This is a genomic window from Streptomyces sp. NPDC000075 (genome assembly GCF_040301925.1).
Taxonomy (GTDB): Bacteria; Actinomycetota; Actinomycetes; order Streptomycetales; family Streptomycetaceae; genus Streptomyces; species Streptomyces polychromogenes.
Genome location: NZ_JBEPFL010000002.1, coordinates 1 through 113156, shown reverse-complemented (window position 1 = coordinate 113156; position 113156 = coordinate 1). Strand labels below are relative to the sequence as shown.

The 113156-nt window shown below is 73.4% G+C and carries 102 protein-coding genes and 4 pseudogenes (1 of these 106 running past the window's edge); 57 read left to right on the top strand and 49 right to left on the bottom strand.

The genetic code is table 11. The annotated features are described in order from the left end of the window. Together ABT403_RS02685 and ABT403_RS02680 are read right to left on the bottom strand one after the other, a co-directional pair. Positions 1-1581 carry the beginning of a DEAD/DEAH box helicase gene (locus ABT403_RS02685; RefSeq protein WP_344157269.1) on the bottom strand. It extends 1590 nt beyond the left edge of the window, so only the first 1581 of its 3171 coding nucleotides appear in the window; the start codon lies at positions 1579-1581; its stop codon lies beyond the left edge, outside the window. A gap of 171 nt (positions 1582-1752) precedes the next feature. Then, positions 1753-2859 carry a serine/threonine-protein kinase gene (locus ABT403_RS02680; RefSeq protein ID WP_425580188.1) on the bottom strand — a complete coding sequence of 369 codons (1107 nt, stop codon included), beginning with the start codon at positions 2857-2859 and terminating at the stop codon, positions 1753-1755. Between the two features lie 412 nt (positions 2860-3271). On the opposite strand from ABT403_RS02680, the gene ABT403_RS02675 reads away from it, so the two are divergent. Then, positions 3272-4981 (top strand): serine/threonine protein kinase, encoded by a 1710-nt coding sequence (locus tag ABT403_RS02675; RefSeq protein ID WP_344158918.1) that lies wholly within the window; start codon positions 3272-3274, stop codon positions 4979-4981. Between the two features lie 168 nt (positions 4982-5149). After that, positions 5150-6172, top strand: a complete 1023-nt coding sequence (locus ABT403_RS02670) for an NAD-dependent epimerase/dehydratase family protein (RefSeq protein WP_344157263.1) — start codon at positions 5150-5152, stop codon at positions 6170-6172. A 21-nt stretch (positions 6173-6193) separates the two neighbouring features. Here ABT403_RS02670 and ABT403_RS02665 read toward each other — a convergent pair whose 3' ends face one another. Further along, positions 6194-7516: an NsdA family TPR-like regulatory protein gene (locus ABT403_RS02665; protein WP_486388779.1), complete on the bottom strand. Its 1323-nt coding sequence runs from the start codon at positions 7514-7516 to the stop codon at positions 6194-6196. Positions 7517-7752: 236 nt separating this feature from the next. Between ABT403_RS02665 and ABT403_RS02660 the strand changes: the two genes are divergently transcribed. The 6 genes from ABT403_RS02660 (at position 7753) to ABT403_RS02635 (ending at position 11733) form a co-directional block, all read left to right on the top strand. Continuing rightward, positions 7753-7968: a hypothetical protein gene (locus ABT403_RS02660; RefSeq protein ID WP_344157257.1), complete on the top strand. Its 216-nt coding sequence runs from the start codon at positions 7753-7755 to the stop codon at positions 7966-7968. Continuing rightward, a complete protein-coding gene (locus ABT403_RS02655; protein WP_351647679.1) occupies positions 7965-8231 on the top strand; it encodes a hypothetical protein in 267 nt (88 codons plus the stop codon). The genes ABT403_RS02660 and ABT403_RS02655 overlap by 4 nt, the downstream gene beginning before the upstream one ends. A gap of 167 nt (positions 8232-8398) precedes the next feature. Then, the gene (locus ABT403_RS02650) at positions 8399-8758 is read left to right on the top strand and encodes a hypothetical protein (RefSeq protein ID WP_344157251.1); all 360 of its coding nucleotides are present in this window, start codon (positions 8399-8401) and stop codon (positions 8756-8758) included. Positions 8759-8762: 4 nt separating this feature from the next. Further along, entirely contained in the window at positions 8763-10064 is a 1302-nt protein-coding gene (locus ABT403_RS02645) for a radical SAM protein (RefSeq protein ID WP_344157248.1), read from the top strand. Beyond that, a complete protein-coding gene (locus ABT403_RS02640; RefSeq protein ID WP_344157245.1) occupies positions 10061-10936 on the top strand; it encodes a radical SAM protein in 876 nt (291 codons plus the stop codon). Before ABT403_RS02645 ends, ABT403_RS02640 begins: the two co-directional genes overlap by 4 nt. Positions 10937-10950: 14 nt before the next feature. Then, entirely contained in the window at positions 10951-11733 is a 783-nt protein-coding gene (locus ABT403_RS02635; RefSeq protein ID WP_344157242.1) for a hypothetical protein, read from the top strand. Positions 11734-11794: 61 nt separating this feature from the next. Here ABT403_RS02635 and aspS read toward each other — a convergent pair whose 3' ends face one another. Continuing rightward, a complete protein-coding gene (gene aspS, locus ABT403_RS02630) occupies positions 11795-13111 on the bottom strand; it encodes an aspartate--tRNA(Asn) ligase (protein WP_344157239.1) in 1317 nt (438 codons plus the stop codon). A 564-nt stretch (positions 13112-13675) separates the two neighbouring features. Continuing rightward, on the bottom strand, positions 13676-14965 hold the full coding sequence (locus ABT403_RS02625; protein ID WP_344157236.1) for a substrate-binding domain-containing protein: 1290 nt from the start codon (positions 14963-14965) through the stop codon (positions 13676-13678). A 404-nt stretch (positions 14966-15369) separates the two neighbouring features. Here ABT403_RS02625 and ABT403_RS02620 point away from each other — a divergent pair, with 404 nt between their 5' ends. Together ABT403_RS02620 and ABT403_RS02610 are read left to right on the top strand one after the other, a co-directional pair. Continuing rightward, complete coding sequence (locus ABT403_RS02620; RefSeq protein ID WP_344157234.1) at positions 15370-16365, top strand: competence protein CoiA family protein; 996 nt, start codon at positions 15370-15372, stop codon at positions 16363-16365. A 569-nt stretch (positions 16366-16934) separates the two neighbouring features. After that, positions 16935-17207 carry a hypothetical protein gene (locus ABT403_RS02610; protein ID WP_344157230.1) on the top strand — a complete coding sequence of 91 codons (273 nt, stop codon included), beginning with the start codon at positions 16935-16937 and terminating at the stop codon, positions 17205-17207. 309 nt (positions 17208-17516) lie between these two features. Here ABT403_RS02610 and ABT403_RS02605 read toward each other — a convergent pair whose 3' ends face one another. Then, positions 17517-18482 (bottom strand): pirin family protein, encoded by a 966-nt coding sequence (locus ABT403_RS02605; RefSeq protein WP_344157227.1) that lies wholly within the window; start codon positions 18480-18482, stop codon positions 17517-17519. A 112-nt stretch (positions 18483-18594) separates the two neighbouring features. Between ABT403_RS02605 and ABT403_RS02600 the strand changes: the two genes are divergently transcribed. The 6 genes from ABT403_RS02600 (at position 18595) to ABT403_RS02575 (ending at position 22987) form a co-directional block, all read left to right on the top strand. Next, positions 18595-19788, top strand: coding sequence for a methyltransferase (locus tag ABT403_RS02600; protein WP_344158916.1), 1194 nt, complete (start codon positions 18595-18597; stop codon positions 19786-19788). Between the two features lie 75 nt (positions 19789-19863). Beyond that, positions 19864-20622 (top strand): MerR family transcriptional regulator, encoded by a 759-nt coding sequence (locus ABT403_RS02595; RefSeq protein WP_344157224.1) that lies wholly within the window; start codon positions 19864-19866, stop codon positions 20620-20622. 176 nt (positions 20623-20798) lie between these two features. Beyond that, positions 20799-21392: a DUF6230 family protein gene (locus tag ABT403_RS02590; RefSeq protein ID WP_344158914.1), complete on the top strand. Its 594-nt coding sequence runs from the start codon at positions 20799-20801 to the stop codon at positions 21390-21392. After that, the gene (locus ABT403_RS02585; protein ID WP_344157221.1) at positions 21383-21820 is read left to right on the top strand and encodes a DUF6114 domain-containing protein; all 438 of its coding nucleotides are present in this window, start codon (positions 21383-21385) and stop codon (positions 21818-21820) included. Before ABT403_RS02590 ends, ABT403_RS02585 begins: the two co-directional genes overlap by 10 nt. Then, on the top strand, positions 21817-22467 hold the full coding sequence (locus ABT403_RS02580; RefSeq protein ID WP_344157218.1) for a hypothetical protein: 651 nt from the start codon (positions 21817-21819) through the stop codon (positions 22465-22467). Before ABT403_RS02585 ends, ABT403_RS02580 begins: the two co-directional genes overlap by 4 nt. Before the next feature lie 268 nt (positions 22468-22735). Further along, the gene (locus ABT403_RS02575) at positions 22736-22987 is read left to right on the top strand and encodes a DUF2087 domain-containing protein (protein WP_344158912.1); all 252 of its coding nucleotides are present in this window, start codon (positions 22736-22738) and stop codon (positions 22985-22987) included. Here the strand turns inward: ABT403_RS02575 and ABT403_RS02570 are convergent. Beyond that, on the bottom strand, positions 22960-23721 hold the full coding sequence (locus tag ABT403_RS02570; protein WP_344157215.1) for a metallophosphoesterase: 762 nt from the start codon (positions 23719-23721) through the stop codon (positions 22960-22962). The genes ABT403_RS02575 and ABT403_RS02570 overlap by 28 nt on opposite strands. A 208-nt stretch (positions 23722-23929) precedes the next feature. Here ABT403_RS02570 and ABT403_RS02565 point away from each other — a divergent pair. After that, a pseudogene (locus ABT403_RS02565) lies at positions 23930-24574 on the top strand (phosphoribosyltransferase); the annotation flags it as partial. A 631-nt stretch (positions 24575-25205) separates the two neighbouring features. Further along, positions 25206-26003, top strand: coding sequence for an SDR family NAD(P)-dependent oxidoreductase (locus ABT403_RS02560; RefSeq protein WP_344157212.1), 798 nt, complete (start codon positions 25206-25208; stop codon positions 26001-26003). A gap of 13 nt (positions 26004-26016) precedes the next feature. Here ABT403_RS02560 and ABT403_RS02555 read toward each other — a convergent pair whose 3' ends face one another. From ABT403_RS02555 to ABT403_RS02535, 5 genes are all read right to left on the bottom strand, one after another. Beyond that, positions 26017-27456, bottom strand: coding sequence for a dihydrolipoyl dehydrogenase family protein (locus ABT403_RS02555; protein WP_344157208.1), 1440 nt, complete (start codon positions 27454-27456; stop codon positions 26017-26019). A gap of 43 nt (positions 27457-27499) precedes the next feature. Then, on the bottom strand, positions 27500-28018 hold the full coding sequence (locus ABT403_RS02550; protein WP_344157205.1) for a thioredoxin family protein: 519 nt from the start codon (positions 28016-28018) through the stop codon (positions 27500-27502). A gap of 21 nt (positions 28019-28039) precedes the next feature. Further along, positions 28040-29479 (bottom strand): aldehyde dehydrogenase family protein, encoded by a 1440-nt coding sequence (locus tag ABT403_RS02545; RefSeq protein ID WP_344157202.1) that lies wholly within the window; start codon positions 29477-29479, stop codon positions 28040-28042. Positions 29480-29628: 149 nt separating this feature from the next. Continuing rightward, entirely contained in the window at positions 29629-30828 is a 1200-nt protein-coding gene (locus ABT403_RS02540) for a thiolase family protein (protein WP_344157199.1), read from the bottom strand. A gap of 555 nt (positions 30829-31383) precedes the next feature. Continuing rightward, positions 31384-32406, bottom strand: a complete 1023-nt coding sequence (locus ABT403_RS02535; RefSeq protein WP_344157196.1) for a LacI family DNA-binding transcriptional regulator — start codon at positions 32404-32406, stop codon at positions 31384-31386. A 127-nt stretch (positions 32407-32533) separates the two neighbouring features. Between ABT403_RS02535 and ABT403_RS02530 the strand changes: the two genes are divergently transcribed. Continuing rightward, the gene (locus ABT403_RS02530; RefSeq protein WP_344157193.1) at positions 32534-33769 is read left to right on the top strand and encodes an MFS transporter; all 1236 of its coding nucleotides are present in this window, start codon (positions 32534-32536) and stop codon (positions 33767-33769) included. Positions 33770-33844: 75 nt separating this feature from the next. Further along, on the top strand, positions 33845-34540 hold the full coding sequence (locus ABT403_RS02525; protein WP_344157190.1) for an alpha/beta fold hydrolase: 696 nt from the start codon (positions 33845-33847) through the stop codon (positions 34538-34540). Here the strand turns inward: ABT403_RS02525 and ABT403_RS02520 are convergent. Beyond that, the gene (locus ABT403_RS02520; protein WP_344157187.1) at positions 34537-35808 is read right to left on the bottom strand and encodes an RNA polymerase sigma factor; all 1272 of its coding nucleotides are present in this window, start codon (positions 35806-35808) and stop codon (positions 34537-34539) included. The two genes, ABT403_RS02525 and ABT403_RS02520, sit on opposite strands and share 4 nt — an antisense overlap. Before the next feature lie 10 nt (positions 35809-35818). Continuing rightward, on the bottom strand, positions 35819-36226 hold the full coding sequence (locus ABT403_RS02515) for a YciI family protein (RefSeq protein WP_344157184.1): 408 nt from the start codon (positions 36224-36226) through the stop codon (positions 35819-35821). 240 nt (positions 36227-36466) lie between these two features. Here ABT403_RS02515 and ABT403_RS02510 point away from each other — a divergent pair, with 240 nt between their 5' ends. From ABT403_RS02510 to ABT403_RS02500, 3 genes are all read left to right on the top strand, one after another. After that, positions 36467-37876, top strand: coding sequence for an amidase (locus tag ABT403_RS02510; RefSeq protein WP_344157182.1), 1410 nt, complete (start codon positions 36467-36469; stop codon positions 37874-37876). 155 nt (positions 37877-38031) lie between these two features. Next, positions 38032-38463, top strand: coding sequence for an ester cyclase (locus ABT403_RS02505; protein WP_344157179.1), 432 nt, complete (start codon positions 38032-38034; stop codon positions 38461-38463). Positions 38464-38668: 205 nt separating this feature from the next. Continuing rightward, positions 38669-39958: a PA0049 C-terminal domain-containing protein gene (locus ABT403_RS02500; protein ID WP_344157177.1), complete on the top strand. Its 1290-nt coding sequence runs from the start codon at positions 38669-38671 to the stop codon at positions 39956-39958. Here the strand turns inward: ABT403_RS02500 and ABT403_RS02495 are convergent. Then, on the bottom strand, positions 39942-41426 hold the full coding sequence (locus ABT403_RS02495; protein ID WP_344157174.1) for a cellulose binding domain-containing protein: 1485 nt from the start codon (positions 41424-41426) through the stop codon (positions 39942-39944). The two genes, ABT403_RS02500 and ABT403_RS02495, sit on opposite strands and share 17 nt — an antisense overlap. Before the next feature lie 343 nt (positions 41427-41769). On the opposite strand from ABT403_RS02495, the gene ABT403_RS02490 reads away from it, so the two are divergent. After that, positions 41770-42378: a hypothetical protein gene (locus ABT403_RS02490; RefSeq protein ID WP_344157171.1), complete on the top strand. Its 609-nt coding sequence runs from the start codon at positions 41770-41772 to the stop codon at positions 42376-42378. A gap of 29 nt (positions 42379-42407) precedes the next feature. On the opposite strand, the gene ABT403_RS02485 is transcribed toward ABT403_RS02490, so the two are convergent. After that, a complete protein-coding gene (locus tag ABT403_RS02485; protein ID WP_344157168.1) occupies positions 42408-42761 on the bottom strand; it encodes a VOC family protein in 354 nt (117 codons plus the stop codon). A 140-nt stretch (positions 42762-42901) separates the two neighbouring features. Here ABT403_RS02485 and ABT403_RS02480 point away from each other — a divergent pair, with 140 nt between their 5' ends. Then, complete coding sequence (locus ABT403_RS02480; protein ID WP_344157165.1) at positions 42902-43366, top strand: type II toxin-antitoxin system PemK/MazF family toxin; 465 nt, start codon at positions 42902-42904, stop codon at positions 43364-43366. 619 nt (positions 43367-43985) lie between these two features. Here the strand turns inward: ABT403_RS02480 and ABT403_RS02475 are convergent. After that, positions 43986-44810: a TIGR02452 family protein gene (locus ABT403_RS02475; protein ID WP_344157162.1), complete on the bottom strand. Its 825-nt coding sequence runs from the start codon at positions 44808-44810 to the stop codon at positions 43986-43988. Between the two features lie 108 nt (positions 44811-44918). Between ABT403_RS02475 and egtA the strand changes: the two are divergent. From egtA to egtD, 4 genes and pseudogenes are all read left to right on the top strand, one after another. After that, positions 44919-46148, top strand: a pseudogene (egtA, locus tag ABT403_RS02470) (ergothioneine biosynthesis glutamate--cysteine ligase EgtA); the annotation flags it as partial. Between the two features lie 198 nt (positions 46149-46346). Continuing rightward, positions 46347-47669, top strand: coding sequence for an ergothioneine biosynthesis protein EgtB (gene egtB / locus ABT403_RS02465; protein ID WP_344158910.1), 1323 nt, complete (start codon positions 46347-46349; stop codon positions 47667-47669). Then, positions 47669-48430 carry an ergothioneine biosynthesis protein EgtC gene (gene egtC / locus ABT403_RS02460; protein WP_344157159.1) on the top strand — a complete coding sequence of 254 codons (762 nt, stop codon included), beginning with the start codon at positions 47669-47671 and terminating at the stop codon, positions 48428-48430. Before egtB ends, egtC begins: the two co-directional genes overlap by 1 nt. After that, on the top strand, positions 48427-49416 hold the full coding sequence (egtD, locus tag ABT403_RS02455) for an L-histidine N(alpha)-methyltransferase (RefSeq protein ID WP_344157157.1): 990 nt from the start codon (positions 48427-48429) through the stop codon (positions 49414-49416). The genes egtC and egtD overlap by 4 nt, the downstream gene beginning before the upstream one ends. 410 nt (positions 49417-49826) lie before the next feature. On the opposite strand, the pseudogene ABT403_RS02450 reads toward egtD, so the two are convergent. The 3 genes and pseudogenes from ABT403_RS02450 to ABT403_RS02440 all read right to left on the bottom strand — a co-directional run. After that, positions 49827-50363 (bottom strand): annotated as a pseudogene (locus ABT403_RS02450) (lysophospholipid acyltransferase family protein); the annotation flags it as partial. Next, positions 50360-51175: a GNAT family N-acetyltransferase gene (locus ABT403_RS02445; protein WP_344157155.1), complete on the bottom strand. Its 816-nt coding sequence runs from the start codon at positions 51173-51175 to the stop codon at positions 50360-50362. The pseudogene ABT403_RS02450 and the gene ABT403_RS02445, both read right to left, overlap by 4 nt. Positions 51176-51375: 200 nt before the next feature. Continuing rightward, positions 51376-52641 (bottom strand): extracellular solute-binding protein, encoded by a 1266-nt coding sequence (locus ABT403_RS02440; RefSeq protein WP_344157152.1) that lies wholly within the window; start codon positions 52639-52641, stop codon positions 51376-51378. A gap of 163 nt (positions 52642-52804) precedes the next feature. Here ABT403_RS02440 and ABT403_RS02435 point away from each other — a divergent pair, with 163 nt between their 5' ends. The 4 genes from ABT403_RS02435 (at position 52805) to ABT403_RS02420 (ending at position 57127) form a co-directional block, all read left to right on the top strand. Further along, positions 52805-53020, top strand: coding sequence for a dodecin (locus tag ABT403_RS02435; protein ID WP_344157149.1), 216 nt, complete (start codon positions 52805-52807; stop codon positions 53018-53020). A 101-nt stretch (positions 53021-53121) separates the two neighbouring features. Continuing rightward, positions 53122-53625: a phosphatase domain-containing protein gene (locus tag ABT403_RS02430; RefSeq protein WP_344157146.1), complete on the top strand. Its 504-nt coding sequence runs from the start codon at positions 53122-53124 to the stop codon at positions 53623-53625. A 55-nt stretch (positions 53626-53680) separates the two neighbouring features. Continuing rightward, the gene (locus ABT403_RS02425; protein WP_344157143.1) at positions 53681-54673 is read left to right on the top strand and encodes an MsnO8 family LLM class oxidoreductase; all 993 of its coding nucleotides are present in this window, start codon (positions 53681-53683) and stop codon (positions 54671-54673) included. A 45-nt stretch (positions 54674-54718) separates the two neighbouring features. Then, positions 54719-57127 carry an excinuclease ABC subunit UvrA gene (locus ABT403_RS02420; RefSeq protein WP_344157140.1) on the top strand — a complete coding sequence of 803 codons (2409 nt, stop codon included), beginning with the start codon at positions 54719-54721 and terminating at the stop codon, positions 57125-57127. 1 nt (position 57128) lies between these two features. Here the strand turns inward: ABT403_RS02420 and ABT403_RS02415 are convergent, their stop codons facing one another. The 4 genes from ABT403_RS02415 to ABT403_RS02400 all read right to left on the bottom strand — a co-directional run bounded on the left by ABT403_RS02415 (position 57129) and on the right by ABT403_RS02400 (position 61316). Then, positions 57129-57797, bottom strand: a complete 669-nt coding sequence (locus ABT403_RS02415) for a hypothetical protein (protein WP_344157137.1) — start codon at positions 57795-57797, stop codon at positions 57129-57131. Positions 57798-57919: 122 nt separating this feature from the next. After that, positions 57920-58660, bottom strand: a complete 741-nt coding sequence (locus ABT403_RS02410) for a succinate dehydrogenase/fumarate reductase iron-sulfur subunit (RefSeq protein WP_344157134.1) — start codon at positions 58658-58660, stop codon at positions 57920-57922. After that, positions 58657-60609 (bottom strand): fumarate reductase/succinate dehydrogenase flavoprotein subunit, encoded by a 1953-nt coding sequence (locus ABT403_RS02405; protein ID WP_344157131.1) that lies wholly within the window; start codon positions 60607-60609, stop codon positions 58657-58659. Before ABT403_RS02405 ends, ABT403_RS02410 begins: the two co-directional genes overlap by 4 nt. Before the next feature lie 2 nt (positions 60610-60611). Continuing rightward, positions 60612-61316: a succinate dehydrogenase cytochrome b subunit gene (locus ABT403_RS02400; protein WP_344157128.1), complete on the bottom strand. Its 705-nt coding sequence runs from the start codon at positions 61314-61316 to the stop codon at positions 60612-60614. Positions 61317-61424: 108 nt separating this feature from the next. Between ABT403_RS02400 and ABT403_RS02395 the strand changes: the two genes are divergently transcribed. Continuing rightward, on the top strand, positions 61425-62303 hold the full coding sequence (locus ABT403_RS02395; RefSeq protein ID WP_344157125.1) for a LysR family transcriptional regulator: 879 nt from the start codon (positions 61425-61427) through the stop codon (positions 62301-62303). A gap of 566 nt (positions 62304-62869) precedes the next feature. Here ABT403_RS02395 and ABT403_RS02390 read toward each other — a convergent pair. Continuing rightward, on the bottom strand, positions 62870-64396 hold the full coding sequence (locus ABT403_RS02390; protein WP_344157122.1) for an AMP-binding protein: 1527 nt from the start codon (positions 64394-64396) through the stop codon (positions 62870-62872). Positions 64397-64472: 76 nt separating this feature from the next. Then, positions 64473-65123, bottom strand: coding sequence for a TetR/AcrR family transcriptional regulator (locus ABT403_RS02385; RefSeq protein WP_344157119.1), 651 nt, complete (start codon positions 65121-65123; stop codon positions 64473-64475). A 120-nt stretch (positions 65124-65243) separates the two neighbouring features. Between ABT403_RS02385 and ABT403_RS02380 the strand changes: the two genes are divergently transcribed. After that, positions 65244-66314: an FAD-dependent monooxygenase gene (locus ABT403_RS02380; RefSeq protein ID WP_344157116.1), complete on the top strand. Its 1071-nt coding sequence runs from the start codon at positions 65244-65246 to the stop codon at positions 66312-66314. Between the two features lie 113 nt (positions 66315-66427). Here the strand turns inward: ABT403_RS02380 and ABT403_RS02375 are convergent, their stop codons facing one another. Continuing rightward, positions 66428-68590: a putative bifunctional diguanylate cyclase/phosphodiesterase gene (locus ABT403_RS02375; RefSeq protein WP_344158908.1), complete on the bottom strand. Its 2163-nt coding sequence runs from the start codon at positions 68588-68590 to the stop codon at positions 66428-66430. Between the two features lie 182 nt (positions 68591-68772). Continuing rightward, positions 68773-69603 carry an SAM-dependent methyltransferase gene (locus ABT403_RS02370; protein ID WP_344157113.1) on the bottom strand — a complete coding sequence of 277 codons (831 nt, stop codon included), beginning with the start codon at positions 69601-69603 and terminating at the stop codon, positions 68773-68775. 335 nt (positions 69604-69938) lie between these two features. On the opposite strand from ABT403_RS02370, the gene ABT403_RS02365 reads away from it, so the two are divergent. From ABT403_RS02365 to ABT403_RS02355, 3 genes are all read left to right on the top strand, one after another. Next, positions 69939-70607, top strand: coding sequence for a hypothetical protein (locus ABT403_RS02365; protein WP_344157111.1), 669 nt, complete (start codon positions 69939-69941; stop codon positions 70605-70607). A 160-nt stretch (positions 70608-70767) separates the two neighbouring features. Further along, positions 70768-71538 carry a bestrophin-like domain gene (locus ABT403_RS02360; protein ID WP_344157108.1) on the top strand — a complete coding sequence of 257 codons (771 nt, stop codon included), beginning with the start codon at positions 70768-70770 and terminating at the stop codon, positions 71536-71538. A 200-nt stretch (positions 71539-71738) separates the two neighbouring features. Then, the gene (locus tag ABT403_RS02355; RefSeq protein ID WP_344157105.1) at positions 71739-72425 is read left to right on the top strand and encodes a hypothetical protein; all 687 of its coding nucleotides are present in this window, start codon (positions 71739-71741) and stop codon (positions 72423-72425) included. A 70-nt stretch (positions 72426-72495) separates the two neighbouring features. Here the strand turns inward: ABT403_RS02355 and ABT403_RS02350 are convergent, their stop codons facing one another. After that, positions 72496-72996, bottom strand: coding sequence for a hypothetical protein (locus ABT403_RS02350; RefSeq protein ID WP_344157101.1), 501 nt, complete (start codon positions 72994-72996; stop codon positions 72496-72498). A 353-nt stretch (positions 72997-73349) separates the two neighbouring features. Between ABT403_RS02350 and ABT403_RS02345 the strand changes: the two genes are divergently transcribed. Then, positions 73350-74015 carry a class F sortase gene (locus tag ABT403_RS02345; RefSeq protein ID WP_344157098.1) on the top strand — a complete coding sequence of 222 codons (666 nt, stop codon included), beginning with the start codon at positions 73350-73352 and terminating at the stop codon, positions 74013-74015. A gap of 67 nt (positions 74016-74082) precedes the next feature. Here ABT403_RS02345 and ABT403_RS02340 read toward each other — a convergent pair whose 3' ends face one another. After that, complete coding sequence (locus tag ABT403_RS02340; RefSeq protein ID WP_344157095.1) at positions 74083-74982, bottom strand: polysaccharide deacetylase family protein; 900 nt, start codon at positions 74980-74982, stop codon at positions 74083-74085. 121 nt (positions 74983-75103) lie between these two features. Next, positions 75104-78421: a bifunctional lysylphosphatidylglycerol synthetase/lysine--tRNA ligase LysX gene (gene lysX / locus ABT403_RS02335; RefSeq protein WP_344157092.1), complete on the bottom strand. Its 3318-nt coding sequence runs from the start codon at positions 78419-78421 to the stop codon at positions 75104-75106. A 60-nt stretch (positions 78422-78481) separates the two neighbouring features. Here lysX and ABT403_RS02330 point away from each other — a divergent pair, with 60 nt between their 5' ends. Continuing rightward, on the top strand, positions 78482-78943 hold the full coding sequence (locus tag ABT403_RS02330; RefSeq protein WP_344157089.1) for a universal stress protein: 462 nt from the start codon (positions 78482-78484) through the stop codon (positions 78941-78943). Positions 78944-78962: 19 nt separating this feature from the next. Here the strand turns inward: ABT403_RS02330 and ABT403_RS02325 are convergent, their stop codons facing one another. Then, entirely contained in the window at positions 78963-80171 is a 1209-nt protein-coding gene (locus ABT403_RS02325) for a CapA family protein (RefSeq protein WP_344157086.1), read from the bottom strand. A 361-nt stretch (positions 80172-80532) separates the two neighbouring features. Here ABT403_RS02325 and ABT403_RS02320 point away from each other — a divergent pair, with 361 nt between their 5' ends. Then, the gene (locus ABT403_RS02320) at positions 80533-81066 is read left to right on the top strand and encodes a sigma-70 family RNA polymerase sigma factor (protein WP_344157083.1); all 534 of its coding nucleotides are present in this window, start codon (positions 80533-80535) and stop codon (positions 81064-81066) included. A gap of 255 nt (positions 81067-81321) precedes the next feature. After that, the gene (locus ABT403_RS02315) at positions 81322-81786 is read left to right on the top strand and encodes a hypothetical protein (RefSeq protein ID WP_344158906.1); all 465 of its coding nucleotides are present in this window, start codon (positions 81322-81324) and stop codon (positions 81784-81786) included. Between the two features lie 33 nt (positions 81787-81819). On the opposite strand, the gene ABT403_RS02310 is transcribed toward ABT403_RS02315, so the two are convergent. The 4 genes from ABT403_RS02310 to ABT403_RS02295 form a co-directional block, all read right to left on the bottom strand. Next, complete coding sequence (locus tag ABT403_RS02310; protein ID WP_344157080.1) at positions 81820-82203, bottom strand: hypothetical protein; 384 nt, start codon at positions 82201-82203, stop codon at positions 81820-81822. A 27-nt stretch (positions 82204-82230) separates the two neighbouring features. After that, positions 82231-83091: an Fpg/Nei family DNA glycosylase gene (locus ABT403_RS02305; protein ID WP_344157077.1), complete on the bottom strand. Its 861-nt coding sequence runs from the start codon at positions 83089-83091 to the stop codon at positions 82231-82233. Between the two features lie 75 nt (positions 83092-83166). Then, complete coding sequence (locus ABT403_RS02300; RefSeq protein WP_344158904.1) at positions 83167-85230, bottom strand: SpoIIE family protein phosphatase; 2064 nt, start codon at positions 85228-85230, stop codon at positions 83167-83169. Between the two features lie 7 nt (positions 85231-85237). Then, complete coding sequence (locus ABT403_RS02295; protein ID WP_344157074.1) at positions 85238-86959, bottom strand: DUF6777 domain-containing protein; 1722 nt, start codon at positions 86957-86959, stop codon at positions 85238-85240. Between the two features lie 164 nt (positions 86960-87123). Between ABT403_RS02295 and ABT403_RS02290 the strand changes: the two genes are divergently transcribed. The 3 genes from ABT403_RS02290 to ABT403_RS02280 are packed head-to-tail and all read left to right on the top strand — an operon-like array spanning position 87124 to position 90020. Continuing rightward, on the top strand, positions 87124-87999 hold the full coding sequence (locus tag ABT403_RS02290) for a YndJ family protein (protein WP_344157071.1): 876 nt from the start codon (positions 87124-87126) through the stop codon (positions 87997-87999). Positions 88000-88038: 39 nt separating this feature from the next. Beyond that, a complete protein-coding gene (locus tag ABT403_RS02285; protein ID WP_344157068.1) occupies positions 88039-88569 on the top strand; it encodes a DUF1990 domain-containing protein in 531 nt (176 codons plus the stop codon). Positions 88570-88580: 11 nt separating this feature from the next. After that, the gene (locus tag ABT403_RS02280; RefSeq protein WP_344157065.1) at positions 88581-90020 is read left to right on the top strand and encodes a lipase maturation factor family protein; all 1440 of its coding nucleotides are present in this window, start codon (positions 88581-88583) and stop codon (positions 90018-90020) included. On the opposite strand, the gene ABT403_RS02275 is transcribed toward ABT403_RS02280, so the two are convergent. Beyond that, positions 90000-90992, bottom strand: coding sequence for an NAD-dependent epimerase/dehydratase family protein (locus tag ABT403_RS02275; protein ID WP_344157062.1), 993 nt, complete (start codon positions 90990-90992; stop codon positions 90000-90002). The genes ABT403_RS02280 and ABT403_RS02275 overlap by 21 nt on opposite strands. A gap of 206 nt (positions 90993-91198) precedes the next feature. Continuing rightward, positions 91199-91369: a hypothetical protein gene (locus ABT403_RS02270; RefSeq protein ID WP_344159010.1), complete on the bottom strand. Its 171-nt coding sequence runs from the start codon at positions 91367-91369 to the stop codon at positions 91199-91201. Positions 91370-91660: 291 nt separating this feature from the next. Here ABT403_RS02270 and ABT403_RS02265 point away from each other — a divergent pair, with 291 nt between their 5' ends. Continuing rightward, on the top strand, positions 91661-92062 hold the full coding sequence (locus ABT403_RS02265) for a hypothetical protein (protein WP_344157059.1): 402 nt from the start codon (positions 91661-91663) through the stop codon (positions 92060-92062). Between the two features lie 79 nt (positions 92063-92141). On the opposite strand, the gene ABT403_RS02260 is transcribed toward ABT403_RS02265, so the two are convergent. Continuing rightward, entirely contained in the window at positions 92142-93623 is a 1482-nt protein-coding gene (locus ABT403_RS02260; protein ID WP_344157056.1) for an SDR family NAD(P)-dependent oxidoreductase, read from the bottom strand. 281 nt (positions 93624-93904) lie between these two features. Between ABT403_RS02260 and ABT403_RS02255 the strand changes: the two are divergent. After that, positions 93905-94729, top strand: a pseudogene (locus ABT403_RS02255) (DMT family transporter); the annotation flags it as partial. Between the two features lie 42 nt (positions 94730-94771). On the opposite strand, the gene ABT403_RS02250 reads toward ABT403_RS02255, so the two are convergent. From ABT403_RS02250 to panD, 5 genes are all read right to left on the bottom strand, one after another. Next, positions 94772-96160 (bottom strand): transglycosylase family protein, encoded by a 1389-nt coding sequence (locus ABT403_RS02250; protein ID WP_344157053.1) that lies wholly within the window; start codon positions 96158-96160, stop codon positions 94772-94774. Between the two features lie 109 nt (positions 96161-96269). Continuing rightward, complete coding sequence (locus tag ABT403_RS02245) at positions 96270-96464, bottom strand: hypothetical protein (protein ID WP_344157050.1); 195 nt, start codon at positions 96462-96464, stop codon at positions 96270-96272. Positions 96465-96485: 21 nt separating this feature from the next. Next, positions 96486-97109: an aspartate/glutamate racemase family protein gene (locus ABT403_RS02240; protein WP_344157047.1), complete on the bottom strand. Its 624-nt coding sequence runs from the start codon at positions 97107-97109 to the stop codon at positions 96486-96488. Positions 97110-97114: 5 nt separating this feature from the next. Next, entirely contained in the window at positions 97115-97456 is a 342-nt protein-coding gene (locus ABT403_RS02235; protein ID WP_344157043.1) for a GNAT family N-acetyltransferase, read from the bottom strand. 15 nt (positions 97457-97471) lie between these two features. Beyond that, entirely contained in the window at positions 97472-97891 is a 420-nt protein-coding gene (panD, locus tag ABT403_RS02230; RefSeq protein ID WP_344157040.1) for an aspartate 1-decarboxylase, read from the bottom strand. Positions 97892-98114: 223 nt separating this feature from the next. Here panD and ABT403_RS02225 point away from each other — a divergent pair, with 223 nt between their 5' ends. Beyond that, positions 98115-99053 carry a D-alanyl-D-alanine carboxypeptidase family protein gene (locus ABT403_RS02225; protein ID WP_344157038.1) on the top strand — a complete coding sequence of 313 codons (939 nt, stop codon included), beginning with the start codon at positions 98115-98117 and terminating at the stop codon, positions 99051-99053. Between the two features lie 46 nt (positions 99054-99099). On the opposite strand, the gene ABT403_RS02220 is transcribed toward ABT403_RS02225, so the two are convergent. Beyond that, positions 99100-99792, bottom strand: a complete 693-nt coding sequence (locus ABT403_RS02220; protein ID WP_344157035.1) for an RraA family protein — start codon at positions 99790-99792, stop codon at positions 99100-99102. Between the two features lie 60 nt (positions 99793-99852). Next, a complete protein-coding gene (locus tag ABT403_RS02215) occupies positions 99853-100596 on the bottom strand; it encodes a PP2C family protein-serine/threonine phosphatase (RefSeq protein WP_344157032.1) in 744 nt (247 codons plus the stop codon). Positions 100597-100807: 211 nt separating this feature from the next. Here ABT403_RS02215 and ABT403_RS02210 point away from each other — a divergent pair, with 211 nt between their 5' ends. From ABT403_RS02210 to ABT403_RS02190, 5 genes are read left to right on the top strand one after another with little or no spacing between them, the layout of a single operon-like run. After that, on the top strand, positions 100808-102370 hold the full coding sequence (locus ABT403_RS02210; RefSeq protein WP_344157029.1) for a sensor histidine kinase: 1563 nt from the start codon (positions 100808-100810) through the stop codon (positions 102368-102370). 17 nt (positions 102371-102387) lie between these two features. Continuing rightward, the gene (locus ABT403_RS02205; protein ID WP_344158902.1) at positions 102388-102774 is read left to right on the top strand and encodes a roadblock/LC7 domain-containing protein; all 387 of its coding nucleotides are present in this window, start codon (positions 102388-102390) and stop codon (positions 102772-102774) included. Beyond that, on the top strand, positions 102771-103133 hold the full coding sequence (locus tag ABT403_RS02200) for a DUF742 domain-containing protein (RefSeq protein WP_344157026.1): 363 nt from the start codon (positions 102771-102773) through the stop codon (positions 103131-103133). Before ABT403_RS02205 ends, ABT403_RS02200 begins: the two co-directional genes overlap by 4 nt. After that, positions 103114-103734: a GTP-binding protein gene (locus tag ABT403_RS02195; RefSeq protein ID WP_344157023.1), complete on the top strand. Its 621-nt coding sequence runs from the start codon at positions 103114-103116 to the stop codon at positions 103732-103734. The genes ABT403_RS02200 and ABT403_RS02195 overlap by 20 nt, the downstream gene beginning before the upstream one ends. Then, on the top strand, positions 103731-105080 hold the full coding sequence (locus ABT403_RS02190; RefSeq protein ID WP_344157020.1) for a cytochrome P450: 1350 nt from the start codon (positions 103731-103733) through the stop codon (positions 105078-105080). Before ABT403_RS02195 ends, ABT403_RS02190 begins: the two co-directional genes overlap by 4 nt. A gap of 15 nt (positions 105081-105095) precedes the next feature. Here the strand turns inward: ABT403_RS02190 and ABT403_RS02185 are convergent, their stop codons facing one another. From ABT403_RS02185 to ABT403_RS02175, 3 genes are all read right to left on the bottom strand, one after another. After that, the gene (locus ABT403_RS02185; protein WP_344157018.1) at positions 105096-106205 is read right to left on the bottom strand and encodes a terpene synthase family protein; all 1110 of its coding nucleotides are present in this window, start codon (positions 106203-106205) and stop codon (positions 105096-105098) included. 1 nt (position 106206) lies between these two features. Beyond that, positions 106207-107118: a methyltransferase domain-containing protein gene (locus ABT403_RS02180; protein WP_344157015.1), complete on the bottom strand. Its 912-nt coding sequence runs from the start codon at positions 107116-107118 to the stop codon at positions 106207-106209. 155 nt (positions 107119-107273) lie between these two features. Beyond that, positions 107274-108182 (bottom strand): MBL fold metallo-hydrolase, encoded by a 909-nt coding sequence (locus ABT403_RS02175; RefSeq protein ID WP_344157012.1) that lies wholly within the window; start codon positions 108180-108182, stop codon positions 107274-107276. 104 nt (positions 108183-108286) lie between these two features. On the opposite strand from ABT403_RS02175, the gene ABT403_RS02170 reads away from it, so the two are divergent. The 4 genes from ABT403_RS02170 to ABT403_RS02155 all read left to right on the top strand — a co-directional run bounded on the left by ABT403_RS02170 (position 108287) and on the right by ABT403_RS02155 (position 113024). Beyond that, a complete protein-coding gene (locus tag ABT403_RS02170; protein ID WP_344157009.1) occupies positions 108287-109204 on the top strand; it encodes an AraC family transcriptional regulator in 918 nt (305 codons plus the stop codon). 89 nt (positions 109205-109293) lie between these two features. Beyond that, positions 109294-110652, top strand: a complete 1359-nt coding sequence (locus ABT403_RS02165) for a radical SAM protein (RefSeq protein ID WP_344157006.1) — start codon at positions 109294-109296, stop codon at positions 110650-110652. Between the two features lie 241 nt (positions 110653-110893). Next, complete coding sequence (locus tag ABT403_RS02160; RefSeq protein ID WP_344157003.1) at positions 110894-111655, top strand: DUF4142 domain-containing protein; 762 nt, start codon at positions 110894-110896, stop codon at positions 111653-111655. Positions 111656-111659: 4 nt separating this feature from the next. Continuing rightward, the gene (locus ABT403_RS02155) at positions 111660-113024 is read left to right on the top strand and encodes a DUF1996 domain-containing protein (protein WP_344157000.1); all 1365 of its coding nucleotides are present in this window, start codon (positions 111660-111662) and stop codon (positions 113022-113024) included. Positions 113025-113156: the final 132 nt, after the last annotated feature.

The following is a 113156-nucleotide window of genomic DNA, read 5'->3' as shown; positions in this document are numbered from 1 at the left end:
ATACGCCTTCCAGGGACGTGTCGCATCGGCCTTCGCCTCGTTCCTCTTGAACCCGAGCAGCGCCGGGACCTCCTGGGCCAGCCAGTCCAGGGTGTGGACCCGCTCGGAGAAGATCACGACGCGGCGCTCGGAGCGCGGGCCGACGCCGAGTTCCTTGAGGGTGCGCACGAGGGCGTCGAGTTTGGCGGAGTCCTGGTCCGTGAAGTCCGCAATCAGCGCCTCCAGCTCCGCGAGTGCCTTGCTCTCTGCGGCGAGATCGGCGAGGCGCTCGGGGGTGTCTGCCGCGGCCTTGCCCTTACCCCTCGCCGTACTGGTCTTCGGGTTGTCCAGGTAGGCGCGGCGGTTGGCGAGGGACTTCCGCAGGGCGACGTGGGAGGAGAGGAACGCCTTGAGGAAGTTGTAGCCGACCAGCGGATCGGCGCAGACCGACGAACGGCTGGGGTCCCCCGGGGTCCACTCGCTCGCGAGCTTCTCCAGGACGGCGACCTCCTTCGGTGTGGCCGGAGCCGTCACGGGAAGTGAGTCGCCGCGTTCTGCCCAGGGCTTGCCCTTGAGGCTGTCGCGTACCTCGCGATCGGTCTTGGTGCGCCTGATGTAGAGGTGGTCGAGGTCGGCGACCTTGTAGTTCTTGGGGTCGGCGATGGCGGCCGGATCGAGCATCCGGATCAGCTCGGCGAAGGATTCGGCGTCGCCATTGTGCGGGGTGGCGGAGGCCAGGATCAGCGCATCGGTCTGCTCGGCCAGGCGGCGGGCGAGGCGGTTGTTGCGGGTGCCCTTGTTCACGAGGTTGTGCGACTCGTCGATGACGACCGCATCCCAGGTGATGTTCTCCAGGTGGTGGGCGTACGTCGCCGACTTGAGGGTGTCGACCGAGACGATGACGCGCTTGAAGTGGGCAAACGGGTTCCGGCCTGCCGGGATCTCCTGCTGGATGCGCTGGATGCCGGTGGAGTCCAGGCGAACCAGCGGGAGGGAGAAGCGGGTCCACAGCTCACGCTGGAACTGCTCCAGCACATGGGCGGGCGTGACCACGAGGATGCGCTCGCCGCGCCCCCGCCGGATCAGCTCCGAGAGCGTGATGCCGATCTCCAAGGTCTTACCCAGACCGACGACGTCGGCGATCAGTAGCCGGGGCTGCGGATTGCGCATGGACAGGGCCAGCTCGGCGGGGCGCAGCTGATGCTGCTGCCGGTCCATGAGGAAGGAGTCGGCGAGGGCGATGCCGTGCTCGGTCTGCGGCAGCGCGGTCTTGCGGATGACCGCCTCCAGGTGGAGGCGCGCCTTGGCATGCTTTGAGGTCTCGTCGGGCACGAGCTCGGTCTTGCGCGGATCGAGCACCTCGATCACGTCCAACCCGGAGTAGAAGATCGCATCCGTGCCACGGACGAACGAGGAAACGCCGCTGACCTCGACCATGAGTCCGTCACGGGACTCAGAGACGGACTTCACGAGCCACTGCTCATGGCGGATGCGCACCTGGGCACCCGGGGCGAAGACCGGCCTGGTACCGGCCCGGTATGCAGACTGCGCCGCATCGGCGTCGCGCCCTTCGGGAACCTCGGGCTGGATCGCCGTGGTCACGTGGTGCTCCTCTGTGGGCTCTGTGCTCGTGATGTGCAGTGTGATCGTGCTGGGCCGGCCTGAGGCGGCCGAGAGCGATAAAACGGTCCCCGACGAATCCGAGAGCGGTGACCCTCGCCCTTTCTACCGTCCGGCGACCGGCCTCACCGGTAGAAGGAGGAGACGAGCGGGTCAGCTCTTCGGCCAAGCGAGCGCCGGCCCAACGGCGTAGCGCTCCCGCAATTCCTCGGCGACCCTCCGGGAGGCCGGAGGACGGCCCCTTTGCGGTGCGGCTGTAGCCGGACTTCCGCCCGCAGGCTCAGACATCCGCTCCACCGCGGATGAGGGTGAGGCCGGATCGGATTCAGCGCCGCGTGGCGGGACCGAGGTGTCATCCCGCGGGGACGCCGACTCTTCGCGCAGCAGTTTCTCGAGCGAGTCGAGCCTGTCCAGCATCGGTCCATCAGGCTGCGGCAGCACCATCGTGGAATGGTCCTTCGCCGTCGTCTCCTGGATCAGGGCGCGCCGTGCACGAGCCGGACTCGTACCCAGCTGGCGCATGAGATCGGCGCACTGGCGGGTCACCTCCTCCAGAGAGGGCCGGTCGACTGCCTTGTGTGCCAGCATGGCCGCCACGACGGGGACCAGTTCATCGGGCAGCCCGGACAGATCAGGGCCGATCTCGGGGTTGACCACCTGCGCGGCGACTGCCTCCCACCGGACGCCGTCGTACGGGTAGTGCTCGGTCGCCGCGTACAGAAGTACGCTGCCCAGGCCGTACACGTCAGCGGCCTGCGTGACGTCCACCTCGCCCAAGGCCTGCTCGGGCGGCATGCAGCGGACCGTGCCGATGACCATGCCGGCCTGCGTGAGCGTTCCCTTGGACGCTCCAACGAAAGCGCCGAGCCCAAAGTCGATGATCACCGGGCCGAAGTCGCCCAGGATGACGTTCTGCGCCTTCAGGTCGCGGTGCACCAAACCCGCGGAGTGCACTGCGGCAAGCCCCTCGGCCAGCAGCGCGCCGAGGCTCGCCACGAGCGGCGCGGACAGCGCACCCTGGTGCCGCACGACGTCGGAAAGCGGGCATCCAGGGACATAGTCCATGGCCAGCCAGGGCTGCTCGGCAAACGGATCTGCCTCGATAAAGCGGGCCACACGGCCGGTCCCCGAGATCGTCCGCGCAATCGCCGCCTCGCGTTCGAAGCGTGCGCGCGTGTGCGGATCCGTACGGTCAGGCCGGATCACCTTCACGGCAACTGGTTCACCCGCGACCGAGTAGGCGAGGTACACCTCCCCCATCCCGCCCGCGCCGAGTCGGCGCTCGACGAGGTATGGACCGATACGCGACGGCAGAGGCGCGCTACTCACCGCACCCCCCTGACTTCCCGTAACGACATCACAGCCCCGCTCGGCGCCTGCCTCCGCTCCGCCGAAGAAAGAGCAGAGCGCAGCAGACAGGGACACCGATGGATCAAGCCCATAGCCTACCGATCACCATCCCACGGGAGAAAGTGATCACATCGGACTAGGCTGATCCCCTCGGCCTCATGGCCGGAATCAAGCCACTTTGGATGCGGCTCGATGGTCAGCACCAGACGTCGACATCGCTTGCGTTGATCGGCCACAGGGGGCTTGAGTTGCCCGCTACCGTTCGGACGGTACCGCGCGACCCATCCCCGTGCTCAATCGTTGAGGATCTTCCTTGAGCTCTGTGATCAGCCCGCTCCTTTCCGGCGACCCGGTGCAGATCGCCTCGTACCGGCTCATCGGCCGTCTCGGCTCAGGCGGCATGGGTACGGTGTACGCAGCATTGAATGACCAGGCCGGCAGGGTTGCGCTCAAGGTGGTGCACCCTCAGTTCGCCGCTGACCCGCAGTTCCGCGCCAGGTTCCATCGCGAGGCAACGGTGCTCCGTAGGGTCTCCGGGCCGTGCTTGGTCCCCTTCGTCGACGCGGATCCGACCGCCGACATCCCGTGGCTGGTTACCGAATACGTGCCGGGCCCCACCCTGCACGAGCACTTGGTTACGCATGGCCCGTTGTCCGGCGTTCAGCTGAACCTGTTCGCGGCCGGCACGGCGGCCGCGCTGGCCGCAGTGCACGCCGCCAAAGTCGTCCACCGTGACCTCAAGCCGGCCAACGTGATCCTTTCCCCACACGGCCCCCGCGTTCTTGACTTCGGCATCGCCCACGTGACGGACGGAACCGCAGTCACACGCACGGGCGTCACAACCGGCACTCCGGGCTGGATCAGTCCAGAGCAGTACCGAGACGGCACTACGGACAGCCTGGGAGACGTGTTCGCCTGGGGTGCGCTCGTCGCCTACGCCGCCACCGGCCGCCCTGTGTTCGGTACAGGGGCCCCAGACGTGGTCGCGTACCGAGTCATGAGCGAGGAACCCGACCTCGACGGCCTACCTCAAGAGCTCCGGGGAGTACTCGCGTCCTGTCTGGCCAAGACGCCCTCCCAACGCCCGCCCGCCAAGGACCTCGCCGAGATCACTTCCGACCTACTCGGCAGTGCGGCAACTCAGATCCTCCCCGCCCCGGAGCAGCAGACAGCAGTCCACGAGCTGATCGCCACACAGTGGCGCATTCCCACCGTCGAAGACCCGGCCTGGAACACAGGCACCCAGCCCCGGCCAACCGGACGCGGAGTCTGGGTGCGCCGCGGAGCCTTTATCGCGAGCGCGGCAGCCGTCGGTGCTCTCTGTGCTGCGCTCCTCGGTCTCCTCCCGTCCGACGCTTCACCGACGGCGCCGTCTGCCGGCGCCACCACATCCGCCCCTCTGGCCAGGGCCGACGACCGGCCGCCTGTTCCAGAGCCGTCGAACAGCACCCCCGCACCCACCGCTGTCGCGGACAAGCCGAGCCCCACGCCAGCCTCCTCCGTACCGCGGCTGACCCGAACCGAAGTCCACACCATCGCTCCATGGGCCGTCGGCGGCAGCGCCCCGGCCAAGGGAATCGTGGTCACAGAGGACCTTGTCGGGGCGTGCTGGAGCAGCTCGACCAAGACCCAGCGCACAGACGCCTGGCGCTGCACCGCCGACAGCACCATCCTCGACCCTTGCTTCGCTCCGGACGTGGGTCCGGAACACCCGGTACTGCTGTGTATGGGAGCCGACCCGAACCTCATGCGGCGCTTGACCCTCACCGAAACGCTGCCCGGCAACAACTTCCACATCCCCGGCGGCCCCGTCCCCACCCCCTTGATCATCGAGCTCGCCAACGGCAAAACGTGCGCATTCGTCGGGGGTGCTACCGACTCGCTCGCCGGCCAGCGCCTCAACTACTTCTGTGACGGCGGCGGAAGCGTGTACGGAGACCCCGACCAAGACCACCCTCTCTGGACCGCCGCCTATCGGGCAGAGCAGGCGAACACCACCATCAACACTCCCATCAAGGCTGCTTACCAATAGGCCACCGCCAACGGAGCGTTCGCCCCTCAGTAGACGTGTACGTGCGGCGTGCCCTACTTCCCATTCCAGCGGCACCGTGGGATGGCCATCCATCGTGACCTGGACGCCATGGCAGCTTCGAGACAGACGGGATGGTGCCGCATAGCGGTTCGTGGCAGGGTCGTCCTCATGCGGATTCTCGTGATGGGTGGCACCTGGTTCCTCGGCCGGGCGATCGTTGACGACGCGCTACGACGCGGGTGGGAAGTGACTGCGTTCAACCGCGGCCGTTCCGGTGCGGTCGACGGCGCCGAGACTGTCCGGGGAGACCGCACCAGCCCCGAGGACTTGAAGCGGCTCGCCACGCATGGGCCATGGGACGCCGTGATCGACACCTCCAGCAGCGAGTTCCCGCCCCGTGATGTGCTCCTCGCAGCCGATGTCCTGCGACCCGTCGCTGCGCGGTGGGTTCATGTCTCCACGGTGTCCGTATATCAGGGCTGGCCCCACCACCCGCTCACTGAGGACTCCCCGTTGCTGGAGTGCCCCCCGGACGCCGACGAATCATTCGGGCACACCGGCCCCGACGGCAGCCCGACGAAGTACGGGTTCCAGAAAGCGGGCGGAGAGGCCGCGGTGCGGGCTGCCTTCGGGGATGACGTGGTGTTCCTGCGGCCGGGGGTGATCTTGGGCCCCGGTGAGTACGTCGGCCGCCTTCCCTGGTGGCTTGCCCGTGCACAACGCGGCGGCCCGATCGTCGTCCCGGCACCGGCGGCACAGACGATCCAGCCCGTTGACGTGCGCGATGTCGCCGCCTTCGCCGTTGACCAAGCCGTCGCCGATGTAGCCGGCCGGGCGTATAACGTCGCCCATCCGGATGGCGTCAGCTGGGCGGAGTTCATCTCCACATGCCTCACGGTCACCGGCGGCGCCGGCCGCCCGGTGTGGGCCGATGCCTCGACGCTCGCCGCTCACGGCGTCAAGCAGTGGACAGAGCTCCCTCTGTGGCGTACCCATGCCGGCGTGTGGTCCGTCGACGCCTCCCTCGCCGTTTCATCCGGGCTTCGCTGTCGTCCGCTCGCTGAGACCATCGCCGACACCTGGGCGTGGATGCAGGCAGACGGGCGACCGGTCGAACATCCGAGGTGGTCTGAGCACGGCGTGGAGGCGGGCAAAGAGGCCAAGATCCTCGCCTCCCTCGGCCACCGGTAGGTGCGGAGGTGGCACGGGGGGTCAGGGTTCGATAGCGAGGAGTCGGCCCCCGGTGCCCCACTGCCTCGGTGCAGACAGTCGCCCGAACTCCTCGATCTGCTCGCCGAGCGTGATGGCCTTTGGCGCCCCCTGGAACACGGGACCAGTCAACGCCCGCCGCAGTGTTCCGGTGCGTTCCAGCAGGCCCGCCACACGCTGCTCCGCCGGGATCGCCCACACCGTCTCCAGTGTCACTGCCGCGGCGTCCAGATCACCCCGAAGAACCTGCGCGGCAGCAAGGTCAGCCGAGGCCTTCCCGCGGACTGATGCTGACTGCCGGGCCGGCGGTCGCGACGCGATGAGATCCAACGCTCGCTGGACCGTCGCCTCCGCTCCCGCCCCGTCACCGACGAGGAGGGCCGTGGTGCCGTTGGACATGAGCAGTCTTTCCTCGGTGAAGGCGAACTCCCCTCCCACGTCGTCGTGCAGCTCGTCCCGCTCACCGCTGTCCTGCTGCGTCGACGCGACGAGGGCCCGGGTCGCCCGCTCCAGGTCTCCGAGGTGCCCGTGAGCGCGGGCCTCAATGGACAACAGCCGTCGCCGGGCCGTGTCGCCCAGCCCCGCGTACGACAGCGCCGTGCGCGCCTGTCGTACGGCCTCCGAGGGCCGACCCGTGAAGTACGCACAGATCGCCAAGGACCCAGTCGCGTAAGCCCGCAGCGGGTCGAAGCGCGCCATCTCCCCGTACAGAGCCGCCGAACGGGCGAGACGGGCCGCGTCGTCCAAGGCTCCTAGGTCAAAAGCGGCGGTCGAAAGCAGCGCGCACGCCTGCCCCGCCACAATCAGCAGCTCCTGTTGCTGCGCGGGCACCTGCGTGAGCCCCCGCTGATGCTCCGCCTCCGAGCGCAGAGCTTTCGCCCGCCGGAACGCGTCGAACGCGCTCATGGCGCCATACGAGCGGGCAAGGGACAGGGCGTCGTCGCGGAGCTGGTCAACAGTGGTATCGGATACGGACTGCGCGGCGGCAGCCCCCGCTTCATCAGCGGCGTCACGTGCGGTCATAGCAATGTCACCTTCGAGGTTGTACGCAGTGGGAGCGCCTGAGACCGGGGCTGACGAGGCAGGTGGAGGCCCGAATAACGCTGCAGCGTCCACGTCGAATAACTGCTCCAGCGCCCGGCACATGTCTGGCCCGGGCAGCGTCTTGACCCTGCCTGATGTCCACCGCCGGAACTGAGCCTCTGACACCGTCAGACCCGGCGCGCCAGCCTGTGTGGCCGCCCGCTCGAAGGCCGTGACGAAGTCCCTGTATCGCCACTGCCGCTGCTGGACTAACAGCCACAGCAACGTCGCCGGCTCGTGCATCGGTCGCTCCCTCACTGTCAGGATTCGGGCCACATCGCCCCGCTCCCCTTCGTTGCCTACCCGTCAACACCCATGTGACGCAATGGAATCCGCCCAGATGACATGACAGCGCCATCCCCATGACACCCCGCTCACCCTGGCGAGCACCAGATGACACCCGCCGCGTCGTGGTCGTGACACCCACACCAGAGGGACTCTTACGCCACCCCAACGAGCCCAGCGAAAGGGAGCGGACCGTGAGCAGCCCCCGGCTTCCCCGCCGAACCCCCGGTGAGACCAATTCGCACTACGTGGCAGCCGTGGCCCCCTACACGGGGACGGACGTGAGCTCGCCGTCGGGACGCCGCAGTCTGCCCCAGGCCGCCGAGGCGTTCCGCACCCAGCAGGGTGACCCCGCCTCGTGGAGCTCCGCGCAGTTCGACGCCTTCCTCGACCTCGGGGGCGCTCAGTGACCACGACCACCGACGCGAACCTTTGGGTCATGGAGGACGTCAGTCACCGGCTCCTCGGCCGGGCGGTCGCGCAACCGTCCAGCGGACGGCGCGGAACTGTCGGCACCGTCCTGATCTACACCTCGAAGGTCAGCAACAGGGTGGTCAAGACGGTGGCTCACATGCGCCCGCTCGACGACTCGGGACGGGAGTGGACCGCCGATCCGGGCACCCTCAGGCCCCTACGACCGATCGCCTCCGACTTGCCCGCAGGCAAGAGCTGAACAGACTTCCCTCCTTCTGTCGACGAAGGTCGGCAGCGGGAGGGGATCGGCGTCCCCAGGGCGCCGTGTGTGAATCCGCAGTGTCCTACAGCAACAGGCCGGCTGCTGCCGGAGCGAATCACAGCTGCCCAACCAGGGCAGTCACCCTCCCATCAAGGAGATCAGTCATGCCGAAGCCCAGGCGAGAGAAGCAGAACCACCTGATCTACGCGGACGTCGTGGACTCCAAGTCCAAGGCAGGCGTGTGGATGGGGGAGCGCGCCTCCTTCCGCGACAAGCAGGCCCGCATCCTCGAGGCCCTGAAGGACCGCACCGACTGGGTCAACCTGGAGGGCGCGGTCATGGTCATCAGCGCCGAGCCCGCCGGCCTCACGGTCATCGCGCCGAACCCGACGCTCCCCGGTGTCATCGTCCTCTCCGACGGCGGATCCCCCGCGGCTTCCGCCCGGCTCCAGGCCGACGCTGAGGACAAGGTCCGCGCCGTCATGGCCGAGCTGGGGATCGCCGAAGAGGAATCGGCGGCCTGACCCAATGGCCACTCCCCAGCTGCTGTGGGGGAAATACTTCCAGTACGACCGGGACGGGGAGGCTGTCCTCCTCGACCCGGTCACGCTGGAGAGTGTGCTTCTCGACTCCGGCGAGGTCTCTGACCTCGCCGGGGTCCCCCCGACCACGACGCACTTAGCCCTCGCCGGGCTCGGCTTCACCCAGGACGGCCCCGCGGCCGACCGCCGTGAAGCACTCCGCCATCGTCTCCACACCCTGGGAATCGACCCGACGCCGCGCCGGATCAGCGGCCTCCGAGTGGTGCTCACCGACCGCTGCAACATGGCCTGCACGTACTGCTTCGTCGACACCAACAGCGGCAAGCCGGACATGACGGAGCAGGAGCTCGCCGCTGGCCTGGAGTTCCTGTTCGAGCAGAACGCCGGGCAGGAGGAGGTCTCGATCCAGTGGTTCGGCGGCGAGCCGACCATCCGCTTCGACCTCATGCAGTACGGCGACGAACTCGCCGACACCCTCGCCGCCCGCTACGGCGTCGAGCGGGTCCGGCGCACGGTCGTCACCAATGGCGCCCGTCTGACGGACGAGGCCCTCGACCACTTCGTACAGCGCGAGTACGGGGTGGGCATCTCCATCGACGGCCCTCCGGGGATCAACTCGGCGAACCGGCTCCTCCTCGGCGGGCAGCCGGCGGACGACCGCATCCGCCGCAACGTCCGGCGCCTGGTCGAGGCGAAGGGCCTGCACGTCGGCTGCAACCTCACCCCGACGGCATCGAACATCGGACGCCTGGCCGAGAGCGTGCAGTGGATCATCGACGACCTCGGCCTCAAGTTCATCTACGTCAACACGCCCATCCCCACCGGGGGCAAGTGGCGGGTGAGCGGAGCGGAACTGGCCCGGGAGCTCTACGAGGCCCGTCTTACCGCGCTCGGGAAGGGCGGGATGCTGTTCTCCGTCCTCGACCGAGCCTTCCAGGCCCTCGACACCCGCCGGCCGATGCTCTTCGACCACATGCAGGGCGACCGCAGCCTCAATGCCGCTCTGCTGCCCGGCGACCGAGTCAGCGTGTGCGACATCAACTTCACCGAGCCCTCGTTCCTCCATACACTCGACGAGCTGCGCGCGGACCCCGCCCGTCTCACAAGCGCAACGAAGAAGGTCGCGCCCATCCCCGCGTGCGGCGACTGCCCGGCGCTTGCCATCTGCGGCGGCCCATCCCGCAACGAGCAGGCGCTCATCGGCGGCAACACCCCCGACCCGCAGATGTGCGCCTTCTACACCAGCACCGTTGCCGTTGCGGTGTGGGACAACACGGGGGTGCAATGAGCGCCCCCGCTCGTACGGCACTGGTCTCGACGGCGGGGCATTGCGAGGTCGCTTGCAGTTTCTGCTTCCGGGCCGACCGCGCCCGCGGCTTCCTCACCATTGCGACGTACACACGTGCCCTGTCGCGGCTGAAGGAGACCGGGGTGGAGGGGGTATGCCTGACCGGTGGTGAGCCGACCCACCACCCGGAGCTCCGGCAGCTCGTCCGCCTGGCCCTCCAGTTCGGCATGACGGTGTCGATGGTGACCTCGGCCCGCTCGGAGGCGGAGGTCACCGCTCTCGCGGAGGTCGGTCACCTTTTGACCAACGTGACGGTCTCCGCAGACTCACAGGGCGCTATGGCACTCGGCCGTACTACGCGGACCGCGGCTTCGGCTGTCGCGACGCTGGACGCCGTGGACACCCCCTCGAAAGTCCTGCACCTGACCTACTGGGATGTGGAGGGGGAGGAAGCCACACAGCTCGCCGGCCTCGTGGCGGGGAAGGGGATCGAAGTCCAGCTGAGCCCCGTCCTCCTCTCCGAAGACGCCCTGCGCCGGGACGGTCGATCGATCCAGGACACCTTGAGGCAGAGGGCACGCGATACTGCGTCGCTCGGTCAGCACCTCCGTCTGTCCAACGGATACCGGTCCTACCTCGACGATCTTCGGCGAATGCAGCTGACCAAGGAGGAGAACCACCCCTGCCGGTCAGCAACCCTCTACGTGTCCGCCAAGGGCGAGGTGCGGCACTGCCCCTATGGCACATCCGAGATCAGCGTTCACGCCCCGCGTACCGAGATCCGCGCCTTCCTCGACGCGCCGGCCACGGACCGCGTCGTACCCGACTGCGCCGCCATCTGCCGACCCGCGTCCCGCGATTGTGCGGCCTGACCTTGGAGGTCCACGTGCAACCGTCGGTCTCCGTCACCGACCCTCACGACTTCAGCACCCACTGGAGGAAGCCGCCGAACTTCCGCATGCAGGTCCCGTTCGACTACCTGTTTCTGCCCGCGATCGACATCCTCGATCACATCCGTCGGGACGACGAGGTTCGCTTCACGGTCCTCGGCGAGGACGACTGGGCGGTGCGCATGGAGCGCACTGCGGCGTTCCGCACGGCCCCGGTCGAGGAGATCGCCACCTGGCCATTCCGCCTGGTGCACTTCAACCTTGCCCGGTTCTACGGCGAGCTCCTGGCCGGCTTCCAGGAAGAGGTCATGGTCCCCTGGCGCACCTACCTGTCGGCGCAGGGATTCACGTGGCAGCGGTGCGCGCCCATTCTGTTCCTGTCCACCGAAGGAGCGGCCTCGACCTACCACAACGACAACTCGCATGGTCTTGTCTGGCAGGTCCAAGGGGTCAAGACCTTCCACAGCTACCACAACCCCGATAGGCACCTGTCACCCGAAGCCGCGGTCCTCGGCGAGACCACCGCCGAGGATCCCCCACCGCACGCCAAGGCAGACCGGCAGTCGGTGACGATGCAGCCAGGTGACCAGCTGTGGAACCATGCCCTGACACCGCACTGGGTCACCACCGAATCGCCCCTCGCGCTCAGCGTCACCCTCTCCCACGGCGGGCTGTGCCGCCGGGGCCGGTACGCCGACCGTGAGCTGGCCCTGCGCAACCACTGGGACAAGAACCCCGACGAGGCGTGGACCCTCGACCTGGGGCACACCCGGTACTGAGCGAACCACCTCTGCCCCACCGCCAAGCCGGCGGTGGGGCAGAGGTGCGTCTACCCCTGGCTCAGGGGGTGAGGCGGTTCGGCCCACGGAACAGGAACGCGGCCTCGCGGATCGAGTCCAGGCCGAGCATGACCATCAGGATCCGGCCCAGGCCGGCGCCGAGGCCGCCGTGCGGCGGGCAGCCGAAGCGGAAGATGTTCATGTAGTCCTGCATAGGCTCGGTGTCCATGCCCTTCTCCTCGGCCTGCTTGAGCAGCACGTCGGAGCGGTGCTCTCGCTGGGCCCCGGTGGTGATCTCCAGGCCCTTCCAGAGCAGGTCGAAGCTGAGCGTCAGGTCCGGCCGGTCCGCCGGACGCATGTGGTAGAAGGGCCGGATGCTGGCCGGGTAGTGCGTGATGAACACGAACTCGTGGCCCGTGCGCTCCTTCATGTGGGCGGCGATGGTGCGCTCACCTTCCGGGTCCAGGTCCTCCTTGACGCCTTCGGGGTCCCAGCCGCCGGCCCGCAGGATCTCCTGCGCCTCGGCCATCGTGATCCTGGGGAACGGGGCCTCCGGCACGACGACCTCGATGCCGAAGACTTCCCGGATCGCCTCGCCGTGGACCTCGGCGACCTTCGCGATGGCGTGGGCGAGCATCCGCTCCTCGAACGCCATCACGTCCTCGACGTCGTCGATCCACGACAGCTCGACGTCCACGCCGGTGAACTCGGTCGCGTGGCGTGAGGTGAACGACGGCTCAGCCCGGAAGACTGGACCGATCTCGAAGACCCGGTCGATGCCGGCTGCCACGGCCATCTGCTTGTAGAACTGCGGAGACTGGGCGAGGTAGGCCGACCGGTCGAAGTACCCGAGCTTGAACACCTCGGCTCCGGACTCCGAGGCGGTGCCCATCAGCTTCGGCGTGTGCATCTCCGTGCAGCCGTTCTGCATGGCGTACTCGCGCAGCCCCTGCTCCAGGGTCGTCTGCGCGGCGAACACCATCTGCGCGGTGGCCCGCTTGCGTACGTCGAGGAAGCGCCAGTCGAGCCGGTGCTCGGGGCCGGTGTGCTCGTCGATCGGCAGGGGCGTCTCCGCCCGGTTCAGCACCTCGACCGATTCGGGGACGAGCTCCAGGCCGCCCAGCTTGACCTGGGCCGCGTCCACGACGCGGCCAGTGATCCGGACGGCGGATTCGGGGGTAAGGGACTCCAGGACGGCTTCGAGCGGGCTACCGTCGCGCTTGTGGGTCACCTGGACCATGCCGGAGTGGTCCCGCAGGATGACGAACTGCATCTTGCGTTGAAGCCGGAGGGCGTTCACCCAGCCGGATACGGTGACGGTCTGGTCGAGGTGTGCGCGTAGGTCGGAAGCCAGTACGCGGCTAGTCGTGTGGATCATCGCAGCCCTCCAGGGGCGTCGTCATGATCCCTTGGAAGCGTGGGCGAGAAGGGTACTCGCGGTGCCACCACGCCTTTGCCACCGCCAGACAGCGGCGGCCTCATTCAGCCCGGTGACGGGGGCAAACCGGCGGGGCATTGGGCCCGAAGGCCTTTCCTCCCCGCGCTCGGGAGGGTCTTCACCACGGGTACGAGTCCGCCTTCACAGCTGCCGGCGGCTCTCTCTGCTCGCGTGATCCGTGGTTACTTGTCTCCGTCAACGCATTGAGATGAGGATACGGATACGTTCAGGCTCGACGCAACGGAAACGATCGAGACACGCTTCTGGAATCGCGCACAGCAAGGGCCTCAGCACGTCTGTCCTAGAAACCCTCCTCCGCGAGCACGTTCAAGGCGCGTGCCGGAGTTGGCAGCACCCCATGAAGAAGCCGCGGAGAGCCCTGAGGGCGAGGACCCGCAGGAACGGCTTCAGCCGTTCCCACTCGGCATCCGTCAGATCATTCCGCCCCATGCCCACGGCAACGGCCATGGAGCGGAGTGGTCATGTGAGCGACCGGACAAGTCCCTAGTAGGCGCCGGCGACCTCGGTGGCGGCATTGCTCGCGTCGAAGAACTTGTCGGTGACCTTCACCCACGATGCGACCCGATCGCCGGCCGCGTACCGCTTCAACGTCTCGAAAGCGATGGGACCGAAGCGGGGGTTGCATTCGACGGCTGCGGCCAGCTTGCCCCTGCTGATCGCGTCGACAGCCTCCTTGCCGCCGTCGACAGACAGGACGAGGACGTCCTTGCCGGGGATCTTGCCGACGGATTCGAGAGCGGCGATGGCCCCGAAGGCCATCTCGTCGTTGTGGGCGTAGATCAGCTGGGCGCCCGGGTGTGCCTTGAGGAGCGCTTCGGCCACCTGGCAGCCCTTGTCGCGCGAGAAGTCTCCCGACCGGGAGGCCACGATCTCGAAGCCGCCGGCGGCCTTGACGGCGTCGTCGAAGCCCTTCTTGCGGCCCATAGCCGGCGAGGAACCCGCGGTCCCCTCAAGCTGGATGATCTTCTTCTTGTCCTTCGCGTTCTTCGCCAGCCACTCGCCCACGCGTTGGCCCTGCATGACGAAGTCGGAGCCGATGAAGGTCACGTAGTCGACCCCGGGCTTGGCCAGGGCCAAGTCCACGCTCCGGTCGAGGAGCACAACCGGGATGCCGGCGTCCTTGGCAGCCCTGACGGCCGGGATCAGCGGCTTCTCCTCGCGCGGTGACAGGAAGATCAGGTCGACGCCCTGCGCGATCATGGCGTTCACGTCGGAGACCTGCTTCGCCGCCGAACTCTGCGCATCGGTATAGACGAGCTGGTAGCCGAGCTTCGCGGCCTCTGCCTTCATGCTCTCGGTCTGCGCGATGCGCCACGGGTTGTTGGCCTCGACCTGCGCGAAGCCGACCTTGTATGTGTCCTTCTTGGCCAGTGGGGGCAGGTCACTCATCGGTTCCTTCTTTCCCTCGGCGTTCGGAACGTCAAGGGAAGAATGGGACATGATCGACTCCTGCGGGACCGAGGTCGCCGTAGTCGGCGTGGTGTGCGAAAGACTCGCCGACAACCACGCGCGGGACGGACGGCCAAGTGGAGACGCCCGCTTCTGCTCATGATCGGCCGGGCAACTCCTAGCAGCTTGCTCCCGCACGCTGGAGCCAGCAGCGCCGTCGACCATAGGCGGCACGGGAGACGGCCCCTCGCCGAGCAGCGCCGCGATCCGGTCGGGGACGGCAGGATCGGCCCACATCAGGACGGGCAGATGCGCCTGGTCCGAGTCGGCCGGGGTGTGCCGAACCAGCCGATGGTAGAGGTCGGCCGTGGCGAGCGGCCCCATTCCACCGAGGGTGCCAAGGACCGGGCGGATGACATGGCGCACCTGAGCTGCCGAAGGAGCCTCTTCCTGTGGTTCTCGCTCACCGTCCACACCACCAACGCCTACGCCGAAGCCATCGAGAAGGCGTTTACGCTGGCCCGCAACTCAGCCCGTCGAGCTCGACCGGCATGACATCCACCTCCGCAGGTGACGGCAGATCGAGGACTACCGCCTCAGCGCATACCCCGACCTCTGCTGAACAGCCAGCGACGTCTCCACCTCCTTCGCCACAGCAGAGACCTCGGCGACGCCCGTTATCGAGCCCGTTCCCGAGTCCAGCCCGTCCACCACGCCATTGTGACGATGCCCCCTGGTCATAGCCGCCCGAGAATTGGATGCTGGCCGCGATATGGGAGGGGTGGAGCGTGCAAGACGACTTACTGGTGGTCGGCTTCGACCTGGAAAAAGGGCGGGAAGTACATGTGGCCGAGCAGCCGCCGGAGTACTGGAGGCAGCGCGGCTACGGCGGCACACGACAACTGGTGTGCTTCTACTGCTTTCACGGGTTCGAGGCACCCGTCGGTACGCGTGTTCCGCTGCTGACCCGCGGGCGCCTGGGCGGCAAGGTGCGTACGCATTTTGCGCACCCCTCTGGACAAGCTCCAGAAGGCGGTCACCATCCCGAGACTGTCTGGCACATCACCACCAAACACACGCTGGCCCGGTGGGCGCGTAGCCGCCCAGGGGTCGCCGCGGTACGGCTGGAACAGTGGACCCCGGACCAGGACCGCCGTGCAGACGTTGCCGTTCGCCTGGAGGACGGCACACGCCTCGCGCTGGAGGCGCAGCGGATGCTCATGACCGATGAGGCGTGGCGGGCCAGACACCGCGACTACCAGCGGCAGGGCATAGTCGACGTCTGGTTCTGGCGGCCCCGTGTCCACTTCCCCCACATAGTCCTATCCGAGGGCCTGCCGGTGTGGTTCTACGTCCCCTCAAAGGGCATGGCTTGGACGGCCTTCGGCCGGGCGCACCAAAAGGTGCACCGGTGGTGGGAGGTGAAAAACCCTGCGGTGTTCGGTCTGCACCATCCGCCATGCCCGCTGGACGACCTGGAACGGCAGGCCGTACCACTTGGCGAGCTGAACCTGGACCAGCAGGGCGCTGTGCTCCCGCAGAACCTGCGACAGAAACTGAGTGACTCTCAGCGCGAAGCCCGCGAGGAGGCAGCGGTGCGGCGCGAGAGCGCAGCGCGGTACGCCCACCAGCTGCGCGAAGCACAGCAGCGGCGCGACGAGGCCGACAGGCACCCGAAGCCACTGCCGGCACCTCGACTGCCGCACGGCGCCCTGCGATGCACGGTGTGCCAGCGAGCCTTGGCTCCCGAACTGGCAGCGGCCGGGCGTCACCTTCTGTGCTGACCAGAGGGCATCCCGACAGTAGACGCACTGTGCCAGGCCGGTGATGCGGGCGGTGCTGCAGCGGAGCTTCCGCCGGAGGCGCCAGCCTTTCCGCTTAGCCATGGCCTGCTCGTCGAGGCAGCGGATCTTGGCGTGCGTGCTGTCTGGCAGCAGACGGACTCGAGAGCCCTGCTCAGGCGGGCCAGCCAGCAACGATTTTCAGTCAACATTATTCGGACGCAGCTGGACGCCGGCGGACTCACACGAACACAGCCGGACGCAGTGGGCGGGGCTTACCGGGGCTCCACCTGTCCGGCCTGCATCCGCCCCTCGTTTCGGCCGGAGCGTACTGCGCAACACTTCACGTCATGCCGAGCTTTCAGCAGAGGAAGGCCGTGGGCGACGCTCACGAGAACCGCGTTGCCGAAGAACTGACCGCGCGAGGGTGGTCGGTCAACCCGTGGGGGCAGGGAGTCCTCACCCAGCCCGTTCAATCCGCCCTCCGTACGACCGACAGCTCGCTCCGGTGGACGCCTGATCTCCTCGCCGCCAGGGGCAATCGCCTCACGATGATCGACTGCAAGAGCAGCATGACCAGTCGGGCCACGCGCCGCCACGCGATCGAGCGGGCCGCGGTCCGCTCGCACTTCCAGCTCGTCGCCTGGACCGAGCTGCCCATCTACTACGTGTTCGACAACCTGGACGTACTGACACCGTACGACGCCCTCACTGCGGGGCAGACCGGCCCGCACTCGCTCTCGGGTTCGGGAGCGCCGTACCTGCTCGTGCCCACGACGGAGTGCCGCACCTTTGACTCCACCTTCGGCCTGCGGAAGCACCCCGTCGCACGCAAAGCTGCTTGAGCTCCGAGCCGCACCGAGATCCGCCGCTCGGTACAACAGGCTGTACCGAGCGAGATCACACCCCGTCGCCCCTATGACGCAGGCGTCTCGACACCCTCTCCGGCTGACGAACCGTCACCAAAGTCAGCATTGGGTCAGCATTGGTCCTGGCAAAGCTGACCCCAGCCGGTCACACATGGGAAGGATCGACACCCCGGAGATGCTCCTTCCGGAGCCTCTGCCAGCCCCTCCCGCTGAACGATCACCACCGGATCGACCTCGACCCTCGGCTGGGTCTCAACCAGTCCACCTGCATCGCAAAACCGCAGGTCAGCGCACCCGTCCACGCGGCTTCAGGCGCGTGGGCGGGAGCTCAGGGGCGGGGATCGGCGGGCCGTCGTAGCCCTTTACTTCTCCGAAACGATTGCCCTCCATCCAGTCCTGGCGGGCCTGTACGATCTCCTCGTTGGAGCGGCCGATCCAGTTCCAGAACATGACGATCTCCTCCTCGAACGGCTCACCCCCCAGCAGCATCAGGCCCGCGTCCGAGGTGGCGCGCAGGGGGAGTTCGGTGCGGCCGCAGCCGAGGTAGAGCATGGAGCCCGGGAGGAGGGGGACGCCGTCGGCGTGGGCTTCGCCGGACATGGAGAGGACCGCGTACTCGAAGTCCGGGTCGAGGGGCAGGCGGGTCTCGGTGCCGGCGGCCAGGGCGAGGTCGGCTCCGACGATGGGGGTGTACGCGGTGCCCGGGGAGGTCGCGGTGTCCAGGGTGCCGAGGATGACCGTGGCACTCAGGCCGGGGGCGGTGACCTGCGGGAGGTCCGCGTGGTGCTGGAAGTGCGGGTCGACGTCGCGGTGGGCGTCGGGCAGGGCCACCCACAGCTGGGCCCCGTGCAGGAAGCGGGCGTGGGGGCGCGGGCTCTCCTCGGAGTGGCTGATGCCCCGGCCGGAGGTCATCAGGCCCAGTTCGCGCGGGCGGATCGTGGCGAGGCTGCCCACGCTGTCGCGGTGCAGCACCTCGCCCTCGTGCAGCCAGCTCACGGTCTGGAGGCCGGCGTGCGGGTGGGGGGCGACCTGCATGCCGGGCTCGTCGGCGATGTCGTCGGGGCCGTAGTGGTCGACGAAGCACCAGGCGCCCACCATGCGGCGGCCCAGGTTCGGCAGGAGTCGGCGGACCTCGGTGGACTCCCCCAGCCTGACCGTGCGCGGGCTGAGGAGCTCCCGCACGGGTTCGGCCACGACGAAGCCGCGGCCGCCGCAGGAGGAGAGAGCGGGCTGGCGATCGAGATTGCTCATACGGGACAAGGTAGCCCCGTCGGCTCCACTTGCCCCCGTTCCTTCCGCGGGAAGGACGCGGCGTGCGGGGCCCGGCGGCCGCCTCGGCTAGCCTGGGTCCGATATGAACCGCCTGACCACGCCTTTCGGCTCCTACGAACTCACCCGCTTCCCCGCCGACCCGCGCGACCGGCTCCGCGCCTGGGACGCCGCCGACGAGTACCTGCTGCGCCACCTCGACGCCGGGACCGGCGAGCGCGGCCCGGTGGACCTGGCCGGCGCCGGGCAGATCACGGTCGTCGGCGACCGCTGGGGTGCGCTGACGACGGCCCTGGCCGCCTACCACCCGGCCCAGATCACCGACTCGGCGCTGGCCCGCGCGGCCACCGAGGCCAACCTGGACCGGGCCGGCATCGGCACCGCCAAGTCCACGGTGACCCTGCTGACCACGCGGGACGCGCCGCCCGCGCGGATCGACGTCCTGCTGGTCCGGGTGCCCAAGAGCCTGGCGCTGCTGGAGGACCAGCTCCGGCGGCTGGCCCCGCACCTGCACGAGGGCACGGTGGTCGTCGGCGCCGGCATGGTCAAGGAGATCCACACCTCCACGCTGGACCTCTTCGAGAAGGTCGTCGGCCCGACGCGCACCTCCCTCGCGGAGAAGAAGGCCCGGCTGATCTTCTGCACTCCGGACCCCGCGCTGCTGGCCGCCGCCGGCCCCTCTCCCTGGCCGCTGACGTACACGGTGGACCAGGACGGCGGCTCGGGCGCCGGGCTGACCGTGGTCAACCACGCCGGGATCTTCTGTGCCGACCGGCTGGACGTCGGCACGCGCTTCTTCCTCCAGTCCATCCCGACCAACACCGACGGGGCCCGTGTCGTGGACCTGGGCTGCGGCAACGGCGTCGTCGGCACGGCGGTGCAGGTCGCCGACCCGGACGCCGAGGTCGTCTTCACGGACGAGTCGTACCAGGCCGTCGCCTCGGCGCGGGCCACCTACGAGGCCAACGTGCGCCCCGGCCGGCGGACGGCGGAGTTCCTCGTCGGCGACGGGGTGGCCATGCTGCCGCCGTCCTCGGTGGACCTGATCCTCTGCAACCCGCCCTTCCACTCGCACCAGGCGACCACGGACGCGACGGCGCTGCGCATGTTCGCGCAGTCCCGCAAGGCGCTGCGCCCGGGCGGGGAGCTGTGGGTGGTGGCCAACCGGCACATGGGCTACCACACCCATCTGCAGCGGCTGTTCGGGAACCAGGAGGTCGTCGCGAGCGAACCGCGGTTCGTGGTGCTGCGGGCCGTCAAGCGCGAGGCGCGGCAGCACGGCCGGTGAGCCGCCGGCGCCCCGCCCCGACCCGCCCCATGTGACCTGCCGGTACACCCGCCGGTAGGTCCTACACTCGGCCGCGTGAGCACTGGGGCGGGGACGGACGGCGGGGACGGGCGGCGGCGCTGGCGCCGCGAGGAGGTGGCCCGGGAGGCCGGGGTCAAGGTGCGCAACCTGCGCTACTACCAGGAGCGCGGGCTGCTGCCGCCGCCGCGCCGGGAGGGCCGGATCGCCTGGTACTCCGACGACCACCTGACCCGGCTGCGGCTGATCAGCGACCTGCTGGGGCGCGGCTACACGGTCAACGGCATCGGGGAGCTGCTGGCCGCCTGGGAGCAGGGCGGGGGGATCTCCCAACTGCTCGGCCTGGAGCGGGAGATGACCCGGGACTGGGTGCGCGAGGAGCCGGTGACGATGACCCGGGCCGAGCTGCGCGAGCTGTTCGGGCCGGGGGCGACGGCCGAGCACACCCGGCGGGCGGCCGCGCTGGGTTACGTACGGGTCGACGGGGACCGGGTGACGTATCCGAGCCGGCGGCTGCTGGAGGCGACGGTGGCGCTGGTGCGGCAGGGGATGCCGCTCACGGAGATCCTGGACGCCGGGGAGTTCGTGCAGGAGCAGGCCGCTGCGGTGGCGGACCGGTTCGTCGGACTGTTCCGCAGGCATGTGATCGGCCCGGAGGGGCTGGGGCGGCTTTCGGCCACGCAGCTGGATCACGTCCGGGAGGCGGTGGCGGCGCTGCGGCCGGTGGCGGGCGAGGTGGTGGCCACGGAGTTCGCCCGGGCGATGGGACGGCGGGTGGAGGCGGAGGTCGCCGAACTGCTGCGTACGGAGCAGTAGGAGTCGGCCTAAAGGGTGCGCTCGCACAACCTTGCCAACCACCATTGGCACTCTTACATTCAACTCGTCGGTAACAAAGGTGCACAGCCGAGATAAGGGACGATCTCGTGGCAGATTCACCGTACTTACCCGCATTCGATTCCGAGGACGGCCCCGGCGCCGACTCCGCGAGCAGAGTGGAGGGCAGGGTCCGCTGGCGCCGGTTCGCGCTGCTGACCGTGCCCGCCGTGGCGGTGACCGCCGGGCTCGGGATCGCCCTCGCGCAGGGCGCGCTCGCCGCCTCCTTCGCGGTGTCGGGCCAGCAGTTCAAGGTGTCGGCGACCAGCCTGGAGGGCGAGGGCTTCGCCCAGTACGGCAGCGTCGACGTCAACGCCCGCCAGGAGCTGATCCCGGTGGCCGTCACCGCCATCAAGGAGGCCAAGCTGCACAGCCTCTGCCAGTCGGTGGTCACCACCCTCCCGGTCATCGGGGACATCTCCCTGAACCTGACCGCCGGGCAGAAGGCCCCCGTCGAGGCCTCCAACCTGTTCGTGGACGCCACCCAGCTCGCCGGTGACGCGCAGTTCACGAACATCGAGATCGGGCGCGACGCCTCCACCCTGGACAAGGGCCCGGCCGAAGCGCAGGGCATGCAGGACCTGTTCGCCCAGCAGGCGGACAAGGTCACCATCAGCAGCCTCCAGCAGACGGCGTGGGCGACGAACGCCGGCACCTTCAAGCTGTCCGGGCTGAGCATGAACATCAGCAAGGGCAAGAAGGAATGCTTCTGAGCCGCTGGCGGCGGTGGCGGCGCGGCAGGCCCTTCTGGGGCGGTCTCTTCGCCGTCCTGGCCGGGGCCTGGATCTGCGTCCTTCCGCTCGCACCACTGAAGATCATGCTCCAGCAGGGCATCGCGGGGATCCCGTCCGTCCTGATGGGCGTCATCATGATCGTCCTCGGTCTCACCGCCTGGTTCTCGCCCCGCCAGCGCGGCCTCGCCGGGGTCCTCACCACCCTGATCGCCACCGCCGCGCTGGTCCTGTCGAACCTCGGCGGGTTCCTGATCGGCACCCTGCTCGGCATCCTCGGCGGCGGGCTGATGTTCGCCTGGCAGCCGTACGCCGCCCCGCGCGCCGGGGGCTCCGCCGCCCCCGCCCGGCCCTCCCCCGCCGGGACCTCCCCCACCCCGCACCCCGATCCCCAAGGAGCTCAGCCATGAGCCGTACGCGCAGCGCGCTCGCCCTCTGTATGGCGGCGGCGGCCGCACTGACGGTGGCCTCCGCCACCGCCTCCGCCGCTCCGTTACCGCTGGCCGGGTCGACCACCGTCACCCCGGCCGGGCACGCCTTCAAGGCGTCCCTGAGCGGGAAGGCCACCCTCAAGGCCGGGTCGGTCACGGTGACCTGCTCGGTCTCCGTCTCCACCGGCTCGGTGCCGGCCGCCCCCGGCAACCAGAACCCGGCCGGGGCGGTGTCCTCGCCGATCTCCCCGCCGACCTACAGCTCCTGCACGTCCAGCATGCCGGGCGTGACCGCGACGGTGACGACGAGCGGCGCCTGGTCGGTGTCCATGCAGAACGGCTCGCCGGTCACGGCCACCATGACGGTGCCCACCGGCGGTCTGGTCGTGCACACGACGGGCCTCGCCACCTGTACCGTGACCGCGGCCCCCGGAGGCCCGGCGAGCGTCCCGGCCACCTGGGCCAACGGGGCCCCGTCCAGCCTGACGTTCTCCGGCGCGTCCGTCCCGGTGACGGTGACCGGCGGCTTCGGCTGCCCGACCAGCGCGACCTCGTCCACCTTCAACGCGGTCTACCTGGTCTCCGACACCACCGACCCGGCCCAGCAGATCACCGTCACCCCCTGACGGCCCCGTCCGCCGCCGCCTTCCCGGTACGGGTACGGATACGGGTACGGGGGAGGCGGCGGCGGATATTGCGTTGCCCGGGGCTCCGGGGCCGGGCGAAGCTCGGGGGATGTCACAGAGCACCGACCGGCAGAACGCCGGGCAACAGAACCCCGAGCCGCAGAGCCCCGACCGGCAGAGCCCCGAGCCGCAGAGCCCCGACCAGCAGAGCGCCGGGCCGCAGAGCCCCCACCCGCACGACCGGTCCGCCCGCACGAACCCGCGCGGGGTGTCCGGCCTGTTCTCCGGCGGCCGCCTCGTCGCCATCCCGCGCAAGGCCGCGCGACGCGAGGAGCTGCTCGCGCACCTCGCCGAGACCCTGTTCGCCCCGGACCGCGCGTACTCGGAGCCCGAGGTCAACGACGCGTTGCGGACCGTGCACGAGGACTGCTCCGCGCTGCGGCGCTACCTGATCACCTCGGGCCACCTCACCCGGACCCGGGACGGCAGCAGCTACCGGCGCGCGACGACCACCCGGTAGTGGGTCGTCAGCCGCCCGTCCTCGCCGATGACGTGGAAGGCGACGGCGGGCGGTTCGTCGAGGTGCACGTGCGGGTCGCCCGTCGGCTCCTCCCAGGGCAGCCGCAGGGTGGACACCACCCCGGGCGCGACGAGCAGCGGCCGGCCCGCGAAGACGGTCGCCGCCGCCGTGTGGGCGTGACCGCACAGGAAGGCCAGCAGGTGGGGGTGGCGTTCGGCCAGGGCCGCGAGCCGCTCCTCGCCGAACTGCCGGATCCCGTCCACGTACGGGGTGTGCAGCGGGACCGGCGGGTGGTGGAAGGCGACCAGGACCGGCACCTCGCGCGGGGTCCGCGCGAGGATCCCGTCGAGCCAGGCGAGGGTGGGCTCCTCCAGCCGGCCGTGGTGCTCCCCGGGGACGGAGGAGTCGCACACCGCGAGGACGAAGCCCTCGCCGTGCAGCACCTGGTCGACCGGCCCGGCGGACGGGTCCTCCTCGCCCAGCAGGCCGCGCCGGAAGGCGGTGCGCTCGTCGTGGTTGCCGGGGCAGACGACCAGCGGGTGCCTCGACCGGAGCACCTTGCGGGCCTCCTCGTACTCGGCCGGGGTCCCGTTGTCGGCGATGTCCCCGCTGACCAGGACCGCGTCCAGGTCGTACGGGAGACCGTCCAGGTACTCCATGACGGCGCGGGCGCGCTCGGCGGCCCTCGGGCCGCCGTCGAAGTGGACGTCACTGAGCTGCGCTATCACGATCACGGACGGTGGCTCCTTCGTCGCCGCTGAGGGGACGCCCTCCCCCGCCTGCGCCTGACGTGTGGTCAGTTGCCTTCCGGGGGCGGCGTGTTCGACCTGATCCTTCAACCTACCCGACCGTCCCGGCCCGCCCCTGTGGCTCCCCGGGTTGCGGGAGCGCCCCGGACGGTGTTCGTTCGAAGGGGGACCACCCGGGACGGGGGTGAGCGGCATGTCCTTCACCGGCCGGGTCTTCACCGACCGCACGGACGCGGGGCGCGCGCTGGCGGACGCGCTGCGTCACCTGGCGGACGCGGACCCCGTCGTCCTCGGCCTGCCCCGGGGCGGCGTCCCGGTGGCGTACGAGGTGGCGCGGGCGCTCGGCGCCCCGCTCGACGTGATCGTGGTCCGCAAGCTCGGCGTCCCCGGCCACCGGGAGCTGGCCTTCGGCGCCATCGGGGAGGGCGGGGTGAAGGTCGTCAACGAGGACGTCGTCCGCGCGAGCCGCGCCTCCCGAGCCGACCTCGACGCCGTCGAGCGCGCCGAGGAGGCGGAGCTCGTCCGGCGGGCCCGGCGCTACCGGGAGGGCCGGGCGCGGGTGGCGCTCACCGGCCGGACGGTGATCGTCGTCGACGACGGCCTCGCGACCGGGGCCACGGCCGCGGCCGCCTGCGCGATCGCCCGCGCCGCGGGCGCGGCGCGGGTCGTACTGGCCGCCCCGGTGGCCCCGCCGGAGGCCGTCACCTGGCTGCGCGGGGAGGCCGACGAGGTCGTCTGCCTCTCGGCCCCGCCCGCGTTCCGCGCCGTCGGCGAGTGGTACCGCGACTTCTCCCAGACCCCGGACGAGGAGGTCGTCGCGGCACTGGCCCGTGCGGCGGGCGGCCCGTGACCACGAACACCGCTGGCCCGCACCCACCGGAAGCGGACCCGCCGGCCCGGCGCCGGGGGTGCGCCGGCGACAGGGATCGATGGCTTGGCCGGGACTTCCCGACGGAAGGGACGCCCGACGGCGGGACCGCGACCGGGCCCGGCCGGAGTCGGGCCGAGGGCCGACGGGCGCGCCACCGGAGGCAGGGCCGGAACCAGGCCCGGCCGGAGGCCCGCTCCGGCACGCCACCTGAGACCGGGGCCTCGACGGGCCCGGGGGCCGGGCCGGGGGCCTGTCCGGCCCCCGGGGTGTGCCGGGGCTTCCTGACGGACGAGACGCCCGACGGCGGGACCGCGACCGCGCCCGGCCAGAGGCCGGCCGGAGGCCCGCTCCGGCACGCCGCCTGAGGCCGGGGCCGCGACCGGGCCGGGGGGCCGGGGCCTATGCGGTCCCGGGGTGTGCCGGGGGCGACGGGGGACGGGATCGGTGGCCGCCCGGGAGCGGGCCGGGCCCGGGCAGGGCCCGGGGTCACGGCGGGACCGTCGGAGGCGGGGGCGGATGCGGCCGGAATCCGGTGGGATCCGGAGACGCTTCATGATCGGATGGGCCGGGTCAGCCCGCCGCCACCGAAGGAGACCCGATGCCCCAGCCCGCCGACACCTCCACCCCGCCCGGAGCGGGCGGTACGAGCCGGGGCGTGCTGGTCACCGGCGCCTCCCGGGGGATCGGCCGCGCCGTCGCCGTCGCGTTCGCACGGCAGGGCGACCGGGTCGCCGTCCACTCCTCCGCCCGGCACGCCGAAGCCGAGGAGACCCTCGCGGCCCTCGACGGCGAGGGCCACACCCTCGTCACCGGCGACCTCGGCGATCCGGCGCGCGTCGAGGCCCTCGTCGCCGAAGCCGCCGGGGCGCTCGGCGAGGTGGACGTCCTGGTGAACAACGCCGCCGCGATGCTCCCGCACCCGCTGCCCACGACCTCGTACGCGGACTGGCAGGAGGCCTGGCGGCGCACGGCGGCGGTGAACCTCTTCGGCGCGGCCGACGTCAGCTACTGCGTGGCCCGCCGCCTGATCGACGAGGGCCGGCCGGGGCACATCGTCAACGTCGGCTCGCGCGGCGCGTTCCGGGGCGAGCCGGACCATCCCGCGTACGGGGCCACCAAGGCGGCCCTGCACGCCTTCGGCCAGTCCCTGGCCGTCTCCCTGGCGCCCCACGGCATCACGGTGGCCTCGGTGGCCCCGGGCTTCGTCGCCACCGAGCGGGTCTCCGGCCGGCTGCGCGGCGCGGAGGGCGAGGGGATCCGGGCACAGAGCCCCTTCGGCCGGGTCGCCGAACCGGAGGAGATCGCCTCGGCCGTGCTGTACCTGGCCTCGCCCGCCGCCCGGTGGAGCTCGGGCGCGGTCCTGGACGTCAACGGGGCCTCCTACCTGCGGACGTGACGGCCGGGCGCGCTCAGCCCCGGTAGGCCTCCAGCAGCCGGAGCCAGATCTCGCTGATGGTCGGGAAGGCCGGCACCGCGTGCCACAGCCGGTCGACCGGGACCTCCCCGACCACGGCGATCGTGGCCGCGTGCAACAGCTCGGCGGCGCCGGGGCCCACGAAGGTGGCGCCGAGGAGGACCTCCCGGTCGAGGTCGACGACGATCCGGGCGCGGCCCCGGTAGCCGTCGGCGTACAGACCCGCGCCGGAGACCTTGCCGAGGTCGTGGTCGACGGCCCGCACCCGGTGCCCGGAGCGCTCGGCCTCCGCGAGGGTCAGGCCCACCGACGCGGCCTCCGGGTCGGTGAAAACGGCCTGCGGCACGGCCACCGTGTCGGCGCTGGCGGCGTACGCGCCCCAGCGGCCGGTGTCCGGGGGCGGGGTACCGGTCCCCCGGGCCGCACGGGCGGCGATGGCGGCTCCGGCGATCCGGGCCTGGTACTTGCCCTGGTGGGTGAGGAGCGCCCGGTGGTTGACGTCCCCGACGGCGTACAGCCAGTCGTGGCCCTCGACCCGGCAGCTCTCGTCGACGGGGATCCAGTCGCCGGGGGTCAGCCCGACGGTGTCGAGCCCGATGTCCCCGGTGCGCGGCGCCCGGCCGGTGGCCATCAGCAGCTCGTCGCCCTCCAGCAGTTCCCCGCCCTCCAGGACCACGGTGACCGGCCCCGTGGGACCGTCCCGGACGACCGACTCCACGGCCACCCCGGTACGGACGGCCGCGCCGGCGGCCGTCAGGGCCTCGGCGACCAGTTCGCCGGCGAAGGGCTCCATCCTCGGCAGCAGCCCGGAGCCCCGGGCGAGGACGGTGACCTGCGATCCGAGGGCCTGCCAGGCGGTGGCCATCTCACAGGCGACGACGGAGCCGCCGACGATCAGCAGCCGGCCGGGGACGTGCCGCGCGGAGGTGGCCTCGCGGCTGGTCCACGCACCCGCGCCGTGCAGCCCGGGAAGGTCCGGCAGGACGGCTCGCGTGCCGGTGGCGACGACCACGGCGTGCCGGGCGGACAGGACGTGGTGCACGCCCTCGGGGCTGGTCACGGCGACCTTGCGCAGGCCGTAGAGCCGGCCGTGGCCCCGGTAGAGGTGCGCGCCGACGGAGTCGAGCCAGTCGGCCTGGCCGCCGTCCTTCCAGTCACCGGTCCAGTAGTCGCGGTGCGTGAACACCGCCTCGGCGTCGAGCGGCCCGGAGACGGCCGCGGCCAGGCCCGGCACCCGGCGGGCGTCGGCGCGGGCCAGGGCCGGGCGCAGCAGGGCCTTGCTGGGGATGCAGGCCCAGTACGAGCACTCCCCGCCGACGAGTTCGCTCTCCACCAGGGCCGTGCTCAGCCCGGCGGCGCGGGTCCGGTCGACGATGTTCTCGCCTGCCGGGCCCCCGCCGAGCACCACGACGTCGTACTCCACCGGTTCGGTCATGCCGCCCAGTGTCCCCGGGCCACCGGGGCCGCGTCCGGCAATCTCAGCCCTCCGGCGTGCCGGAGCCGTCGCCGCGCTCCTCTCCCGGGCCCGCCTGCTGGGCGGCGATCTTCGCGCGGACCTCGTCCATGTCGAGGGCGCGGGCCTGGCGGATCAGATCGGTGAGCGCGGCCTCCGGCAGGGCGCCGGGCTGGGCGAAGATGGCCACCTGGTCCCGGACGATCATCAGCGTGGGGATCGAGGTGATCTGGAAGGCCGCCGCCAGCTCCTGCTGCGCCTCGGTGTCCACCTTGGCGAACACCAGGTCGGGGTTGGCCTCCGCGGCCTTCTCGTAGACCGGGGCGAACGCGAGGCAGGGGCGGCACCAGCCCGCCCAGAAGTCGATCAGCACGAACGGGTTCTCGCTGACCGTCCGGTCGAAGTTCTCCTTGGTGAGCTCGACTGTAGCCACGGTTTCCTGCCTCCTGGTCTCTGCGTCGTCTCCGCGTCGTCTCCGCGTCGCTCCGCGTGTCCTGCCGGCACGAAGCGTGTCCTGCTTGAACGAACGGCCGCCCCATGGCATTCCGCTCGGTGCCCGCCGTCCCTAGAACGGGTGACCGGGAGGGGTTCGGCGGAGTGTGGTCCAGCGCAGTTCCGTGAAGGCGTCGAGGTTGGCCTCGCCGCCGAACCGGGCGCCCGTACCGGAGACGCCGACCCCGCCGAAGGGGGCCACCGCCTCGTCGTTGACGGTCTGGTCGTTGACGTGTGCGATCCCGGTCGGGATCCGCTCGGCCAGCTCCAGCCCGTGCGCGGCGTCGCGGGTGACGATGCCCAGGGAGAGCCCGTACGGACCGGCCGCGGCCAGCTCCACGGCCTCCTCCTCGGTGGTGAAGGAGCGTACGGGCGCCACCGGGCCGAAGACCTCCTCGGTGTAGGCGGGGGTGTCGTCGGAGACCGCCGCCAGGACGGTCGGCCGGTGGAAGAGGCCCTCGTGGGTGCCCCCGGCGACGAGCTTGGCACCCCGCTCCACGCTCTCCTCGACCAGGCGCCGCACCCGCTCCAGCTGGGCGGCGTCGAGCAGCGGGCCGAGGTGGACGCGCTCGCGGTACGGGTCGCCGACGACGAGCGCGTCGGCGCGGGCGGCGAGCCGCTCCACGTACTCGTCGTAGAGCGAGGCGTGGACGAGGTGGCGTCCGGCGGTCATGCAGATCTGGCCCTGGTGGAAGAACGACCCCCAGGAGGCCTGCGCGACGGCGGCCTCGACGTCGGCGTCGGCGAGCACCACGAGAGCCAAGTTTCCGCCCAACTCCAGGTGCGCGCGCTTGAGGTGACGGCCCGCCAGCTCCCCCACGGACCGGCCCGCGGCGGTGGACCCGGTGAAGGAGACGACGCGTACGCGCGGGTCGGCCACCACCGCGGCGCCCGTCGCGGCGCCGCCGGGCAGCACGTGCAGCAGCCCCGCCGGGAGTCCGGCGGCGGCGAACACGGCGGCCAGGGCGAACCCGCCGCAGACGGCGGTGCGCCGGTCCGGCTTGAGGAGGACCGCGTTGCCGAGGGCAAGGGCGGGTGCGACGGAGCGGATGGAGAGGATCAGCGGGGCGTTGAACGGGGCCACCACCCCGACCACCCCGGCCGGGACGCGGCGGGTGTAGGAGAGCCGGGGCGCCTCGCTGGGCAGCACCTGCCCGGCCGGGCGCGAGGCCAGCGCGGCGGCCTCGTAGCACTCCTGGGCGGCGACGTGCAGCTCGAAGTCCGCCTTGCCGGGTATGGAACCCGACTCCCGGACCAGCCAGTCCCGCAATTCGTCGGCGTGCGCCGCGAACAGGTCCCCGGCCCGGCGCAGCACGGCCGCCCGCTCCACGTGGGTGGCCCGCGCCCAGTCGCGCTGCGCGGCCTGCGCCCGTACGGCCGCCTCCGCGACGTCGGCGGGGGCGGCGAGGTCGAGCGTGGCGAGGGTACGGCCGGTCGCGGGTTCGACGACCGGGGCCGTACCGCCGGTGAGGGTGGGTCCGTCCTGCCAGAGAGTCGGGTCGAGCAGCGGCATGACGCGGGGCCTCCGGAGGGGTGGGGTGGGGTGGCATGGGGCGGTGGCATGGCGCGGTGGCAGGCGCCATCGTGCCAGACCCCACTCTCCGGATTCTGTTCAGTTATTGGGCAGTTGGGACGGCGTCCTGTCCGGAAACGATCGCTGGGTCAGCGTTCCAGGACCAGGGCGATGCCCTGGCCGACTCCGATGCACAGGGCCGCCATGCCGGTGCCGGAGCCCGCCGCCGCCAGCTGGTGCGCGACCGAGCCCGCCAGGCGGGCGCCCGAGGCGCCGAGGGGGTGGCCGATCGCGATGGCGCCGCCGCGCGGGTTGACCACGGCGGGGTCCAGTTCGGGCCAGGCCGCCAGGCAGCCGAGCGCCTGTGCGGCGAAGGCCTCGTTGAGCTCGAAGGCGGCCAGGCCGGAGAGGTCGCGGCCGGCCTTGGCGAGCGCCCGCTGGACGGCGTCCACCGGGCCGAGGCCGAAGAGCTGCGGCTCGATGCCGGTGACGGCGGAGGCGCTGATCCGGGCGAGCGGCTCCCGGCCGGTGGCGGCCAGGCCCGCCTCGTCGGTGAGCAGCAGGGCGGCGGCGCCGTCGTTGAGGGGGGAGGCGTTGCCGGCCGTGACGGTGCCCGAACCGTCCGTCCGGAAGGCCGGCTTGAGGCGGGCGAGCGCCTCGGGGGTGGAGCCCTCGCGGATGCACTCGTCGCGGAGCAGCTCCACGCCGGGGTACGGGACCACCTCGTCGTCGTACAGCCCGGCGTTCCAGGCCGCGGCGGCCTTGCGGTGGCTCTCCAGGGCGAAGGCGTCCTGCGCCTCGCGGGTGATGCCGTGCTTGTCGGCGATCAGCTCGGCACCCTCGCCGAGGGAGCCGGTCCACTCCGCGGGCATGCGGGGGTTGGTCATCCGCCAGCCGAGGGTGGTCGACCACATCTGCTGGTGGCCGGCGGGGTGCGAGCGCTCGGGCTTCTGCACCACCCAGGGGGCGCGGGTCATCGACTCGACGCCGCCGGCGATGGCGACGGAGGCGTCGCCGAGGGCGATGGCGCGGGCCGCCTGGATCACGGCCTCCAGGCCGGAGCCGCAGAGGCGGTTGACGGTGACCCCGGGGACGGAGACGGGCAGCCCGGCCAGGAGCACCGCCATGCGGGCCACGTCGCGGTTGTCCTCGCCCGCGCCGTTGGCGTCGCCGAAGACGACGTCGTCGATGCGGGCGGGGTCGAGGTCGGGGGTCCGCTCGACGAGGGCGCGGACGACGTGCGCGGCGAGGTCGTCGGGGCGGACGCGGGCGAGGGCGCCGTCGAACTTGCCGATGGGGGTGCGGACGGCGTCGACGACGTAGACGTCGCGGACGGTGCGGATGCTCATGGGGGCTCTCCTGGGCGACTCCGTACGATCGGCGGCACGCGCCGGGCGCCGAGGTGGGCACCGGAGCACACCACCGGGCACGCCCGGTGGGGCGCGCCCGCAGTCTCCGCCGCGGCGTCACCGCGTGTCAACGGGGTCCCCGAGGGTGGCCGGGGGTGGCCGGGGCTGGGTTCGTTGCCCGGGGTCGGGGTTGGCGGGGTCGGGGGTGGCCGGGGGCGGTGCCGGGGTGGGGTGTCATCCGGGGCGGGCTTCGATGTTCGGCGCTCTGGGCCGGGTCAGGGACGTCGGCCCTTCGGAGGCGCCGAAGTCATCTCGTTTTAGCCCCGGACGACACCCCACCCCGTCCCCGCCCCCGGCCGGGCAGACCACCGGCCTCGGCGCGGTAGCGCCCCAGGGGGTCCCGGCGCAGGCCCGGGCTCTCGAGCCCCGCCGGCGATTGAGGCGCGGGGGCCTGGGGGCGGAGCCCCCGAGGGGGTCCGGGCACAGCCCGGGGAACGGGGGAAGGGCGGGGCGGGGAGACGGCTCCGCGCAGCGGGACCCCGGCCGGGTCCGGCGTCAGGTCGAGTCGCGGGGGACGGCGGTCGCGCCGAGGAGGTCGTACCGCTCCGCGATCGCCGAAGGCACCCGCACGGCCCGGTCCACCCACCCCGCCAACCGCTCCCCGCTCGGCATCTCGATCCGCACCGAGCTCAGCCGCGGCCGCACCAGCCGGCCGATCAGCAGGTCGTCCGCCCCCACCACGGCGACGTCCTCCGGCACCCGCAGCCCCGCGTCCAGCAGGGCCCGGACCAGCAGCACGGCGTACTCGTCGTTGTACGCGAACACCCCGTCCAGCCCCAGCCCGTCCCACCGCGCGGCCAGCGCCGCCGCCGACTCCTCCGTGTAGGCCAGGTCCAGCGGCGTGACCTCCGCGCCCGGCGTCGCGCGGGCGCCCGCCAGGCGGGGGGCGGAGAACAGGGTCAGGCCCTCCTCCTCGGGTACGACCACCCCGATCCGGTGGCGGCCGCGTTCGACGAGGTGGGCGGCGGCGCGGGCGCCGACCTCCGCCTGGTCCATCACCAGCGCGTGCGCCCCCGGCACCCGGTCCGGGCCCAGGGTGATGACCGCGCGCGCCCCGGCCCGTTTGAGGGTGTCGACGTTGTGCGCGGAGAGCGCGATCTCGCCGAGGGAGATCACCGCGACGGGCCGCAGCTCGGCCCAGGCGCGGACGGCCTCGTCGCCGGTGAGCCCGAGGCTGCCGTACTGGACGACGGTGTAGTCCAGGCGGCGCAGGGCCCACTGGAGTTCGTTGAGGAAGGCGCTGTAGAGGGGCCCGGCCGGCACGTGGGAGGTGGGCAGCAGCACGATGCGGGTGTGCCCGGCGCGCAGGCTGCGGGCGGCGGCGTGCGGGACGTAGCCCAGCTCCTCGGCGGCCGCGCGGACCTTGCGGCGCGTCGGCTCGCTGATCCGTACGGCCTCCGCGTTGTTGAGGACGTACGAGACCGTGGCGCGCGAGACGCCCGCGAGCCGCGCCACGTCGGCGCTGGTGGGCGGGGTCGGCGGGGTCGGGGGGTTCTGGGGGTTCGTTGAGTCAGGCATGGCCGTGGCATCTTTCCAGACCGTTGTCGTCCGGGGGCTGGCGGTTGGCCTGAATTGGATGCTAGACAGTGGTTACACGAGTTACTTACACGTGTCACCCACACCACTCGCTGCCCAGGAGGGCACCGTGGCCCTTTCCCCCGCCGTCCCCGCCGACACCTCCCCCGCAGCCGCCCCGGGCCGGGGCCTGCTCCCCCTGCTCCTCGTCGCCAACACCGCCATGTACTCCCTGTACATCGGCGTCGGCGGCCTTCTGCTCGCCCTCCAGGTCGAGCACGTCGACCCCGCGAACAAGGTCACCGACTTCGGCCTGATAGCCGGGGTGTCGGCGATCTTCGCGACCGTCTTCAACCCGGTCGCCGGAGCCCTCTCCGACCGCAGCGGCCGGCGCAATCCCTGGATCCTGGGCGGCGGGCTCGCCGCCGTCCCGGCGATGCTGCTGCTCGGCCTCGCGGACACGATCCTGCTGATCACCCTGGCCTGGTGTCTGGGCCAGGCCGTCATGAACGTCTACCAGGCCGCCCTCACCTCCGTGGTCCCCGACCGGGTGCCGGTGACGGCGCGCGGCAGGGCCTCGGCGGCCGTCGGGCTCGGCCTGCCGTTCGGCTCCGCCGCCGGCGCCCTGGCCGGCGCCGCCTTCTCGGAGGACTACCGCACCGGCTACCTCCTGTTCGGCGCGATCGTGGCGGCCGCAGCCGTGCTGTTCATCGGCTGCACCCGCGAGCGGCGGCTCCCGGCGCGCGCTCCGCTGCCCGTCCGGGCCCAGCTGGCCGCCTTCGTGAGCGCCCTGCGCGACCACGACTTCCGCTGGGCGTTCATCGGCCGGGCGCTGCTGGTGCTCGGCTACTTCGCCGTGAGCGGCTACCAGTTGTACGTGCTACAGGACCACACCGTGCTGCCCGGCGGGATGAAGCCCGAGGCGGCGGTGGCGGTGCTGACGCCGCTGACGAGCGTGGCGATGGCCGTCTCGACGGTGCTGGGCGGCTGGCTGTCCGACCGGCTCGACCGGCGCAAGCTGTTCGTCGGCGCCTCGGCGCTGCTGTCGGCGGTCGCCCTGGCCATCCCCGCCGTCTCGCCGAGCTGGCCCGCGATGCTGGCCTTCGCCGTGGTCAACGGGCTGGCGTTCGGCTGCTACATGGCCGTGGACACGGCCCTGGTGACGATGGTCCTGCCCCGGGCCGAGGACGCCGCACGGGACATGGGCGTGCTCAACGTCGCGAACGCCGGGCCGCAGATCGTCGCGCCGTTCGTCGCCTCCGTGGTCGTGACGGTGAGCGGCGGCTACACCGCCCTGTTCGTCGTCGCCGCCGTACTGGCCGTGGCGGGGGCGCTGGCCGTACGTCCGATCCGCGGCGTGCGCTGATTCGTTTCCTCCCTGACCGCCGACACCGACACACCGACACACCGACACCGAAACACCGATCCGGAAGGCACCACCGTGCAACTGCACACCCACACCTGGGGCGACGGCGACCGCGTCGCCCTCCTGGTCCACGGCATCATGGCCGACCACCGCACCTGGCGCCGGGTGGGCCCGGCCCTCGCCGGGGCGGGCTACCGGGTGATCGCGGTCGACCTCCGGGGTCACGGGGCCAGCGGGCGCGGCCCGTACACCCCGGAGCTCTTCGCGGACGACCTCGTCGAAACCCTGCCCGCGGGCGCCGACCTCGCCATCGGGCATTCCCTCGGCGGCCTGACCCTGGCGCTCGCCGTGGACCGGCTGAAGCCCCGGCGGGCGGTGTTCTCCGACCCCGCCTGGCATCTGGCCGCCCCCGAGCCGGGTTTCGGGCCGGAGCTGTTCGCGGCGTTCAAGACGGCGGGCCGGGAACGGATCCGGGCGCTGAACCCGCGCTGGGAGGAGGCGGACGTGGACGTCGAGCTGGCGACCCTGGCACTGTGGGACGAGGCCACCGCCCTGAGCCTGGCCCCGCTCGCCGGGCGGAACCTGCTGCCGGCCGCCCCGGTGGTGCCCTCGCTCGTACAGCTCGCGGATCCGAGCTTCCTGATCTCCCCGGAGCACGCGGCCCTCCTGCGGGAACGCGGCTTCGAGGTCCGTACGGTCGCGGGGGCCGGGCACACCGTCCACCGCGACGACTTCGAGGGGTTCATGGCCTCGCTGGACGGGTGGATCTAGGAATCGCCTCCAGCGGCCGGCTCCGGGGAGGTCTCCCCGGAGCCGGCCGCTTCGGCGTTGAGGCGGGCGGCCTGGCGGGTGAGGTGGGTGCGCTCGGCCAGGTTCGGGGCCCGGTGGGCGGCCTCGGCGTAGAGCCGGGCGGCGTCGGCGCGGTCGCCGGCACGGTCGTGCAGCCAGGCGGCGACGGCGGTGAACCGGGGCAGGTCCGGGTCGAGCCCGGCCAGGGCGGCGAGCCCGGCGCGCGGGCCGTCGGCCTCCCCGACGGCCACGGCCCGGTTGAGGCGGGCGACGGGGCTGCCGGTGAGGCGGACGAGTTCGTCGTACCACTCGACGATCTGCGGCCAGTCGGTCTCCTCGGCGGTCCGGGCGTCGGCGTGCAGGGCGGCGATGGCGGCCTGGGCCTGGTACTCGCCGAGCCGGTCGCGGGCCAGCGCGCCGTGCAGGATCCCGATGCCCTCGGCGATGGCCGCCGTGTCCCAGCGGCTGCGGTCCTGTTCGGCGAGCGGGACCAGGCTCCCGTCGGGGGCGGTCCTGGCCGGGCGGCGGGCGTGGTGCAGGAGCATCAGGGCGAGCAGTCCGGCCGGCTCGGGGTGGTCGACGGCGGCGGCGAGGCGGCGGGTGAGGCGGATGGCTTCGGCGGCGAGATCGACGTCACTCGAGTAACCCTCATTGAAGACCAGGTACAGGACGCGCAGCACGGTGGCGACGTCGCCCGGCCGGTCGAGCCGGACGCCGGAGACGGTCCGTTTGGCGCGGCTGATGCGCTGGGCCATGGTCGCCTCGGGCACGAGGTAGGCGCGGGCGATCTGCCGGGTGGTCAGGCCGCCGATGGCCCGCAGGGTGAGCGCCACGGCCGAGGACGGGGACAGGGCGGGGTGCGCGCACAGGAAGTAGAGGCTGAGGGTGTCGTCGGCCCCGGGCACGGGGCCCGGCTCCGGCTCGCGGTCGACGCGGTCCTCGCGGCGCCGACGGGCCGTATCTGCACGTGTAACGTCGAGGAATCGGCGCCAGGCGGCCGTGACGAGCCATCCGCGCGGGTCGCGCGGCGGGTCGGCGGGCCACGCGCGGACGGCGTCGAGGAGGGCCTCCTGTACGGCGTCCTCGGCGGTCGCGAAGTCGGCGCCGCGCCGGACGAGGACGCCGAGGACGGCCGGGGTCAGCTCCCGCAGCAGGGCCTCGTCGAGGGCGGCCGGCGGGGCCCCGCCCTGGACGGCGGGGCCCGGGGCGGGGCGGGGGTCCGGGGCGGGGCGGGGGTCGGGGGCGGTCATCGGGGAGCGGTCACTCCGTGATGGTGGGCGGCTCGGACATGAAGGGGCGCAGCTCGAGCCACTCGTGGATCGGCCGCCCGCCGGCGCCGGGGGCCGCCGACAGCTCGGCCGCGAGCTCCAGGGCCCGGTCGTGGGTGTCCACGTCGATCACCATCCAGCCGGCGATCAGGTCCTTGGTCTCGGCGAACGGGCCGTCGGTGACGGGCGGGCGCCCCTCGCCGTCGTAGCGGACCCAGCTCCCCTCCGGCGCCAGCGCCTGGGCGTCGACGAACTCTCCGGTCTGCTCCAGCTTCGCGGCGAAGTCGCGCATGTACTGGATGTGGGCGGAGACCTCCTGCGGGGTCCAGTGGTCCATGGGGACGTTGTTGCTCGGGGCCGGGGCGCCGCGGTAGTGCTTCAGCAGCAGGTACTTGGCCATGACGGTTCTCCTCGATCCGGTCCGACGCGTCCATTCTGGCCGCGTTCACCCCTGGGACGGAGCCGGCGCCGGCTTCTCGACATCCGTGCCGGAATTTTTTTCCGGGCCGGCGCAACGGTGGGCGGGGGGCGGCGCAACGGCGGCCGGCTCGGCAAGCGGCCCGCGCCCGGAGGTGGGTGCGGGACGGGCCGTTTCCGCCTACCGTCGTCGGTATTACCGATCGGTAGGGGGAGGTCATCCGTGGGGGACGAGGTGTCGGGGCTCGGGGAGATGGCGGCGGCGCTGGCCGAAGGCCGCGTGACGTCCAGGGAGTTGACGGAGCGGGCGCTGGCCCGGATCGCGGCCGCGCAGCCCTCCCTCAACGCCCTCCGGATCGTCCGCGCCGAGGCGGCGCTCGCCGAAGCCGGGGCCGCCGACCTGCGGCTGGCCCGTGGGGAGCGGCTGCCGCTGCTGGGCGTGCCCCTGGCCGTCAAGGACGACATGGACGTGGCCGGGGAGCCCACGGCGTTCGGCTGCGCCGGGGCCTTCCCGCCGAAGCCGGCCGACGGCGAGGCGGTGCGCCGGCTGCGCGCGGCGGGGGCGGTCGTGGTCGGGAAGACGCAGACGCCCGAGCTGGGCCAGTGGCCCTTCACCGAGGGGCCCGCCTTCGGCGACACCCGTAATCCCTGGGACACCGCGTACACCCCGGGCGGGTCCTCGGGCGGTTCGGCGGCGGCCGTGGCGGCGGGGCTGGTGCCGGCGGCGCTGGGGTCCGACGGGGCGGGGTCGGTGCGCATCCCGGCGGCCTGGACGCACCTGGTGGGGATCAAGCCCCAGCGGGGCCGGATCTCCACCTGGCCGGAGCCGGAGGCCTTCCACGGCCTGACCGTCAACGGGGTGCTGGCCCGTACGGTCGGGGACGCCGCGCTGCTGCTGGACGCGGCGAGCGGCCCGGCCCCCGGGGACCTGCACCGCCCCGCGCCGGTGTCGGCGGTCGAGGCGGCCGGGCGGCCCCCGGGCCGGCTGCGGATCGCGCTGTCCTTCGGGACGGCCTTCACCGCGACCTCGGGCAAGTCCCCGGACCCGGTGGTGCGCGCGGCGGTGGAGCGGCTGGCCGGGCGGCTGGAGGCGCTGGGGCACGAGGTGGTGCCGGAGGACCCCCGCTACGGCCCGATCGGCCTCACGTTCGCGCCGCGCGCGACCGCCGGCGTACGGGAGCTGGCGCAGCGGGCGCCCGACCCCTCGCTGCTGGACCCGCGCACCCACGGGGCGGCGCGGACGGGCCGGCTGCTGGGCGGCGGCGCGCTGCGGGTGTCGCGGTGGGCCGAGGGGGCGCTGCGCCGCCGGGTCGGGGAGCTGTTCGGCCGGTTCGACGTGGTGCTGACGCCGACGACGGCCACCGGCCCGCTGCGGATCGGGGCCCTGGCGGGGCTGGGGGCGCTGGCCACGGACCGGGCGATGATCGCGGCCTGCCCGTACGCGTGGACTTGGAACGTCCTGGGGTGGCCGGGGATCAGCGTCCCGGCGGGCTTCACCCCGCAGGGGCTGCCGCTCGGCGCCCAACTGCTGGGCCCGGCGGACTCGGAGCCCCGGCTGCTGTCGCTGGCGGCCCAGCTGGAGGCGGCGGAGGGCTGGGCGGCGCACTGGCCGCCGGGGGCCGCCGCGCGGTGACCTACAAGGGGGCTACCCGTCAGGCCGATCAGCCGGATCCGGCCGATGAGGCCGGTTTTTGACGGCAGTTGACACGGGGATGACCCTCCGCATACCCGGCCCGCCTAAGCTCACGGCGACTTGATCCACATCATGATCGACAGGGGGTGCACGCGATGAGCGTGCAGGACGACAACGAGCGGGCCGTGCTCGGCTTCTTCACCGCCGTCAACGAACGGCGTACCGAGGACCTGCCGGAGTACATGGCGCGGGACGTGATCGACCACAACCAGATCATCCACGGCGAGCCGGACGAGCCGGGCGCGGCCTTCGAGGGGCTGCGCCAGCAGCTGGCGGCGTTCGATCCGCTGACCGTCCGGGTGGAGGAACTGGTGGCGCAGGACGACCGCGTGGTCGTGCGCACGGTCCAGTCCGGTACGCACGGGGGCAGCCACCCGCGCATGCCGGAGCCGACGGGCCGGTCCTTCGAGAACGAGGCCATCTGGTGGTTCACCCTGGACGGGGGCAAGATCTCGCAGATCCGCGGGGTCAGCGACCGGCTGGGCCTGTTCCTGCAGCTGGGCTGGGACTGGCCCCGGACGGACTGACCCCGCACCGGGGTGCACGGGGAGGCCCCGGCCGTACGCGGCCGGGGCCTGCGGCATCCGCTGGGCCTCCGGCGTCCGACGGCCCTCCGCCGTCCCCTGGACCTCCGCCGTCCGCCGGGCCTCCAGCATCCGCTGGGCTTCAGCCGTCCGGCGGGCCACCGGGTGTACTGCCGGACCTGCGGCCCACTATGTAATGTCACACGGCATGATGCTCTTACGCCGTACGGCGCTCGCCGCCGCCCTCCTCGGGATCACCGCCCTCCTGCCGGCCGCCACCGCCCACGCGGACACCGCGCCCGCCTGCCCCACCGGGGCACAGGCCCCCTCCGCCCCCGACCCCGAGCAGGCCCGGCTGTCCGACCCCCGGACGGCCGCCTTCCCCGAGCGGGCCGGGCTCGCCGGGTTCGTCCGCCGCTTCCCCGCCGCGCTGTGCGGCGTACGCGACGCCGACGGGGCGAAGCGGCTGCTCGACACCTGGGGCGAGGCCCTGTGGCAGGCCGCCGTGAACCGGGCCCAGGGGCGCCGGCCCGGCGGTGACCTGCCCGACCGGGACGACCGGCCGCTGTACTGGACCCGGCTCGCGATGACCGTTCAACTCGACGCCTGGCGGCCCGGGTTCAGCGTGGACAGGGCGGCACTGAGGTCCCGGTTCGAGGACGCCTCGCGGGGCCTGACCGACAACGCCTTCCGCGGCACCCCGGGCGTACGGCGGATCTTCGTCAGCGGGTTCGACCCCTTCGGCCTGGACGCCGAACTGCGCCGGGCCAACCCCTCCGGCTCCGCCGCCCTCCAGCTCAACGGCCGCCGCGTCACCCTGGCCGACGGCACCCCCGCCGAGATCCGGGCCGTCGTCCTGCCCGTCCGCTACGCCGACTTCGACGCCGGGATCGTGGAGCGGGCCTACGGGCCCCGGCTGGCGGCGGGCCCGCGCTCCGCCGACATGATCACCAGCATCAGCCAGGGCTACCCCGGCCTGTTCACCCTGGAGGACTGGGCGGGCCGCAACCGCTCCGCCGACCCCTACCCGGACAACGTCCGCGCCCTGGCGGGCGGTACGCGCGAACACCCGGCCACCGCACCGGGCCTGGGCCCCGGGGCGGAGTTCCTGCGCACCAGCCTGCCCACGGACGCGATGACCGCCGTCCAGGCGCCCTACCCGGTCCGGCTCAACACCACCGTGACCGAGATACCGGCCGGGCAGACGGCCCCGGTGGACCGCGAGGACGGGCCGACCCCCGGCTCCCGAGCCGTCGCGGGCGGGGGCGGCGGCTACCTCTCCAACGAGGTCGCCTACCGCTCGAACCGGCTGCGTCTGGAGCTGCGCCCCGGCCTGCCCGGCGGGCACCTGCACACCCCCGTCCTGACCGGACTGCCCGCCGAGGCCGACCGGTTGACCGGGCCGGAGTTCGAGCGGAACGAGGCCGCGATCACGACGCAGGTGCTGGAGGTGCTCCGCGCGTCGAGCGGCCCCGGCGGGACTACCGCAGCGCGCTGAAGGCCTTGGTGAAGGCAAGCGGTTCCTGGAGCACCGAACTGCACGTGGCGTCGGCGTGGTTGACGGCGCCGCCGGGGCACTGCTTGTCACGGGCGGCGGACCACATCGCCAGGCGGCCGACCCCCTTGGCCGAGGCGAACTCCACGAGCCGGGTCGCGTCGGAGACCGAGAAGACCTCCGACGCGACGTCGTTCACGCCGATCATCGGGGTGACGGCAACCGCCTTCCAGGCCGCCTGGTCCGACAGTCCGAGGACCCCCTTGAGCTGGGCCTGGGTGGCCGTCGCGGCCTGGACGGCGTACTGCCCCATGTTCCCGGCGTACGCGGGCCCGTAGTCCATCGCCATGATGTTGACGGAGCCGACGCGCACGCCGTTGGCGCGGGCGTCGGCAAGCAGGGCCACGCCCGGCTGGGTCAGCCCCTCGGGCATCACGGGCAGGGTGAAGGCCACGTCCAGGCCCGGGTGGGACTTCTGCAGCCGGGCTATCGCCTGGGCGCGCCGGGTGTTGGCGGCGGTGTCGGGCAGGGCGGCGCCCTCGATGTCGAAGTCGACCTTGGTCAGCCGGTACTGGTCGACGACCTTCCCGTACGCGGCCGCGAGCTCGTCGGCGCTCGCGCAGGCGAGCGCCAGCTCGCGGCCGGACGCCCCGCCGAAGGACACCCGGACGTCGCCGCCCCGGGCGCGCAGCGCGCCGATCTGCCCGGCCACCTGATCGCCCGTCAGGTCGGTGACCCCGCCCCACATCGGCGCGCAGCCGCTGCCGGCGGTGACGAAGGCGAGGTGGAACTCCTTGACGCCGGTGCGCGTCGCGGTGTCGAGCAGGTCGTAGGCCGGGTACAGGGAGGTGTCGACGTACGGGGCGAACCGCGCCCCGCCGCCGGGCGCGGGGGCGGGCGCCGTCGCGGTGGGGGTGGGGGTCGCGGAGGCCGTCGGCTTCGGGGACGCCGAGGCGGTGGGGGATGCCGAGGCGGTGGGGGCCGGGGTCGGCCGGGTGGTGGGGCGGCCGCCGGGCTGCGGGGTCGCACTCTGGTCGACGGAGCACTTGACCCCGTTGATCAGGCACCCCTTCGGGCTGCCGGAGCCACCGGACCCGCTGGCGACGAAGCCGACGGTGACGGACGCCCCGGGCGCGAGCTCCCGGTTCCAGCTCGCGGGCTTCACCGTGACGTGCTGCCCGTCGACGGTGTGGGTGCCGTTCCACAGCGAGTCGATCCGGTTGCCGGAGGGCAGGTCGAACTTCAGGGTCCAGTCCGACTGGGGGCGGTCGGTGGCGTTGGTGATGACGTACTGACCGGTGTAACCGCCGCTCCAGGAGCTGGAGGTGGTGTACACGGCCCCGACGGACGTGGCCTGCGCGGTCCCGGTGAACGCGAAGGCCGCGCCGCCGATCACCGCCGCCACCACGATCGCGCCCACGGCCTTCGCCTTGCCGCCGGCCCTGCGGCGGTGACGGGTGGTGCTGCCCATGACGTGCCTGCCTCTGTTACTGGGGAGTTGGGGTGCGGCAGCACGCTAGCCGCCCCGAAACGGACAATCACCCCCTTCGGGACGCCCCCCACGAGGCTTAGGCTCCGCTTAAGGCAGGCATAGGGAGGGCCTCAGGTGGTGGCTGCCCGACGACCCGCGAACGGCGCGGAACTCAGGCCGCCGGACCACCCACCCCACGGGGCCGTCGGCGTCATCGGCGGGGGCCGGCCATCCGCCCCGTGCGCGTCCTTTACACCGATGCCCTCTTGCACGCCCCACCCGCCGCCGACACCGTGGTGGGAGTGCGGCTCGGCGTTCTGGCGACGCAGGGGGAGGGCGACACATGGTGAACCCGGTATCGCGCTGGGCCGGGGAGGTCTTCGGCGCCGTGGCGGGCCGGCTGGCCGAGACGATCCCGGCCTGTCTGGTGGAAGCCCACGCCAGGGCGCGTCACGCCCATGAACAGCTGCGCACCCGCACGCAGGAGGCGTACGGCCACGGGCTCCACGCGGCGCAGTACGAAACACTCGCCGCGGGTCTGGCACCCATCCGCGGGACGACCTCCCGACGGCTCCAGGGACGGACGGTGACGGTCGTCGGCGGCAACGCCATCCTCCCGATCCGCTACGCGCAGAAGAACGTCCCGGTCACCGAGGCCCGGCTCCGCAAGGCCTACGGCTTCCGGGCCGACCTGATCCGGCGCCACGGGCCGAAACCCATACAGCTGAGTTTCGACCTCGGTATGGAAGACCTCGACGAGGACCAGGTGCATCCGGACGTCGCACTCCTTCCGCCCGACCTGCAGCTGGTGATCGTGGCCTACGCCTGTTCTTTGGAACAGGGCGTCATGCGGGTCGAGTGGGGCTCGGCGGGACTCCTGCACGGGGACCGCCACCTCACCTGGCACCACCACGAGCCGCTCTTCCCACCGGCCGACCCGCGCGCGGCCTAGCTCCACCGCTCAGGACGTCGCGGCACCGGTCAGGCGGGCTGCCACAGTTCGACTCGGTTGCCCTCCGGGTCGGTGACCCAGCCGAAGCGGCCCACGCCCGGCATGTCCTGGGTCTCCGGGGCCACGTCGGCGCCCTTCGCACGCAGCTGGGCGAGCATCGCGTCCAGGTCGTGGACGCGGAAGTTGAGCATGGTGCGCTGGGCGCGGGAGCCGAAGTAGTCCGTGTCGGGGTCGAACACCGCGAACACGGTCGGCCCGGACTCCTGGCGCCACAGACCGTGCTCGTCGCCGTCCAGGCCCAGGCAGTCGCGGTACCACGCCGTCAGGGCCGCCGGGTCGTTCGCCCGGATGAAGTAGCCGCCGATTCCCAGCACTCGTTCCATCCCGTCATCCTGTCAGGGCGGGCGGGCCTGAGGGCCCAGGCGCCACGGGCGGGCGCGGGTGGCGGCGGCGCGCGGGGACACCTGCGGCCACCGGGTCCGCGTGGCTCTGCGCGGGGCGCGGACCCGCTAACCTCGCCCGGATGACGGCTCTTTCACATCACGGCAACGGTTACGTCGAGCAGCCCGGGCGGGACGGCTTCGCCGCCACCGTCGAGGCCGATCCGCTGGCCATCGGCCGCGTCCGCACCGAGTACGCGCCCGACCCGGACGGGGATCCGGATCCCGGCGAGATCGTGTGGACCTGGGTGCCCTTTGAGGAGAACGACGGGCGGGGCAAGGACCGCCCGGTGCTGGTGGTCGCGCGTGAGGCGGGCGGGGCGACTCTGCTCGCCGTGCAGCTGTCGAGCAAGCGGCACGACGCCGACCGGGAGTGGGTGCCGATCGGCTCGGGCCCCTGGGACTCCGCCGGGCGGGAGTCCTGGGTCGACGTGGACCGGGTGCTGCGGGTCCACGAGGCGGGGATGCGGCGGGAGGCCTGCGCCCTGGACCGGGCCCGCTTCCAGCTGGTGGTCGACCGGCTGCGGGAGCGGTACGGCTGGGAGTAGCCGGACGTAGGGCCCCGCCCCCACGCAGGATGAACCATCCCCTCAGGCCCGGGTCGGGTACGGGGCTCGGGGCGGGGCGCAGGCGCGAGTCACCGGCTCGGCGCACGCCCAGTGCGACGGCCCCGGCTGGGGCCACGGGTGAGGCGCGGGCCCAGCGCTCCGACCGGGCTGCGGGCCTGGGCCACCGGCGAGGGGCGGGGCCCAGCGCTCCGACCGGGCTGCGGGCCCGGGCCACAGTCAGGGGGCGCGATCAGGCCGCCGGCCCGGGGCGGACACGACCACCGGGCCTGGGCAGCGTCCACGTCACCAGCCGGGGCACAGCCGCGACCGCCGGCCCGGGGCACGGTCCGGGCCGCCGGCGAGGGGCGGACGCGGTCACCGGGTCGGGGCAACGCCAGGCCGCCGGCCCGGGGCAAGGCCCGTGCACCGGCCCGGGGCACGGTCCGGGCCGACGATGCGAAGCACGCACGCCCCCCGAGGCCCGGGCGGCGTCCGGGCCGCCGGTCCGGGACAAGGCCCGGGCCGCCCGCCAAGGGCAAGGCCCGCCCCACCCGCCCCCAGCGGGGTCCGCGCCGCCGGGCCGGGGGCGTCGGCCGGGGCAGGGGGGCGGGCGGGGCGGTCAGGGTTGACCGAAGGCGGTGGCGAAGGCCTCGCGGGGGCCCGGGGCGCGGTCCAGGACGGCGAAGACGACGCGGTCGAACGTGCCCGTGAAGCGGCCCGTCAGCAGGTGCCGGAAGGCTTCGGCGACCTGCGCCGGGTCGTTGCGGAACACCCCGCAGCCCCAGGCCCCCAGCACCAGCTCCCGGTACCCGTGCAGCGCTGCCACCTCCAGGACCCGCCCGGCGCGCCGGGCCAGGGCCGCCGGGATCTCCGCCGCGCGCTCCGGCTCCTGGCGGCGGATCGTGCCCGCGTTCGGGGCCGGGGAGGTGAGGAAGCCGGCCCGGAAGGGGGTCTCCAGCAGTTCGCCCCGGTCGTCGCGGAACACCGGCACCCCGGGCGAGTGGATCACCCGGTCGGTGTAGAAGGTGCTCCGCCCCGCGCGGTGGACCTCGTAGTACTCCGGGGCCTCCAGCAGGGTCTCGTAGAGCGCCGACGCCCGGCACAGCGCCTCCTCCTGCGCCTTGGCCCCCCGTACGTACCCGCCCCCGGGGTTGCGCGCCGAGGCGAAGTTCAGCACCGCGACCGGTCCCCCGCCCGCCCCCTCCGCCAGACGGCGCGCGGCGACCGTGCTGCTCTCCCCCGTGACCTCGAAGACCGTCCGGCGGCTCCCTCGGACGGACTCTCCGTCTGGAATGACCGGGTTTGGCCCATATATTCTGGTTCCTGCCTTGGCATCCGCCAGGTCGGCGGCGAGGGAGACCAGCCGCCCCGACCGCGTCCGGTACCCCCCGGCCGCCACGATCAGCGCGTTCTCCCGCGCGATTTCACGCAATCTGCTGCTCACGCCGCAATCCTCGGGCGGGGGCCCGCCGGCGGCAAAGGAATTACCGCCCCGAGGACGGGTAGGGCACGGGTGTCATCACGGCCGACTACAGGAGACGAGGTTCCGGTCATGTCCGAGAACTCGCCCGCTCCATACGTCCACGACCCCGGTCACTCCGCGTACACCCCCCTCGACGAGGCGGCCGCCGAGGACCTGATCCACGGCATCTGCTTCAAGACCGGCCCGCCCCGCACCCTCGGCGCCGAGCTCGAATGGCTCGTCCTGGACGCGGAACGCCCCTGGCTGCCGCTTCCCCCCGAACGTCTCACCGCCGCCCACGCGGCCGCCCGGGCGCTGCCCCTCGGCTCCCGGGTCACCGTCGAACCGGGGGGCCAGCTGGAGCTCAGCTCCGCCCCGGCCCCCTCCCTCACCGCCTGCGTCGAGGGCCTGCGCGCCGACCTCACCGCCGTACGGGGCGCCCTGCGCGAGCGGGGCCTCGTCCTCCGCGGTCTCGGCGAGGACCCCCGCAGGCCCCTGCACCGCCTCCTGGCCAGCCCGCGCTACGACGCGATGGAGGCCTACTTCGACCGCACCGGCCCCGCCGGCCGGGCGATGATGCGCGCCTCCGCCTCCGTCCAGGTCTGCGTGGACGCCGGCCACGAGGAGCCGGGCCCGCTCGGGTACGGCCGGCGCTGGCGGTTCGCCCACCTGCTGGGCGCCGTCCTGGTCGCCGCCTTCGCCAACTCTCCCGGCCGCGACGGCCCGTACGAGGGCTGGCGGTGCGCCCGGCAGGGGATCTGGAGCGACATCGACCCCCGGCGCGCGCTCGCCCCGCCGCTGGACGCCGAGCCCCGCGCCGGCTGGGTCCGGCACGCGCTGGACACCGAGGTGATGTGCGTACGGCGCCCCGGCGACGGCCCCTGGACGGTGCCGCGCGGGCTGACCTTCCGCGACTGGCTGCGCACGGACGGCGCCGGCGCGGGCCCGGACGGGCGGCGGCCCACCGCCGAGGACCTGGAGTACCACCTCACCACCCTCTTCCCGCCCGTGCGGCCGCGCGGCCACCTGGAGCTGCGGATGATCGACGCGCAGCCCGGCGACGACGGCTGGATCGTCCCGGTCGCGGTGGTCCACGCGCTGTTCGACGACCCGGAGGCCGCCGAGACGGCCTACCGGGCGGTGAAGGTACTGGCCGACGCCCACGGACCCCGGCGCGCGCCGCGCAACCCCCTGTGGCGGAGCGCTGCCCGCGGCGCGCTGGCCGATCCGGACCTGAGGGCGGCCGCCGCCGCCTGCTTCGACGCGGCCGCCGAGGCGCTGCCCCGGCTCGGGGCGGACGCGTACGTCCAGGAGGCGGTCGCGGCCTTCACCGCACGGTACGTACGGCGCGGGCGGTGCCCTGCCGACAACGCGGACGACGTCCTGGTCTCCGGGCGCACCCGGGCCGCCGTGCGCGGCGCCCCGGCGGCCGTGGAAGACACCGCCCCGGCAACCCTGGAAGACACCGCCCCGGCGGCACCCCGCCGGCCCGCCGCCCGCCGCGAAGGGACCGCGCCCGTGACCACCGAGACCCCTGCCGACATCCGTCCCGGCGCGCTGCGCGAACGCGCCGCGGCCGCCCTCGCGGCCGCGCGGGCCCGTACCGCCGGGCTGACCGACGTCGTCGGCGATCCGGACCTGACCGCGCAGCACTCCCCCCTGATGTCGCCGCTGGTCTGGGACCTGGCGCACATCGGGAACCAGGAGGAGCTGTGGCTGCTGCGCAACGTGGCGGGCCGCGCGTTCATGCGTCCCGAGATCAACTCCCTGTACGACGCGTTCCAGCACCCGCGCGCCGAGCGGCCGAAGCTGCCGCTGCTCGGACCGGAGGAGGCCCGCCGTTACGCGGCCGAGGTCCGCGGCCGGGTCTTCGACCTGCTGGAGCGCACTCCGCTGGAGGGCACCGCCCTGCTGGAGCGGGGGTTCGTCTTCGGGATGGTCGCCCAGCACGAACAGCAGCACGACGAGACCATGCTGATCACCCATCAGCTGCGGACGGGAGCCCCCGTGCTGGCGGCGCCCGATCCGGCCCCGCCGCAGGGGCCGCCCCCTGAGGCGCCCGAAGTCCTGGTGCCGGGCGGCCCGTTCACCATGGGGACCTCGGCCGAACCCTGGGCGCTGGACAACGAACGGCCCGCGCACGTCAGGGAGGTGGCCGCCTTCTGGATCGACACGCTGCCGGTGACCAACGCCGCCTACCAGGCCTTCATCGCGGACGGCGGTTACACGGACCCCCGCTGGTGGGCCGCCGAGGGCTGGGAGCAGATCCGCGCCCATGACATCGGGGCCCCGCTGTTCTGGCGGCGCGAGGCCGGCCAGTGGCTGCGCCGCCGGTTCGGGGTCACCGAGCCGGTACCCGACGAAGAACCGGTTCTGCACGTCAGCTGGTACGAGGCGGACGCCTACGCCCGCTGGGCGGGGCGCCGGCTGCCGACCGAGGCGGAGTGGGAGAAGGCCGCCCGCCACGACCCGGTCACGGGCCGCTCCCGCCGTTACCCGTGGGGCGACGCCGACCCGGCCCCCGAGCACGCCAACCTGGGCCAGCGCCACCTGCGGCCGGCCCGCGCGGGCTGCTACCCGGCCGGGGCGTCACCGCTGGGGGTGCGCCAGCTGATCGGCGACGTGTGGGAGTGGACCGCCTCGGACTTCCTGCCGTACCCGGGGTTCCGGGCGTTCCCCTACCGGGAGTACTCGGAGGTGTTCTTCGGCCCGGAGCACAAGGTGCTGCGGGGCGGCTCGTTCGCGGTGGACCCGGTGGCCTGCCGGGGCACCTTCCGCAACTGGGACCTGCCGGTGCGCCGGCAGATCTTCTCCGGCTTCCGTACCGCGAGGGACGTCTGATGTGCCGTCATCTCGCCTATCTGGGGCCGGAGATACCCCTGGGCACGGTTCTCAGCGACCCGGAGCACTCACTCGTGCGGCAGTCCTGGGCGCCGCGCCGGCAGCGGTACGGCACCGTCAACGCGGACGGCTTCGGCGTGGGCTGGTACGCGGCCGGGGACCCCGTCCCGGCCCGCTACCGGCGTTCCGGGCCCGTCTGGGGGGACGAGGGCTTCACCGACCTGGCCCGCGTGGTGCGCTCGTCGGCGGTGCTGGCCGCCGTACGCGACGCCACCTTCGCGGGGGCCGACGGGGAGGCCGCGGCGGCGCCGTTCGCCTCGGGCCCCTGGCTGTTCAGCCACAACGGGGCACTGCGGGGCTGGCCGGACACGGCGGCGCCGCTCGCCGCGGCCCTGCCGCCCCACGAGCTGCTGGAGCTGGCCGCGCGCACCGACTCGGCGCTGGTCTGGGCGCTGGTGCTGCACCGGCTGCGGCAGGGCGACGACCCGGGCACGGCCCTGGCGGAGGCGGTGCGCGAGCTGGCCGCCGCGGCGCCCGGCTCGCGGCTGAACCTGCTCCTCACCGACGGCGCCTCGATCGCCGCCACCGCCTGGGGCGACTCCCTCTGGTACCTGCCCTCCCACCCCCCGGGGGAGCGGGTGGTGGTGGCGTCCGAACCGTACGACGACGACCCCGGCTGGTGCGAGGTGCCGGACCGGACCCTGCTGACCGCCACCCGCGCGCGGGTCGCCCTGATCCCCCTCAAGGAGAGCACCCCGTGAGTGAGTTCCAGATGACCCGGACCCTCGACGAGCACGCCGCCGACAGGGCGCTGCGCAAGGACGTCCTGCGCGGGATGACCCGCGTCCCCAAGGAGCTGCCGCCGAAGTGGTTCTACGACGCACGGGGCAGTGAACTCTTCGAGGAGATCACCCGGTTGCCGGAGTACTACCCGACGCGCGCCGAGCGGGAGATCCTGCTGGAGCGGGCCCGGGAGATCGCGGCGGTGAGCGGGGCGCGCACGCTGGTGGAGCTGGGCTCCGGTTCCTCGGAGAAGACCCGGCACCTGATCGAGGCGCTGCCGGCACTGGAGACCTACGTCCCGGTGGACGTGAGCGAGAGCGCCCTGACCGGGGCCGCCGAGTCCCTGCTGGAGGCGCATCCGGGGCTGAACGTGCACGCGCTGCTGGCCGACTTCACGGCTCCGCTGCACCTGCCGGACTCGCCCGGGCCGCGGCTGGTGGTGTTCCTGGGCGGCACGATCGGGAACCTGCTGCCGGCCGAGCGGGCGGTGTTCCTGGCGTCCGTGCGGGCGATGCTGTCGCCGGGGGACGCGCTGCTGATGGGGACGGACCTGGTGAAGGACGAGGCCGTGCTGGTGGCGGCGTACGACGACGCGCGGGGGGTGACGGCGGAGTTCGACAAGAACGTGCTGGCCGTGATCGACCGGGAGCTGGGCGCGGACTTCCACACCGCCGACTTCGACCATGTGGCGGTGTGGAACCGGGAGCACGAGTGGATCGAGATGCGGCTGCGGGCCCGGTCCGCGGTGACGGTCAAGATCCGGGCGCTGGACCTGGTGGTGCCGTTCGCCGAGGGTGAGGAGATCCTGACGGAGATCTCGGCGAAGTTCCGTCAGGAGGGAGTGCGCCGGGAACTCGCGGAGGCGGGGCTGGACTTGTGCCACTGGTGGACGGACGCCGAGGGCCGCTTCGCGCTGTCCCTGTCGGTGGCGGACGGCTCGGTGGACTCGGTCGCCGTGGACTGATCCGGGGCGGAGGAGGCCTGCGCGTGCGGGCTCCGTGCGTTCACGGCCTGCGCGTGCGGGACCTGCGCATGCGGGACCTGCGCATGCAGGACCTGCGCGTGCGGTGGGCGTTGCCGGGCGGGTACACCGGCCGGCGGCGTCCGCTCCGGTACCGGCGGCCCGAGGACGGCCCGCTGCGCCGCCGCCGCGAGTGCGCGCCGGTCGGCGTGGCGGCCCTCCGGGATCGGGGGCAGCAGGTGCACTTCGGCGCGTACGCCCCGGGCCCGGGCGATGCGCCACAGGGAGGCGGTCAGCGTGTCGTCCCCGACGAAGGCGGGCGCCCCGGCGAGCCGTCCGCCGGGCAGCCGGTAGGAGATCCGTACGGGCTGTACGGGGACCCGCGCGTCCAGGGCCGCCTGGAACGCGGCCCGCCGGAAGGGCCCCTGGCCGCGGCCGCACCAGGTGCAGCCCTCGGGGAAGACGGTGACCCGGTCCCCGGCCCGCAGCGCCCGGGCGACGGTGTCCACGGTCCGGGGCAGGGCCCGGATCCGGTCGCGTTCGATGAAGAGGGTGCCCGCCTGGGCGGCGAGCCGGCCGAGCACCGGCCAGGCGCCGATCTCGCTCTTGGCCAGCATCCGGCTGGGCAGGGCGGCGGCGACGAGCGGGATGTCGGTCCAGGAGATGTGGTTGGCGACGATCAGGCGGGCCCCGTCCGGCCCGGGCGTGCCGCGCACGGTGATCCGCAACCCCAGGGACCTCAGGAGCGCGGTGCACCAGGCCCGGATCAGCGCACGCCGGGGCCGGACGGGCAGCAGCCGCACCGGCGGGGCGGCCGGGACGGCCAGCAGGACCAGCGCCAGGGCGCCGGCGAGCCGCAGCACCGCGTGCGGGAGGCTCGCCGCCCGGCCCGGGTGGCCGGCGCAGTCCCGCGGGGTGCAGGGGGCCGTGGGCAGCAGCCAGTTGCTCATGCCGACGGGGCGAGCGAGAGGAAGTGGTTGAGGTAGCGGGGGTTGGTCCTGCGCAGGGAGAGCAGGACGTACAGGTCGGCGCAGCCGAACTCGGCGTCGAGCGCGGGCTCCCCGCAGACCCACGCCCCCAGGCGGATGTAGCCGCGCAGCAGGGGCGGCAGCTCCAGGCGGGTCCCGGGAAGGGTGATGCCCTCGGGGCTCCAGGGCAGGTGCGGGGTGACCCGGTACTCCTCGGGGGCGAGGTTGCGGGCCAGGACGGTCTCGCGGGTGGCGGCGGCCAGCACCCCGCCGTCGGCGAGCGGTATCGAGCAGCACCCGGCGAGCCAGTTGTGGCCGGTGCGCTCCATGTAGCGGGCGAGGCCGGCCCAGATGAGGGCGATGACGGCGCCGTTGCGGTGGTCGGGGTGGACGCAGGAGCGGCCGACCTCGACCAGGTCGGGGCGGATCGGGGCGAGGGCGGAGAGGTCGAACTCGCCCTCGGAGTAGAGGCGTCCGGCGACGGCGGCGCGTTCCGGGGGCAGCAGCCGGTAGGTGCCGACGACCTGGGCGGTCTCCTCGTCGAGGACCAGGAGGTGGTCGCAGTAGGCGTCGAAGGCGTCGGAGTCCAGGCCCGGCTCGGGTCCGTCGAGCCGGGCGCCGAGCTCTCCGGCGAAGACCCGGTGGCGCAGCCGCTGGGCGGCGCGGACCTCCGCTTCGTCACGGGCGAGGCGGACGATGTACCGGGAAGCGGCCGCGGGGCCGGCGGGGGCCGTGGTGGGGACGGCGGGGGCGGCGGGTGCGAGGGGGGACGGGGACAGGGGGGCGATGGTCATGGCTGCTCCTGATCCGGGCACGGGGAGCCGGGCCGCGGGTGGCGGACCCGGCTCCTTTACTTCTTCCGTGACCGGCTGGATTCGACATGACCGCTCTGCGGCCCCCGGATGTGCGGAGGCTGAACTCGGCGGACCGGAGCGGGCGTGCCGTGCAGCTCAGCGGCTCGTCCGATCATCCGGCCAGAGCCGGGCGGACCGGCTCAGCGGTCGGAGTTCAGGACCCGGCTCATGGCGTCGGAGGCCGTCTTCGCCGCCTGGCGGGGGTCCTGGCCGGTGAGCACGGCCGTCATGTAGGGCTTGAGCGGGTTCTTGGCCTCGACCTCGGCCCAGCGCGCGGACTTCGGGGTGGCCCTGCCCTGGGCGGCTCCGGCGGCCATCGCGGCGGCGCCCTCGTTGCCCTCGACGACCCGGGCGAGGGTGGTCTTGTTGGGGACATAGCTCATGGTGCGGGCGAGCTCCGTCTGCCACTTCTCGCTGACCAGGGCGGTGATGAGGTCGACGGCGCGGGCCCGGTTCGCCGTCTTCTCCGGGATGATCAGGTCGGAGCCGCCGGTGAGGACGGCCCCGGTCTTCTCGGGGGTCTTGCCGGGAATGGGGAAGAAGCCGAGCTTGCCCTTGAGCGCCGGGTTGGCCGCCTCGATCTGGGCCGCCTGCCCGGGCGGGGCGATGATCTGGGCGACCTGGCCGCGGGCGAAGACGTCGGACTGCGGGGGCGTCTCCTCGTCGGCGTTCCTGGGTCCCTTGCCGAGTGCCTGGAGCTGCTTGTAGAAGTCCATGCCCGCCAGGGCCTTCTCGTCGTCGAGGGCGCTGACCCACTGGCCGCCCGTCTCGACGGCGAGCTCGCCGCCCTCGTCCCAGACGAACCCGGCGAGGACGTACCAGTTCTGGCCGGGGAGGTAGATGCCCTGCTGGTCGCCCTTGTCGAGCTTCTGGGTGTCGGCGATCCACTCCTGGCGGGTCTTGGGCGGGGTCTTGATCCCGGCGTTCGCGAAGAGGTCCTTGTTGTAGATCACCACCCGGTTGGCCGCGTACCAGGGGACCCCGTACTGGGCGCCGTTGACGCTGCCCGGGTCGGACAGGCCCTTGAGCCAGTCCTTGCTGCCCCATGCGCGCAGGCCCTCCAGGGTGAGTTCGGAGAGGCCTCCGGTCTCGACGTACTGGGCCACCTGCGTGTTGCCGACCTCGATGACGTCGGCGTGGTCCTCGCTCTTGCCGGAGAGGACGGCGTTGACCTTGTCGCCTATGCCCTTCCACTCCTGGATCCGCACGTCCAGGTCGATGCCGGGGTGCTGCTTCTCGAAGTCGGCGGTGAACTTCTTGACGAACTCGTCCGACGCGCTGCCCTTCATCAGCCACAGGGTCACCCGCTCGGACCCGCCGTCCGATCCGGCCAGAGCGCCGCATCCGGCGGTCAGGGCGGTCGCGGCCGTGAGGGCCGTGCACACGGCGAGGAAGCGCTTCTTCACGAGGGTCACCTTCTGGGCTGGATCTCAGTTGGCTTGAAATTGGCATAGACCAATGGTCCGGTCAAGAGGCTTCCCACCGGGATTGTTCACGCAAAGTTCGCGGACCCGGGCTTACTGGGGCACCGTGGAACAAGGCAAAAGCGACGAACGGCGGGAGACGCCCATGTCCAACCACACCTACCGGGTGACCGAAATCGTCGGCACCTCCCACGAGGGCATCGATCAGGCCATCCGGAACGGGGTCACGCGCGCCGGGCAGACCCTGCGCAACCTGGACTGGTTCGAGGTCACGCAGGTGCGCGGGCACATCGAGAACGGGCAGATCGCGCACTACCAGGTCGGGCTGAAGGTGGGCTTCCGCCTCGACGGCGAGGACTGACGCGGCGGCAGCGGGGCCGCGAGCGTCGCGGGCGTCGGCCGGCACGCGGTACCCGGTGGCCCGGCGGACGGGCCGCGCGGCCCTGCGCCTAGGCTGCGGCCATGACCGAGACCACCGCACACCGCCGTCCGCTGGCCGTCTTCGACATCGACAACACCCTGGCCGACACCGGCCACCGCCAGCACTTCCTGGAGCGCCGGCCCCGCGACTGGGACGGCTTCTTCGGTGCGGCCCCGGCCGATCCGCCGCTGGCGCGCGGCGTGGCGCTGGCGGTCGAGAGCGCGGCCGACTGCGAGGTCGTGTACCTGACCGGCCGCCCGGAGCGCTGGCGGGCCGACACCACCGACTGGCTGGACCGGCACGGGCTGCCCGAGGGCCGGGTGTGGATGCGCGGCGACCGGGACCGGCGGCCGGCCCGCCAGACCAAGCTGGAGGTGCTCCAGCGGATCGCGCGGGGCCGTGAGGTGCGGGTACTGGTCGACGACGACCAGCTGGTCTGCCAGGCCGCGCGCGCCGCGGGCTTCACGGTGCTCCTGGCCGACTGGGCGGCGCCGGCGCCGGAGCTCAAGAGCGCCCAGGAGAGCGAGGGCGGCAGCCGTACCTGAGGGGCGGGGAACCGGTCCGGGGAATCCCCCCGGGCGCCGGGCGTTGAACACGGGTGTGAGCCTGAGAATCTCGATCCTCGACCGGTCCCGCGTCCGCGCGGGACACCCCGCCGCCGAGGCGCTGCGCGACACCGTGGAGCTGGCCCGGGCGGCGGAGGAGCTCGGCTACCACCGCTTCTGGGTGTCGGAGCACCACAGCGTGCCCGGGGTCGCCGGGTCCGCCCCGACCGTCCTGGCCGCGGCCGTGGCGGCGGCCACCCGCCGGATCCGGGTCGGCACGGGCGGGGTGATGCTGCCCAACCACCGGCCGCTGGTGGTCGCCGAGCAGTTCGGGGTGCTGGAGGCGCTGTTCCCCGGCCGGATCGACATGGGCCTGGGCCGCTCGGTCGGCTTCACCGGCGGCATCCGCCGCGCCCTGGGCCGCGACACCGAGGACGCCGACCGGTTCGAGGAGCAGCTGGCCGAGCTGCTGGGCTGGATCGACGGCAGCCAGCGGGCCCACCCCGAGGTGCACGCCCGTCCGGCGGAGGGGCTGCGGATCCCGCCCTTCGTCCTGGCCACCGGCGCGGGTGCCTCGATCGCCGCCCGGGCGGGGCTGCCCGTGGTGGTGGGCGACCTGCGGGCCCGCTCCCGGGTGGCGGAAGCCGTAGCCGCGTACCGCGAGGAGTTCCGGCCGTCCGCGTGGGCCGCCGAACCGTACGTGGTGGTCTCCGGGACGGTGGCGGTGGCGGAGAGCCCGGAGGCGGCCCGGCGGATCCTGGTGCCGGAGGCCTGGTCCCTCGCGCATTCCCGGACCCGGGGCAGCTTCCCGCCCCTTCGGCCGGCCGAGGAGGTCGAGGCGCTGGAGCTCGGCCCCAAGGAGCGGGAGCTGTACGAGGGCGCGCTCACCGGGCACCTCGCCGGGACGGAGGAGGAGGTGGCGGCCGGCCTGGCCGGGCTGGCGGAGGCCACCGGCGCGGACGAGCTGCTGGTCACCACCTCCACGTACGACCGGACGGCCCTCCTGGACTCCTTCCGCAGGCTGTCCCGGATCGCCGGGCTCCGGTAGGTCCGGCCGCGCCGCCGGGTCCCGTACGGCACTAAACTGGGGCGAATGCGCCAGCCTTCCATCGATGCCCCCGCCGTCCCCCGGGACACCCCCGATGCCTGCGTACGGGTCCGCGGTGCCCGGCAGCACAACCTGCGCGGGGTGGACGTGGACATCCCGCGCGACACCCTGACCGTCTTCACCGGGGTGTCCGGCTCGGGGAAGAGCTCCCTGGCCTTCGGCACCCTCTACGCCGAGGCCCAGCGCCGCTACTTCGAGTCCGTGGCCCCGTACGCCCGGCGCCTGATCCACCAGATCGGCGCGCCGAAGGTGGACTCGGTGACCGGGCTGCCGCCCGCCGTCTCCCTGGAGCAGCGGCGCTCCTCCCCGGGCTCGCGCTCCTCGGTGGGGACGGTGACCCTGCTCTCCAACTCCCTGCGGATGCTGTTCTCCCGGGCCGGCGACTATCCCCCGGGCGCCGAACGGCTCGACTCCGACTGCTTCTCCCCCAACACCGCCTCGGGCGCCTGCCCTTCCTGTCACGGGCTGGGCCGGATCCACCGCACCAGCGAGGAACTCCTCGTCCCGGACCCGGACCTGTCGATCCGTCAGGGGGCCATCGCCGCCTGGCCGGGGGCCTGGCAGGGCAAGAACCTGAGGGACGTCCTGGAGGCCCTCGGGCACGACGTGGACCGGCCCTGGCGGGAGCTGCCGGCGCGGGAGCGGGAGTGGATCCTGTTCACCGAGGAGCAACCGGTGGTGACCGTGCACCCGGTGCGGGACGCGGACCGCATCCAACGCCCGTACCAGGGCACGTACATGAGCGCCCACCGCTATGTGATGCGGACCTTCTCCGACACCAAGAGCGCCACCCTGCGGGCCCGGGCCGAGAAGTTCCTCACCGACGCCCCCTGCCCGGTGTGCGAGGGGCGGCGGCTGCGGCCGGAGGCCCTGGCGGTGACCTTCGCGGGCCGCACGATCGCGGAGCTGGCGGCGCTGCCGCTGGGCGAGCTGGACGGCGTACTGGCCGCGGCGGAGCCGGCCACCGAGGCCGGGCGGGTGCTGGCGGCGGACCTGCGGGCACGGATCGCGCCGGTCACGGAGCTGGGCCTGGGCTATCTGAGCCTGGACCGGACCGCCCCCAGCCTGTCGGCCGGGGAGCTCCAGCGGCTGCGGCTGGCGACCCAGCTGCGGTCGGGGCTGTTCGGGGTGGTCTACGTGCTGGACGAACCGTCGGCGGGGCTGCACCCGGCCGACACCGAGGCGCTGCTGGGCGTACTGGAGCGGCTCAAGGCGGCGGGGAACACGGTGTTCGTGGTGGAGCACCACCTGGACGTGGTGCGGCGCGCGGACTGGCTGGTGGACGTCGGGCCGCTGGCCGGGGAGCACGGCGGGCGGGTCCTGTACAGCGGGCCGCCCGGGGGCCTGGCCGGGGTCGCGGAGTCGGCGACGGCCCGGCACCTGTTCGCACGGGCCGATGTCCGCGAGCCCTCCCGGCCGGTGCGCGCCGCCACCGGCTCGGTCCGGCTGGAGGGCGTCCGGCGGCACAACCTGCGTGACGTGACGGTCGAGTTCCCTCTCGGGGTGTTCACCGCCGTCACCGGGGTGTCGGGCTCGGGGAAGTCCACCCTGGTCGGCCAGGTGCTCGCACAGGAGGTGGCCGGGCGGCCGGCCGGGCCGGACTTCCCGGTACGCCGTCTGGTGGAGGTGGACCAGAAGCCGATCGGCCGTACGCCGCGCTCCAACCTGGCCACGTACACGGGGCTGTTCGACGTGGTGCGCAAGCTGTTCACGGCGGCTCCGCAGGCGCGGGAGCGCGGCTGGAAGGCGGGCCGGTTCTCCTTCAACGTGCCGGGCGGGCGCTGCGAGACCTGCCAGGGCGAGGGGTTCGTCTCGGTGGAGCTGCTGTTCCTGCCGAGTACCTACGCCCCGTGCCCGCAGTGCGCGGGCGCCCGGTACAACGCCGAGACCCTGGAGGTCCGTTACGGCGGGCTGCACATCGCGGAGGTGCTCGGGCTGACGGTGGAGGCGGCGGCCGGGTTCTTCGCGGAGGTCCCGGCGGCGGCGCGCAGCCTGCGGGCGCTGGAGGAGATCGGTCTGGGCTACCTGCGGCTGGGGCAGCCGGCGACCGAGCTGTCGGGCGGCGAGGCGCAGCGGATCAAGCTGGCGACGGAGCTCCAGCGGCTGCGCCGGGACCACACCCTGTACCTGCTGGACGAGCCGACGACGGGGTTGCATCCGGCCGATGTGCGGGTGCTGCTGCGCCAGTTGCACGGGCTGGTGGACGCGGGGCATTCGGTGGTGGTCGTGGAGCACGACATGGAGGTGGTGGCGGGGGCCGACTGGGTGATCGACCTGGGGCCGGGCGGCGGGACGGAGGGGGGCCGGGTCACGGCCTGCGGGCCGCCGGAGCGGGTGGCCGCGTCGGCGGCCGGCCGGACGGCCCCGTATCTGGCGCGGGCGCTCGCGCGGTAGGTCACCGCGCGTCCCCGTCCCCGTCCCCGGGCAGGAGGCGCTGCGGGAGTTCGCGGAAGGTCCAGTTCCCGCGGCTGCGGGTGAGGGTCCAGACGAGGTCGCTGCGGTCGGGCCAGGCCGCGGGGAGGCCCCGGACGCGGTGGGCGCCGAGGGCGTGGACCAGGCGGGGGATCCCGGCGGGCTCCCAGCACAGCAGCACGGGCGCCGGGGCGTCCAGCGCGGCGCGGGCCGCGCCGGCCTCGGCGCCGTGCGCGAACCGGTCCTGTACGGGGACCCGCAGGGCGGTGGCCAGGGGCGCGAGGGTCTGCCGGCAGCGGGCGGGGGCGGACGGCGGTCCCCCGGCGGCGAAGAGCGCGGCGGGCCGGGGCAGCGGGGCTCCGTGGGCCGGGCCGAAGAGCCGGTGCAGTTCCCCGGCGCGGCGGCGGCCCCGCCCGGCGAGGGATCCGGGGTCCTCGTTGCCCTCGTCGTCCTCGCCGGTGGCTCCGGGGTAGGGCTTCTCCGCGTGCGGGATCAGCATGACGAGGGCGTCCCTGGCGGGCGGGCGCGGTCCGGGCGCGGGGGCGGGGTGCTCCCGCGCCGCGCACCCGGACGCCGTGAGGGGCACCAGGGCGGCCAGGGCGGTGAGCACGCTGCGGCGGCGGGGTGCGGGGCCGGCGGGGGCTGCGGGCATGGGCCCACTGTGCCCCGGGGCGCGGACCCGCCGGCCTCGCGGCGCGGCGCGGCGCCCGTACGTGCGCCCGGTCGGCGGATCGGGCCGGCGGACGGGCGCGCGTGGGGGGCCGCGCGGTGGGTTCAGCGCTTGCGCAGCGCCCGCAGCCACTCCTTGTTCATGGCGGCGATCGACGGCAGCGGGATGCCCTTGGGGCAGGCGGTGGCGCATTCGCCGGTCAGGGTGCAGCCGCCGAAGCCCTCGTCGTCCATCGTCGCCACCATGTCCAGCACCCGCGTCTCGCGTTCGGGCGAGCCCTGCGGGAGCACGTTCAGGTGGTTGACCTTGGCGGAGGTGAACAGCATCGCGGAGCCGTTGGGGCAGGCCGCCACGCAGGCGCCGCAGCCTATGCACTCGGCGTGTTCGAAGGCGGAGTCGGCGGCGGGCTTGGGGACGGCGGTGGCGTGGGCCTCGGGTGCGGAGCCGGTGGGGGCGGTGATGTAGCCGCCGGCCTGGATGATGCGGTCGAAGGCGCTGCGGTCCACCACGAGGTCCTTGACCACGGGGAAGGCCGAGGCCCGCCAGGGTTCGACGTCGATGGTGTCGCCGTCGGTGAAGGACCGCATGTGGAGCTGGCAGGTGGTGGTGCGTTCGGGGCCGTGGGCGTCGCCGTTGATGACGAGGCTGCACGCGCCGCAGATGCCCTCGCGGCAGTCGTGGTCGAAGGCGACCGGGTCCTCACCGCGCAGGATGAGGTCCTCGTTGAGGGTGTCGAGCATCTCCAGGAAGGACATGTCCTTCGAGATGCCGTCGACCTCGTAGGAGGCCATGGCGCCGGGGGCGTCGGCGTTCGGCTGGCGCCAGACGCGCAGGGTGAGCTTCATGCGTAGCTCCGCTGGGTGGGGTGGACGTACTCGAAGACGAGGTCTTCCTTGTGCAGGACGGGTGCGGCTCCGGTGCCGCGGTACTCCCAGGCGGCCGCGTAGCCGAACTCCTCGTCGCGGCGGGCCGCTTCGCCGTCCGGGGTCTGGGACTCCTCGCGGAAGTGGCCGCCGCAGGACTCGGCGCGGTGGAGGGCGTCGAGGCACATCAGCTCGGCGAGTTCGAGGTAGTCGACGATGCGGTTGGCCTTCTCCAGCGACTGGTTGAACTCCTCCCCGCTGCCCGGGACCTTGATCCGCCGCCAGAACTCCTCGCGGATCTCGGGGATACGGGCCAGGGCCTTGCGCAGCCCTTCCTCGGTGCGGGCCATTCCGCAGTACTCCCACATGAGTTCGCCGATCTCGCGGTGGAAGGAGTCGGGGGTGCGGTCCCCGTCGACGGCCAGCAGCTTGGCGAGGCAGTCGCGGGTCTCGCGGACGGCGGCGGCCGCCTCGGGGTGGCCGTCGTCGACCGCCTCGTGGTGGGGGTGGCGGGCGAGGTAGTCGTTGATGGTGGAGGGGAGGACGAAGTAGCCGTCGCCGAGGCCCTGCATCAGGGCGGAGGCGCCGAGGCGGTTGGCGCCGTGGTCGGAGAAGTTGGCCTCGCCGATCGCGAACAGGCCGGGGATGGTGGTCTGGAGGTCGTAGTCGACCCACAGTCCGCCCATCGTGTAGTGGACGGCGGGGTAGATCCGCATGGGGACCTCGTACGGGTTCTCCGCCGTGATCCGCTCGTACATCTCGAAGAGGTTGCCGTACTTCTCGGCGACCTTGTCCCGGCCCATGCGGCGGATGGCGTCGGCGAAGTCGAGGTAGACGCCCTGGCCGCCGGGGCCTACGCCGCGGCCCTCGTCGCAGACGTTCTTCGCGGCGCGGGAGGCGATGTCGCGGGGGACGAGGTTGCCGAAGGAGGGGTAGATCCGCTCCAGGTAGTAGTCGCGCTCGTCCTCGGGGATCTCGGCGGCGGGGCGGGTGTCGCCCTTGGCCTTGGGGACCCAGATGCGGCCGTCGTTGCGCAGGGACTCGCTCATCAGGGTGAGCTTGGACTGGTGGTCGCCGGTGCGCGGGATGCAGGTGGGGTGGATCTGGGTGAAGCAGGGGTTGGCGAAGTAGGCGCCGCGCCGGTGCGCCCGCCAGACGGCGGTCGCGTTGGAGTTCATGGCGTTGGTGGAGAGGTAGAAGACGTTGCCGTAGCCGCCGGTGGCCAGGACCACGGCGTCGGCGTAGTGGGTGGCGATCCGGCCGGTGACCAGGTCGCGGGCGACGATGCCGCGGGCGACCCCGTCGACGGTGATCAGGTCGAGCATCTCGGTGCGGGCGTGCAGTTCGACGTTGCCCGCGGCTATCTGCCGCGACAGCGCCTGGTAGGCGCCGAGGAGGAGCTGCTGGCCGGTCTGGCCGCGGGCGTAGAAGGTACGGGAGACCTGGACACCGCCGAAGGAGCGGGTGTCGAGGAGGCCGCCGTACTCGCGGGCGAAGGGGACGCCCTGGGCCACGCACTGGTCGATGATCTCGACGGAGATCTGCGCGAGGCGGTGGACGTTGGACTCGCGGGCCCGGAAGTCGCCGCCCTTGACGGTGTCGTAGAAGAGGCGGTGTACGGAGTCCCCGTCGTTGCGGTAGTTCTTGGCGGCGTTGATGCCGCCCTGGGCGGCGATGGAGTGGGCGCGGCGCGGGGAGTCGCTGTAGCAGAACTGGACCACGTGGTAGCCCTGCTCGGCGAGGGTCGCGCCGGCGGCACCGCCCGCCAGGCCGGTGCCGACGACGATCACGGTGTGCTTGCGGCGGTTGGCCGGGTTGACCAGCTTGGCCTCGAAGCGGCGGCGGTCCCAGCGTTCGGCGATGGGGCCGGCGGGGGCCTTGGTGTCGGCGATGGGGTCGCCGGTGGTGTAGGCGGCGTACTCGGTGCTCATGGTCAGCTCACCACTCCGGTCATGACGGCGACGGGGACGGACACGAAGCCCGCGAAGAGGACGAGGGCCAGGGCGTCGGCCAGGAACCTCAAGGCGCGCTCGCGGCGGGCGCTGCCCGCGCCGAGGGTCTGGGCGGCGCTCCAGAAGCCGTGGCGGACGTGGAGGCCGAGGGCGGCCATGGCCACGATGTAGATCGTGTTGCCGTACCAGGTGGAGAAGGTCGCGAGGACGTTCTCGTAGGGGTGGCCGGCCCAGGCGCGCTCGTTGACGGTGAGCGTGGTGAGGTCGAGGAGGTGCCAGACGATGAAGAGGGCGAGGATGATCCCGCCCCAGCGCATGGTGCGGGTCGCGTAGCTCGCGCGGCGGCGCTTGTGGGCGTACTTGACCGGGCGCGCCTTGAGGTCGCGGCGGCTGAGCTGGTAGGCGCAGACCGCGTGGGCGACGACGGCGGCGACCAGGACCACGCGGACGAGCCACAGGGCCCACTCGTAGTGCAGGAACGGCTCGCCCAGGGTGCGCAGGGCGTGGGCGTATCCGTTGAACTCGTCCGGCCCGAAGAAGATCTTCAGGTTGCCGAACATGTGCGCGACGAGGTAGCCGAGCATGATCAGGCCGGAGACGGCCATCACGGACTTCTTGCCGACGGTGGAGTCCCAGAGCGTGCGCGTGGTGGACGGCCGTCGATCCGTCCGCGTTGCCAGAGCCATGACGTAGACCGTAGGGACGAAGGTCCCGAACGGTCCAAGACATGGTGGAGCTGATCGCGATAGGCATCCCCTATGGAAGGGCCCGGGCGCCCCCATTAGCCTGGGGAAATGCAGTTCCAGCAGCTCGTGTACTTCGTGGCCGTCGCCGAGACCCGGCACTTCACGCGCGCCGCCGAGCGGGAGCACGTGGCCCAGCCGTCGCTGTCGCAGCAGATCAAGGCGCTGGAACGGGAGCTGGGCGCGGAGCTGTTCAGCCGGGCGCGGGGGAACATCACGCTGACGGACGCGGGTGAGGCGCTGCTGCCGCTGGCCCGGCGGATCCTCGCCGACGCGGACACGGCGCGGCTGGAGGTGCAGGAGCTGCTCCAGCTGCGGCGCGGCCGGGTGCGGCTAGGGGCCACGCCGAGCGTGTGCACGGGGATGCTGCCGGGGGTGCTGCGCGCCTTCCACACGGCGCACCCCGGGATCGAGCTGCTGATCGAGGAGGGCGGTTCGCTGGACCTGGTACGGGAACTCGCGCGCGGGGTCCTGGACCTGGCCCTGATCGTCCTGCCGCTGCCGCCGTCGGCGCCGCCGCTGACCACGGTGGAGCTGCTGACGGAGGACCTGGTGGTGGTGTCCTCCCGCGACCTCCCGCCGCCGGGCGGCGGCGGGGAGCTGACCGTGGCCGACCTGCGCGAGGAGCCCATGGTCATGTTCCGGCACGGCTACGACCTGCGGGACCTGACGGTGGGCGCGTGCCGGGCGGCCGGGTTCGAGCCGGTGTTCACGGTGGAGGGCGGTGAGATGGACGCCGTCCTGGGCTTCGTGCGGGCCGGGCTGGGGGTGGCGGTGGTCCCGGAGATGGTCGTGGCCCACGGCGGCCCGGGCCTGCGCGCCACCCCCCTCACCGGCTCCCCGCTCCGCCGCACGATCGCCCTGGCCCACCGCACGGACGTGGCCCCACCCCGCGCGGCCCGAGAACTGAAACGCATCCTGGTCGGCTGAGCCCTCCGGGGGGGTACGCACCCGGTCGGGGTTCGGGCGCGGGGGCCGGGCTGGTTCGGGCGCGGGGGCCGGGCCAGGCCAGGGCGGAGCCGGGGTCCGTCCCTGCGCCGGGGCGGGGGCGCGCCAGGGTAGGGCCGGAGGCCACGGCCGGGGGCCAGAGCTGGGCCGAGGCCCGCTCCTGCGCTGGGGCGGAGGCTGGGGTCGGAGCCGGGACGGGCCCAGGCAGGAGGGGGCTGGGGCCAGGCGGGGCCGGGGGGCAAGGGCGGAGGCCCGGGGCCGGAGCCGGGGCGGCGGCCGAGGCAAGGGCAGGGCCAGGCCGGGCCGGGGCCCCGCCCCTGCGCCGGGGCGGGCCAGGGTCGGAGTCGGGGCGGGGTCCGGTGCTCCCCTGCGCCCGGGCGGAGGCCGGGGTCAAAGCCGGGGCGAGGGCGGGGCGGCGCTCCCGCCCTCGGCCTGGCCTGGCCTGGCCTGGCCTGGCCTGGCCTGGCCTGGGCGACAGTGGCGGGCTCCGGACGGGGGCCCGGGAAACCTTGCCCGGGCGACCAGGCTGGGGGCGGGCTGAGCCGGGGTCAGGGGCCGGGGGTGGGCGGGGGGTCGGGGTGGGACGGTTCGGCTTCGGAGGCGGCGCGGGCTCGGAGGCGGCGTTTGTCTGGCTTGCCCCGGTCCGTGAGGGGGATCTCCCGTTCCCAGAAGACGGCCGTCGGGCTGTGCGCCGGGGCCAGTTCACGGGCCACCAGCTCGCACGCCCCGGCGGCGGCCGCACGGCTCGGGATGTGGCCGGGGGCCGGTACGAGGAAGGCACAGACCTCCTCGCCGGTCGTGGCGGAGGGCCGCCCGACCACGACGGCCTGGGCCACGGCGGGGTGCCGGGCGAGGGCCGCCTCGACGGGGAGGCCGTAGATGTTGACCCCGTCGACGATGACGACGTCCTTGATCCGGTCGTCCAGGTACAGGTAGCCGTCGTCGTCGACATGGCCGAGGTCCCCGGTCCGCAGCCACCCGTCCCGCAGGACGTCGGCGGTCAGCGAGGGCTGGTTCCAGTAGCCGGTCATCATCGCCGCCGACCGGATCCACAGCTCCCCCGTGCGCCCGGCGGGCAGTACCGCCTCCCCCTCGTCGCGCACCTGGACCTCGACCCCCGCCGCCGGGCGCCCCACGGAGGCCAGCAGCGCGGGCCGGCCGGACACCGCCGCGTCGTGGTCGGCCGGTGTGAGGCGGGAGATCACGGCGGCCTCGTTCATCCCGTAGCCCTGCCGCCACCGCCCGCCCCAGCGGGTCACCGCCTCGTGCAACCGCTCGGGGAGGATCGGCGAGGCCCCGTACGAGACCGCCTCCAGCCCCGGAATGCCCCCAGCGGTCGCGGGGTGGTCCAGCAGCCGGTACACCATCGGGGCCGTCAGGTATGTGGACACCCGGCCGAGCCTCCGGCAGGCCCGCGCGAACTCCTGGGGCGTGAAGGGGTCGAGGATCTCCACCCGTCCCCCGGCGCGCAGCTGCTCCAGGCAGCGCCCGCCGGCCCGCTGGGCGAGGCTGGTGACCGAGAGGTGCACCGCCCCCGTCCACTCGGCCCCGCGCCGGACGTCCCGCGCGGCCATCGCCCCGAAGGTGGAGGCCACCCCTTTGGGCCGGCCCGTGGTCCCGCCGGTGTACGTGACCCGGGCGACGTCCTCCTCCCGCGCCCGGACCGGCACTTCGCCGGGCTCCCGCCCCGCGGCCCGCGCGATCAGCTCCTCCAGGCCCAGCAGCGGTACGCCTGTCGCCGGCACCGGGACGTCGTGCACCACCAGGCCCGGGAGGCAGTCCCGCAGGACGAACTCCAGTCCGTGCACGGCCGGCCCGGTCACCACCTGGGTCAGCCGGGCCCCCAGCAGATGCGCGGCGATCCGCACCAGCAGCGCCTCCGGCCGGTTGCCGCCCGTCACACAGGCCAGCCCCGTTCCCCGTCCGACCCCCGCCTCCGCGAGCGCCCCGGCCAGCCGGTGGACGGCGTCCAGCACCTCGGCGAACCCGAGGACCCGGGGGCCGGCCCCGATGGCGGCCCGGTCCCCGTACCGCTCCAACGCCCCGACCAGCTCGGTGACATACCGCGCGGCCATCCGCACACCCGCCTTTCCGGCCCGCTGCCCGGCGAGCCCTCCCGGGCATCATGCAGGGCCTTTCGGCCCGGCCGGGTCAAGCCCGGGATATCAGCGGGCCCAGGGTCCGGTCGAGACCGTCGGCCAGCATGCCGAAGGCCTGGTCGGCGTCGCCGACGGCCACGGGGTAGGCCTCGTCCGCCGTCACGCCCGCGGCCATCCGCCGCCAGTTCTCCCGGCCCAGCTCGTGGCGGACCGCCACCAGATGCGTCGCGGCGAGGCGGGCCGGCAGCGGCTCTGCCCCCTCCGCCTCCAGGGCGCCGGCGAGCAGTTCCACCTCACGGGCGGTGTAGTGGGCGATCCGGCCCTCCAGGCTCGCGGTGGAGTACAGCAGGCCCTGGAACGCGAGGACGTCCGGATGGTCGCAGAGTCCGGTGATGGGGTCGCGTTCGGCGAGGGCCGCCAGGAAGTGGTCGTGGAGCGCGCCCACCGGACCGCGGTCCGCCGGACGGTCGCGCACGATCCGCGCCGCTTCGTCCTGGTGGTCGGCGAACCGGTCCAGGACCAGGTCCTCCTTGCTCGGGAAGTAGCGGAACAGGGTGGGCTTGGACACCTCGGCCGCCGCGGCCACGTCGGCCACGGACACGGCGTCGAAGCCCCGTTCCAGGAAAAGTTCCAGCGCCGTGGCCGCCAGCTGGCGACGCGTACGCAGTTTCTTGCTCTCGCGCAGACCCGTCGTGTTCTCCATGGGACCACCGTAGAGAAAAATCGCAACCAAGTCAATTTCTTAACCGGGTTGCATTTTTTCTCCCGACGCGCTTTCCTTGGTTCAGCGACGAAGGACCGACGACGAGAGAGGACCCTTCCGATGACCGACGTACTGATCGCGGGCTCCGGCCCCACCGGACTCACCCTGGCCTGTGACCTGGCCCTGCGCGGGGTGTCCGTCCGCATCCTCGACCAGCGGTCCGGTCCCCACCGGGAGTCGCGCGGCAAGGGACTCACCCCGGACAGCCTGGAGGTCTTCGGCCGGCTCGGGACGGAGGAGCGGATGTCGGCCACCGGCGCCCGCGGCCTGGTCCTGCGCAAGTACTACGACGGCGCCCACGTCAACGACACCCCGGACACCGGCGGCGGCCTCCTGATCGGCCAGTGGCAGGTCGAGGGGATCCTCCGCGAGCGGCTCGCCGGGCTCGGCGTCCGCGTCGAGTACGGCAGCCGGATCACCGGCCTCGCGCAGGACCCGGCCGGGGTCACGGCCCGCCTGGCGGACGGCGGTTCGGTCCGCGCCGGTTACGTCGCCGGCTGCGACGGCGGCCACAGCACCACCCGTGAACTCCTCGGCATCCCCTTCGAGGGGTACACCGAGGAGAAGCCGACGATGGTCGTCGGGGACGTGCGGGCCCCCGGGCTGAGCCGGGAGTACTGGCACCAGTGGTTCACCTCGGAGGGCGGCGGGATCATGCTCTGCCCGATGCCCGGGACGGACACCTTCCAGCTCCAGGCCTCCCCGGAGACCGACGGGCGGGGCGAGCCGCTACCGGCCACGGCGCAGGGATTCCAGCGGCTCTTCGCCCGGCACGCGGGGGTACCCGGTATACGGCTGACCGGGGCGGGCTGGCTCTCAAACTGGCGGGTCAACGTCCGGCGGGCCGCCCGGATGCGCGAGGGCCGGATCCTCCTCGCCGGGGACGCCGCCCACGTCCACCCGATCGCCGGCGGGCTGGGCATGAACACCGGCATCCAGGACGCGGCCGCCCTCGCCCGCACCCTGGCCGCCGCCCTCACCGGCCCGGCGGAGGACGACGCCCTCGACCGCTACGAGGCCGAGCGCCTCCCGGCGGCCGAGCGGGTGCTGGCCGACACCTCCGCACGCCACCGCCGGGTCCTCGCCGCGGTCCGCGAGCCCGGCCGGGGAACGGAGGCCGGGATGCGCTGACCCGCACACCGCCACCCCGCCACGCCGCCACCCCGCACACCGGCCGGGCCCCGGCCTCAGGGCAGGGCCTCACGGCCCCCGGCCGGCGGGTCCCGCCTCCCGGCCTCGGGGATTCACCCGGTGGGTACGGCGTCGCAGAGGGAGAGGGTGTGGATGCGGTCCGGGGAGCCCGGGCGGGCGTAGTACCAGCCCTGGGCCGTATCGCAGCCGAGGGCGCGGAGCTGAGCCGCCTGGGCCCCGGTCTCCACTCCCTCGACCGTCACCGCGAGCTCCAGGCTGTGGGCCAGGGCGACGATGCCCTCCACGATCTTGACGTCGACGGGGTCGGCCGGCTCCTGCTGCATCCCCTGGGTGAAGGAGCGGTCCAGCTTCAGGACGCTGACCGGCAGCCGGCGCAGGTTGGCCAGGTTCGAGTAGCCGGTGCCGAAGTCGTCGAGGGCGATGTCCACACCGAGCGCGGCGAGCCGGCGCAGCGGTTCGAGGAGTTCGTCGTCGGCACCGATCAGCGCCGACTCGGTGACCTCCAGGCACAGCGCGCCCGGGGCCAGGCCGGAGGACTCCAGGACGCGCAGGGTGTCGGCGACCAGCCCGGGGTGGGTCAGCTGGGTCGGCGAGAGGTTGACGTTGACGCGCAGGGGCGCCCCGCCGTGCTCGCGCTGCCAGTTGCGGGCCTGGCGGACGGACTCCTCCAGGACCCAGCGGCCGAGCGGCACGATCAGCCCGGTCCGTTCGGCGAGCGGGATGAACCGGTCCGGGCCGAGCACCCCGTACTGGGGGTGCGACCAGCGCACCAGTGCCTCCGCGCCGCGCACGCTGCCGTCGTGCAGGTGCACGAGGGGCTGGTACTCGATGAAGAACTCGCCGCGTTCCAGCGCCGCCGGCAGGGCGTTGGTCAGGCCGTGGCGGGTGATGGCGCGGGCGTCGGCCTCGGCGTCGGCGAACTCGAAGCGGTTGCCGCCGGCCGCCTTGGCCCGGTACATGGTGATGTCGGCGCTGCGCAGCACCTCGGCCGGGGTGCGTTCGCCGGAGGTGCCCTCGACGATGCCGATGCTCCCGCGCACGGACAGCTCGCGGCCCTCCAGCCGGATGGGCGTGGACAGGGCGGTCAGGATGCGGACGGCGAGGTCGCTGACCTTCTCCTCCGTCTGCGCCGCCGGTCCGGTGGTGAGGGCCACGAACTCGTCGCCGCCCAGCCGGGCGACGACCTCGCCCGGGCCGGTGGCGCAGCTCTGCAGCCGGTCGGCCACCTCGACGAGGAGGCGGTCGCCGGCCGAGTGGCCGAGGCTGTCGTTGACGGCCTTGAACCCGTCGAGGTCGAGGTAGCACAGGCCGAATCGGCTGCCGGGGGCGGCGGTGAGGGCCTTCTCCAGCCGTTCGAAGAACAGCGTGCGGTTGGGCAGGCCGGTCAGCGCGTCGTGGGTGGCCTCGTAGCGCAGGCGCAGGTTGAGCAGCCGGCGTTCGGTGGTGTCCTCCATCAGGGCCAGCTGGTACTGCGGGACGCCGTCGGCGTCGCGCAGCAGAGAGACCGTGAGGTTGGTCCACAGGACGGTGCCGTCGTGCCGGTAGTAGGGCTTCTCCACGCGGTAGTGCTCGCGCTCGCCGCGGACGAGTTCCCCGTACATCTTCCAGACGTGCGGGGTGTCGTCGGGGTGGCCCCACTCGCTGACGTTGCGGCTGCGGACGTGGCCCTCCAGGCCGCCGAACATCTTGAGGAGGGTGTCGTTGACCTCCAGGATGTTCCCGTCGAGGTCGGCGATGCCGATGCCGACGGCCGCGCCCTCGAAGACGGCGCGGAAGCGTTCCTCGCTGGCGTGCAGGGCCTGCTGGGCGTCGATGCGCGCGGTCAGGGCGGAGCGGGCGATGGCCTCCTGCTCGCGCAGGGTCCGCTCGCGCAGCGCGCGGGCGAATCCGGCGGCGATGCCGTGCTGGAGCCGGGCGCAGCGGGAGCGGTACTCCTCGGTGCTCCCGGCGCTCTCGCCGCCGCCGTCGGCGGTGCCGTCCGGACCGCAGTACAGGACCAGGTAGGACTCGACGACGCCGAGGGTGCCGGAGAGGGCCTCGGGGTCGGTGCAGTGCACGGCGACGAGTTCCGCGCCGACGCCCTGGGCGACGCCCGCGTCGAAGGGGCGGGCGTGCAGGGCCTCGGTGAGGGTCCGGGCGAGCGGGACGAGGTGCTGTTCGAACTCGGGGCGGGTCAGGGAGGTGGCCGTGACCGGGAAGATGGCGCGGCCCCAGATGGTCGCGAAGCGTGCGATCCGGTCGTCGAGGTCGCCGATCGGGTCGCGCCGCGGCGCCCGGCCGGCATCCGGAGCAGCCGGTTCCGCGCTTGGGACGGGCAGTCCCGCACCCGGGACGGGCGGTTGCGCCGCGGACGCCGGTACGGGCGCGGAAGCGGCACCGCCGGCCGGCCGGGGCCGGCGGCCGGGGGTCGCGGGCGGGGGTGTCGGAGCGGGGAGTCTCACGCCTTGCGTCCCACGCCGCCGAAGCCCGAGAAGGCGTACGGATCCTCCGGGGTCTCGCCCTCGGCGAGCGGCCCGGTGCGGTCGGGGCGCCAGTCGGGCATGGAGACGAGCCCGGGATCCAGCAACTCGAAGCCGTCGAAGAAGCCGGTGATCTCCTCGTGGCCGCGCATGACGAGCGGGTTGCGGATGTCGCGGTAGACGCCGACGGTCCCGGCCGCGACCTCCTCGCTGAGCGGGATGCCCTCGTAGGAGGCGTGGCTGAGGATCAGCATGCTGCCGGGAGCCAGGGCGTCGCGCAGCTCGGCGACGGCGGCGTAGGGCTGGTCGGCGTCCTCCAGGAAGTGCAGCACGGCGACCAGCATCAGGGCGACGGGCCGGTCGAGGTCCAGCAGCCGGCGGGCCTCGGGGGCGGCCAGGATGTCCTGGGGCTTGCGCAGGTCCGCGGCGACGACGTCGGTGCGGTCGTCTCCGGCCAGGACGGCGCGGCTGTGCGCGACGGCGACCGGGTCGTGGTCGACGTAGACGACGCGGGCCTCGGGGGTGGCGGCGCGGGCCACCTCGTGGACGTTGCCGAAGGTGGGGATGCCGGAGCCGATGTCGAGGAACTGGGTGATGCCCTCGGCGACGGCGTGGCGGACGGCGCGGCGCATGAACGCCCGGTTCGCCTGCATGATCTTGGGCAGGCCCGGCATGAATTCCATGGCCCGGCGGGCGGCCTGGCGGTCGACCTCGAAATTGTGGGAGCCGCCCAGGTAGTAATCGTAGATACGGGACACGCTCGGCACCGATATGTCGATGCCTGGCGGGGCCCAGGCGGGGCGTTCCATCGGGGTCTCCAAGCCGTCGGCGTGTCGTGGTCGTACCTGGTCCGCCCGGGGGTCGGGCGGGGATCGGACTGCTGTCCGAGCCGAATGTACTGATCATTGCCCAACAGGGCGAGCAAAAGCGGAAATTGCCGGTCCGTTCTTGGTCACACACCAAAGGTCTCCGGGGCCTGCCGTCGCCGCCACGGAAACCGACAAATACCTTTTGGGAATTGACCAGCGTTCAATCACAACCGATCAGAACCTGTCTCAAACCAAACCGGTCGAGGAACCCCCCGTTCGGGCGAACCGCTGCCGGGTCCCGCGTGCGCGGGCGCGCGCGAGCCCATGCTCCCCGGGTGAACAGAGCCTTAGCCAGACGTCTGCTGGCGGTCCCGGTCCTGCTGTGGGCGACCCTGTCGACCACTCCGGCGGTGGCCGATAGCTGTGCCTACGCGACGGTCGGCACCGGCGACGGCGGGACCGCCGTCACGGTGTACGCGTACGCCGGCAGCGGCGGGGGCGCGGCCGCCCGGGGTGGCGGACATCACGACGACGGACCCGGCAAGGGCAGGGGTCACGACAAGGGCCGCGGCCACGGGCACGAGCACCACTGCCCGCCGCCGCCTCCCCCGCCGTGCCCGCCGAAGCCCACTCCGACGCCGACGCCCACCCCCACCCCTCCGCCGCCCAAACCGACCCCACCGCCCAAGCCCACCCCGCCGCCGCCTCCGCCCCCGCCGGCCCCCGAGCCGCCCGAGCCCGCACCCCCGGCGCCGGAGCCGCCCGCACCGAAGCCGCCCGCACCCCGGGTGTACCGGGCGCCCGCGGCTCCCCCACCGCCGCCCGCGCCACCCGCGCCGCCCACCCCGGCGCCGAAACCGCCCGCGCCGAAGCCGAAGGTGCCCCGGCCCGCGTACCACACCGCCGCGCGCAAACCGGTCGAACACCACATCTCGCCGGTCACGTTCACCCTCATGACCGCCGCCCCGGCCGTGCTCGCGATCGTCGCGCTGCGCCCGCGCTGAACCGCGCCGGCCCGGCCGCCGCCCCCTGCCGACCACGGCAGGCGCGTGCGCCCGTAGGGCCGTCCACCCGCAGGACCGTTAGGACCGTCCGCCCGCGGGCCCGTGTGCCCGCCGGCCGAACCACCCACCCCTCGCCACAGCCCATCGATCGGGAGTCGTCTTGTCGGAATGGCTCGTCCTGTCCCTCGCGATGGCCGCGGCCTGTGCCGTGGTGCTGTCCACCGCCTTCTTCAACCACCGCAGGATCACTGAGGACGACGATCCGAACGAGACCCCGGACGTCATCGAGTACATGACGATGATGATCGGGGTGATCTACGCGATCGTCCTCGGCCTGGCGATCGCCGGCGTCTGGGAGGGCCGCGGGGCCGCCCAGGAGTACGTGCGCCAGGAGTCCCAGGCCCTGCACGAGATCAGTGTCCGCTCCGAGGTCTACCCGGCCGAGGTGCGCAAGAGGATCCGCTCCGACGTCGACGCGTACGTGACCTACGTGGTCGACACGGAGTGGAAGCACATGGCCGACGAGAACGAGCTCACCGACCGCAGCGGTGAGCTCCTGGAGAAGATCCGCCGCGACGTGACGGACTACGAACCGCAGACCGACCACGAGGGGCAGGCCTACCAGCCCCTGGTCGACCAGGTCGCGCTGGTGGACGACGCCCGCAACGCCCGGGGCCAGAGCGCCGGGGCCACCATGCCGGGCGTGGTGTGGTTCGGGCTGATCGCCGGGGCCCTGGTGACCGTCGGGCTGATCTTCACCCTCCAGATCCGCCGCTCGTTCCGCGAGCTCCTGCTCGCCGGCCTGTTCAGCGCCCTGATCGCCTTCCTGCTCTTCCTCATCTGGGACTTCGACGCGCCCTTCGGGCGGGGGATCGCGGCCACCGCCGAGCCCTTCCTCGCCCAGTTCCCCCACCTCGGCCTGAAGGGCTGAGCGACCGGGGCGCGGCCGGGCCGGGTAAACCGGGGACGGGGGGTCCGTCCCCGGTTCGGCCTACGGCCGTGCCCCATTCGCCCGTTCCTGATCGCGGGTGGCCGGGCCGGGACCTAGCGTGGCGGGCATCGAGGCACATCACCCCCCGACGTGCGGAAACGCTGCGCGACTGTGCCTCGCAGATCCGGAGGAACGCGTCCATGGGTGCGATACGCAGCTCCGCCACCGCCCTGCTGAGCGCCGGCGCCACGGGCCTCGCCCTCGCGCTCGGCGCCTTCGGCGCGCCCGTCGCCCTCGCGGCCGAGGAGGCGCCCGCCACCTCCTTCGCCTTCGCCGTCAGCCCCTCGACGGTCGCGCCCGGCGGCACCGTGACCCTCTCCGTGAGCAACTGCGGCGCCGCCTACGCCACCGCCTCGTCGGGGGTCTTCGACACCGTGACCATCGAGCGGGGCAAGACCGTGAAGGTCAAGGTCGACCGCGACGCCCGCCCGGGCGCCCTGTACTCCGTCACCTTCACCTGCGACGGGGAGAACGGCTCCGCCGACCTCACCATCTCCGGCGCCACGTCGAGGCCCAGCACCAGTTCCACCACCGGCACCCGGCGCACCCCCTCCCCCACCGCCACCTCCGGCTCGGGCCTGCGGCCGCCGCCGCTCACCCCGCCGGCCCGCACCACCGCGCCCGCGCGGACCACACCGCCGGCCCGTACGACCCCCGCCCCGCGCGCGACCACCGCCACGCTCGGCGTACGCGGCGGGCTGGGCGGCAGCATCGCCGGGGCGGACCCGGCCGAGCTCGCCGCGGGCGCGGGCCTCTTCGCCGCGGCCGCCGCGGGCGGCACGGCGTACGCCCTGCGCCGGCGCCGCCGCGCGGCCCGCGGCCACTGACCCCGCCCGGGCCCCCGCGGACGCGGCCGGGCCCGGGGGCGGGGGCGGCGCCGTACACCCCTGGAACGCCTCAGGACCGGGCGGCGGCCGGACGGCGGCGGCGCACCACGTGCACGCCCGCGCCGAGGGCCGCGGCACCGACCAGACCGGCCCCGATGGCCGTCTCGGCGGTGGACGGGCCGAAGGACCCGCCGAGTCCGCCCTGCGCGCCGTTGCCCGCCAGGATGGTGAAGCGGTGCGTGGCGACGAGGCTGTTGTCGTGGCACTTGACCGACAGGGTGTGGTGGCCCGGTGAGGCGTGGTTGAAGATCCGGACGGTGGCGAAGCCGATGGAGCCGGCCGACAGGTTGGTCTGCGGGAAGTTGCCGTGCGACCAGACCGTGCCGCCGTGGCCGCAGCCGGCCGCACTGACCTGCATCGAGGCGCCCTGGTGCACGGAGTACGGGTTGACCGTGACGTTGCTCGGCCCGTTGCCGCCGCCGTTCGGGGGGTTCGCGGCAGCGAACGGGGCACTGAGCCCGAGCGCGGCGCAGGCGGCCGCGGTCACGGTGAGAGCGCGGAAAGCACGCATGGTGGAACCTCCAGCGGAAGAGCGCCCCGGAGCGGTGGCCCGGGCAGATCGACGAGAACGCCTCCCATCACGAACCCTCGCGGCGGCGCGCAACCAGCGCATTTCCGCCCTTGGGCCGCCCGGTTGAGCGACACGCCGAAGCACGTCCGCAGGATCTGACGGATCCGCAGGTCACGAGCCGTCAGGCATTTATGTGATGATTACCTGGATGGCCGCACCCCAACCGGGCGCACCACCCGTTCGCCCCTCCCCGATCGCCGTCTCGCACTTCCGGCCTTAGCGTGCGGGAAGAAGGGCGTACAGGGGAGGGACTGGAACGCGGGTCGGGACCCCCGCGTCGGGAAGGGAGAGCCATGCTCGAGGACGAGACCGAGCAGCGGCCGAGGAGACGCTCCCCTTGGGGCGTGCTCGCACTGGCACTGCTCAGCGGCCTCGCCATGATGCGCAACGGGGCGAACGTGGAGGACGGGCCGCCGCAGCCCACCGCCGCGGCGGCCGTCGCCACACGGGCCGACCAGCAGCCGGCCAACGCGCCGACACCGCCCGCGGACATGGAGGTGCTGGACCACTCGTCGGTGCAGCGCATCCGGATTCCGACGATCAACGTGGACGCGCCGGTGATGACGGTCGGCCTGGACGCGCAGGGATGGATCGACGCCCCGCCGCCGCAGGACCGCAACCTGGCGGGCTGGTACCTCAACGGCATCTCGCCGGGCCAGCAGGGGTCGGCGGTGATCGTGGGCCACGTGGACAACGCGCAGGGCCCGGCGGTCTTCTACGGCCTGGGCTCGCTGAAGCCGGGCCAGCACATCGAGGTGCAGCGCTACGACGGCCGGACGGCGGTCTTCGAGGTGTACGGGGTGGAGGTGTTCGCGAAGGACGCCTTCCCGGGCGCACGGGTGTACGGGGACACCGGGCACCCGGAACTGCGGGTGATCACCTGCGGCGGCGGCTACTCGAAGGCCAAGGGGTACGACGGGAACGTGGTGGTGTTCGCGCGGATGGTGGAGGCCCGCTGAGAAAACGTTTCACCGCAGGCCGGGCCCCCGCCTCCCCCGGGCGGCGGCCCGCCGGGGGCCCGGGGCCTCAGCGGGGCGGCAGCACCGGCAGGGTCATCCGGTAGCCGCGGCCCAGCAGCTGGGGCAGGTACGTCTCCAGCGCCCGGACGCTCTGCGACCGGTTGCCGCCGGCGTCGTGGTTCAGCACGATCACGCCCGGGGCGGCCCCGTCCAGGATCCTGGAGACGATGGTGGTGGTCCCCGGCTCCGTCCAGTCGAGGCTGTCCACCGTCCAGGCGAGGGGCTCCATCCCCAGGTCGGCCCCGATCTCGAAGGCGGCCCGGTTCCACGCCCCGTACGGGGCCCGGAACCACAGCGGGGGCTGTCCGACGGCCTGCTCGACGACCTCGCTCGTGCGCCCGATCTCCGACTCCAGCTCGGCCCGGCTGAGCCGGGGGATCTGTGGATGGGTCCAGGTGTGGTTGCCGATGACGTGTCCCTCGGCGGCCATCCGGCGCAGCAGGTCGCGGTTGTCGGTGGCCATCTCGCCGCAGACGAAGAACATCGCGCGGACCCCGTACCGGCGCAGGGTGTCCAGGATGGCCGGGGTGTAGCGGGGGTCGGGGCCGTCGTCGAAGGTGAGCAGCATGGCCCTGTCGCCCGCGGCCGGGCCCTGGGGCAGTTCCAGGAGGGGCCGGGTGCGGACGGCCGGCTTCACGGCGGGCGGCTTGGCGGGCGCCTCGGCCGTCATCGGCTGGAGCCGGTGGGAGGCGTCGGGGAGCCCTTCCGGGTGCGCGCCCGGGGCCCCGGCGGCCCCCGGACCACCGGCGGGCGCGGGGCCGGCGCCCTGGGGTGATCCGGGCGGTGCGGCCGGGGAGCCGCCCTCGCCCGCGTCCAGCAGTCCGGAGGAGGCGGCGGCCGCGATGGAGAGGAAGACGGCGGTACGCAGGAGCACGCGTCGCCCTACTGTCGGCTCGTCATTTGTCATTATTACTACGTATCAACGACATCCCCGCAGATGTCGAGAGGCGCGGAGGCACCCCGTCCGGCTCACCCGCTCGGACCAGCCGCCCAGGCGCCCGGCGGGCGGGCGGCGGTCGGCGGCGCGGTCAGCCCTGGCGCACCAGCGGGAACGGCAGCGTCTCGCGGATCGTCAGACCCGTGAGGAACATGACCAGCCGGTCCACCCCGATCCCCAGTCCGCCGGTGGGCGGCATGGCGTACTCCAGGGCGTCGAGGAAGTCGTTGTCGAGTTCCATCGCCTCGGGGTCCCCGCCCGCCGCCAGCAGGGACTGGGCGGTGAGCCGGCGGCGCTGTTCCACGGGGTCGGTGAGCTCCGAGTAGGCGGTGCCCAGTTCGGTGCCGAAGGCCACCAGGTCCCAGCGCTCGGCGAGCCGCGGGTCCCCCCGGTGCTGGCGGGTGAGCGGGGAGACGTCGGTCGGGAAGTCCTTGTAGAAGGTGGGGAGTTTCGTCCGCTCCTCCACCAGCCGCTCGTACATCTCCAGGACCACGTCGCCCCGGGTGTCCTCCGGCCCGTGCGGAACGCCCGCCCGGTCGCACAGGAGGCGCAGCCGGTGCTCCTCGGTGTCGGCGTCGACCTCCTCGCCGAGGGCCTCGCTGATCGCCCCGTACAGGGTCTTGACCGGCCAGGGCCCGGAGATGTCGTGGACGACGAGCTTGCCGTCGGGGCCCGCCTTGTGGGCGATGGGCGAGCCGAAGGCGGCGGTGGCGGCGCCCTGGATCAGCTCCCGGGTCAGGTCGAGCATGACGTCGTAGTCGGCGAAGGCCTGGTAGGCCTCCAGCATCGTGAACTCGGGGTTGTGCTTGTAGGAGACGCCTTCGTTGCGGAAGGTGCGGCCCATCTCGAACACCTTCTCCATACCGCCGACGCACAGCCGCTTGAGGTAGAGCTCGGGTGCGATGCGCAGGTACAGGTCGAGGTCGTAGGCGTTGATGTGGGTGCGGAAGGGGCGGGCGTTGGCGCCGCCGTGGATCTGCTGGAGCATCGGGGTCTCGACCTCCAGGTAGCCGCGGTCCAGGAGTCCCTGGCGCAGGGCCTGCACGGCACTGGAGCGGGCCCGTACGACGTCGCGCGCGTCGGGGCTGGCGACGAGGTCGAGGTAGCGGCGCCGGACCCGGGCCTCGGGGTCGGCCAGGCCCTTGCGCTTGTCGGGCAGCGGGCGCAGGCACTTGCCGGTGAGCTGCCAGGAGTCGACGAGGACGGAGAGCTCGCCGCCGCGGCTGGCGGCGGCGGTGCCGCCGGCGACCACGTGGTCGCCGAAGTCGACCTGGGAGGTGAACGAGTCGAGGGCGGCCGGTCCGGACTCCTCGCGGGTGAACATCAGCTGGACGTCGCCGGTCCAGTCGCGCAGGACGGCGAAGACCACGCCGCCGAGGTCGCGCACGACCATCACCCGGCCGGCGAGGACCACCGGTTCGCCCGTCCGGGTGCCGGGTGCGAGCCGGCCGGGGTGGGCGGCCCTGAGCTGGGCGACGGTGTGGGTGCGCTGCCGGATGCCGACGGGGTACGGGTCGGTGCCGGCGGCGCGGATCCGCTCCAGCTTGGCGTGGCGGACGCGGACCTGTTCGGGCAGCCGGTCGGCGGGCGCACGCTCCCCGTCCTCGCCGACGAGGTCCAGGCCGAGGGAGTCGATGGAGGGCAGGCCGGTGGTGTCGACGGGGGCGACGAGGCCCCGGGGCTGGTGGCCCTTGCCCCACAGTTTGCGCAGGCTGGGCACGGAGACGAAGCCCTCGGCGATGCCGGAGGCGAGGCTGACGCGGGCGAGCGAGCCGGCGTCCTGGTAGCAGAGGAAGCGGGGGTACCACTCGGGCCCGTACTTGACGTTGGACCGGTAGAGGGCCTCCAGCTGCCACCAGCGGGAGAAGAACAGCAGCAGCCTGCGCCACAGCTTGAGGACGGGGCCGGCGCCGATCCGGCCGCCTTCCTCGAAGGCGGAGCGGAAGACGGCGAAGTTGAGGGAGATCCGGCGGACGCCGAGGCCGGGGGCGGCCGCGCAGAGCTGGGCGACCATGAACTCCATGACCCCGTTGGGGGCGGAGCGGTCACGGCGCATCAGGTCGAGGGAGATGCCGTCCTTGCCCCAGGGGACGAAGGACAGCAGGGCGATCAGCTCGCCCTGGGCGTCGAAGGCCTCGACGAGCAGGCAGTCCCCGTCGGCGGGGTCGCCGAGCCGGTCCAGGGCCATGGAGAAGCCGCGTTCGGTCTCGGTGTCGCGCCAGCGGTCGGCCCGGTCGACGATGGTCCGCATCTCCTCGTCGCTCAGGGCCGAGTGGCGGCGGATCACGGTGGTGGCGCCGGTCCGCTTGACCCGGTTGACGGCCTGCCGGGTGACGCGCATGTCGCGGCCGTCGAGGTCGAAGTGGGCGACGTGCAGGATGGCCTCGTCGCCGAGCTGGAGGGCGCTGAGCCCGGAGCGGGCGTACGCGGTGGCGCCGTCCTCGGAGGCGCCCATGACGGCGGGCTGCCAGCCGTAGCGGCGGGCCACGGCCAGCCAGGCGTCGATGGCGGGGGTCCAGGCGCCGGGGTCGCCGACGGGGTCGCCGCTGGCCAGGCAGACCCCGGCCTCGACGCGGTAGGTGACCGCGGCCTTGCCGTTGGGGGCGAAGACGACGGCCTTGTCGCGCCGGGTGGCGAAGTAGCCGAGGGAGTCGGCGCGGCCGTAGGCGCCGAGCAGGGCGCGGATACGCAGTTCCTCGTCCCCGTGCAGGGCGGCGGTCAGCCGCTGGGAACGGAAGAGGGTGGAGGCGGCGTTCAGCAGGGCGAGGGCGCCGAAGAGGCCGAGCAGGAAGTAGAGGAACCGGGGCGGGCGGCCGTCGAACTGCCGGGCGGAGAAGAGGCCGCCGAAGACCTGCTTGGCGGCCCAGTCCAGCCACTGTCCCTTGGGCAGGGTGCCGGGGAACAGCGCGACGAGGGCCCAGCCGAGGAAGACGGCGGCGAGCAGCCCGAGCCCGAGGACGAGCATGGCGCGCCAGACGGCGCCGGGGCGGGAGGCGGCGTAGAACTCCTTGCGGGCGGCGATCAGCACGACGAGGGCGGCCACCGCGAGGGCCAGGGAGAGGCCGCCGACCCAGAGGCCGCCGTCCCCGATGATCAGCACGTCGACGAGGATCAGCAGGGCCAGATAGGTGACGACGATCCACCAGGCGATCTTCTTGCGGATGCCGAGCGCGGCGGCGAGCAGGAAGAGGAAGACGGCGTAGGCGAGGTTGGCGCTGACCGGGACGACGAAGTCGTCGAGGAAGCGCACCACCGGCCGCAGCAGCCCGCGCAGCGTCGGGGAGAGCGCCAGCAGCGCGCAGAGCAGGCCGAGCGTTCCGAAGAACGCGCCGAAGGCGTCCGGGACCCGGTTGAGGAACCTGCCGCGGGTGTCGCGGGTGTCGCGGGTCTGCTCCAGCGTGGCACTCATGCCATGCACTGTAGGGAGGGCCGCGCCGCCGCGCGCGCCGAACGGGATAGCCTCGGCAGGGTGACGGAGCACGCGAGTACGGCATTCGAACGGGGCACGGACGGGCCCAAGGTCATCCTCGCGGGGGTGGACGGATCGGAGTCCTCCCTGCGGGCCGCGGCCTACGCGGCGGGCCTGGCCCGGCGGCAGAACGCGCTGCTGGCGCTGGTGTACGTACAGCCGGTGATGGCGGCGGGGGCCTCCCTGGGCGCGCCGGTGGCCGAGGCCACCGGGGAGATCGCCGAGGAGATCGTGGCCGAGATCCGGGCCTCGGCGGAGCGGCTGAAGGGGATCTTCGAGGTGCGGTGGCAGTTCCACACCTTCCGCGGGGATCCGTACGCGGGCCTGGTGAGCGCCGCCGACGAGCTGAAGGCGGACGCCGTGGTGGTCGGCGCCTCGGAGCGGGCCGGCCACCGGCTGGTCGGTTCGGTGGCGGTACGGCTGGTGAAGGCGGGCCGCTGGCCGGTGACGGTGGTCCCGTAGCGGCTCGCATCGTGGGGCGTCAGCGGGCGCGTGTGAGGCCGTCCTTGGCGGCGTCGCGGCTGAGCACGGCCTCGGTGATGGCGTCCTGGGCGCTCTCGTACTCGGCGTTGCCGGGGTCCTGGGCGAGGGCGGCGGGCAGGTTGACGATCCGGCCGGTGGAGAGGTCCATCATCTGCGGGACGAACTCGGCCGCGGTGACCTGCCAGCGCTGCCCGGGCGCCGCCGGCGGAGCGAAGGTGAAGCGGCCGATGGAGCCGTAGTTGCCGCGCATGTCGCGGGCGCCCGTGTAATTGAACATCTCACCGGCGACCTGGTCGCCCATGCCGTAGATGATCCAGGTCCCGTTGACCTTCTCGTAGGCCTGCGGGATGTGGGCGTGGGTGCCCAGGATCATGTCGATGTCGGGGCGGCCGCCGGTCTGCGAGGCGGTGAGGGCCTTGCCGAGCGAGAGCTGGGTCTCGTCGGGTTCGGTCTGCCATTCGGTGCCCCAGTGCAGGCTGACGAGGACCACGTCCGCGCCCGCCTTCCGGGCGGCCCGCGCGTCCGCGACGATCTTGTCCTGGCGCATCAGGTTGACCGCCCACGGCTGGCCGTCGGGCATCGGGTAGCCGTTGGTGTCGTAGGTGTAGGCCAGGTGGGCGACCTTGGCGGAGCCGGCCGTGTAGAGGGTGGTCCGGGCGGCCTCGGCGGCCGTGCGGGCGGATCCGGCGTGGCCGAGGCCGACCTTGTCGAAGCGGTCGAGGGTGCGTTTCAGGCCTTCGGCGCCGTCGTCGAGGGTGTGGTTGGAGGCGGTGGAGCAGCCGTCGTACCCGGCGTCCTTGAGGGCGTCGGCGACGGTGGGCGGGGAGACGAAGGCGGGGTAGCCGCTGAAGGGGCCGTCGTCGTCCCCGTAGATGGTCTCCATGTGGCACAGGGCCAGGTCGGCGGCCGAGACCACCGGTTTGACGGCGGCGAACATGGGCCGGAAGTCGTAGCCGTCGCCGCCCGCGTCGGCGGCGGCGCGCTGGATGACCGAGGTGTGCGGGAGGACGTCGCCGCTCGCGACGAGGGTGAAGCCCCGGGCGGCGGCGGGGGACGGGGATCCGGCCGTGCCGGCGGGGGCGCCGGCGGCGCTGGAGCCGGGCCGGGCGGGGGTGGCGGGGCGGCCGCCGCCGGAACAGCCCGCCGCCGTGGCGGACAGCAGGGCGGCCGACAGCAGGGCGAGGGCCCGCCGGGATCGCTTGGTCATGAGCCCAGCTCTCCTTGAATGGATTATCGGATTATCGGCAATCCCTATGAATCCTTGGGGAGAAGGACCGGGAGTCAAGGAGCGGCGCCGTCCGCCCGGCCCCGGCTCACTCCGACGGCCCCGGCCGCCGTTCGCCGCGCCGTTCAACCGTTCGTCGTCCGGCACGGCCGCCCACCGGGCCACCGGGGTGCTTGGGCGCAACGGCGGCGCCGGACGGTTCCCGGGCGGCTCCGCGCAGGTGAGGGTGGGTGGAGCAGGATCACCGGGACGCCGTCGGGCCTCCCCGCCGGCCACCGCCCCGAAGCCCCGCCGTCCCCTCGTCCCGTCGCCCCGCCCCGCGGACCCGGAAGGAGCCATTGACGTGCCGCCCTCCCCCACCCTCCAGCGCACGGAACCCGAGGCGCTCGCCGCACTCCAGCACGAGCACGGGCGGGCCCTGTTCGGCTTCCTCCTCGGCCTCACGGCGGGGGACGCGCAGCGCGCCGAGGACCTCGTCCAGGAGACCCTCGTCCGGGTCTGGCAGCACCCCGAGGCGCTGGCGACCGGGCACGAGTCGATGCGGCCCTGGCTGTTCACCGTCGCCCGGCGCCTCGCCATCGACGCCCGCCGGGCCCGGTTGTCACGCCCCCAGGAGGTCGAGACCGACGGGCTGGAGCAGGCGCCCGCGCCCGAGGACGCCGTGGCCGGCTCGGTCACCGCGATCGACGTGCGGCGTGCCGTCGGGAGCCTCGGCCGGGAGCACCGCGACGTCCTGATGCAGGTCTACTTCCAGGACCGGTCGGTGGCCGAGGCCGCGGCAGAACTGGGTATTCCGGCCGGCACGGTCAAATCCCGTACGTACTACGCCCTGCGGGCCCTGCGGAAGGGGCTCCAGGGGTACGGACTGGGGGCCTGAACCGGGAGCCGGGCTCGGGGAACGCCCCGGCCCCGGTGGAGGAACACTCAAGGAACGCCCCCCACGCGCACGAACCGGACACAAACCACGCCGAAATCGGCATCAGTCCGTTCAAGTTGAGTAAACATCCCCCGTTGCGCGAGCCCGCCGGTGAAGGCTCGGGGATGACGGCGGCAGGCTCGACGCGCGGGAGAAGGTGGAACGGTGCAGCCCGAGGGTTCGAACGGCACCAGTGACGGCGGACTGGCAGTGCCCATGGCATGGCTCTACGCGGAGTACATCGCGGACGAGCTGCTGCGCACGGGGCGGCTGATCCCGGTCAGCACGCTGGAGTTCCGGGCCGGACGGGACACGCTCGCGCTGACGATCTACCTCTCGGACGCGGCCGGCGAACTCTCCGGCATCCGGGTCGTCTCCCAGCTCGACGAGTGGCTCTCCCTGACCGCGTACGGACACCCCTGGCGCGACTGGGTCCAGACCCGGTTCCTCACCCTGGGCGAGGAGGCCCGGGAGCGCGGCGGCGAGGACCCCGACCTGGAACTGGCCCGGGCGGCCTGGCGCTGGCTGGACCGCACCGAGCTGTTCGCCACCAACCTCGACCCGGACGACCACACCGGCGAGCCCGGCCCCCCGCCGGGCCTGGACGAGAACGCCCGCGTCTGGACCCCGGCCTGGCAACTGGGCCTGCCCCTGGGACACCTGGCGATGCACCTCTTCTGAACCACGCCGCCCCCGTGGTGCGCGGGAAGGCCGCTACCCCACCGGCTCCGCGGGGTCGGTCACCAGCCCCGTGAAGTCCGCCTCGTTGCGTTCGGCCCGCGCCACGTACCAGCGGGCGATCAGCCACATCACCGGGTACGCCACCAGCCCGAGCGCCACCCACACCGGCGTGCCCGCCGCCGACCGGGGCATCAGGAAGCCCAGCGGGAGCAGCCCGAGCACCAGGACGAGCACGGCCACCGCGCCCAGTCCGGCGCGCAGCTGGCTGCGCATCAGGGCGCGTACGTAGGTGGCACCGAGGGTGGTCTGCTCGGAGATCTCCGAACGGGCCGGGGCGTGCGCGGGCGGCCTGCGGCGGGCGCCGCGCGGGACTCCGGTGACGATCTCCCGCCGGGGCGGGGGCTGCTGCTCGGCCATGGTGCCGGAGTCTACGCAGCGGCCCCGCTACTTGAGGAGGCGGGAGAGCCTGCGGTCGGCGAGCGGTTTGCCGCCGGTCTGGCAGGTGGGGCAGTACTGGAGCGAGGAGTCGGCGAACGACACCGAACGGACCGTGTCCCCGCACACCGGGCAGGGCTCCCCGTCCCGGCCGTGCACGCGCAGCCCGCTCTTCTTCTCGGCCTTCAGCTGCCCGGCCGCCAGGCCGTGGGCGCGTTCGACGGCGGTGCGCAGGGTTTCGCGCATCGCCTCGTACAGGTGGGTGACCTGCTCCTCGTCGAAGGAGGCGGCCAGCTTGAAGGGGGAGACGCGGGCGGCGTGCAGGATCTCGTCGCTGTACGCGTTCCCGATCCCGGCGATCACGCCCTGGTCGCGCAGGACGCCCTTGATCTGGCGCCGCTCGCCGGCGAGGAGGGCGGCGAAGGCGTCCCGGCCGAAGGCGTCGGCGAGCGGGTCGGGGCCGAGGCGGGCGATGCCGGGGACCTCCCGGGGGTCGCGGACGACGTACACCGCGAGGCCCTTTCGCGTACCCGCCTCGGTGAGGTCGAAGCCGGCGCCTCCTTCGAGGACGACGCGCAGGGCGAGCGGGCCCTTGCCGGGGCGCGGGGGCCGCTCGGGGAGGGGGTCCTGCCAGCGGAGCCAGCCGGCACGGGCGAGGTGGGTGACGAGGTGGAGGTCGCCGACACCGAGGTCGAGGAACTTGCCGTGGCGGGCGACGGGGCCGATGGGCCGCCCTTCCAGGGCGGTGAGCGGGGGGTCGTAGGTCTTGAGCACGCTGACGGCGAGCGGGAGGATCCGTTCGACCACCCGCCCCGCGAGGTGTTCGTCGAGGAACTCCCTGAGCGCCTCGACCTCCGGTAGCTCCGGCATCCTCTCAGCGTGCCGTGCCCGCCCGGAGCGCGCGACCCGGAGGACGGGCGGAGGGCGGGCAGGGGAACGGCCACCTCACACCACGAACTCGCACCACACGCACTTCCCGCTCCCCCTCGGCTCCACCCCCCATACGTCAGCCAGCCGGTCCACCAGCATCAGGCCCCTCCCCGACACCCCCGCCTCCCCCGCCTCGCGCCGGCGCGGCAGGGCGCTGGAGCGGTCCTCCACCTCCACCCTCAGCCGGCGCTGCGGCCCGCTCAGGACGCGGAGCGTCACGATCGCCGGGCCGTCCGTGTGCATCAGGGCGTTCACGATCAGCTCGTCCGCGACCAGTTCGATCTCGTCGGCCCTGCTCCGCGCCCCCCACGCCCGTACCGCCGCCCCGATCATGTGCCGGGCCGCCACGAGGGCCTCGGGGTCCCCGGGGGCCACGTGCTGCCGGAGCCGGCCGCCGTCGGCCCGGGCCGCGTCGTCGCCCTCACGGCGCAGCAGCAGGAGGGCCATGTCGTCGTCCCCGCCCCGCTCGTCGGACACCTCGCACAGCCGGTCGGCGAGCAGCTGGAGGTCCTGCGGGCCCTCGCGGACCAGTGCGGCCAGCGCCCGGATGCCGTCGTCGAGGTCGGCTCCGGGCTGCTCCACCAGCCCGTCGGTGCACAGCAGAAGCGTTTCCCCGTGGTCGAGTTCCACCGTCGTCACCGGGTACTCCAGCCGCCCGAACTCCGCCGACAGCCCCAGCGGCATCCCGCCCTCCACCGGCAGCCGCCGGCACTCCCCGTCGCGGGTGCGCAGCAGGGGGTCGATATGGCCGGCGCGGACCACCTGGAGGACCCCGGTGGAGAGGTCGGCCTCGACGTACGTGCAGGTCGCGAAGCGGTCGGTGTCCAATTCGTGGAGGAAGACCGAGGCGCGGGCCATCACCGTGCCCGGCGAGTGCCCCTCGGCGGCGTAGGCGCGCAGCACGATGCGCAGCTGTCCCATCACGGCCGCCGCGTGCGTGTCGTGGCCCTGGACGTCGCCGATGACGGCCCCGACCCGGCCGCCCGGCAGCGGGATGACGTCGTACCAGTCGCCGCCGATGTCCTGCCCCATCCGCGCCGAGCGGTAGCGGACGGCGATCAGGGCGCCGGGGACGGCCGGTATCCGGCGGGGCAGCATGGCCTGCTGGAGGCCTTCGGCGAGGTCGTGCTCCTGTTCCAGCAGCATCGCCCGCTGGAGGCTCTGCGCGATGCTGCTGCCCAGGGCGACCAGCAGGTTCCGTTCCTCCTGGGTGAAGCCCTCCTTGTCCTCGTAGAGCAGGCCGAGGGCGCCGATCGGGCGGGCCTGGGCGATGAGCGGCAGGTAGGCGGCGGCCGAGATCCGCATGTACGAGATCTTCGACCAGAGCGCCGGGTACCCCTCGGCGAACTCCTCCGCCGATTCCAGGAACCGGGGCTGGAGCGAGCGGACGACCTCGCTCATCGGGTACTCCTCGTCGACGCGCGTGTAGCGCGTCCCGGGGACGAAGCTGCCGGCCGGGCCTTCCGCCACCAGGTGGATCCGGCCCGCCTCGACCAGGCCCATCACCATGCCCATCGAGCCGAGCCGCTCCAGCCCGTGGGCGTCGCCGATGACGTCGATGACGTCCTTGACGGTGCGGGCGTGGGCGAGGGCGGCGGTGGTGGACTCGACGACGGAGGTCTGGCGGCGGCGCTCCTCGTCCAGGCCGAGGCGTTCGGCGGAGTGGCTGAGCTCCTCGGTGGCGTCGCGGACGATGCCGATGATCCGGTACGGGCGGCCGTCGCCGTCGCGCATGACGCGGCCCTGGATGTGTGTCCAGCGCGGGCGCCCGTCACGGCAGCGGATGCGGAAGTAGGCGCCGTAACTGTCGGAGCCGCTCTTGAGGGCGCTGGAGACGAGCGCGTCCAGCCGGGCCCACTCGGCCGGCGGGACGCGCCGGCCGAGCGACTCCGGCGTCCCGTCGTACTCTTCCGGGGGCGTGTCGAGGACGTCGAGGGCCGCCGTGTCCAGGTGCATGAGCCCGGTGACCAGGTCCCAGTCGAAACTGCCCATCCGGTTCAGTGACAGGGACCGGTCCGGGTGTGCGGGCCAGTCCTCCGGCAGCGATACGGTGCTCGGCACCGATCCACCATGACACAGGGCGGGGTCAGGCGCTCTCCAGGTAGGCGGGCTGGTCGGCGCCCTGGTCGGTGCCGTGCCGCTGGTCGGGGGAGGCGAACGGGTCGGAGGGCGCGGCCGGGCCCGTGGTCGGCACGTCCTCCGGGTCCGGGGTCAGCCCCGGTTCGGCGGGGACGGGCGCGAGGGGGGCCTCCGGGAAGGGGTCGGCGGGGGTGGCCGACGGGGGCAGGCCGGGGGTGGTGGCGCCGCCCGGGAGGTCTCCGGGCGAGCTGGCGGGCGGCTCCTGCGGGGCGGTCGGCCGGCCCGGGGTGGCGCTGCCGGTGCCCGTGCCCGTGCCGGTGTCGGACGGGCAGGGGGTGGGCGCGGGGCCCGTGGCGGAGGGCGGTCCCGGGTGGCCCTTGTCCCCCGGCCGGCCGGGCTCCGCGGGGACCGGGAGCTGTTCGTCCACGGGGGCGCCCGGAACGGGGAACCGCTCGTCCACGGGAGCGCCCGGGACGGGGAGCTGCTCGTCCACGGGAGCGCCCGGGACGGGGAACCGCTCGTCCACGGGAGCGCCCGGGACGGGGAACCGCTCGTCCGGGGGCGCGGCCGGGCCCGCCGCCGGGGCCCCCGGCGGGCCGGCGGCGGGGGGCGCGTCCAGGGGGGCGGTCTCGGCGCGCGCCCCCATGGGGGCCGCCTGCCCGGGTACGTCGAGGGGCGGGGCCGTCTCCGGCAGCTGCTGCCCTCCGGCGGCCGGGGGTACGTCCAGCGGCGGGGCCGTCTCCGGGAGGTCCGGCGGGACGGCCGCGGGGGGCTGGTCCGAGGGCGGGCCGGACGGCGGCGCGGAGGGGGTCGCGGGCGGAACGGTGCGGGACGGGCCGTGGGGGGCTGCGGTGGCGCAGGGTTCGGCGGGGTCGTCCGGCGGGGTCGCGGGAGCGTTGGGGATGCCGTCGGCCGGGTCGTAGGGGGGCGGCGACTTCGGCGCCTTGTCCTGGGCTCCGTCGTCACCGGCCTTCCGTTCGATCCAGGTGTTGTCCGCGACGTTCACGATCACCAGCCTCTTGATCGGCTGGATGGTGGGCTCGATGACGATGACCTGGTTGGGCCGGTAGCCGTTCCACTGGTCCCCCTTGAGCACCGGGCTCCCCTTGGCGGAGCGGGGCGCGGCCAGCGGGTTCCCGCAGCCGCAGCGGACCCTGGGCATGCCGTGGTCGTCGACGAGGACGGCCGTTCCGGCCTGGAGGACGGCCTGGTAGCCGTCGGCGCGGCCGTCACGGAAACCGTGGTTGGTGATCCGGGTGTCGGCCCGCAGGACGACGGGGGTCAGGCCCCGCAGGAACTCGGGGATCTTCTCCTGTTCGACGCCCGCGGCCTGGGCGAAGGCGCGGGCCTTGGCGTCGTCGGCGGTGAGGTGGGCCGCCTGGCGCTCGACGTCGCAGCTGCCGAGCCGGTTCGTTCCGCCGTACAGGCCGGGGGTGGCCGCGCCGACCGTGCGGATGCCCTGGCCGCTCTTGTTCGGCACCGGGGGCTGGACGGGGGCCGACTCGGCGGTGGCGGTGGAGGCGGTGAAGGGGTCGGGGCCGGCGGCGCCCACCGGCTGGAGGGTGAGTTCCTGGCTCTCGGCCGTCGCGCCCTTGGTCTGCTCGGGCTCCTGGGCGCCGCAGCCCGCGGCGATCAGACCGAGCAGCGCCAAGACGGCGGCTCCCGCCGGTACATGACGGCGCGGCGCCTGACGGGGTGTCGGTGCGGGCACGTCGTTCACGTCGTTCACGCTGGATCTCCCTTTCGCCCCGGTTGCTCCCCTCTTGTCTGACGCATCCTCACCCGGGCCGCAACCGGAGTTCCGGCAGATGCGCACCGAACGCGCATTGAACGTGTTCAAGAAAGAGCCTAAGGTGGCGATGTCGAACTTGAACACGTTCAAAGGAGTGGGCCGTGACCGTGCTCGTGAACCTGATCGTCGCCCTGGGCATGCTCTACGCCGTCCCCGCCGGCCTGCGCCTGATCGACCCGGCCGGACTCGGCACGGCGGCCCGGCTGTGGCCGTGGGCGGCGGTCCCGGGGGCGCTGGCTCCGTGGCTGCCGCGCGGGAGCGCGGCCACCGTGCTCGCCGCCGTGTACGCGGGCGCCGCCCTGGCCCTGCTGGGCGCGGCGGCGGCCCGGCTCCGCCGCCACCCGGGCGGCCGGTCCGGCGGCAGCCGCCTCCCCGGACCGTCCGAGGTGGCGGTGCTGACCGCCCTGGCCTCGCCCTCGGTCGCCGGGACCGCCCTGGTCGCCGAGCGGGCCGGCTACCGGCTCTTCGGCTTCGACCTGGACATCCTGGCCCTGACCGTCCCGCACTTCCATTTCGCCGGGTTCACGGCCGCCCTCGTCGCCGGCCTGGTGTGCCGTTCGGCGGCCACCGGACACCGGGCGCGCTGGGCCGCGTACAGCGTGCCGGCGGGGACCCTGCTCGTGCTGGCCGGGTACTTCGTGGACGACTGGGCCGAGCTGCTGGGCGCGGTCGTGCTGACCGGGGGCATGTGGACGGTGGCGCTGGTCACCTGGCGCGAGCTGCGGCCCGCCGCCCGCGACCGGGTGACGGGCGCGCTGCTGGCGGCCTCGGCGGTCGTGCTGGTGGCCACGATGCTGCTGGCCCTGTGGTGGGCGGCCGGGGAGGCCACCGGGATCGTCCACCCGACCCTGACCTGGATGGCGGCCACCCACGGCCTCGGCAACGCGCTCGGCTTCGCCCTGTGCTCGCTGCTGGCCTGGCGGCGGCTGGGCGACGGCCGGGCCCCGAGCCCCCGGCCGTCGTCCGCCCTCGCCTGACCCCTACCCCCGACCGCACCCGCCCGAACGGAGACCCCCGTGACCCGCCTCATCAGCACCGGCCGGCGCGTCCTCAGCTACCCCGAACACGGCGCCACCCTCCGGCGGCCGCTGCCCGACGGATACCGCCACCTGCACCACCGCACCCGCGTCGGGCACGGCCGGGAGGTCTTCGAGACGGCCGGCGAGGCGGTGCTCTCCTTCCGGACGCACCGGGCCGCCGGGGCGAGCGTCCGGGCGGACGGGCCGGCCGTCCCGGGGGCGCGGGTGGAGATCGGCCTCGGCCTCGGCCCGCTGCGGATCAGCGTGCCGTGCGAGGTGGTCGCCACCACGGACGCCCCCGGCCTGACCGGATTCACCTACGGGACCCTCACGGGGCACCCCGCGAGCGGGGAGGAGTCCTTCCTGGTGGAACTGGCCGCCGACGGCACCGTCTGGTTCGAGGTGACGGCCTTCAGCCGGCCCGCCGCCTGGTACACGCGCCTCGCGGGGCCGCTGCTGCCCGTCCTCCAGCGGGCCTTCGTCCGCAGTCTCGGCCGTCACCTGCGCACGCTGGCCGCCACCGCCTGATACTGGAGTCGATGGACTGGTTCACGGCACCCGGGTACTGGCTGGGCCGGCTGGTCTTCCAGCGGGCCCTGGCCGGCGTCTACCTCTTCGCCTTCACCGGGGCCGCCCTGCAGTTCCGGGCGCTGATCGGCGCCCACGGCATGCTGCCCGTCCCGCGCTACGTGCGGTACGTGCCCTTCCGGCACGCCCCGAGCCTGTTCCAACTGCGCTACTCCGACGGGCTCTTCGCCGGCTGCGCCTGGGCGGGCGCGGCCCTGGCGGCGGCCCTGGCCGCAGGGGCCGGGGACCTGGTGCCGCTGGGCGCGGCCATGGGGATGTGGGCGGTGCTGTGGCTGCTCTACCTGTCGATCGTCAACGTGGGGCAGACCTGGTACTCGTTCGGCTGGGAGTCGCTGCTGCTGGAGGTGGGGTTCCTCGCGGTCTTCCTGGGCAACGCCCGGGCGGGGCCGCCGGTGCTGGTGCTGTGGCTGCTGCGGTGGGTGCTGTTCCGGGTGGAGTTCGGCGCCGGCCTGATCAAGATGCGCGGGGACGCCTGCTGGCGGCAGCTGACCTGCCTCTACCACCACCACGAGACCCAGCCGATGCCGGGACCGCTGAGCTGGTTCTTCCACCACCTGCCCAGGCCCCTGCACCGGGTGGAGTGCGCCGCGAACCACGTCACGCAACTGGCGGTGCCGGTACTGCTGTTCACCCCCCAGCCGGTGGCCTCGTACGCGGCCTGGACCATGGTGGCCACCCAGCTGTGGCTGGTGTTCTCGGGGAACTTCGCCTGGCTGAACTGGCTGACGATCACACTGGCCCTGTCGGCCGTCGACTTCACCGGGATCGCCGGGCCGCCGCCCGCCGCGGCCTCGCGCGGGGCACCCCTGTGGTACGTCGTCCCGGTGTGCGGGCTGACCGTGCTGGTCCTGGTGCTGAGCCGGCACCCGGTGCTCAACATGGTCTCGCGCCGCCAGGTGATGAACCGCTCCTTCGACTCCCTTCACCTGGTCAACACCTACGGGGCCTTCGGCACGGTCGGCCGGATCCGCGACGAGGTCGTGGTCGAGGGGACCTCGGACCGCGTCCCCCGGGAGGACGGCGACTGGCGCGAGTACGGCTTCAAGGGCAAGCCTGGCGACCTGCGACGGCTCCCCCGCCAGTTCGCCCCCTACCACCTGCGGCTCGACTGGCTGATGTGGTTCGCCGCCCTCTCCCCCGGCTACGCCCGGGACTGGTTCGGGCCGTTCGTCGAGCGGCTGCTGGCGGGCGACCGGGACACGCTGCGGCTGCTGGCCCACAACCCGTTCCCGGACGCCCCGCCGCGCTTCGTGCGGGCCCGGCTGTACCGCTACCGGTTCACCACCTGGCGGGAGTTGCGCGAGACGGGCGCCTGGTGGCACCGCAGGCCGCTGCGGGAGTACCTGCCCCCGACCCGGCTCTCGCAGGCCTCATCCGCCGAGCCCGAGTAGCGCCGCCTCCCGCTCGGCGTCGAGTCCCTTGGCCGACCGGTCCGGGCGCATCGGCGCCGTGCCGCCGATCGACCGCAGCCAGCTCCAGGTGTCGGCGACCGTCTCCTCGACCGGGCGGCAGGTGAGCCCGGCGGAGAGGGCCTTGGTGACGTCCGCGCGGAACATGTGGTCGTGCAGCTCGCCCGGGGGCAGCCAGCAGGGCAGCTGGATCCAGGGCTCGACGCCCGCCTCCGCGATGCGCTCCGGGCCGGTCCAGCGGAGCTCGGCGGCGCCCCCGGTCACGGCCGCGCAGGCTTCGAGGAAGGAGCCCATGGTGGCGTGTCCGGACGGGGAGGCCACGTCGTAGGGGCCGCCGAGGCCGGCCTCGGCGGCGTCCAGGGTCCAGTGCGCGAGGTCGCGGACGTCGACGTACTGCATCGGCAGGTCGCGGGGGCCGGGGGCGAGGGTGGGGCCGCCGCGCGCGATGCGGTTCAGCCACCAGGGAAGCCGGCCGACGTTCTCGTACGGGCCGAGGATCAGACCGGCCCGTACGAGGAGGGCCCGGTCCCCGAAGGCGGCCACGGCGGCCAGCTCACCGCCGCGCTTGTCCTCGGGGTAGGCGGTCGCCTCGGCGTCGGGCGAGCCGTCGACCAGGGCCCCGTCCTCCGTCCGGCCGGCCGGCGCCGGGTAGGCGTAGACCGAGCAGCTGGAGACGTACGCGTACCGGCCGGCGCGGCCGGCCAGCAGGCGGGCCGTGTCGCGCACGGCGGTGGGGGCCGCGCTCCAGGTGTCGACGACGAGGTCCCAGGTGCCCTCGGCGAGGCCGGCCAGTCCCCCGGGCGCGGTGCGGTCCCCGTGCACGGAGCGGACGCCGGGCGGCGGGGCGTGCCGGCCGCGGTGGAAGGCGGTGACGTCCCAGCCCCGTTCCAGGGCGTCCTCGGTGATCGCGCGGCCGACGAATTCGGTTCCGCCCAGCATCAGCAGCTTCTTCATGCCGGCCAGCCTGCCCGGACGGGCAGGGACGGGGGAAGCCGTGATCGCTGTCGGCGATGACGCTGAGGGCTGATCGGGAACGGGAACCTCCGGCCGGGTCCGGCCGGTCGTGCCGCGCCCCCGTCACCGTGGGGTGCGGGGGCGCGGAGGCGTCGTGCGGGCCGTGGGCCGGTGGCTCTGGCGGGTCCGGCCCCGGCGGGCCGGGCCTAGTCGATGCCGGGCAGGATGTGCGGCTCCGCGAGGTCGTCCTCGTAGCCGGCCAGCCTGATGGGGGCGGACCGGGCCCAGACCTCGAGGCTGCCGAGTTCATCGGACCGGGTGTTCGCCCCCCGTCCCGTGGGCTCCATGGTCGGGTTGGGTTTGGTCGTCTCAGTCACCGCGCACTCCCTTGTGTCGCGTAACCCGGCAGGCTCGACCGCATGCCGGATAGGGAAATTAAAAGGTCTTCCGGACGCGGTGGCGCCTTGGTGGAGCGGAGCCCGGGTGGGGGTTCCTTGCGCCTCAGGGTACACATATGAGCGGGGCCCCGCTCGATGGAACGGTAAAATCCACTCTGGACCGCTTGTTTTCGCCGCGAGTTCAGGAGCTCGCCCCCCGGCGTGTCCGCCGGGGCTGATCTGCTCGGCGAAGGCGGCGGCGTGCGAGCGCGGACGACGGAGGGAACGGCGATGGCCAGGCCAGGGGTGCCCGCGATCGGCAGTGTCGACGAGCTGATGGAGCTGCTCCACGCCCGTCACGCCGGGCCGGACGCGCCCGGACGGGATCTCGGGCTGCGGACCGCGGCCCTGCTGCGCCGCTCACACCCGTACGACAAGGAACTCCAGGTGGCGGGGCTGCTCCACGGCCTGACGGAGGGCCCGGGGCTGCCGGGGACGGAGGCGGCCGGGGCGCTGCGCGCGCTGCTGGGCGACCGGGTGGCCGGGCTGCTGGCGGGGGGTGCGGGCGCCGCCGACGCGGAGGCCCTGCACCAGGCCGCGCAGGCGGGGCGGGCGCCGGGGCTGGACGCCGGGGTGGTGGAGGACTGGCGTCCGGTGCTCGAACTCGTCGCGGCGGGGGCCTATCAACTCTGACGCCGGGGTTGGTCCGAAAGGATGACGGGCCGGCCCCGTCCCCCTGCCGTGCGGGGAACGGGGCCGGCCCGTGGTGCGCCTACCAGTTGGCGGGCGCGTAGTCCTTGAGGAAGACTCCGTACAGGTCCTCGCCGGCCTCGCCGCGGACGACGGGGTCGTAGACCCGGGCCGCGCCGTCGACCAGGTCCAGCGGCGCGTGGAAGCCCTCCTCGGCCAGGCGCAGCTTGTCGAAGTGCGGGCGCTCGTCGGTGATCCAGCCGGTGTCGACCGAGGTCATCAGGATGCGGTCGGTCTGGAACATCTCCTGGCCGCTGGTCCGCGTCACCATGTTCATCGCGGCCTTGGCCGCGTTGGTGTTGGGGTGCCCCGCGCCCTTGTAGCCGCGGCTGAAGACTCCCTCCATCGCCGAGACGTTGACCACGTACGCACGCCCGCTGGACGCCTTGCGCGCGGCCTCGGCCATCGCCGGACGCAGGGCGCTGATCAGGATGAACGGCGAGGTGTAGTTGCACAGCTGGGTCTCGAGCAGCTCCACCGGGGTGATCTGGTCGATGGTCTGCACCCAGGTGTTGGACTCCACGACGTCCGGCAGCAGGCCGCCCGCGTCGATGGCGGTCCCGGCGAGGTGCCGCTCCAGGCTGGCGTTGCCCGCGACGAGGGCGAGGTCGGCGACCTTCTGCGCCTCCAGGCCGCTCACGCCGACGGGCAGCGCGGCCAGGCCGTCCACCGCGCCGGAGTTGAAGGCGCCGATGACGTGGTGGGCGGGGAGCTCACCGGCCGGCAGCGGGGCGCCCTCGCCCTCGACCAGCGCGGCGTAGGCGGTGGGCAGGCGGCGCACGGTCTGCGTCGCGTTGTTGATCAGGATGTCCAGCGGGCCGGCTGCGGCGACCTGCTCGGCGAGGGCCACGGACTGGGCGGGGTCGCGCAGGTCGATGCCGACGACCTCCAGCCGGTGGATCCACTCCGCCGAGTCCTCCATCGCCTTGAAGCGGCGGATGGCGTCCTTGGGGAAGCGGGTGGTGATCGTCGTGTGGGCACCGTCGCGCAGCAGCCGCAGCGCGATGTACATGCCGATCTTGGCGCGGCCGCCGGTGAGCAGCGCGCGCTTGCCGGAGAGGTCGGCGCGGGCCTCGCGCTTGGCGCGGTTCTCGGCGGCGCAGCCCGGGCAGAGCTGGTGGTAGAAGTAGTCGACCTCGACGTACCGCGTCTTGCAGACGTAGCAGGAGCGGGGGCGCTGGAGTATCCCGGCGATCCGGCCGGCCTCGGTGACCGAGGAGGGCAGGATGCCCTCGGTCTCGTCGTCGATGCGCTCGGCGGAGCCGGTCGCGGTCGCCTCGGTGACGGCCTTGTCGTTGGCCGTCTTGGCGGCGCGGCGCTCCTGGCGGCGGCGCTGCTTGACCGTCCGGTAGATGCCGGCGGTGGCGCGGCGTACGGTGATGGCGTCCGGGTGGTCGACGTCGATCTTGTCGAGCTCGTCGAGCACGCTGAGGCAGACGGCGAGGCGCTCGGGGTCGATGCCCGGCCCGTATGCCTGGTTGTCTTCGGTATCGGTCACCGTCATGGCCGCTGCCGTTCCTTGCTCGCTCGTCCGCGTCCGCCTGCTGCGGAAGTCCCCAAAACGGAAACTGTACGGAGCCGACACGCCCGGGACCAAACCCGTTCGCGTCACCCTCACCGACCGCGAGTGCGCTGTCACGGTATGGAGGGGATCACGCCCGTTCGTCCGCGCGGGTGCGGCTTGCGCGTACTCCCTCTGGTGTATGCCACGAGGATGACTCGGTCCCCGGTCAAAGGGCCCGTGGACGGATGAACGGCGGGTCCCGTTCGGGCATGGTGGACCCCATGAGTGCCCTGGCCCTGTCGGTTCTGCTCTGCCTGGTGTCGGCCGTCGCGTACGCGGGCGGCGCGATCGTCCAGGAACACGTCGCCGTGGACTCGGCGGACGGCCGCGCCCTGGCTCCGCTGCGGCGCCCGGGCTGGTGGGCGGCGGTCGCGCTGAACGGTGCGGGCGCGCTGCTGCACGTGGTGGCCCTGGCGTACGGGCCGCTGAGCCTGGTCCAGCCGCTCGGGGCGCTGACCATCGTCTTCGCGCTCCCGATGGCGGCCGTGTGCGTGGGGCGCCGGGCGGGGACGGCGGCCTGGCGCGGGGCGGTGCTGGCGACGGTGGGCCTGGCCGGGCTGCTGGCCCTGACGGGCGGGGAGGGGCGAGGCCGGCAGGCCCTGGCGGGCGATGAGCGGAGCCTGCTGCTGACCGTGACGGCGGTGGCGGTGGCGGCACTGGCGCTGGCGGCGGGCCGGATGCGGCGGGCGGTGGTGCGCAGCGTGCTGCTGGCCGCGGCGGCGGGGACGGCCTTCGGGATGGCCTCGGTGTTCACGAAGTCGGTGGCCGAGGGCTTCGCCCCCGGCGGCCCGGACGTGCTGGGCGGGACGGGGTCGGGCCTCGCGGCGATCGCGGTGCTGGCGGCGTTCGGGCTGCTGCTGTCCCAGGCGGCCTACCGGGGGGCGGGGCTGACGGCGCCGCTGGCCACGGTGACGGTGGTGAACCCGGTGGTGGCCGCCGCCGTGGGGGTCACCCTGTTCGACGAGGGCTTCCGCCGGGGCACCGCCGGGGCCGTGGCGGCGCTGGCGAGCGGCGCGCTGGCGGCGGCCGGCCTGGTGCTGCTCTCGGCCGTGCCGCCGCGTGTGCGGGGGTCGGACCCCGCGGACGCCTCAGATGCCGACGCCCTTGCCGCGCAGGTATTTCAGCGGGTCGATGTCGGAGCCGTAGGCGGGGCTGGTGCGCATCTCGAAGTGCAGGTGGGGTCCGGTGGTGTTGCCGGTCGAGCCCGAGCGGCCGATGCGCTGGCCGCCGGAGACCTGCTGGCCGGCCTTGACGCCGAGCGCGGAGAGGTGGGCGTACTGGGAGTAGCGGCCGTCGGAGTGCTTGATGACGACCTGGTAGCCGTAGGCCCCGGCCCAGCCGGCCGACTCGACGGTGCCCGGGCCGACGGCCTTGATGCTGGTGCCGGTCGGCACGGGGAAGTCGACGCCCGTGTGGTAGCCGCTCGACCAGGAGGAGCCGGCGACGTGGTAGGCCGTGCCGAGGGCGGCGTCGACGGGGGCGGTGAACCCGCCCGAGGCGGGCTTCTGCTCCGCTGAGGCGGGCTTCTCGGCCTGCTTGGCGGGCTGGGCGGGCTGCTCGGGCCTGGGCGTGGCGGCGGGCTTCTCGGCCGGCTTGGACGGCTCGGGCGCGGGCTTGGACTGTTCCGGCCGGGGCGTGCTCCCGGGCTTGGCGTCGTCCTGCTGCTGCTTGTTCGGTTCGACGGGCTTGACCGGCTCGGCGGTGCGCGGCGGCTTCTCGGGGTTCTGCGCGGGGGGCGCGACGGTGACCCGGAGGGTGAGCCGCTGGCCGGGGAAGATCAGGTTCGGGTTGCCGCCGACGGTCTCCCGGTTGGTCTCGTACAGGGCCTGCCAGCCGCCCTCGACGTGCTGCCGGCCGGCGATCGAGGACAGCGAGTCCCCGGGGGCGACGACGTACGGGTTCGGCAGGACGGTGGTGCCCGTCGGGCTGGGCATGCTGACGGGGGTGCCGGTGGTGGCCTTGGTCGGCTGGATCCGGTCCATGGGCGCCTGCGTCTGCGGCGGCTTCGCGGCGGGTGCCGGGGTCTTCGCCGAGGGCTGGGCGGAAGGCTTCGCGGAGGGCTTCGCGGAGGGTTTGGGGTCGACGGCCGGTGCGGCGGCGCTCCGGCTGAGCCCGGCCCGGGGTCCGCAGGCGGGCCAGGCGCTGGGGCCCTGTCCCCTGAGCACCTTCTCCGCGACGGCGATCTGCTGGTCCTTGGTGGCCAGGTCGGCGCGCGGGGCGTAGGCGGTGCCGCCGAATTCCCGCCAGGTGCTCTGGCTGAACTGGAGCCCGCCGTAGTAGCCGTTGCCGGTGTTGGTCTGCCAGTTGTTGGTCGATTCGCAGGCGGCGACCTGGTTCCAGGTGTCCACGGTGGCCGCCTGGGCGTCCCCGGCGCCGATGAGGGGGAGCGCGATACCGGCGCCACCCGCGGTGACAACGAGCGAGGCCCGGTTGATGCTGCTCGGCTGATACCGGCGGTGCCGGCCCCGTACACCCATGGGAGCCCCCCCTGGAAGACATCAGGAACCGCACAACCTAACGGCGCCCCGATGTCCTGACAAGGGCGACAACCAGCCGTTCCGCAGCCGTAGTTGACCCCCTCCGGCCTCAGCTGAGCGGGCCCGGCTGCGGGATCGGCGCGGGGCCGGGCGGCGGGGGCACCGGGTCGGGCTCGGGGAAGGGCGGCGGGACGGGCGGCACCGGTCGCGGCACCGGCCCGGGGTCCGGCAGCGGGGGGTTCGGGGAGGGGACGGGGTCCGGTTCGGGGACCGGGGGCTGCGTCTGCTCTGCGTTTCGCACCATAAACCCCACCTTCCCCGGATCTCAGCGCGTACGCCCCCCGAGCAGCGCGGCCGCCAGCCCCGGGGCGGGGCTGGACAGCACGGGCACCGGGGTCCGTACGAGGCGGGCGGCCCCGGCCATGGAGGCCTGGGCCAGCACGATGACGTCGGCGTCGGCGACACCGTCCGCCGCCCGGGCCACCCTCTCCAGGTACCCACCGGTGTCCCCGGCCTCGAACCGCTCCCAGGCCCCGTCGACGACCTCGCTGCGGACCGCCACGGGCCGCCCGCCGGCCTCCTCGGCCAGCAGCTCCCGGGTGGGCCCGAGCGTCGAGGCGAGCGCGGCCAGCACGACGATGCGCGGACCTCTGCGGACCGCCTCGGCGGCCATGGGCCGGTCCACGCGCAGCACGGGCACCCCGAGCCGGGGTCCCAGCGACTCGGCGACCGCGCCCACCGTCGAACAGGTGACGAGCACGGGCCCGCGCACCCCCTCCAGCACCTCGCGCACCTGCGCCGCCACGGCCCCGGGACCCGCCTCCCGCGCCCGGTCGAGCAGCCGGGGCACCACGAGGTGCCGCAGCTCGGCCCCGGGATGCCGCTCGTCGCGCAGCGCGTCGAAGACGGGCACGTGCACCGGCGAGGTGTGGAGCAGGGTCAGCCCCACCCGCGTCACCAGAGGTCGGAGTCCCGGTCCAGCTGCGCGATCGCCGCGTCGACGACCGAGGGCGGCGCCACGGGCGCCCGCTCCGGGTTCTTGGCGGCCCACCGCGCGGCATAAGGACAGAGCGGCACGACGGGCACCCCCTCCTCGGCGGCGATCGCGTAGAACCGGCCCACCAGGTCCCCGGCGATCCCCCGCCCCTCGTGCCCCGGCTCGACGACCGTGTGCACGGCCACGAGGGCGCGCGACTCCCCCTCCAGCACGAAGTAGGCGATGAAGCCCACCACCGAACCGTCCTCGACGGCCAGCAGCCGCCCCGCCTCACGCTCGTCCAGCAGCTCGATCGCCATGGTCCCCGACTCCCCTCAGACAGCCACCGCGTGGGGGCTGCGCTCCTGGTCCGTACCGGGCACGGGAGCGGACGGGTCCGCCCCCAGCTCGATGATCCTGTTGTCCCCGTCCACGTGCACGACGCGCGGCGTGAGCGCCCGCGCCTCGGCGTCCTCGACCTGCGCGTAGCTGATGAGGATGACCAGGTCCCCGGGGTGCACGAGGTGCGCGGCGGCCCCGTTGATCCCGATCACCCCGGACCCCCGCTCCCCCTCGATGACGTACGTCTCGAGCCGCGCGCCGTTGGTGATGTCCACGATGTGGACGAGCTCCCCCGGCAGCAGGTCGGCGGCGTCGAGCAGATCGGCGTCGACGGTCACGGAACCGACGTAGTGCAGGTCGGCCTGGGTGACGGTGGCCCGGTGGATCTTGGACTTGAACATGGTGCGAAGCATGAAGAATCTCCTGATGTGTCTGCTCCCTGCCCGCATTCCGCGGGTCAAGGGCGATGCCCGGAGCCTACAACGCCGGGCCCGGCCGGTCAGCCGTCCGCGGGGTTTCACGGGCCGGGCGCCCTTCGGGGCCGGGAGTGGGTGACGCCGTGTCAGGTGGCGGGGGGATGGGGAGACCAGCTCGTGTCCCGCACCGCCGGGCTTCTCCCACTCCTGTGAGGATCCGATGATCGTCAACCTGATGCGGCGCGCCCGGGGCGCGCTCGCCGTCACCGTCGCCGCCGGCGCCCTGCTCACGGCCGCCGTACCCGCCCAGGCCGCCGCCGCGCCCGCGCTCACCGCGGCCGGCGCGATCCTGGTCGACGGCTCCACGGGGGCCGTGCTCACGTCCAAGGCCCCTGACGTCAAACGTCAGATGGCGAGCACGACCAAGATCATGACGGCCGTCGTGGTCCTGTCCCGGCCCGGGCTGGACCTCGACCGGAAGGTCACCGTCAAGCAGCTGTACCTCGACTACGTGTACCGCAAGGGCGCGAGTTCGGCGCGGCTGAAGGCGGGGGCCACCCCGACGGTCCGCCAGCTGCTCTACGCGATGATGCTGCCCTCGGGCTGCGACGCCGCGTACGCCCTCGCGGACGCCTTCGGAACCGGCACGAGCACGGCCGGGCGCACCGCGGACTTCGTGGCGAAGATGAACGCCGAGGCGAAGGCCCTGGGGATGAGCGGCACGGTCTACGACAGCTTCGACGGCATCTCGCCCACCGGCGGCAACCTGACCACACCGCGCGACCTCGCGAAGCTCACCCGGCGGGCGATGGCCGACCCGCTGTTCCGGACGCTGGTGAAGACCGCCTCGTACGGCACCGGTGGCACCTCGGCCCTCGCGAGCTGGTCGAACACCAACCTGCTGGTCCAGCCCCGGCCCGCCGGATACGGGTTTCCGGGCGCCGTCGGCGTGAAGACGGGCACCACCACGGCCGCGGGCAAGTGCCTGGTCTTCTCGGTGACGCGGGGCGGCAAGACGGTCGTCGGCGTCCTGCTGGGCGACGAGGAGCGGTACGCGGACTCGATGGCGCTGTCGGACTGGGCCCTCGGCCCGGCCGCGGGTTCGCGGACGGCGCTGCGGCGCGGGCACACCGATCCGGTCCCGGACGTCCTCGACTGACCGTGCCGTGACGCGGGCGGGCGGGCGGCGGGCGGGGCGTTCCCGGTCATTCCTCGATCGCGCCGCCCGTCCGGCGCAGGTGCGCGCGGAAGGTGTACGAGGGGTCGGCGGCGCGGCGGGCCAGGTACTCGGCGAAGGAGGTCTGCTCGCGGAGGGTCTCGCCCGCGCGGATCCTGCGGGCCTGTTCGCGTTCGGTCGCGTGGATGCGGTGCGCCGCCTCCAGGACCTCCGGCGCCCGGTCGGCCGGGACGAAGAGGACGCCGTCGTCGTCGCCGAAGACGAGGTCCCCGGCGTCCACCAGGTGCTCCCCGAAACGGGCGCCGGTCAGGGCCCCGGGCCCGCGCTCGTCCAGGCGTACGGGGCCGGCCGGGCAGCTGCCGTAGCTGAAGACCGGGAGGCCGATGCCGGTCAGCTCCGGGGTGTCGCGGTGCAGGCCCCACACCACCAGTGCCGAGACGCCGGCGGCCCGGGCCTCCAGGACGGCCAGGTCGCCGACGCAGGCCTCGTCGGTGCGGCCGCCGTTGTCGATGACGAGGACGTCGCCCGGCCCGGCTCCGCCGAAGGCCTCCAGGAAGACGTCCACGCTGCCGTAGTGGCGCACGGGCAGGACCCGGCCCGCGGCGCGCCGGCCGGCGGGGACGGAGGCGATGCCGGGCGGTGCGGTGCGCAGCGGCACGCCGGTGCGGACGCAGGCGTCGGCGATCAGGGGCGTGGACAGTTCGGCGAATTCCTTGAGCATGGCGTTCTCCCGGCCCGGACGGAGGCGTGGGGCGATCCTAGGGGCGGGGTGCGCGTAGGGCTATGTGGCGCCGATGCGCACCAGGGCCAGGGTGATGTTGTCGGGTCCGCCGGCCGCGATGGCGGCCTTCCACAGTTCGAAGGCGGCCCGGCCGTCGTCGTGGGCCCGCAGGACGGCGTCGATCTCCTCGTCGGGCAGCGGGTCGGTGAGTCCGTCGCTGCACACCAGGTAGCGGTCGCCCGCGGCGAGGCCGGAGGCGCTCACGTGGGGCACGGGGGTGCCGGAGGCGCGGCTGCCGCCGAGGGTCTGGGTGACGGCGGAGGTGGTGCGCCGGCCGGGTTCCGGGGGCGGACTGTCGTCGACGCTGACCCGGCGCAGGCCGTCCGGGCCGGCGGCGTAGACCCGGCTGTCGCCCACGTTGAACACGAGCAGTGACTCCGCGAGGACGAGGACGCCCGCGACCGTGGTGGCCATGGTGAACAGCTCCGGGTGGCCCTCGGCGGCCGTGTTCACCTCGTAGTCGCAGACGTCCAGGGCGTCACGGAGGGTGTCCGGGCCGGTGAGGGTGGGGCCGAGGGCGGAGAGGCGGCGGGCGACCAGGGCACTGGCGACCTCTCCGGCGGGCTGGCCGCCGAGCCCGTCCGCGACGGCGACGACCAGGGGCCGGCCGAGGGGGAAGACGAGGGTCTGGGGGCTGTCGGTCACGGTGGCGCACAGCGTCCAGGGTCCGACGACGAGGCTGTCCTCGTTGTGCTCGCGGACCAGGCCGGCATGGCTGAGCGCGGTCACCGCAATGTACGCCACCCCCTCATTGTCGCTCGGCGCGCCGCAGGAGGCACCACCGGGCGACACGCCGGGCCGGCGGGAGCGGAACGGTGCGATCCATCGAGTTTCGGCCAAGCCAACTCCACTGGCGCGTCCACATCATGACCTCCTGTCAATACCCGTGCACCGAGCCGCTAGGATCCCGGGCTGTTGTCCAAGATCTTCCGCAACCGATCGTTTGAGGGTTCTGATGGTTCGAGAGGGATCGCCCGGCAGTCCAGGGCCCGCCTCACCCGTCGCATGGGCGCTGCCCGCCCTGGTGACCGCCGCGATATCCGCGGCGGCCGCGGCGCTGGTACCCGCCTCCGCCCGCGCCTCCGTCGCCTGGATCGGCGCCGCGGCCTGCGTGGCCGTGGCGCTGTGCTGCGCCGAGGCCGCCCGGCGCGGGCGCGCCGTGGCCTCGATGCGTGCCGTGGTGGCGGCGCGCGAGGAGGCCCTGGCGGTCCAGCAGGCGGAGACCGTGTGGCTGGCCGAGGTGCTGCTGCCCGACATCGTGGGGCGGCTGCGCAAGGGTGAGTTCCCCGAGGACGTGCTCACCTCCCTGGAGGACGACGACGTCCACCGGCCGGGCCTGACCCCGGAGTTCAGGGCGGCGCACCAGGCCGTGCTGCGCTCGGTGCTCGACGCCGTGGTCGCCGAGGAGGACCTGCGCGACTCCGCGCAGCGGGCCTTCGTGAACATCGCCCGCCGCGTCCAGGCGATCGTGCACCAGCAGGCCCAGGAGCTGCGCGAGATGGAGGACCGGCACGGGCAGGACCCGGCCGTCTTCGGAGACCTGCTGCGCCTCGACCACGGCACCGCGCTGATCGGCCGGCTCGCCGACTCCATCGCCGTGCTCGGCGGCGCGCGGCCCGGCCGCCAGTGGGGCAAGGCCGTCCCGCTGTACAGCGTGCTGCGCGGCGCCATGTCCCGCATCATCGACTACCAGCGCGTGGAACTGCACTCGGTGACCCAGGTCGCCGTCGTCGGCCCCGCCGTCGAGCCGCTCATCCACGCGCTGGCCGAGCTGCTGGACAACGCCACCCGCTACTCGCCGCCGCAGACGAGGGTCCACCTGACCGCGGTCGAGGTGAACTCGGGCATCGCCATCGAGATCGAGGACGGCGGCCTGAGCATGAGCGAGGAGGCCCGCAAGCGGGCCGAGCGGATGCTGCGCCAGGCACAGGAGGGCATCGACCTCACCGACCTGGGCGAGACCCCGCGACTGGGCCTGGCCGTCGTCGGCCGGCTGGCGCAGGCGTACGGCTTCCGGGTCTCGCTGCGCTCCTCGGCGTACGGGGGCGTGCGCGCCGTCCTCGTCGTCCCGCAGGACCTGATCACCACCGTCTCGACGGCGACCGGCGTCGCGCACGGCATCGGTACGTCCTCCGGCCCGCGCGCGGCCCTCCCGGCGAAGGCCGGGGCGTCCTCCGCCGCGCACGAGCCGCAGCAGCGGCGGGTCACGGGGCCGCAGGCGCCCGTGGCGGACGACGAGGGGCCCGTGGTGACCGAGCGGACCCCGAACGGCCTGCCGCAGCGCCGGCGCCGCAGCCGGGTCACCGCCGCGGCCGCACCGGCCGCCGTGGAACGGACGACGACCACCACCACCGCCGCCGTGGCAGCGCCGGAGCGGGCCGAGGCCCAGCCCGGGATGTGGCTCGCCGCGTTCCAGAGCGGCCTCTCCGGGGACACCCGGCCCGCCGGGAGCCACTCGGCGGACGACCAGCACACGCACACCTCGCCGGCTTCGGCGAGCAAGGGGGAACAGCCGTGAGTCAGCAGCAGAGCAACATGGACTGGATGCTCAAGGACCTGGCCGAGAGCGTCCCGCAGACCCGGCACGTGATCGTGCTGTCCGCCGACGGCCTGCGGATGGCCCAGCACGGGGCCGAGACCGACACCGCCGACCGGCTGGCCGCCGCCTGCGCCGGCCTGCAGAGCCTGGCCGGCGCGGTCGCCTCCGAACTCCCGCACGGCAGCGGGCGGATGCGGCTGGTCGTCATCGAGATGGACGGCGGGTTCTTCTACCTGATGGCCGCCGGCGCCGGGGCGTACCTCGCGGTGCTGGCCGACGAGGGGGTGGACGCCGGACTGATGGGCCAGCGGATGCGGGACCTCGTGGCGCGGATCGGAGAGCACCTCAGCAGCCCGCCGCGCAGCGACAGGCTGACCGCGTGAGCGACCCTGGCAACAAAAGCTGGGAAGACGGCAGCCCGGAACGCCTCTACGTGATCACGGGCGGCCGCAGTGAACCGCTGGGCCCCACCGGCCTCGACCTGGTGACGCTGATCGTCGCCACGTCGGGGCCCCGGCCCGGCATGCAGCCGGAACACTCGGCCATCGTGCGGTTGTGCCAGTCGCCGCTCTCGGTGGCCGAGATCTCGGCCTACCTCGGTCTGCCGGTGAGCGTGGTCACCGTGCTCCTCGCCGACCTCCTCACCGCGAAGCGCGTGATCTCACGCGCGCCCGTGGCCCCCGCCCGACTCCCCGACCTGGCATTGATTGAGGCAGTGATCGATGGACTTCGAAAGCTCTGAGCACCCCGCGGGGCCGCGGCGCGAGGACGTCCTGCCGGCGACGGCGACGGCCGCGGTCAAGGTGGTGATCGTGGGCGGTTTCGGGGTCGGCAAGACGACCCTGGTCGGCTCGGTGAGCGAGATCCGGCCACTGACCACCGAGGAGACCATGACCCAGGCCGGGGTCGGGGTCGACGACACGGCGGGGATCGAGCGCAAGAGCTCGACCACCGTGGCCATGGACTTCGGCCGGATCAGCATCAACGAGGAACTGGTGCTGTACCTGTTCGGGACCCCGGGCCAGCAGCGGTTCTGGTTCCTGTGGAACGGCCTGTTCGAGGGCGCCCTGGGCGCGGTGGTCCTCGTCGACACCCGCCGGCTGGAGGTCAGCTTCGACGTGATCGGCCGGCTGGAGGAGCGCGGCGTGCCGTTCGTCGTCGCCGTGAACAGCTTCCCCGACGCCCCCGTGTACCCCCTCGACGAGCTGCGGGGCGCCCTCGACCTGCCGCCGTCCGTCCCCCTCGTCGCCTGCGACGCCCGCCGGCGCGACTCCAGCCGTGACGTCCTGATGACGCTGATGCACTACCTGCACTCCCTCGCCGTGACCCCGGAGGCCTCGTGAGCACCCCCCAGCCCCCTTCCGCCCCGCCGCCGGGCTGCCCCGCGCACCGGCTCTACGGGCCGGAGGCCGAGGCCGACCCGATGGCCCTGTACGAGAAGCTGCGCGCCGAGCACGGGGCCGTGGCCCCGGTCCTGGTCCACGGCGACCTGCCGGCCTGGCTGGTGCTGGGGCACCGGGAGAACCTGGACGTCGTCCGCACGCCGTCCCGGTTCTCGCGGGACCCGCGCCGGTGGCGGGAGCGGCAGGAGGGCAACGTTCCGCCGGACCACCCGCTCTCCCCCATGACCGCCTGGCAGCCGGTGTGCCACATGGTCGACGGGGCGAACCACGAGCGTCTGCGCGGCGCGATCACCGACTCCGTGGAGCGCTTCGACCGCCGCGGCATGCGGCGCTACGTCAAGCGCTTCGCGGACCAGCTGATCGACGCGTTCGTGGAGACGGGCCGGGGCGACCTCGTCGCGGACTTCGCCGAGCCGCTGCCGATGCTGGTGATGACCCAGCTCATCGGTGCGCCGGAGTCCTACGGACCGCGCCTGGTGGAGGCCGCGCGCGATGTGATCCGGGGTACCGAGACCGCCCTCACCAGCAACGAGTTCATGACCGTCACCCTCCGGGAGCTCGTGGCCCGCAAGCGTCAGGCGCCGGGCCGCGACTTCACCAGCTGGGTGCTCGAGCACAACGCGCAGTTCAGCGACGACGAGGCGGTGGAGCACCTCAGGCTGGTGCTGATCGCCGGCTTCGAGACCACGGCCAACCTGATCTCGAACGCCCTGCGTCTGGTGCTCACGGACGCGCGGTTCCGCGCGAACCTGTCGGGCGGGCACATGACCCTGCCCGACGCGCTGGAGCAGGTCCTGTGGAACGAGCCGCCGCTCATGACGGTCATCGGCCGCTGGGCCACGGGCGACACGGAGCTGGGCGGGGCCCGCATCAAGGCCGGCGACATGCTGCTGATCAGCCCCGGAGCCGGCAACCGCGATCCGGAGGTCCGCCCCGACGCCGCCGCGCCCATGCACGGCAACCGCTCGCACCTGGCGTTCAGCAGCGGGCCCCACGAGTGCCCCGGCCAGGACATCGGCCGTGCCATCGCCGACACCGGCATCGACACCCTCCTCGCACGGCTGCCGGACCTCGAACTGGCCGTGCGCGAGGACGACCTGGAGTGGGTCTCCTCGCTCATGACCCGCCATGTGGTGGCCCTGCCGGTACGGTTCGCCCCGCGCGGGGTCACCGTCACGGGGTCCACGCCCGTGCCCGGCCGGCCTGCGCCGGTGCCGGCCGGGCCGGGGCCGGAGACCCGTCAGGGCCGTCCCTCCTGGCTGCGCCGCCTGCTGGGCCGGGCCTGACGGACCGGCCCCGCCTCAGGCGTCGAGCTGCTGCCACCACCAGGCGAGCGCCGGTACCGGCAGCGGCTCGGCGCTCGGGTCGCAGGGGACGTCCGCGTAGGTGATGTCGTACGAGGCGTCCGGCGCGGGGAGGGCGTTGCGGTTGCGCGGACTGGCGTAGCGCGGCGCCCGGCTCTGGTAGGCGATGTTGCCCGCGATCCAGTGCTCCACGGAGGTCAGGTAGCGCCCGAGCTGCTCGTCCGCCCGCCCCCTCAGCCGGTCCTGCAGGCGGACGAACAGGCTCATCGTCCGGTCCCGCAGGGCGGCCACCGCGGGCAGGGCCTGCGCGGGCGTGCAACCGTGCTCCCGGGCCAGGACGTTGACCACGTTCTGCTCCCAGGGCACCCGGTGGTCCTCCTTGTTGTACGAGAACACGTCGTTGTCGCAGCTGACGACGAACCCGGCCGCGTCGGTCAGGGCCTGGACCGGGGCGGAGTACATCACGTCGCCCGGCAGGTGGATGCCGTTCGCCACGTCGCACCAGGTCAGCAGGAACCGGGTGCCGCTGCTGCACAGCCGCGCGGCGGTGAACTGTTCCAGGGACGGCATGATGCCCCGCTCCGCGTTGGCCGTCTCCCAGGCCGCGCCGGACGTCCACTCCCGGATGCCGTGGGCGAAGCGGCGCAGCTGGCCCGGCCTGAGCATGCTCCGGGTACGGACGGCGAGGTCCTCCAGGGCCGCGGTGTGCGGACCGGGCGGCAGCAGACCGGAGCCGGGCGCCTCGACGGCACGGGCCAGCCGGGCGCCGTGCTCGGCCACCGCCGTGGCACCGGCCGTGCCGGAATCCGAGTCGTGCCAGTCGTCGGCGGCGAACGCCCAGTAGAGCCACTCGGCGTAGAGGACCACCGCCTCGACGTCACCGAAGGGGACGGTCCTCCCGGCGAGCTCGGCCGAGCGGGTGGCCAGGCCCCAGGCGCGCTCGACGGCGTCGGGGTAGATGCCGAAGGCGTCGATCCACTCGACGCAGCGCTCCTCGATCTCGGCCGCCTTCGGGTGGAGCAGCTCCCGCTCGAAGGGGCAGTAGAACGGGGGGAGTTCCCAGCCGATGCGGGAGGGGTGGTCCTGTTCGAGGTGTACGGGTGCCACGTCATTCACCCCCGCCCAGGCGGAACAGCAGCAGCCGGGTCTCCATCGCGTGGTCGCGCCAGATCCGGAAGAGCTTGCCGTGGGTGACCGTGGACTCCAGGAGCCGTTCGCGCGTCCAGGCGGCGGGCCTGCCCGCGGCCTCGACCCGGTCGAGTTCGGCCGTGTTCCAGGCCATCGACTGGACCCAGAACTCGGCGACCCGGTCGGTCACGTCCTCGCACTGCTCCAGCTCGAAGCCGGCCGCCTCGGCGGCGACGATGTACTCGGTGAGCGTGCCGAGGCGGGTCTTGTAGTAGCCGTCGATGAAGTCGGTCCACTCGGGCCGGCAGATGAAGTGCTCCTGGATGCCGAACCAGCCGCCGGGCTTCAGCGCGCCGGCGACGACCTGGAAGAGCCGCTCGCGGTCCATGTAGCCGGAGCTCTCGTTCGCGTAGGCGGCGTCGTATCTTCGGTCCGGGGTGAAGTCGTGGACGTCCGCGAGGAGTGGGGTGACCCGGTCGGCCACCCCGCCCCGGCGGGCGAACTCCTCGATGATCGGGACGTGTTCCGGGGTCACCGTGATGCCGGTGACCGACGTCCCGTGTTCCTGCGCCCAGTAGAGCGAGCCGCCGCCCAGCCCGCAGCCGATGTCGAGGAGGCTGGCGGGCGGGTTGGCGTAGGCGCCCCAGGTCCGGGCGGCGTGGTCGACTATGGCTTCCTGGGACTCCACGATGCGGCTCTTGAGGACCCGTTGCGGGACCGTGGTGTTCGGCGCCGTGCCCGGGGCGAAGAGTCCCATGTGGAAGTGGACCCGGGGGCCGGGCCCGTACTTGTGCAGGATGTCGGCCGTCTTGCGGCTGTAGTAGAGGGGAATCTGCGTCTCGTCGAATGCCCGGGGATCGGCGGGGGTGTGCATGACGAGGTGACTGTCCATCGGTTCTCCGGTCCTGCGTGATGTGGGGATGTTCGGACGGCCGCCCCACGGTGCCCTGAGTGATCGACAAAGGGGGGTGATCACTCAGGGGTTGAGCATAGTCACAGCAGAAACGGTCACATTTTTAGCAGAGTCGAACCAATGGGCCGGTGTGCTCAGATGCCGGACGCCCACGCTCCGATAACGAACCCGCCGTTCTCCTCCCGGACTTCGAAGGCCCCGGATCCGCCGAAGTGGGCGGGGACGACCAGTTCCCGGCGCTCGGCGGCTCGCCCCAGGGTCCGCAGGCGGGTGTCCGCCGCCCGCGCCGCGTCCATGCAGAAGCAGCTGTTGCGGGAGGGCCGCAGGACCTGCACCGGGCTGTGCAGCATGTCCCCGACGAAGACCGCCCGGTCGGAGCCGGAGGCCAGTCGCAGCACCGAGGAGCCGGGGGTGTGGCCGGGGGCCGCCTCCAGGGTGAGGTGGTCGTCGATGCGGTGGGAGTCCTCCCAGAGGACCACCTGCCCGGTCCGGTGGACCGGGGCGACGCTGTCCTCGTAGACCAGCCGGTCGATCTCCCGCGCGCCCCCGCCGTACCCGCCGCGCGGCCCGAAGTGGGCGTCGTCGGCGGCCGGGACGAGGTAGCGGGCGTTGGGGAAGGCCGGGACCCACTCCCCTCCGGCGTCCACGGTGTTCCAGCCGACGTGGTCGGCGTGGAGGTGGGTGTTGACGACGACGTCCACCTCCTCGGGCCGGACGCCGGCCGCCGCCAGGTCCTCCATGAAGGTGCCCTGCCGCTGGTGGAAGAGGGGCGAGCCGGGGCGCTCGCGCCCGTTGCCCGCCCCGGTGTCCACGAGGACGGTCCGGCCGCCGCTGCGCAGCACCCAGGTCTGCAGGGCGAGTACGGCCAGGTCGGCTTCGGGCTGCCAGTGGTCGGGGACCAGCCAGTCCTCGTTCTCCTTCCACACGTCGGCGCCGGAGTCCGGGACGAGGTCCCGGGCGGCCGCGAAGGGCCCGCGGGCCTCGATGACGCGGGTGATCTCGACGTCCCCCAGGACGAAGGTCTGCGTGTTCTCGTTGGTCATGTGCACCACCCTAAGCAGCGGGAGTGAGCCGCCCAATGCGCGTTCCGCTCAAGCGAATACGCGTTCCGCTCACCGGCGCCCGGCGTCGGCGGTACCCTGCGCGCATGGACGTGGTGAGCGACGCGATCTCCGCCGTCCGCCTCGGACGGCCCTCCTCGGACCGGGTGCGGGTCGGCGGCACGTGGTGCGTACGGCTGGACCCGTACGAGGGGGCGGGCTTCCACGTGGTCCTGGCGGGCAGTTGCTGGCTGCTGGCCGACGGGGGCGAGCCCGTGCCCCTCGCCACGGGCGACGCGGTGCTGCTGCCGCACGGGGCGGGACACGTGCTCGCCGGCTCCCCCGTCGACGCGGCGGCCGCGGAGCGGGCCCTGCCGCTGGAGCACTACCGCGAGGCGCGGGGCGACCGCGCCGCGCGGCCGGGCCGGGAAGCGGTGGAGATGCTGTGCGGCAAGTACCGGCTCGACCGCAGCCGGGTGCACCCGCTGCTGGCGGAACTGCCCGGCGTGGTCCGCCTGCCGGGCGGCGCGCACGCCGAACTCCAGTCGGCCATCGCCCTGCTGAGCGGAGAGGTGGACGCCCGGCGCCCGGGGTCCTCGATCGCCCTGCCGAGCCTGCTCGACCTCCTCCTCGTCTACATGGTCCGCGCCTCGGTGGCCGGGGCGGCGCCGGGGTCCTGGTCGGCCGCCCTCGGCGATCCGGTGACGGCCGCCGCCCTCCAGGCCATGCACGCGGATCCCGCGGCCCCCTGGAGCGCGGAGCGGCTGGCCGCCGAGGCGGGGGTCTCCCGCCCGACCCTGGTGCGCCGGTTCACCCCGCTGGTGGGCCGTCCCCCCATGGCGTACCTGACCTGGTGGCGGCTGACGCTCGCGGCCACCCGGCTGCGCGACACGCCGGACTCGCTGGCCGCCATCGCGGCCCGGGTCGGCTACGGCAGCCCGTACGCCCTGTCGCACGCCTTCGCGCGGGAATTCGGCACCACGCCGGGCCGCTACCGGGCCGCACTCGCCGCGACCCCGGTCTGAACCTGTTCAAACGAGCGGATACCGTGGGTCCCCTGGATGTGCCCGGAGTGCGCAGGCCCGCCGGGCATCCGTCTGTCCGAGGAGTTCACATGGCAAGCCAGACCCGTACCGCGCTGGTCGAGGACCTGATGGAGCGCTTCCCCCACGTGCCCCGGGAGGCCGTGATCAAGGAGGACCTGCTGCGGGGCGGCATGGCCTTCGACGAGTCGGCGCTCAGCGGCGGCGGGGCCGACGGGCCGGGCGGCGGGGACGTCAAGCCGAAGTCCTACTTCATCTTCTCCTTCGACCACCGCACCCTCCCGGAACTGGGCGCCGCCGCGCTCAACCGGCCGCCGGAGGAGATCGTCCTCACCGGCGGCCCCTACGGGCTGCGCCGCACGGTGGTGTCGGTACGTGTCAACCCGGACTCGCCGTACGTGGTGCGCGGCGGCGAGGACGGCACGCTGGGCCTGTATTTGGACGGAGCGCGGATCTCCGACGTCGGGCTGCCGCCGATGCCGGAGTACTACCGGCACAAGCTGTCGAACGGCAAGTCGGTGATGGAGGTCGCGCCGACCATCCAGTGGGGCTACCTGATCTACCTGACCGTCTTCCGGGTGTGCCAGTACTTCGGCGCCAAGGAGGAGTGCCAGTTCTGCGACATCAACCACAACTGGCGCCAGCACAAGGCGGCGGGCCGCCCCTACACCGGGGTCAAGCCGGTCGAGGAGGTGCTGGAGGCCCTGGAGATCATCGACCGGTACGACACGGCGGGCATCTCGCGGGCGTACACCCTGACGGGCGGTTCGATCACCTCGCAGGTCGGCGGGCGTGACGAGGCCGATTTCTACGGCCACTACGCGAAGGCCATCGAGGAGCGCTTCCCCGGCCGCTGGACCGGCAAGGTCGTCGCCCAGGCCCTCCCCCGGGACGCCGTGCAGCGCTTCCACGACTACGGCGTCAAGATCTACCACCCGAACTTCGAGGTGTGGGACCGCCGGCTGTTCCAGCTCCACTGCCCAGGCAAGGAGCGCTACGTCGGCCGCGACGAGTGGCACCGCAGGATCCTGGACTCCGCCGAGGTGTTCGGCGCGCGCAACGTGATCCCGAACTTCGTGGCGGGCATCGAGATGGCGGAGCCCTTCGGGTTCACCAAGGTGGGCGAGGCCATCGAATCGACCACCGAGGGCCTGCGGTTCTTCATGTCGCACGGGGTGGTGCCGCGCTTCACCACCTGGTGCCCGGAGCCGACGACCCCGCTGGGCAAGGCCAATCCGCTGGGCGCCCCGCTGGAGTACCACATCCGGCTGCTGGAGGCCTACCGGGCGACGCTGGAGGAGTTCGGCCTGAGCTCCCCGCCCGGGTACGGGCCGACCGGTCCCGGGCGCGCGGTGTTCTCCGTCAGCTCGTTCATGGACAGCCTGGAGGGGCTGGAGCAGCCCGGGGGCGACGCACCCGCCGCTTCCTGACCTCCTCTTCCGCTTCTCCCCGCCCAGCACGGCCCCAGGGGCCCGGTCCGCACGGACCGGGCCCCTTCGCCGTGCGGCGGGACTCCCGGTCCCGGTTCCGGACCGGGAGTCCCGCGCGGGAAGGTAGCAGCCTTCCGCAGGCCCCGGCCGATGTTTGTCCGATGGTGATGGTCCTTCCGCGACGGCGCCGCGACGGGCACTAGCGTCCCGTGCCACCCAGCCCACCGAGCGAGGAGGCAGTGTGCTGTCATTGCGGCGGCGATCCACCGGCGGCCTGTCCGCGGCCACGAGGTACACGATCGGGAGCGGCCTGGTCATCACCGCACTGGTGGTCACGCTGGTCGCGCTGCTGATCCCGGTATCGAAGTTCGGCGACCGGGCGGCGGCCGCGCCGGCGGGGTCCGCGGCCCTGCCCGCCGGGGTCGAGGACGACGGCGCCGGGACCATGAGCACGGCGTACGGGCCGCTGAGCGCCGTGGACCGGGACTTCGTCCGCAAGGTACGGCTGGCCGGCCTGTGGGAGCTGCCCGCCGGGCGGCAGGCCCAGCAGCGCGGGACCCGGCCGGCCGTCCGCACCGCCGGGCAGCACCTGGTGGAGGGGCACACCGAGCTCGACCGGCAGGTGCTCCAGGTCGGCCAGGCCCTCGGCGTGGACCTGCCCGACCGGCCGTCCGCGCAGCAGCAGGCCTGGCTGGACCAGCTGACGGCCGCTCAGGGCCCCGAGTACGAGCGGCTCTTCGTGCAGTTGCTGCGCCGGGCGCACGGCAAGGTGTTCGCGCTGCTGGCGCAGGTGCGGGCGCAGACCCGCAACTCGATGGTGCGCTCCCTGGCGACCTCGGCCAACACCACCGTCCTGGACCACATCACGGTCCTGGAGGAGAGCGGGCTCGTCGACTTCGACTCCCTCTCCGACGCGACGCCCGCGCCCTCCTCGCCCGGTCCCGCGCGCCCCCAGGGGGCCTCGTCCCCTCCGATGTCCGACCGACGATACGAAGTGAAGTGATCGCATGAGTCAGCAGGGCCACAGGCGCCCCCGGTTGTCGAAGAAGCTCCTGGCCGTGGTCAGCGCCCTGGTACTGGGCGGCGGCGGGGTGGCGATCGTCGCCGGCAACGCGAACGCCGGCCAGGACGCCTCCCGGACCGGGCAGGTGACGGCCACCATCGACTGCCCCGACGTGGGCGACAAGCTCACCGCCGTACCCGACGGGGCCAGGGCGGAGGTGGACGAGAACCTCGCCCGGCTCGACGTCCAGGTGGCCGACGCCTACCGGCAGCTCGCCGGGGGCCAGGTCAAGGGCAAGACGCAGCAGGACGCCCTGCTGGGCCGGCTGCGCGACCAGCGCGGTACGACCATCTCCAAGGTGTCCGAGGCGATAGGCCGCTCGGGCGGGCGCGACGAGGGGCTGGGGGCGCTCAGCCGCTGCTCGATGAAGGAGGCCTCCGCACAGGACGACGCGGCCGCCGACGGCGCCCGCAGCGTCGGGCTGAAGGGCGGCCCGGCGAAGAACGACTTCGTCGACATCACCACGGTGCGGCCCAACGTGAAGGCCCCCGCGAACTCGGCGGCCGCCTCCAAGGGCTCCTTCACCTCGGAGTGCGGGCGCAACGAGAACGGCCACTTCAACCCGGACAACGTGATCGTCGCGCCGGGCGTTTCCAACGGCGCGCACCACATGCACGACTACGTGGGCAACAAGACGACGAGCGCCTTCTCCACGAACGACAGCCTCGCCGCCTCCGGGACCACCTGCGCCAACGGCGACCAGTCCACCTACTACTGGCCCGTGCTGCGGCTGCGCGACGGGAGGGCGGAGCGCGACGCGAAGGCCCCGGGCGGCGGGCAGGACGCCAACGTGGGCACGATCCTGCGGCCCAAGGTGGCGAGCATCAGCTTCAAGGGCAGCCCGGCCGGCCCGGTCAAGGCGATGCCCCGGTTCCTGCGGATCATCACGGGCGACGCGAAGGCCTTCAGCAACGGCACCGCCAACGCCAACGCCTCCTGGAGCTGCACCGGTTTCGAGGACCGGCAGCTGAAGGACAAGTACCCGGTGTGCCCCAAGGGCAGTGACGTGGTGCGCACCTTCACCTTCCAGAGCTGCTGGGACGGCCGCAACACCGACAGCGCCAACCACCGTACGCACGTGGCCTTCCCGGACGCGTCGGGGCGCTGCAAGAAGGGGTTCACCGCCATCCCGCAGCTGGTGGAGCGGATCACGTACGGGGTGGCGCCCGGGGCGCGGTTCGCGGTGGACAGCTTCCCGGAGCAGCTGCACAAGCCGGTGACCGACCACGGTGACTTCATCAACGTGATGTCGGACGCCCTGATGGCCCGGGCGGTGGGCTGCGTCAACAGCGGGCGGTCCTGCCGCTGACCTGCGCGGAGCGCGCGTACGGCCGGGGGGGGGGGGGGCGGGGGCGGGGGGGGGGGGGGGGGGGGGGGGGGCGGGCGCGCCGCGCCCGCCCGGGGAGAGGGGGAACCCAACGCCGCGGCGGGGGGGGGGGCA

Bases quoted from the DNA above. Each gene is read 5' to 3' on its own strand.
- ABT403_RS02680 (WP_425580188.1), bottom strand. From the start codon at position 2,859: ATGGGGGAGGTGTACCTCGCCTACTCGGTCGCGGGTGAACCAGTTGCC.
- ABT403_RS02670 (WP_344157263.1), top strand. From the start codon at position 5,150: ATGCGGATTCTCGTGATGGGTGGCACCTGGTTCCTCGGCCGGGCGATC.
- ABT403_RS02665 (WP_486388779.1), bottom strand. From the start codon at position 7,516: ATGCACGAGCCGGCGACGTTGCTGTGGCTGTTAGTCCAGCAGCGGCAG.
- ABT403_RS02650 (WP_344157251.1), top strand. From the start codon at position 8,399: ATGCCGAAGCCCAGGCGAGAGAAGCAGAACCACCTGATCTACGCGGAC.
- ABT403_RS02645 (WP_344157248.1), top strand. From the start codon at position 8,763: ATGGCCACTCCCCAGCTGCTGTGGGGGAAATACTTCCAGTACGACCGG.
- ABT403_RS02640 (WP_344157245.1), top strand. From the start codon at position 10,061: ATGAGCGCCCCCGCTCGTACGGCACTGGTCTCGACGGCGGGGCATTGC.
- aspS (WP_344157239.1), bottom strand. From the start codon at position 13,111: ATGATCCACACGACTAGCCGCGTACTGGCTTCCGACCTACGCGCACAC.
- ABT403_RS02625 (WP_344157236.1), bottom strand. From the start codon at position 14,965: ATGGGGCCGCTCGCCACGGCCGACCTCTACCATCGGCTGGTTCGGCAC.
- ABT403_RS02610 (WP_344157230.1), top strand. From the start codon at position 16,935: ATGACCAGTCGGGCCACGCGCCGCCACGCGATCGAGCGGGCCGCGGTC.
- ABT403_RS02605 (WP_344157227.1), bottom strand. From the start codon at position 18,482: ATGAGCAATCTCGATCGCCAGCCCGCTCTCTCCTCCTGCGGCGGCCGC.
- ABT403_RS02585 (WP_344157221.1), top strand. From the start codon at position 21,383: ATGCTTCTGAGCCGCTGGCGGCGGTGGCGGCGCGGCAGGCCCTTCTGG.
- ABT403_RS02580 (WP_344157218.1), top strand. From the start codon at position 21,817: ATGAGCCGTACGCGCAGCGCGCTCGCCCTCTGTATGGCGGCGGCGGCC.
- ABT403_RS02560 (WP_344157212.1), top strand. From the start codon at position 25,206: ATGCCCCAGCCCGCCGACACCTCCACCCCGCCCGGAGCGGGCGGTACG.
- ABT403_RS02555 (WP_344157208.1), bottom strand. From the start codon at position 27,456: ATGACCGAACCGGTGGAGTACGACGTCGTGGTGCTCGGCGGGGGCCCG.
- ABT403_RS02550 (WP_344157205.1), bottom strand. From the start codon at position 28,018: ATGCCATGGGGCGGCCGTTCGTTCAAGCAGGACACGCTTCGTGCCGGC.
- ABT403_RS02545 (WP_344157202.1), bottom strand. From the start codon at position 29,479: ATGCCGCTGCTCGACCCGACTCTCTGGCAGGACGGACCCACCCTCACC.
- ABT403_RS02540 (WP_344157199.1), bottom strand. From the start codon at position 30,828: ATGAGCATCCGCACCGTCCGCGACGTCTACGTCGTCGACGCCGTCCGC.
- ABT403_RS02535 (WP_344157196.1), bottom strand. From the start codon at position 32,406: ATGCCTGACTCAACGAACCCCCAGAACCCCCCGACCCCGCCGACCCCG.
- ABT403_RS02520 (WP_344157187.1), bottom strand. From the start codon at position 35,808: ATGACCGCCCCCGACCCCCGCCCCGCCCCGGACCCCCGCCCCGCCCCG.
- ABT403_RS02515 (WP_344157184.1), bottom strand. From the start codon at position 36,226: ATGGCCAAGTACCTGCTGCTGAAGCACTACCGCGGCGCCCCGGCCCCG.
- ABT403_RS02505 (WP_344157179.1), top strand. From the start codon at position 38,032: ATGAGCGTGCAGGACGACAACGAGCGGGCCGTGCTCGGCTTCTTCACC.
- ABT403_RS02500 (WP_344157177.1), top strand. From the start codon at position 38,669: ATGATGCTCTTACGCCGTACGGCGCTCGCCGCCGCCCTCCTCGGGATC.
- ABT403_RS02495 (WP_344157174.1), bottom strand. From the start codon at position 41,426: ATGGGCAGCACCACCCGTCACCGCCGCAGGGCCGGCGGCAAGGCGAAG.
- ABT403_RS02490 (WP_344157171.1), top strand. From the start codon at position 41,770: ATGGTGAACCCGGTATCGCGCTGGGCCGGGGAGGTCTTCGGCGCCGTG.
- ABT403_RS02485 (WP_344157168.1), bottom strand. From the start codon at position 42,761: ATGGAACGAGTGCTGGGAATCGGCGGCTACTTCATCCGGGCGAACGAC.
- ABT403_RS02480 (WP_344157165.1), top strand. From the start codon at position 42,902: ATGACGGCTCTTTCACATCACGGCAACGGTTACGTCGAGCAGCCCGGG.
- egtC (WP_344157159.1), top strand. From the start codon at position 47,669: ATGTGCCGTCATCTCGCCTATCTGGGGCCGGAGATACCCCTGGGCACG.
- ABT403_RS02445 (WP_344157155.1), bottom strand. From the start codon at position 51,175: ATGACCATCGCCCCCCTGTCCCCGTCCCCCCTCGCACCCGCCGCCCCC.
- ABT403_RS02435 (WP_344157149.1), top strand. From the start codon at position 52,805: ATGTCCAACCACACCTACCGGGTGACCGAAATCGTCGGCACCTCCCAC.
- ABT403_RS02430 (WP_344157146.1), top strand. From the start codon at position 53,122: ATGACCGAGACCACCGCACACCGCCGTCCGCTGGCCGTCTTCGACATC.
- ABT403_RS02420 (WP_344157140.1), top strand. From the start codon at position 54,719: ATGCGCCAGCCTTCCATCGATGCCCCCGCCGTCCCCCGGGACACCCCC.
- ABT403_RS02415 (WP_344157137.1), bottom strand. From the start codon at position 57,797: ATGCCCGCAGCCCCCGCCGGCCCCGCACCCCGCCGCCGCAGCGTGCTC.
- ABT403_RS02410 (WP_344157134.1), bottom strand. From the start codon at position 58,660: ATGAAGCTCACCCTGCGCGTCTGGCGCCAGCCGAACGCCGACGCCCCC.
- ABT403_RS02405 (WP_344157131.1), bottom strand. From the start codon at position 60,609: ATGAGCACCGAGTACGCCGCCTACACCACCGGCGACCCCATCGCCGAC.
- ABT403_RS02400 (WP_344157128.1), bottom strand. From the start codon at position 61,316: ATGGCTCTGGCAACGCGGACGGATCGACGGCCGTCCACCACGCGCACG.
- ABT403_RS02395 (WP_344157125.1), top strand. From the start codon at position 61,425: ATGCAGTTCCAGCAGCTCGTGTACTTCGTGGCCGTCGCCGAGACCCGG.
- ABT403_RS02390 (WP_344157122.1), bottom strand. From the start codon at position 64,396: ATGGCCGCGCGGTATGTCACCGAGCTGGTCGGGGCGTTGGAGCGGTAC.
- ABT403_RS02385 (WP_344157119.1), bottom strand. From the start codon at position 65,123: ATGGAGAACACGACGGGTCTGCGCGAGAGCAAGAAACTGCGTACGCGT.
- ABT403_RS02380 (WP_344157116.1), top strand. From the start codon at position 65,244: ATGACCGACGTACTGATCGCGGGCTCCGGCCCCACCGGACTCACCCTG.
- ABT403_RS02370 (WP_344157113.1), bottom strand. From the start codon at position 69,603: ATGGAACGCCCCGCCTGGGCCCCGCCAGGCATCGACATATCGGTGCCG.
- ABT403_RS02355 (WP_344157105.1), top strand. From the start codon at position 71,739: ATGGGTGCGATACGCAGCTCCGCCACCGCCCTGCTGAGCGCCGGCGCC.
- ABT403_RS02350 (WP_344157101.1), bottom strand. From the start codon at position 72,996: ATGCGTGCTTTCCGCGCTCTCACCGTGACCGCGGCCGCCTGCGCCGCG.
- ABT403_RS02345 (WP_344157098.1), top strand. From the start codon at position 73,350: ATGCTCGAGGACGAGACCGAGCAGCGGCCGAGGAGACGCTCCCCTTGG.
- ABT403_RS02340 (WP_344157095.1), bottom strand. From the start codon at position 74,982: ATGACAAATGACGAGCCGACAGTAGGGCGACGCGTGCTCCTGCGTACC.
- lysX (WP_344157092.1), bottom strand. From the start codon at position 78,421: ATGAGTGCCACGCTGGAGCAGACCCGCGACACCCGCGACACCCGCGGC.
- ABT403_RS02325 (WP_344157086.1), bottom strand. From the start codon at position 80,171: ATGACCAAGCGATCCCGGCGGGCCCTCGCCCTGCTGTCGGCCGCCCTG.
- ABT403_RS02315 (WP_344158906.1), top strand. From the start codon at position 81,322: ATGGCATGGCTCTACGCGGAGTACATCGCGGACGAGCTGCTGCGCACG.
- ABT403_RS02310 (WP_344157080.1), bottom strand. From the start codon at position 82,203: ATGGCCGAGCAGCAGCCCCCGCCCCGGCGGGAGATCGTCACCGGAGTC.
- ABT403_RS02305 (WP_344157077.1), bottom strand. From the start codon at position 83,091: ATGCCGGAGCTACCGGAGGTCGAGGCGCTCAGGGAGTTCCTCGACGAA.
- ABT403_RS02280 (WP_344157065.1), top strand. From the start codon at position 88,581: ATGGACTGGTTCACGGCACCCGGGTACTGGCTGGGCCGGCTGGTCTTC.
- ABT403_RS02275 (WP_344157062.1), bottom strand. From the start codon at position 90,992: ATGAAGAAGCTGCTGATGCTGGGCGGAACCGAATTCGTCGGCCGCGCG.
- ABT403_RS02265 (WP_344157059.1), top strand. From the start codon at position 91,661: ATGGCCAGGCCAGGGGTGCCCGCGATCGGCAGTGTCGACGAGCTGATG.
- ABT403_RS02260 (WP_344157056.1), bottom strand. From the start codon at position 93,623: ATGACGGTGACCGATACCGAAGACAACCAGGCATACGGGCCGGGCATC.
- ABT403_RS02250 (WP_344157053.1), bottom strand. From the start codon at position 96,160: ATGGGTGTACGGGGCCGGCACCGCCGGTATCAGCCGAGCAGCATCAAC.
- ABT403_RS02245 (WP_344157050.1), bottom strand. From the start codon at position 96,464: ATGGTGCGAAACGCAGAGCAGACGCAGCCCCCGGTCCCCGAACCGGAC.
- ABT403_RS02235 (WP_344157043.1), bottom strand. From the start codon at position 97,456: ATGGCGATCGAGCTGCTGGACGAGCGTGAGGCGGGGCGGCTGCTGGCC.
- panD (WP_344157040.1), bottom strand. From the start codon at position 97,891: ATGCTTCGCACCATGTTCAAGTCCAAGATCCACCGGGCCACCGTCACC.
- ABT403_RS02225 (WP_344157038.1), top strand. From the start codon at position 98,115: ATGATCGTCAACCTGATGCGGCGCGCCCGGGGCGCGCTCGCCGTCACC.
- ABT403_RS02220 (WP_344157035.1), bottom strand. From the start codon at position 99,792: ATGCTCAAGGAATTCGCCGAACTGTCCACGCCCCTGATCGCCGACGCC.
- ABT403_RS02210 (WP_344157029.1), top strand. From the start codon at position 100,808: ATGGTTCGAGAGGGATCGCCCGGCAGTCCAGGGCCCGCCTCACCCGTC.
- ABT403_RS02205 (WP_344158902.1), top strand. From the start codon at position 102,388: ATGGACTGGATGCTCAAGGACCTGGCCGAGAGCGTCCCGCAGACCCGG.
- ABT403_RS02195 (WP_344157023.1), top strand. From the start codon at position 103,114: ATGGACTTCGAAAGCTCTGAGCACCCCGCGGGGCCGCGGCGCGAGGAC.
- ABT403_RS02180 (WP_344157015.1), bottom strand. From the start codon at position 107,118: ATGGACAGTCACCTCGTCATGCACACCCCCGCCGATCCCCGGGCATTC.
- ABT403_RS02175 (WP_344157012.1), bottom strand. From the start codon at position 108,182: ATGACCAACGAGAACACGCAGACCTTCGTCCTGGGGGACGTCGAGATC.
- ABT403_RS02170 (WP_344157009.1), top strand. From the start codon at position 108,287: ATGGACGTGGTGAGCGACGCGATCTCCGCCGTCCGCCTCGGACGGCCC.
- ABT403_RS02165 (WP_344157006.1), top strand. From the start codon at position 109,294: ATGGCAAGCCAGACCCGTACCGCGCTGGTCGAGGACCTGATGGAGCGC.
- ABT403_RS02155 (WP_344157000.1), top strand. From the start codon at position 111,660: ATGAGTCAGCAGGGCCACAGGCGCCCCCGGTTGTCGAAGAAGCTCCTG.